The sequence below is a fragment of the Methanoculleus chikugoensis genome (assembly GCF_900095385.1).
GTDB lineage: Archaea > Halobacteriota > Methanomicrobia > Methanomicrobiales > Methanoculleaceae > Methanoculleus > Methanoculleus chikugoensis_A.
This window is the reverse complement of sequence record NZ_FMID01000038.1, coordinates 1-90,694: the sequence shown is the minus strand read 5'-3', so window position 1 is coordinate 90,694 and position 90,694 is coordinate 1. Positions and strand designations below refer to the sequence as shown.

General features: G+C 61.4%; 93 protein-coding genes and 3 tRNA genes. 46 read left to right on the top strand and 50 right to left on the bottom strand.

Going from position 1 to position 90,694, the window contains the following annotated elements:
* Positions 1 to 349 precede the first annotated feature (349 nt).
* The 3 genes from L21_RS07995 to L21_RS07985 all read left to right on the top strand — a co-directional run bounded on the left by L21_RS07995 (position 350) and on the right by L21_RS07985 (position 1,682).
* The gene (locus tag L21_RS07995) at positions 350 to 946 is read left to right on the top strand and encodes a hypothetical protein (protein ID WP_074369945.1); all 597 of its coding nucleotides are present in this window, start codon (positions 350 to 352) and stop codon (positions 944 to 946) included.
* A gap of 269 nt (positions 947 to 1,215) precedes the next feature.
* On the top strand, positions 1,216 to 1,467 hold the full coding sequence (locus L21_RS07990; protein WP_054847725.1) for a DUF7123 family protein: 252 nt from the start codon (positions 1,216 to 1,218) through the stop codon (positions 1,465 to 1,467).
* Between the two features lie 29 nt (positions 1,468 to 1,496).
* Positions 1,497 to 1,682, top strand: coding sequence for a hypothetical protein (locus L21_RS07985; RefSeq protein WP_054847726.1), 186 nt, complete (start codon positions 1,497 to 1,499; stop codon positions 1,680 to 1,682).
* Between the two features lie 42 nt (positions 1,683 to 1,724).
* Here the strand turns inward: L21_RS07985 and L21_RS07980 are convergent, their stop codons facing one another.
* Positions 1,725 to 2,324: a hypothetical protein gene (locus L21_RS07980; protein ID WP_074369944.1), complete on the bottom strand. Its 600-nt coding sequence runs from the start codon at positions 2,322 to 2,324 to the stop codon at positions 1,725 to 1,727.
* A gap of 174 nt (positions 2,325 to 2,498) precedes the next feature.
* On the opposite strand from L21_RS07980, the gene L21_RS07975 reads away from it, so the two are divergent.
* A complete protein-coding gene (locus tag L21_RS07975; RefSeq protein WP_054847729.1) occupies positions 2,499 to 2,756 on the top strand; it encodes a hypothetical protein in 258 nt (85 codons plus the stop codon).
* 3 nt (positions 2,757 to 2,759) lie between these two features.
* Here L21_RS07975 and L21_RS07970 read toward each other — a convergent pair whose 3' ends face one another.
* From L21_RS07970 to L21_RS07950, 5 genes are all read right to left on the bottom strand, one after another.
* Positions 2,760 to 3,554, bottom strand: coding sequence for a CheR family methyltransferase (locus L21_RS07970; protein WP_074369943.1), 795 nt, complete (start codon positions 3,552 to 3,554; stop codon positions 2,760 to 2,762).
* A gap of 42 nt (positions 3,555 to 3,596) precedes the next feature.
* A complete protein-coding gene (locus L21_RS07965; protein WP_074369955.1) occupies positions 3,597 to 4,076 on the bottom strand; it encodes a chemotaxis protein CheW in 480 nt (159 codons plus the stop codon).
* Positions 4,077 to 4,086: 10 nt separating this feature from the next.
* Positions 4,087 to 6,936, bottom strand: a complete 2,850-nt coding sequence (locus L21_RS07960; RefSeq protein ID WP_074369942.1) for a methyl-accepting chemotaxis protein — start codon at positions 6,934 to 6,936, stop codon at positions 4,087 to 4,089.
* A gap of 3 nt (positions 6,937 to 6,939) precedes the next feature.
* Complete coding sequence (locus L21_RS07955; RefSeq protein WP_083608880.1) at positions 6,940 to 7,821, bottom strand: ParA family protein; 882 nt, start codon at positions 7,819 to 7,821, stop codon at positions 6,940 to 6,942.
* Positions 7,822 to 8,035: 214 nt separating this feature from the next.
* Entirely contained in the window at positions 8,036 to 8,716 is a 681-nt protein-coding gene (locus tag L21_RS07950) for a M48 family metalloprotease (RefSeq protein WP_256712739.1), read from the bottom strand.
* A 400-nt stretch (positions 8,717 to 9,116) separates the two neighbouring features.
* Between L21_RS07950 and L21_RS07945 the strand changes: the two genes are divergently transcribed.
* Together L21_RS07945 and ade are read left to right on the top strand one after the other, a co-directional pair.
* Positions 9,117 to 9,476 carry a hypothetical protein gene (locus tag L21_RS07945; RefSeq protein ID WP_074369941.1) on the top strand — a complete coding sequence of 120 codons (360 nt, stop codon included), beginning with the start codon at positions 9,117 to 9,119 and terminating at the stop codon, positions 9,474 to 9,476.
* The gene (gene ade / locus L21_RS07940) at positions 9,476 to 11,131 is read left to right on the top strand and encodes an adenine deaminase (RefSeq protein ID WP_143727241.1); all 1,656 of its coding nucleotides are present in this window, start codon (positions 9,476 to 9,478) and stop codon (positions 11,129 to 11,131) included. Before L21_RS07945 ends, ade begins: the two co-directional genes overlap by 1 nt.
* A 406-nt stretch (positions 11,132 to 11,537) precedes the next feature.
* On the opposite strand, the gene L21_RS07935 is transcribed toward ade, so the two are convergent.
* Positions 11,538 to 12,287 carry a heparan-alpha-glucosaminide N-acetyltransferase gene (locus tag L21_RS07935; protein ID WP_074369952.1) on the bottom strand — a complete coding sequence of 250 codons (750 nt, stop codon included), beginning with the start codon at positions 12,285 to 12,287 and terminating at the stop codon, positions 11,538 to 11,540.
* A gap of 11 nt (positions 12,288 to 12,298) precedes the next feature.
* On the bottom strand, positions 12,299 to 12,457 hold the full coding sequence (locus L21_RS14110; protein ID WP_178377700.1) for a hypothetical protein: 159 nt from the start codon (positions 12,455 to 12,457) through the stop codon (positions 12,299 to 12,301).
* 133 nt (positions 12,458 to 12,590) lie between these two features.
* Between L21_RS14110 and L21_RS07930 the strand changes: the two genes are divergently transcribed.
* The gene (locus tag L21_RS07930; protein ID WP_074369939.1) at positions 12,591 to 13,448 is read left to right on the top strand and encodes a methanogenesis marker 8 protein; all 858 of its coding nucleotides are present in this window, start codon (positions 12,591 to 12,593) and stop codon (positions 13,446 to 13,448) included.
* A 299-nt stretch (positions 13,449 to 13,747) separates the two neighbouring features.
* On the opposite strand, the gene L21_RS07925 is transcribed toward L21_RS07930, so the two are convergent.
* The 3 genes from L21_RS07925 to L21_RS07915 are packed head-to-tail and all read right to left on the bottom strand — an operon-like array spanning position 13,748 to position 15,923.
* Positions 13,748 to 14,443, bottom strand: a complete 696-nt coding sequence (locus L21_RS07925; protein ID WP_074369938.1) for an HAD family hydrolase — start codon at positions 14,441 to 14,443, stop codon at positions 13,748 to 13,750.
* A complete protein-coding gene (locus tag L21_RS07920; RefSeq protein WP_074369937.1) occupies positions 14,407 to 15,414 on the bottom strand; it encodes a PIN domain-containing protein in 1,008 nt (335 codons plus the stop codon). The genes L21_RS07925 and L21_RS07920 overlap by 37 nt, the downstream gene beginning before the upstream one ends.
* Positions 15,411 to 15,923 carry a hypothetical protein gene (locus tag L21_RS07915; RefSeq protein ID WP_083608876.1) on the bottom strand — a complete coding sequence of 171 codons (513 nt, stop codon included), beginning with the start codon at positions 15,921 to 15,923 and terminating at the stop codon, positions 15,411 to 15,413. The genes L21_RS07920 and L21_RS07915 overlap by 4 nt, the downstream gene beginning before the upstream one ends.
* A 308-nt stretch (positions 15,924 to 16,231) precedes the next feature.
* Here L21_RS07915 and L21_RS07910 point away from each other — a divergent pair, with 308 nt between their 5' ends.
* Positions 16,232 to 16,837, top strand: a complete 606-nt coding sequence (locus tag L21_RS07910; protein ID WP_074369936.1) for a helix-turn-helix domain-containing protein — start codon at positions 16,232 to 16,234, stop codon at positions 16,835 to 16,837.
* Positions 16,838 to 17,350: 513 nt separating this feature from the next.
* Positions 17,351 to 21,409 (top strand): HEAT repeat domain-containing protein, encoded by a 4,059-nt coding sequence (locus tag L21_RS07905; RefSeq protein WP_256712733.1) that lies wholly within the window; start codon positions 17,351 to 17,353, stop codon positions 21,407 to 21,409.
* A 168-nt stretch (positions 21,410 to 21,577) separates the two neighbouring features.
* On the opposite strand, the gene L21_RS07900 is transcribed toward L21_RS07905, so the two are convergent.
* From L21_RS07900 to L21_RS07890, 3 genes are all read right to left on the bottom strand, one after another.
* Positions 21,578 to 22,375 (bottom strand): hypothetical protein, encoded by a 798-nt coding sequence (locus tag L21_RS07900; RefSeq protein WP_143727240.1) that lies wholly within the window; start codon positions 22,373 to 22,375, stop codon positions 21,578 to 21,580.
* Between the two features lie 140 nt (positions 22,376 to 22,515).
* On the bottom strand, positions 22,516 to 23,046 hold the full coding sequence (locus tag L21_RS07895) for a hypothetical protein (protein ID WP_074369933.1): 531 nt from the start codon (positions 23,044 to 23,046) through the stop codon (positions 22,516 to 22,518).
* A gap of 508 nt (positions 23,047 to 23,554) precedes the next feature.
* Positions 23,555 to 23,639, bottom strand: a tRNA-Leu gene (locus L21_RS07890).
* A 180-nt stretch (positions 23,640 to 23,819) separates the two neighbouring features.
* On the opposite strand from L21_RS07890, the gene L21_RS07885 reads away from it, so the two are divergent.
* Positions 23,820 to 24,323 (top strand): TrpY family transcription regulator, encoded by a 504-nt coding sequence (locus L21_RS07885; protein WP_074369932.1) that lies wholly within the window; start codon positions 23,820 to 23,822, stop codon positions 24,321 to 24,323.
* Here L21_RS07885 and L21_RS07880 read toward each other — a convergent pair.
* The 5 genes from L21_RS07880 to L21_RS07860 form a co-directional block, all read right to left on the bottom strand.
* Entirely contained in the window at positions 24,316 to 24,801 is a 486-nt protein-coding gene (locus L21_RS07880) for an HDIG domain-containing metalloprotein (RefSeq protein ID WP_074369931.1), read from the bottom strand. The two genes, L21_RS07885 and L21_RS07880, sit on opposite strands and share 8 nt — an antisense overlap.
* Positions 24,794 to 25,315, bottom strand: a complete 522-nt coding sequence (locus L21_RS07875) for a transcription factor (RefSeq protein ID WP_074369930.1) — start codon at positions 25,313 to 25,315, stop codon at positions 24,794 to 24,796. The genes L21_RS07880 and L21_RS07875 overlap by 8 nt, the downstream gene beginning before the upstream one ends.
* Positions 25,316 to 25,429: 114 nt before the next feature.
* Positions 25,430 to 26,506, bottom strand: coding sequence for an ATP-grasp domain-containing protein (locus L21_RS07870; protein ID WP_074369929.1), 1,077 nt, complete (start codon positions 26,504 to 26,506; stop codon positions 25,430 to 25,432).
* Positions 26,503 to 27,027 (bottom strand): tRNA (cytidine(56)-2'-O)-methyltransferase, encoded by a 525-nt coding sequence (locus L21_RS07865; RefSeq protein WP_074369950.1) that lies wholly within the window; start codon positions 27,025 to 27,027, stop codon positions 26,503 to 26,505. The genes L21_RS07870 and L21_RS07865 overlap by 4 nt, the downstream gene beginning before the upstream one ends.
* 5 nt (positions 27,028 to 27,032) lie before the next feature.
* A complete protein-coding gene (locus L21_RS07860; protein WP_074369928.1) occupies positions 27,033 to 27,314 on the bottom strand; it encodes a hypothetical protein in 282 nt (93 codons plus the stop codon).
* A gap of 118 nt (positions 27,315 to 27,432) precedes the next feature.
* Here L21_RS07860 and L21_RS07855 point away from each other — a divergent pair, with 118 nt between their 5' ends.
* Positions 27,433 to 27,825, top strand: a complete 393-nt coding sequence (locus L21_RS07855; RefSeq protein ID WP_074369927.1) for a hypothetical protein — start codon at positions 27,433 to 27,435, stop codon at positions 27,823 to 27,825.
* Between the two features lie 246 nt (positions 27,826 to 28,071).
* Here the strand turns inward: L21_RS07855 and L21_RS07850 are convergent, their stop codons facing one another.
* From L21_RS07850 to L21_RS07830, 5 genes are all read right to left on the bottom strand, one after another.
* Positions 28,072 to 28,788 carry a UPF0280 family protein gene (locus L21_RS07850; protein ID WP_074369926.1) on the bottom strand — a complete coding sequence of 239 codons (717 nt, stop codon included), beginning with the start codon at positions 28,786 to 28,788 and terminating at the stop codon, positions 28,072 to 28,074.
* Positions 28,785 to 29,183, bottom strand: coding sequence for a 4Fe-4S binding protein (locus L21_RS07845; protein WP_074369925.1), 399 nt, complete (start codon positions 29,181 to 29,183; stop codon positions 28,785 to 28,787). The genes L21_RS07850 and L21_RS07845 overlap by 4 nt, the downstream gene beginning before the upstream one ends.
* A complete protein-coding gene (locus L21_RS07840; RefSeq protein ID WP_074369924.1) occupies positions 29,180 to 30,688 on the bottom strand; it encodes a homocysteine biosynthesis protein in 1,509 nt (502 codons plus the stop codon). The genes L21_RS07845 and L21_RS07840 overlap by 4 nt, the downstream gene beginning before the upstream one ends.
* 146 nt (positions 30,689 to 30,834) lie before the next feature.
* Positions 30,835 to 32,130: a PEGA domain-containing protein gene (locus L21_RS07835; RefSeq protein ID WP_074369923.1), complete on the bottom strand. Its 1,296-nt coding sequence runs from the start codon at positions 32,128 to 32,130 to the stop codon at positions 30,835 to 30,837.
* A gap of 64 nt (positions 32,131 to 32,194) precedes the next feature.
* Positions 32,195 to 32,377 (bottom strand): hypothetical protein, encoded by a 183-nt coding sequence (locus tag L21_RS07830; RefSeq protein ID WP_074369922.1) that lies wholly within the window; start codon positions 32,375 to 32,377, stop codon positions 32,195 to 32,197.
* A gap of 262 nt (positions 32,378 to 32,639) precedes the next feature.
* On the opposite strand from L21_RS07830, the gene L21_RS07825 reads away from it, so the two are divergent.
* The 5 genes from L21_RS07825 to L21_RS07805 all read left to right on the top strand — a co-directional run bounded on the left by L21_RS07825 (position 32,640) and on the right by L21_RS07805 (position 38,262).
* Positions 32,640 to 33,350 carry a Nif3-like dinuclear metal center hexameric protein gene (locus L21_RS07825; RefSeq protein WP_074369921.1) on the top strand — a complete coding sequence of 237 codons (711 nt, stop codon included), beginning with the start codon at positions 32,640 to 32,642 and terminating at the stop codon, positions 33,348 to 33,350.
* On the top strand, positions 33,347 to 33,664 hold the full coding sequence (locus L21_RS07820) for an SWIM zinc finger family protein (RefSeq protein ID WP_054847254.1): 318 nt from the start codon (positions 33,347 to 33,349) through the stop codon (positions 33,662 to 33,664). The genes L21_RS07825 and L21_RS07820 overlap by 4 nt, the downstream gene beginning before the upstream one ends.
* A gap of 61 nt (positions 33,665 to 33,725) precedes the next feature.
* Positions 33,726 to 36,473 (top strand): alanine--tRNA ligase, encoded by a 2,748-nt coding sequence (gene alaS, locus L21_RS07815; RefSeq protein WP_074369920.1) that lies wholly within the window; start codon positions 33,726 to 33,728, stop codon positions 36,471 to 36,473.
* Positions 36,463 to 37,113 carry an ArsR/SmtB family transcription factor gene (locus L21_RS07810; protein WP_074369919.1) on the top strand — a complete coding sequence of 217 codons (651 nt, stop codon included), beginning with the start codon at positions 36,463 to 36,465 and terminating at the stop codon, positions 37,111 to 37,113. Before alaS ends, L21_RS07810 begins: the two co-directional genes overlap by 11 nt.
* Before the next feature lie 549 nt (positions 37,114 to 37,662).
* Positions 37,663 to 38,262 carry a DUF2179 domain-containing protein gene (locus L21_RS07805; protein ID WP_074369918.1) on the top strand — a complete coding sequence of 200 codons (600 nt, stop codon included), beginning with the start codon at positions 37,663 to 37,665 and terminating at the stop codon, positions 38,260 to 38,262.
* Positions 38,263 to 38,561: 299 nt separating this feature from the next.
* On the opposite strand, the gene L21_RS07800 is transcribed toward L21_RS07805, so the two are convergent.
* Together L21_RS07800 and L21_RS07795 are read right to left on the bottom strand one after the other, a co-directional pair.
* Positions 38,562 to 39,278, bottom strand: coding sequence for a metallophosphoesterase (locus L21_RS07800; RefSeq protein ID WP_074369917.1), 717 nt, complete (start codon positions 39,276 to 39,278; stop codon positions 38,562 to 38,564).
* Entirely contained in the window at positions 39,275 to 41,893 is a 2,619-nt protein-coding gene (locus L21_RS07795) for an ATP-dependent helicase (RefSeq protein ID WP_074369916.1), read from the bottom strand. The genes L21_RS07800 and L21_RS07795 overlap by 4 nt, the downstream gene beginning before the upstream one ends.
* A 540-nt stretch (positions 41,894 to 42,433) precedes the next feature.
* Between L21_RS07795 and hxlB the strand changes: the two genes are divergently transcribed.
* From hxlB to L21_RS07775, 4 genes are all read left to right on the top strand, one after another.
* Entirely contained in the window at positions 42,434 to 43,033 is a 600-nt protein-coding gene (hxlB, locus tag L21_RS07790; RefSeq protein ID WP_074369915.1) for a 6-phospho-3-hexuloisomerase, read from the top strand.
* 7 nt (positions 43,034 to 43,040) lie between these two features.
* Positions 43,041 to 44,147 carry a pyridoxal phosphate-dependent aminotransferase gene (locus tag L21_RS07785; protein ID WP_074369914.1) on the top strand — a complete coding sequence of 369 codons (1,107 nt, stop codon included), beginning with the start codon at positions 43,041 to 43,043 and terminating at the stop codon, positions 44,145 to 44,147.
* A 7-nt stretch (positions 44,148 to 44,154) separates the two neighbouring features.
* Entirely contained in the window at positions 44,155 to 45,192 is a 1,038-nt protein-coding gene (locus tag L21_RS07780) for a M42 family metallopeptidase (RefSeq protein WP_074369913.1), read from the top strand.
* Between the two features lie 276 nt (positions 45,193 to 45,468).
* Positions 45,469 to 46,002: a DUF421 domain-containing protein gene (locus tag L21_RS07775; RefSeq protein WP_083608867.1), complete on the top strand. Its 534-nt coding sequence runs from the start codon at positions 45,469 to 45,471 to the stop codon at positions 46,000 to 46,002.
* 269 nt (positions 46,003 to 46,271) lie between these two features.
* Here the strand turns inward: L21_RS07775 and L21_RS07770 are convergent, their stop codons facing one another.
* Positions 46,272 to 46,499: a ferredoxin gene (locus L21_RS07770; protein WP_074369912.1), complete on the bottom strand. Its 228-nt coding sequence runs from the start codon at positions 46,497 to 46,499 to the stop codon at positions 46,272 to 46,274.
* Between the two features lie 127 nt (positions 46,500 to 46,626).
* Here L21_RS07770 and L21_RS07765 point away from each other — a divergent pair, with 127 nt between their 5' ends.
* Complete coding sequence (locus L21_RS07765; RefSeq protein ID WP_083608865.1) at positions 46,627 to 46,956, top strand: DMT family transporter; 330 nt, start codon at positions 46,627 to 46,629, stop codon at positions 46,954 to 46,956.
* Positions 46,957 to 46,986: 30 nt separating this feature from the next.
* Here the strand turns inward: L21_RS07765 and L21_RS07760 are convergent, their stop codons facing one another.
* The 3 genes from L21_RS07760 to L21_RS07755 form a co-directional block, all read right to left on the bottom strand.
* Positions 46,987 to 47,583, bottom strand: a complete 597-nt coding sequence (locus tag L21_RS07760; protein WP_074369911.1) for an HD domain-containing protein — start codon at positions 47,581 to 47,583, stop codon at positions 46,987 to 46,989.
* Positions 47,584 to 47,856: 273 nt separating this feature from the next.
* Positions 47,857 to 48,000, bottom strand: coding sequence for a hypothetical protein (locus L21_RS14105; protein ID WP_178377699.1), 144 nt, complete (start codon positions 47,998 to 48,000; stop codon positions 47,857 to 47,859).
* Positions 48,001 to 48,860: 860 nt separating this feature from the next.
* Positions 48,861 to 49,550 (bottom strand): class I SAM-dependent methyltransferase, encoded by a 690-nt coding sequence (locus tag L21_RS07755; protein ID WP_074369910.1) that lies wholly within the window; start codon positions 49,548 to 49,550, stop codon positions 48,861 to 48,863.
* A 139-nt stretch (positions 49,551 to 49,689) separates the two neighbouring features.
* On the opposite strand from L21_RS07755, the gene L21_RS07750 reads away from it, so the two are divergent.
* From L21_RS07750 to tsaA, 5 genes are all read left to right on the top strand, one after another.
* Complete coding sequence (locus L21_RS07750) at positions 49,690 to 50,133, top strand: formylmethanofuran dehydrogenase subunit E family protein (RefSeq protein WP_074369909.1); 444 nt, start codon at positions 49,690 to 49,692, stop codon at positions 50,131 to 50,133.
* 6 nt (positions 50,134 to 50,139) lie between these two features.
* Positions 50,140 to 50,889 carry a metal ABC transporter ATP-binding protein gene (locus tag L21_RS07745; RefSeq protein ID WP_074369908.1) on the top strand — a complete coding sequence of 250 codons (750 nt, stop codon included), beginning with the start codon at positions 50,140 to 50,142 and terminating at the stop codon, positions 50,887 to 50,889.
* Positions 50,882 to 51,712 (top strand): metal ABC transporter permease, encoded by an 831-nt coding sequence (locus tag L21_RS07740; protein ID WP_074369907.1) that lies wholly within the window; start codon positions 50,882 to 50,884, stop codon positions 51,710 to 51,712. The genes L21_RS07745 and L21_RS07740 overlap by 8 nt, the downstream gene beginning before the upstream one ends.
* A gap of 97 nt (positions 51,713 to 51,809) precedes the next feature.
* A complete protein-coding gene (locus L21_RS07735; RefSeq protein ID WP_256712718.1) occupies positions 51,810 to 52,715 on the top strand; it encodes a metal ABC transporter substrate-binding protein in 906 nt (301 codons plus the stop codon).
* 96 nt (positions 52,716 to 52,811) lie between these two features.
* Positions 52,812 to 53,252 (top strand): tRNA (N6-threonylcarbamoyladenosine(37)-N6)-methyltransferase TrmO, encoded by a 441-nt coding sequence (gene tsaA / locus L21_RS07730; RefSeq protein ID WP_241481309.1) that lies wholly within the window; start codon positions 52,812 to 52,814, stop codon positions 53,250 to 53,252.
* 98 nt (positions 53,253 to 53,350) lie between these two features.
* Here tsaA and L21_RS07725 read toward each other — a convergent pair whose 3' ends face one another.
* From L21_RS07725 to L21_RS07715, 4 genes are all read right to left on the bottom strand, one after another.
* Positions 53,351 to 55,111, bottom strand: a complete 1,761-nt coding sequence (locus tag L21_RS07725; RefSeq protein ID WP_256712715.1) for a heavy metal translocating P-type ATPase — start codon at positions 55,109 to 55,111, stop codon at positions 53,351 to 53,353.
* 451 nt (positions 55,112 to 55,562) lie between these two features.
* Positions 55,563 to 55,697, bottom strand: coding sequence for a hypothetical protein (locus L21_RS14425; RefSeq protein ID WP_256712713.1), 135 nt, complete (start codon positions 55,695 to 55,697; stop codon positions 55,563 to 55,565).
* 55 nt (positions 55,698 to 55,752) lie between these two features.
* Positions 55,753 to 56,334: a flavin reductase family protein gene (locus L21_RS07720; RefSeq protein ID WP_074369904.1), complete on the bottom strand. Its 582-nt coding sequence runs from the start codon at positions 56,332 to 56,334 to the stop codon at positions 55,753 to 55,755.
* 42 nt (positions 56,335 to 56,376) lie between these two features.
* Positions 56,377 to 57,135 (bottom strand): ATP-binding protein, encoded by a 759-nt coding sequence (locus tag L21_RS07715; RefSeq protein WP_074369903.1) that lies wholly within the window; start codon positions 57,133 to 57,135, stop codon positions 56,377 to 56,379.
* A gap of 336 nt (positions 57,136 to 57,471) precedes the next feature.
* On the opposite strand from L21_RS07715, the gene L21_RS07710 reads away from it, so the two are divergent.
* Both L21_RS07710 and L21_RS07700 read left to right on the top strand, forming a co-directional pair.
* Positions 57,472 to 58,428 carry a nucleoside recognition protein gene (locus tag L21_RS07710; protein ID WP_074369902.1) on the top strand — a complete coding sequence of 319 codons (957 nt, stop codon included), beginning with the start codon at positions 57,472 to 57,474 and terminating at the stop codon, positions 58,426 to 58,428.
* 564 nt (positions 58,429 to 58,992) lie between these two features.
* Entirely contained in the window at positions 58,993 to 61,707 is a 2,715-nt protein-coding gene (locus L21_RS07700; RefSeq protein WP_074369901.1) for a PD-(D/E)XK nuclease family protein, read from the top strand.
* An 88-nt stretch (positions 61,708 to 61,795) separates the two neighbouring features.
* Here the strand turns inward: L21_RS07700 and L21_RS07695 are convergent, their stop codons facing one another.
* The 4 genes from L21_RS07695 to L21_RS07680 form a co-directional block, all read right to left on the bottom strand.
* On the bottom strand, positions 61,796 to 61,984 hold the full coding sequence (locus tag L21_RS07695) for a hypothetical protein (RefSeq protein ID WP_074369900.1): 189 nt from the start codon (positions 61,982 to 61,984) through the stop codon (positions 61,796 to 61,798).
* A gap of 52 nt (positions 61,985 to 62,036) precedes the next feature.
* The gene (locus L21_RS07690; protein ID WP_074369899.1) at positions 62,037 to 62,702 is read right to left on the bottom strand and encodes an NADH-quinone oxidoreductase subunit I; all 666 of its coding nucleotides are present in this window, start codon (positions 62,700 to 62,702) and stop codon (positions 62,037 to 62,039) included.
* Between the two features lie 603 nt (positions 62,703 to 63,305).
* Positions 63,306 to 63,377: transfer RNA gene (locus tag L21_RS07685), tRNA-Arg, on the bottom strand.
* A gap of 141 nt (positions 63,378 to 63,518) precedes the next feature.
* Entirely contained in the window at positions 63,519 to 64,151 is a 633-nt protein-coding gene (locus L21_RS07680) for a hypothetical protein (RefSeq protein WP_074369898.1), read from the bottom strand.
* A 365-nt stretch (positions 64,152 to 64,516) separates the two neighbouring features.
* Here L21_RS07680 and L21_RS07675 point away from each other — a divergent pair, with 365 nt between their 5' ends.
* Positions 64,517 to 66,040, top strand: a complete 1,524-nt coding sequence (locus L21_RS07675; RefSeq protein ID WP_074369947.1) for a glycosyltransferase family 39 protein — start codon at positions 64,517 to 64,519, stop codon at positions 66,038 to 66,040.
* 73 nt (positions 66,041 to 66,113) lie between these two features.
* Here the strand turns inward: L21_RS07675 and wecB are convergent, their stop codons facing one another.
* Together wecB and L21_RS07665 are read right to left on the bottom strand one after the other, a co-directional pair.
* Positions 66,114 to 67,193, bottom strand: coding sequence for a non-hydrolyzing UDP-N-acetylglucosamine 2-epimerase (gene wecB, locus L21_RS07670; RefSeq protein ID WP_074369897.1), 1,080 nt, complete (start codon positions 67,191 to 67,193; stop codon positions 66,114 to 66,116).
* Positions 67,194 to 67,259: 66 nt separating this feature from the next.
* Entirely contained in the window at positions 67,260 to 67,991 is a 732-nt protein-coding gene (locus L21_RS07665; RefSeq protein ID WP_074369896.1) for a glycosyltransferase, read from the bottom strand.
* Positions 67,992 to 68,270: 279 nt separating this feature from the next.
* Between L21_RS07665 and L21_RS07660 the strand changes: the two genes are divergently transcribed.
* Positions 68,271 to 69,254, top strand: coding sequence for a lysylphosphatidylglycerol synthase transmembrane domain-containing protein (locus L21_RS07660; RefSeq protein ID WP_178377698.1), 984 nt, complete (start codon positions 68,271 to 68,273; stop codon positions 69,252 to 69,254).
* A gap of 173 nt (positions 69,255 to 69,427) precedes the next feature.
* On the opposite strand, the gene L21_RS07655 is transcribed toward L21_RS07660, so the two are convergent.
* The 4 genes from L21_RS07655 to L21_RS07640 form a co-directional block, all read right to left on the bottom strand.
* A complete protein-coding gene (locus L21_RS07655) occupies positions 69,428 to 70,594 on the bottom strand; it encodes a M20 family metallopeptidase (protein WP_074369894.1) in 1,167 nt (388 codons plus the stop codon).
* Between the two features lie 12 nt (positions 70,595 to 70,606).
* Complete coding sequence (locus L21_RS07650) at positions 70,607 to 71,116, bottom strand: hypothetical protein (protein ID WP_074369893.1); 510 nt, start codon at positions 71,114 to 71,116, stop codon at positions 70,607 to 70,609.
* Positions 71,117 to 71,392: 276 nt separating this feature from the next.
* Positions 71,393 to 72,271: a GTP 3',8-cyclase MoaA gene (moaA, locus tag L21_RS07645; protein ID WP_074369892.1), complete on the bottom strand. Its 879-nt coding sequence runs from the start codon at positions 72,269 to 72,271 to the stop codon at positions 71,393 to 71,395.
* On the bottom strand, positions 72,249 to 72,860 hold the full coding sequence (locus L21_RS07640; protein ID WP_074369891.1) for an RlmE family RNA methyltransferase: 612 nt from the start codon (positions 72,858 to 72,860) through the stop codon (positions 72,249 to 72,251). Before L21_RS07640 ends, moaA begins: the two co-directional genes overlap by 23 nt.
* A gap of 245 nt (positions 72,861 to 73,105) precedes the next feature.
* Here L21_RS07640 and L21_RS07635 point away from each other — a divergent pair, with 245 nt between their 5' ends.
* Both L21_RS07635 and priL read left to right on the top strand, forming a co-directional pair.
* Positions 73,106 to 73,849 carry a DNA polymerase sliding clamp gene (locus L21_RS07635; protein ID WP_074369890.1) on the top strand — a complete coding sequence of 248 codons (744 nt, stop codon included), beginning with the start codon at positions 73,106 to 73,108 and terminating at the stop codon, positions 73,847 to 73,849.
* Positions 73,849 to 74,853, top strand: coding sequence for a DNA primase regulatory subunit PriL (priL, locus tag L21_RS07630; protein ID WP_074369889.1), 1,005 nt, complete (start codon positions 73,849 to 73,851; stop codon positions 74,851 to 74,853). The genes L21_RS07635 and priL overlap by 1 nt, the downstream gene beginning before the upstream one ends.
* Here priL and L21_RS07625 read toward each other — a convergent pair.
* Positions 74,850 to 75,032, bottom strand: coding sequence for a hypothetical protein (locus L21_RS07625; RefSeq protein ID WP_256712703.1), 183 nt, complete (start codon positions 75,030 to 75,032; stop codon positions 74,850 to 74,852). The two genes, priL and L21_RS07625, sit on opposite strands and share 4 nt — an antisense overlap.
* A 91-nt stretch (positions 75,033 to 75,123) precedes the next feature.
* On the opposite strand from L21_RS07625, the gene L21_RS07620 reads away from it, so the two are divergent.
* The 9 genes from L21_RS07620 (at position 75,124) to L21_RS07580 (ending at position 80,367) form a co-directional block, all read left to right on the top strand.
* Positions 75,124 to 75,672, top strand: coding sequence for an HD domain-containing protein (locus tag L21_RS07620; RefSeq protein ID WP_074369887.1), 549 nt, complete (start codon positions 75,124 to 75,126; stop codon positions 75,670 to 75,672).
* A 40-nt stretch (positions 75,673 to 75,712) separates the two neighbouring features.
* Positions 75,713 to 76,264 carry a thiamine-phosphate synthase family protein gene (locus L21_RS07615; RefSeq protein WP_256712700.1) on the top strand — a complete coding sequence of 184 codons (552 nt, stop codon included), beginning with the start codon at positions 75,713 to 75,715 and terminating at the stop codon, positions 76,262 to 76,264.
* Positions 76,265 to 76,276: 12 nt separating this feature from the next.
* A complete protein-coding gene (locus L21_RS07610; protein WP_074369886.1) occupies positions 76,277 to 76,465 on the top strand; it encodes a 30S ribosomal protein S17e in 189 nt (62 codons plus the stop codon).
* A 10-nt stretch (positions 76,466 to 76,475) separates the two neighbouring features.
* Positions 76,476 to 77,351 (top strand): 4-hydroxy-tetrahydrodipicolinate synthase, encoded by an 876-nt coding sequence (dapA, locus tag L21_RS07605; RefSeq protein ID WP_074369885.1) that lies wholly within the window; start codon positions 76,476 to 76,478, stop codon positions 77,349 to 77,351.
* Positions 77,344 to 78,102: a 4-hydroxy-tetrahydrodipicolinate reductase gene (dapB, locus tag L21_RS07600; protein ID WP_074369884.1), complete on the top strand. Its 759-nt coding sequence runs from the start codon at positions 77,344 to 77,346 to the stop codon at positions 78,100 to 78,102. Before dapA ends, dapB begins: the two co-directional genes overlap by 8 nt.
* Positions 78,103 to 78,163: 61 nt before the next feature.
* On the top strand, positions 78,164 to 78,337 hold the full coding sequence (locus L21_RS07595; RefSeq protein ID WP_054847238.1) for a 4Fe-4S binding protein: 174 nt from the start codon (positions 78,164 to 78,166) through the stop codon (positions 78,335 to 78,337).
* Between the two features lie 47 nt (positions 78,338 to 78,384).
* Positions 78,385 to 79,401 (top strand): aspartate-semialdehyde dehydrogenase, encoded by a 1,017-nt coding sequence (gene asd / locus L21_RS07590; protein ID WP_074369883.1) that lies wholly within the window; start codon positions 78,385 to 78,387, stop codon positions 79,399 to 79,401.
* 13 nt (positions 79,402 to 79,414) lie between these two features.
* The gene (gene albA, locus L21_RS07585; RefSeq protein ID WP_074369882.1) at positions 79,415 to 79,690 is read left to right on the top strand and encodes a DNA-binding protein Alba; all 276 of its coding nucleotides are present in this window, start codon (positions 79,415 to 79,417) and stop codon (positions 79,688 to 79,690) included.
* 233 nt (positions 79,691 to 79,923) lie between these two features.
* On the top strand, positions 79,924 to 80,367 hold the full coding sequence (locus L21_RS07580) for a hypothetical protein (RefSeq protein WP_074369881.1): 444 nt from the start codon (positions 79,924 to 79,926) through the stop codon (positions 80,365 to 80,367).
* Between the two features lie 347 nt (positions 80,368 to 80,714).
* Here L21_RS07580 and L21_RS07575 read toward each other — a convergent pair whose 3' ends face one another.
* The 4 genes from L21_RS07575 to L21_RS07560 all read right to left on the bottom strand — a co-directional run bounded on the left by L21_RS07575 (position 80,715) and on the right by L21_RS07560 (position 84,434).
* Entirely contained in the window at positions 80,715 to 81,839 is a 1,125-nt protein-coding gene (locus L21_RS07575; protein ID WP_074369880.1) for a DUF373 family protein, read from the bottom strand.
* Between the two features lie 55 nt (positions 81,840 to 81,894).
* Positions 81,895 to 82,755 (bottom strand): coiled-coil protein, encoded by an 861-nt coding sequence (locus L21_RS07570; RefSeq protein WP_074369879.1) that lies wholly within the window; start codon positions 82,753 to 82,755, stop codon positions 81,895 to 81,897.
* A 360-nt stretch (positions 82,756 to 83,115) separates the two neighbouring features.
* Entirely contained in the window at positions 83,116 to 84,243 is a 1,128-nt protein-coding gene (ftsZ, locus tag L21_RS07565) for a cell division protein FtsZ (protein ID WP_074369878.1), read from the bottom strand.
* Positions 84,244 to 84,254: 11 nt separating this feature from the next.
* Entirely contained in the window at positions 84,255 to 84,434 is a 180-nt protein-coding gene (locus L21_RS07560; RefSeq protein ID WP_067073974.1) for a ribbon-helix-helix domain-containing protein, read from the bottom strand.
* 197 nt (positions 84,435 to 84,631) lie between these two features.
* Between L21_RS07560 and L21_RS07555 the strand changes: the two genes are divergently transcribed.
* The 3 genes from L21_RS07555 (at position 84,632) to L21_RS07545 (ending at position 88,168) form a co-directional block, all read left to right on the top strand.
* Entirely contained in the window at positions 84,632 to 85,630 is a 999-nt protein-coding gene (locus L21_RS07555; RefSeq protein WP_074369877.1) for a pyridoxal phosphate-dependent aminotransferase, read from the top strand.
* Entirely contained in the window at positions 85,618 to 86,223 is a 606-nt protein-coding gene (locus L21_RS07550) for an NTP transferase domain-containing protein (RefSeq protein ID WP_074369876.1), read from the top strand. The genes L21_RS07555 and L21_RS07550 overlap by 13 nt, the downstream gene beginning before the upstream one ends.
* Positions 86,224 to 86,938: 715 nt before the next feature.
* Positions 86,939 to 88,168: an ornithine cyclodeaminase, nickel-pincer nucleotide-dependent gene (locus L21_RS07545; RefSeq protein WP_074369875.1), complete on the top strand. Its 1,230-nt coding sequence runs from the start codon at positions 86,939 to 86,941 to the stop codon at positions 88,166 to 88,168.
* On the opposite strand, the gene L21_RS07540 is transcribed toward L21_RS07545, so the two are convergent.
* A complete protein-coding gene (locus tag L21_RS07540; protein ID WP_074369874.1) occupies positions 88,165 to 89,151 on the bottom strand; it encodes an archaeosine biosynthesis radical SAM protein RaSEA in 987 nt (328 codons plus the stop codon). The genes L21_RS07545 and L21_RS07540 overlap by 4 nt on opposite strands.
* 28 nt (positions 89,152 to 89,179) lie before the next feature.
* On the opposite strand from L21_RS07540, the gene L21_RS07535 reads away from it, so the two are divergent.
* Positions 89,180 to 90,265 (top strand): hypothetical protein, encoded by a 1,086-nt coding sequence (locus L21_RS07535; protein WP_074369873.1) that lies wholly within the window; start codon positions 89,180 to 89,182, stop codon positions 90,263 to 90,265.
* 39 nt (positions 90,266 to 90,304) lie between these two features.
* A tRNA-Ser gene (locus L21_RS07530) sits at positions 90,305 to 90,389 on the top strand.
* Positions 90,390 to 90,694 lie beyond the last annotated feature (305 nt).

Sequence of the window (90,694 nt, the reverse complement as noted above, 5' to 3'; positions counted from 1 at the left end):
GGGGTCACCTTGTCGTCGGGAGCATCAAGTTCGTGGAAGGGATGCGTGACGTGGTGATTGACAGCCTGATCAAGAAGATTGGTGAATCGCCAATCTGATCGCTACCACTTTTTCGTGAGGTTGCGGCCGGGCTGTCTGATCTCTTCTGGAGCCCCGTCCGCGATTGGCTGCATTCAGGGCCTTCGGGCGCCGGTGCACCACTGCCGCTATATATTCTTCCCGGATCGTCGCCGCTATGGGGCGATGCATGCTGTCGCTATGTTGTGGGACGCACCGGGTAGTTACCCGTCGATGCAATTTTGATGATGACCGAAATATAAAAATAGACTTATTCCCTACGTGGGTTCTCATGACCGGAAACTTACGGGCGTGGAGAGCACTCCTGGTCGTGCTGCTTCTGGCGGCAGCGGCTGTTGTGCTCCCCGCAGCGGCCCAGAGCACGGCAGCCACGGAACCCCTGACCTGGACACTCAGTCCGACACCCGGTGAGACCCCCGAAGAGACCCTGACGGAGGAAACCCCGGAAGAGACCGCCGATGATGAGGCTTCCGACGTTACGCCGGACGAGACGGAGAACGAGACTCCTGAGGAGACTCTGTCCGGGGCAATCGAGGATGAGACTCCAGAAGAAACCTTAGTTGGGGCGATGGAGAACGCGACTCCGGAAGAAACCCCGGTCGGGCCGGTGGAGAACGAGACACCTGAGGAGACTCCGGCCGGGACAGGTAACAACACGACCAACGAGACCGGTCCTCTCGTCGTAGTCGGGACGGACGAGGCGACGCCGGTAGATACCGCCACGGCCGAGCTGCCGACGTTCACGCCGATCCAGGCGGCACAGGTCAACGGGAGTGCGACACAGGCCGCCCCCCTCTCGATAGCCGGCGTCATCCTGGCCGCTCTCGTCGCCGCGCTCGTCGTCGTGTTCGGGCGGAACCGGAAGTGACGGCGGCATGCCGGGCGGTCGTCGCCCGGTGCCGTTTGGGACGCGGGGGGGCTATCGAAAGCGCCCCTCCCCCCTCCGGTTCCCGCGCTCGCGATGACCGTGCTACGCTCTCGGGGCTGCAGATGGTACTCCCTGCCCCCCGGATCGGCACGACGATGCTCAATAATATGCAACGATTAGTATATCTCTCGTGTTATTTTTCGGACACAAATGGGTAGATATAAATATTGATCTGGACAAAAAACACTTGCTCACGAGGGAATCAGTCGATGTCGACAAAAGACCGTATTAAAGAGAAATATAGCGACACCCAGCGAAAGATCCTGTATCACCTCAAGGCAGGGCTGCGAGCCGGCAAATCCTACTTTAAATCCAAGTATATCGCAACCGATCTTGGCCTTTCCGCAAAAGAGGTCGGTATCAACCTTGCTATCCTCTCTGAGATCTGCGACGAGCTGGATATCCGGCGCTGGAGTTATTCGAACAGTACGACGTGGCGCGTCACCTCCCGTGCATCATAATTTTATCCTGGTACGCTCTATTCTACGGCATGAAGATCATTGAGTTCGAAGCACCCGTCGAATTTGTGGCCAACATCAACGATCAGAAAGACTGCCTCATGTCCCAGGACAAGAACCACGAAAACCCGGAGGTGCTCTGGTTCAACATCGACGTTCCCAAGGGACACGGCGTGCGGGCCGGCGACCGCGTCAGGGTGACCGTCGAAAAGATCTAAAGTCCCCGCAACTACAACCGCATCGCCGGGATGCCCCCGATCTCATCCGAGAGGGGCAGAGAAATATTCGGGGAGCGTCTCCAGGGTGATGCGGTACGAATCCACTTCATCCACACTGACGATGAGGTAAAAGTCTTTCCCTCCTCTCTCGACGTTTTTGACGATATTGCCGGGGTAATGCAGGTCGGCTCCCTCTATGACGGTCCCGCTCTCGAACTCCACGAGTGCCATCCTGAAATGCGCCGCCTGGGGCCGTATCGTTGAGGAGACACTGCAGTTAAGCCTCCATACCGCGTACGGCACGTGAAACACCTCGGTGATGCCGCCTCGCCCCTCCTCGATGTAGGCGAACGGGATGATCTCCCGAGCTCCCTGCCATGGCGGGTCGGAACCACCGTAGAGCATGAGGTTGTCAGGGAGACGGCAGCAGGGGTAGTCCCAGACCCCGGTCGCGTAGGAGAGCCTGGTGGGTTCGAGCGGCGCGGCAGGCGTCGGGGCGGGGGTGACGGTGACGGGAGGCGCCGGGGCGGGGATCTCGGGGATCTCCGGCCCGGCCTCCGCTACGGGCGGCCGAAAGAGCAGTGCCAGCACGGAGACGATGATCAGGGCGGCAAGAATGCTGAAGACGTCGCCTTTATCCACAGATTTAAAAGGATGTACGGGGTAAAAAGTCCTTCGGGTTTGCCCTCGCCCGGAGATCGACGGGGAAGATCGTTTATGGGCCGGGTTGACCCGGTTTTTCAGACCCCTCCTTCATGATAGAATCCCTAAAACGGAATCGTTAATATGAAGCCACGACCACAATCCTGTGAGAGCATGGATATCACTGAGGTGCGCACGTGGGTGATATTTTACCTGATCTCCTTCGTGGTGCTCCTTGCGGCGACCTTCATCACAACCCAGAGCGGTAGCCAGCTCTGGATCAGCCTGATGCTCATCATCATCGTCGTCGGCGTAAACTTTTACCTGCTCTTCTCCGAGTTGAAGCGTTACCAGGCCAGGAAGGCCTTCATGCACCGGATGTCGCAGTTCGAGGAGACCGAGACGGACGTGGAATCCGGCTACCTCTGGTGACGCTCAGGCGGCCCTGCGCAGTATCTTCTGCATGGTGTTGTACGGCACAAAAAGGTGCTCCACCTCTCTTGCCAGGTACTCGGTCTTCCCTATGACGTAGTACCCGTCGGTGGCAAGCGCTGAATAGAAAAGATGCGTAAGGTCGTTCTTCTGCTTCTCGGTGAAGTAGATGGTGACGTTGCGGCAGGTGATGGCGTCGAGGTACCGGGCAATGGGAACGCCCGACATCAGGTCGTGCTCCCGGAATTTAACCAGGCTTTTGATATGGGAACAGACCTCGAACGTGCCGTCTTCGTGGCTGATGAAATGCTTGCGGAGCCTTTTGTCGTCGACGTTCTCGAGCGCCTTCCTGTCGTAGACCCCGGCCATGGCCTTCTGCAGCACCACGGTATCGATATCGGTCGCGTATATCGTTATTCTGACGTTTTTATGAAGGGCCATCAGTTCGTGGGCGAGGATGGCGATCGAATAGGGTTCTTCACCCGTGGAGCAGCCGGCGCACCAGATCCGGATAGAGTCTTTGCGGCGGGCGAGATCCGGCAGCATCTCCCGGCGTATCACTTCGAAGACCTCCGGGTCGCGGAAAAATTTGGTGACGTTGATGGTGAGTGCGTTCCTGAGTAGGTCGAGTTCCTGCGGGTTCGCGAGGAGGTACTTGTGATACGCCTCGAAATCCGTGGTGTTCGTCAGGCGCATCCGGGAGAGGATGCGCCGTTTGATATAATCTTCCTTGTAGTTCGAGCACTTGATCCGTATCAGTCTCTCGATGCTTCTCTGGAGTGATGCGAATTCATCCATGGGGTAACCTGCTTATGCCGGGTGTTGAATTACGGAGACGATCTAGCGATTTGCTTGATCGCCGCCGAGATCGCCGATTACTTTCTGGACATCGAGCCATATGATGAGGGTCTTGGCCTTCTCGTCCTCTTCGTCCCCTATCTTGATGATTGCTTTGACGTAACTGCTGATAGACGACGTAATGCCGTCGCTGATACGTTCGATCTGTTCGTTCCTGACCGATACGACGCTGTGCACGTCGTCGACGATGATCCCCACGTTCGATCCGTTCGTCACGTCCGGCATCAGCACGACGATCTTTCGGTTCTCGGTCTCCTCCGATCCAGGGAGACCGAGAAGGTCGCGGAGATCGATGATGTTCGTGATCTCGCCCCGCAGGTTAATGATGCCCGCGAGGTAGTCGGGAGCACGGGGAAGGGGAGTGATCGGCATCATCTCCACGATCTCTCGTGCAATCTGGATATCCAGTGCGTAGTGCTCCTCCCCGAGCTGGAACTCCACTACGTCTACGGATGCTGCCATCATCTCCTCCCTAGTTCAGCTTGAACTGCTTCATTATCTTCTCGAGTTGTCCGGCCATGCCTGCCAGTTCGTGGGAAGCGCTTCCGACTTCCTCGGTCGATGCGCTGACCTCTTCGGCGAGTGCCGCCATGTCCTCGGTGCGGTTCAGGCTCTCCTTGGTCATGTGGGTGGACTCGTCCATCTTCTGCATGACGTTGTTGGTGGAGTTCGCCTGGTCCTCGGTAGCCTTGGTGATCTCGGAGATGCCGGTGGTGACCACCGCCACGCTGTCGACGATCCGGTTCAGGCTCACGATGACCTTATTGACGCTCTCGATGCCTGCCTGGATCTCCTGGTGAGACGCCTGCATTGAGTCGGTGGTCTTCTCGGTACTTGCCTGGATTGTCCGGATCAGATCCTCGATGTCCTGGCTTGCACGCTTGGACTCTCCGGCGAGGTTCCTGATCTCGCCGGCGACCACAGCGAATCCGCGGCCGTGCTCCCCGGCACGGGCAGCCTCGATCGCGGCGTTCAGCGCGAGAAGGTTGGTCTGATTTGCGATGTCGGCGATCAACTTGACGATGTTGTTGATCTCCCGCATCTGGGTGTTGAGGGTGCTGATCTCCCCCACGGTCTGCGTGGAGATCTCCTCGACGAGCTGCATCTTCTTCGTCGCGACTTCACCAAGTGTTGCCGCGTCGTTTCCTTCCTTCGATGCCTTCGATGCCTGCTCCATGACCGACTGCGTCGTGCTTGCAATCTCCTCGATGGATGCCGAGAGATCGTTGATATCCATCCCGATCTCCTCGATCTTCTCAAGCTGGCGGCGTGCGTCTTCCGACGACTGCTGCGTCGAGACAGCGACCTGCTCTGTCGCCCGGATGATCTCATCGGTGCTCTTGCTGACCTCCCTCGTCGTCATGTCAACCTGGTGAGCGGCTTTCGCCACGTCGGCGAGGAGCGCCCGGATAGCGGTCAGGGAGGCGTTGTAGTCGCTCTTGACTGCGTGGAGAGGATCGTCGTTCTCTGCTTCCACGAACGCCGTCAGGTCGCCCTTTGCCATGGCGGCGAGTGCGTCCCCGAGTTCCCTGGCGCTCGCTCCAAGCCTCTCGCTCTCCTTCTTTGCGGTCTCCATCAGGTCGCGGATCTGGTCTTCTCTCTCCCGCTGCTCGGTCCAGTCGTTCCAGACGTAGAAGGCCATCTCGATCGCGCCGCTCTTATCGAGGATGGGGATGGCGTTCAGGGTGAGGTATTTCCTGGCGCCGTCGGGCCACTTGACCATGACGTCCGTCCGGGCGAGTTTCTTCGTCTCGTAGCAGGCGTAGAAGTCTTCACCGTTGAGGATGGTGATGTCGTAGTCGTAGAGTTTCTTTGCAAGCGTCTCTTCGCGGGTGCCGCGCCACATCCGGGCGTACTCGTCGTTGATGTCGATCCGGCTCTTGTCGGGACGAAGGGTCGCGATAGCGAGCGGGTTCTGCTTGATCATCGCATCCACCCGGTGCTCGGTATCCTTGACCTCCTCTTCCTTCTTCTTCAGGTCGGTCCAGTCGTTCCAGACGTAGAAGGCCATCTCGATCTCGCCTTTCTGATCGAGGATGGGGATGGCGTTTAAGGTGAGGTACTTCCTGACGCCGTCGGGCCATTTGACCATGACGTCCGTTCGCGCGGGTTTCTTCGTCTCGTAGCAGGCGTAGAAGTGGTCACCGCCGACGACGGTGATGTCATAGTCGTAGAGTTTCTTTGCGAGGGTCTCTTCCCGGGTCCCCCGCCACATCCGGGCGTACTCGTCGTTGATGTCGATCCGGCTCTTGTCCGCGCGGAGCGTCGCGATCGCAAGCGGGTTTAACTTGATCATCGTGTCGACGCTATGTTTGATCTTCTCGACCTCCTCCTTCTGCTCCTGCAGGTCGGTCCAGTCGTTCCAGACGTAGAAGGCCATCTCGATCTCGCCTTTCTGATCGAGGATGGGGATGGCGTTCAGGGTGAGGTATTTCCTGGCGCCGTCGGGCCACTTGACCATGACGTCCGTCCGGGCGAGTTTCTTCGTCTCGTAGCAGGCGTAGAAGTGGTCGCCGCTGAGAATGGTGATGTCGTAGTCGTAGAGTTTCTTTGCAAGCGTCTCTTCGCGGGTCCCCCGCCACATCCGGGCGTACTCGTCGTTGATGTCGATCCGGCTCTTGTCGGGGCGGAGGAGCGCGATCGCAAGCGGGTTTAACTTGATCATCGTGTCGATGCGATGCTGCATCCTCTGGATCTCCTCCTCCTCCTGCCGTTTTTCGGTGAGGTCGTTGTAGACGATGAGGATGCTCTCGACCGCATTCTCGTTGTCGAGCAGCGGGATAGCGTACTGCTCGAGCGTGCGGGTGCCCGAGGGCAGTTCGACGACGATCTCCCCATACACGCGCTTCTTCTCCTGGATTGCCTGCCGGAGGCCGGAACCCTTCTGCGACGTTATCTTGAAGTCCCTCAGGCTCCTGCCGAGCACCTGATCCATCGGGATCCCGCTCATCTCGGCGTAGGCCGCGTTTGCCATGGTCACCTTGAAGTCCTGATTGACGACCAGAATGGGCATCGGATTCTGCTGGATGATCGTATCAGATCCCTTCAGGAGCATCCTGGCCTCGTCCAGCCGGCGTTTGAAGCGCTGCTTCTCCTCCTGCTTCTTCTCGAGCAGCGCGTTGATCGAGGTGGCCAGCGGCCGGTAATTCTCCGGAACGCCTGCAAGGTCGATCTGAACGGAGTCGTCGCCTTCAAGCGCCGCATGGAGTGCGGCCTCGATCGCCTCGGGGAGCACCACCGCCCCCTGTTCCTGCGCCTGTCCTGTCATACCCGGCACAACCGGCCCGGTGAATAGTGCTTTCCTTCCAGGTTTATCGATCATGGTTTACACAACCTCCTCGTGATTTTTGTCCCGCTCCGCGAGCGCAGTTGCTATTGCCCGGTACTCCCTGCCGGCATCGCTCTCGGGTGCGTAATGGGATATGGGAAGCCCCTTTTGCTGTGTCTCGTAGATTGCAGGCGAGTATGGGACTGCAAAGACCTGCTTGAACGATTTTTTTACCTCGGACTCGAACGCCTTCAGCCGCTCCCTCTCCCGCTCCTCTTCTGCGGCGGAAGCGGGCGAGAAGATCCGCTTCAGGAAGAGCGCAAGCCCGCCTGTTCCGGCAGCCGGATCGCCCGATCCTTTCCAGCGGGTCAGAATGGCGAAATCCGCGGCGACGTCTTCCCCGAGCATCTGCTTGATGTCGCCAAAGATCGTGGACAGGGCCTCCATGCCTTTCAGAGCGAACGTGCCGGAATCGAGGGTGACGATGGTGTGGTCCGCGGCGACGAGGCCGTTGATGACGAACTGGCCCATGCTCGGGGGCGTGTCGATCAGTATGAAGTCGTAGGCGTCCCTTACCTGCGCGAGTGCTTCCCTGAGTATCCCCGTCCGGTCCTCGATACCGTAGAGGTAGGGCTCGACCCCCACAAGATCGAGGGTTGACGGAGCGAGATCGATCCCCGACGTCGTAGGGACGATCACGTCGGCGATAGCGACGTCGGGAAAGCCCTCAAAGATGCTCATGAAGACGTCATACATGCTCAGTTCGAGGGTTTCGGGGTTGATTCCGAGACCCGTGGTGGCATTGGCCTGTGGGTCGCAGTCTACAACCAGAACGCTCTTTCCATCTTTCTGGAGGTATCCTGCAACGTTGAGGCATGATGTCGTCTTTCCTGTGCCGCCTTTATGGTGGGCGAACGCTATAATCGTAATGTCCAGCACCCCTCAGTATCCTTATTTGAAATAGGTGTTATTAAACTTACTTTTCTGAAGCGATATATTCTGAGCGTCTTAAATTTTTTGAAATATTTTTTCGCGCGAAAGGGTGGATCGAAGGTATCTTCACCACTGTATATCGAGGGCTCCGGGGGTGCCGAAGAGAGCGGCGTATGTGCTGGTCGCTCCCGGGAAGTTCGGCGCGTACCGGCAGCAGATTTCACTGGGGAAATTCGCTGTCGGTAGAGCGTATACCGGGTCTTCTATCGCCGGGATCGTTTGCAGCCCGGAGCCTCTGTACGCGCTCGGAGATCGATGGTCGATAATCGGTCCCGGAACGAAGAACTCCGGATATCGTGCCTTTACGATTGACAGATGACTCTCTCGCCAGCAGACCAAAGAGAAGGTTCTGGAGGAGAGTTCCGGGATCCCTCGTCCGGTAGCAGCGCCTCATCGCATCGGCGGCGTAGCGGTCGGCGGTAAACTCCTCATCGTCCATGCCGCGGTAATAGGTCCGGTAGGCGAAGAAGACGGTCAGGAGGAGGAGGACGACGAAGACCGGTTTTGCAAGCGGGAGGCCTCCGGCCAGCAGCGACGGGTGCCCGAGGAAGGCGAGGCAGAGGAGAACCGGGAGGCCAGGGAGGGCAGAGAGGAGAGAGGAGCCTTTTCTTACGTGCCCCTCTTCGTGGAGCAGCACGAAGCGGAGCGCATCGTCGCTTGCCCCTGAGAGGTTTCTTTCGAAGAATGAATGACGGTAGCGGATGCAGTTGAGTGCCGGAGATCCCCGTATAGAGACGGTGAGAGGGCATCTCACCAGTCTCGTCCTGCGGTTTATCAATCCCTTCTCCTGAAGTTCCCGGAATATCCGGTACAAGCGGGGATCGCGATCGGCTCTATTCATTGACAATTGATTATATTAATTATCATATATTAGATATTGCTCCCGGTCAGATCGCTCCTTCTCCGTTAATTTCCTGATTTTACCATCAGTAATTCTACGATGCAGGTTTTCCCCGGCGAAGCAGCGTCCGGTCTGGTGCAGTCTCTCTCCCGGGCAACCTCAGAAGAGAAGGGGGATGCACCCTCACGGTCTCCATGAATCCGGGCGGATCTCGTACCGTGTCGTGTGGTTTCGGGCTCCTGGTTTGAAACCTCTACAATCTCCGTTTTTTTCACAATATTTTAATAATAGCAACCAAAATTCTGAATGAGTAGAGTGGAGGTGAATCTGGAGGGCTGGAGGGGGCCATACGGCCGTGCTTGCGCCGGCACGGTGTGCGGATCCCCGGTCCTCCGAGCAGATGTCCAGAAAATATACGATCTTGCTGATACTGGCCCTTGCCGCCCTCACCGGGGCTGCCGGATGCCTCTCCACGTCGTTTGGTGAGGTGACCTACAGCGGCGGTGCTCTGCAGGTCCAGGTAGAGAACGCCGGCGAGCCCGTCGAGAACGCTGTGCTCCAGATCATGATCATGGAGGTGAGCGCGCTCGAACAGCACGAGGCTTTCTCCGAAGCGCGGTATATCGACCTTGAACGGGGAGAGAACGAGTACACGATCCGGGCCGACCTGCAGCCCGGCTCATACAAGGTCTTTCTGACTGTATTCGTCGGCAACGAACGGAGAGCATCCGTCATCCGCGACATGGAGGTAACAGCCTGATCGCGGCGGGACTCGCGGCGGCGCGGGGGCTCGAACCCGCGGATGCCGTCTTCTCTGGAGCGGAGGTATTCAACCCGTTCGCGTGCTCCTGGGAGCGCACGGACTTCGCGGTGAAGGGCGGCCGCGTCGTCGGCTTCGGTGATTACCGGGGGACACGGGAGTATGACCTCTCCGGCACATACGTGGTGCCCGGGCTGATCGACGCTCACGTCCACATCGAGAGTTCGCTCCTCGCGCCGGCGGAGTATGCCCGGCTCGTCCTCGCGCACGGCACGACGACGGTGATCGCCGACCCCCACGAGATAGCAAACGTCTGCGGGGCGCCGGGGATCGACTACATGCTTGCCGAAGGTGCGCGAACGCCGCTCGATATCCTGGTCATGCTCCCCTCCTGTGTCCCGGCAACGCCGTTTGACGCGGGCGGCGCCGTGCTTACGGCCGCGGACCTCGCCCGGTTCCGGGGACGGGAGGGAGTCGTCGGGCTCGCCGAGGTGATGAACGTCCCCGGCGTCCTCTTCGGCGACGAGGATCTCCGGGCGAAGGTGGACCTCTTCGAGGTCATCGACGGCCACGCACCGTTCCTCTCGGGTAAAGACCTGAATGCCTACATCTATGCCGGTGTCCAGAGCGACCACGAGTGCACGACGCTTCCCGAAGCTCGGGAGAAACTCCTCCGGGGGATGTACGTCATGATCCGGGAGGGCTCGACGGAGCGAAATCTCCGCGACCTCCTCCCGCTCGTCGACGCCTGCACGGCGCCGCGGTGCTGCTTTGCCACCGACGACCGGCACGCCGACATGCTTGCCGGGGAGGGGCATATCGACGACTGCGTGAGGAAAGCGGTCGCAGGCGGCCTCGAAGTCGAGCAGGCGCTCCGTATGGCCACGCTCTCCGCCGCCGGAAGGTTCGGGCTCCACGACCGTGGCGCTCTTGCACCGGGAAGGCTTGCCGACTTCTGCGTCGTCGACGACCCCGATCGCTTCCGCGTCCTCAAAACGTTCAAGCGCGGCGCCGAGGTCATCGACGCCGGCTACCGGCGGCCTGCCTGCCCGGCGGCCCCCATGCACGCCCGCGTGCCGGAGCCCGGCGATATCCGGATAACCGGGCGGGGGGAGGCGCGGGTGATCGGGATCGTGCCCGGCCAGATCACGACCCGGGATATGCGCTGTTCGGTCGACGCCGCCGGGATCCCGGATCTCGGCCGCGACATCCTCAAAGCGGTGGTCACCGACCGCTACCGGGCGTCGGGCTCCGGCGTCGGGCTTGTGCACGGCTTTCACCTGCAGGAAGGGGCGATCGCCGGTTCGGTCTCCCACGACTCCCACAACATCGTCGCGGTCGGTGCCGGCGACGCCGATATCGTCCGCGCCGTCGCCGAGGTGGTCCGGCTCGGCGGGGGCCTTGCGGTGGTCTCGAACGGGGACGTAACCGCGCTTCCCCTCGAGTGCGCCGGGCTGATGTCGGCCCTTCCCTACGGCGAGGTCGTGCAGCGGCTTGCGGCTCTCGAGGAGCATGCCCGGCGGCTCGGCGCGATCGAAAATCCCTTTATGTACCTCTCGTTCCTCGCGCTGACGGTCATCCCTGAAGTCCGGGTCACGGAGCGCGGTGTCTTCGACGTCGGGGCGTTTACGGACGTTCCGCTGTTTGAGGAGTGATGGGGCGTGCAGGGGTAATCTCCCCTGAAGATACTCTCAACCCTTTTTGATCGTGATCCGAAATTTGAAATCTTCTCGAACGCCGTTCCTACGGTGCTTGGACTCAGTTTCTGTAAAGTGTTTTCCCTTCTGAATATTGTACAATCCCGTACACGGTTTTCCAGTGGATATCGCCACTGGGGAGGGGCTGACGGGGAGGGGGGCGCGCCCCCTCCCCTGTCCCCACCCCTCAAACGCGATGTCCCCACGGTCCAGTGTACCGGGCTTTTTCCTCGTCTTCAAGGTTAACACTTGCAACCGAAGCCCCTACTCATCTGAGTGCCGTTTCTCGTATCTTGGAGTATCTTGAGCACCCCTATCGATGTCCACGTAATAATAAAGTCTCGTCTGTTCCCCGGGTCTTTTCTCACCAAAACCCCGTCACCGCCCCCGGCGCCAGCACCGCGATCACGAAGAGGATGACCGGCTGATGCAGAAAGTAAATGAAGAGCGAGTGCCGGCCCAGGAACTCGAGCGGCCGGGCAAACGCCGGCTCCGTAACCGGGAGCGGAAAACCCCGTTTCCCGTCGGGGTAGAAGAGATGCCCGACTGCCATCCCGACCAGGACGAGGGCGAACCAGGGGAGGAGCGGGACGTAATCGAGGCTCGTGAAGGATTCCGGCCGGATGCCGAGCCAGAGGAGCGGCCACGGGCCGGAGACGAGGCTTGCCGCATAGCCCGCGATGAGGAAGGCGATACTCGTGATGATGAGTCTCTCTGAATCGAACCGGACGAAGAACGGCGCGAGGAGGATCGCGATCCCGATGAAGTGCAGGATGCCGAAGACGATGTAGACGTCAGGGAGAAATAGCCGGGTGACGACGGTGATGACGAGGCCGTAGCCGAAGATGGTGAGGCCGCGCCGGACGTACTTGAGCGTGAGGCCGCGCTTATCAAGCCTTCGTGCTGCCCGGGCGTAACTGATGGTGAAGGAGACCCCGACGAGGAAGATGAACGTCGATGCGGTCAGGTAGGCGAGCATCCGGAGAAACCCGCCGGAGACGTTGAGCGGCAGGACGCCGAAGAAGTTGAGGTCGAAGGCCGAGTGGAAGACGATCATCGTCACGACGGCGACGCCCCGGGCGAGGTCGATCTCCCAGTAACGCTCTCCCGGCATGCTCCGCACCGTTAAAAGAGCCTTCGCCGGACGGGAGCGCCGCAGGCAGGACAGGTCTTCGTATCGGATATCTCCCGGCTCTGCTCCTCGGTGGGCTCGTTGTAGAGCCGGGAGAAGCCGCACTGCCGGCTGCACTCGATCACGACGAACGGACTACAGATCCTGCCCATCTCCCCTCACCCCGCCTTGCTGCCGTAAGCGTATCATGGCTTGCCTACAATTTCATGGGATGGTTATCTGATAAGGGTTTACCCGTGGGCTGGGGGGAGGCACCATTATTCCCATGCCTGCCCTACTTTCTTCATGAGCGATCAGGATGAGCATATCGTAGAAGCCGCCGGCAGATGCCGGGTCGTGATCCGGGACGGCCGGGTGGTCGAGGTCGGGACGCCGCAGATAGAGGACTGCCCGCTTGCGCGGCGGTTTGCCTGCCCTGTTCCGGAGATGACGCCGGAGGCGATACGCGCGAACATCGAAGGGCGTATCAGGTCGTTCGGGATGTGCACGCCAAAGCGCGAGATTCTTGCCGGGCCGGACTTCGTCATCTTCGGGGCATCGGAACTCCTGAGCAGCGCCGTCCGCCGGGGAGACCTCGACGCCGCGGTGATCGCCTCCGACGGGGCGGGGACGCTCGTTGCGACGAACCCCGCTCTCATCCAGGGGATCGGCGGCCGGATGTCGGGGCTCGTGAAGACAAGCCCCATCCCGGAGGTGGTCGCGCGGATCGAAGAGAACGGGGGCGTCGTCCTCGATCCGGCAACCGCCGTGATCGACCAGGCCGCCGGCGTCGCCCTGGCGGCAGAACTCGGCCATCGCCGGATAGCCGTGACCACCGCCGTTGCCGCCGAGGCGGCGGCTATCCGGGAGCGGTTCCCCGGTGCCGTGATCGTCGCCGTTCACACGACCGGGATCTCGCGGGAGGACGCCGCCCTGATGGCCCGCTCGGCCGATCTCCTCACCGCCTGCGCCTCACGGCACGTCCGGGAAGAAGCGGCGAAGACCGCGCTCCTCCAGGCGGGGACGTCGATTCCGGTCTTTGCGATGACGGCCGCGGGGAAAGCAATCATCCTCGGGAAGGTCGCGGAGACCGACCAGCAGATCATCGTCCACGGAGCGCGCCTCCCGGTGCCGGGGTCGCAGTCGCCCTCCCCGCTCCGCTGATCCCAAATGATCTCTGTATCATTAACTCACGCGAAGGCACCCAAAGGTCTCCATCCAGACTTCGCGACCTTCGCGGCTCGCACCTACGGTGCTCAAGCTCGCTGCGCTCGCACTTCGCGTGAGTGGATTGTGGAGATAACGATACGGTCTCACGCGAAGCCGCGAAGGTCGCGAAGGGGAGTTGTATTGTTAGCAGCCCTCTTCACAAACTCGAAGGACCTTGATTTTTTATTTCGGACCTGCACCACGGACTATCCGGGATTGAACGAAGCACTTTGCGAGAGCCCAATAGTAATGGACTATCGGCCCGTAATGCCCACGTGGCCCGCGAGTTCGGCGAACTCGGTTAGAACGATATCGGCCTTTATCTCCGCCACGTTGCCGTCGCGCCAGTCGCCGTAGGCGGCGAACGCGGTCGTCATCCCGAGGTGCCTCCCGGGAGCGATGTCGCGGACCAGGCTGTCGCCCACCATCATCGCCCGCGCCGGAGCCGCATCGAGTCGCCGGAGAGCGTAGAGGAGGGAGTCGGGCTCCGGTTTCCGCCGGCCCGAGACCTCCGGGGTCACCACGGTCTCGAAGTAATCGATGAGCCCGGTCTTTGTGAGCCGCCGGTGTGCCTGGGACGACTCCGCGTCGGTCACGACCGCGAGAGCGATCCCGGCGTCCCGGAGGTACCGCAGCGTCTCCTCGACGCCCGGGTATGCCTCGACCAGGCTGAGTTTCACGTCTTCGTAGGTGCGGCAGCAGACCTCGAACGCCCGCTCCTCGTACACCCCGAGACTTTCGAGATAATCGCGTATGTTCTCGTGGCCCTCGAACCCGTGAATCCCCCGGAGAAACTGCCTGAAGAGCGATTCGGGGTCGCCGGTTCCGAGGTAGTCGACCACGCACCGGCACGCCTCCCGCTTCGCTCCGACGAAGTCGAAGAGGGTGTTGTCCATGTCGCAGAGGACCGCCTCTACCGCGGTATGCCGAGTGCTGTAAGGTGTCTGCATATCTTGAGTTCCCTCATGAATGCACGGTACGCCTCGTCGTCCCGGAACCGGACTTTGAGTTCGTCGAGATCGTTGCCCTTCCCGCCGTACTCGCCGAAGATCGTGGTGCCGTTGCAGTTCACGAACCCGAAGACTGCGGCGAGATTGAAGAGCAGCCGCCGGAACGCCGGTGCCGTGCAGGCTGTTGCCTCCAACCTATATGGGCGGTCGAAGTAGAAGTACTCGAGCCCCTCGGCCATGCAGAGGTCGGCCATGTAGATGTCGGCGGTCAGAAGAACCGGGAGGGCGTACCGCTCATCCTCGAACTTCCGGAGCGCCCGGACGATGTTATAGTCGTTCTCTTCGGAGAGGTGTGTGTGCTGGCCCGGCGCCGCAATCTCCGTTGCCCGGTCACGGATGGTGCGGTACTCCTTCAGCGCGAGATACGCCGCTTTGCGTGACCGCTTCATCCGTTTGTTCTCGAGTTGTGTGATATATTCCCGGCAGTCGGGCGCCAGTGCCGTCATCTCCCCGATCGTCTTTGCCGGGTACTTGCGGTTGATGGCATACGCGATCTCGTCCCGGACGGTATCGACGATCAGGTATGAGGCGTGCTCGATCCGGGGATTGTTCGATGCAAACCCGTGGTAGAAGAGGTTCGTATCCAGGCCGAAGAAGACGGCCTTCTTGAGCTGCCCATACGATGCGAGCATCGATTCAAAAGCGGCCTGGTTCACGTAGCGGGCGACCCCGCTTGCAAACATGCACTCCTGGAGATCGGCGTAGGAAGGAAGTTCCGCGGAGACAGGCTCGTATTCGGCGACCCATTCCTGGAAGGTCTCGCGTGACGCGGGCAGTTCGAGCGCAAACCCGGCTCCTTCTGGACGTGCGACCAGGATATCGCCCTCGTAGAGCGGGTACCTGACGCGGATCTCGTCGAGGCTGTTGATGAGAACCTGCAGTTCGTCTTCCCTGATGACCGCATCGTTCATCCTCTCGCCCCCGCGTCTTCCATGATATCCCGGATCTGCTGGATCTGGTGCGGGATCATCATGTAGGGCTTTGCAACATCGTCGGTGTTCTTCATGGCGAGATAATAGATGTGCCGGATATCCAGTCCCGCGACCGAGACTGCAATGAGCGCCCCGGCGACCGTGACCTTCCTGCCGGAGGTGATGTCGATCGCCACGTGGAGTCCCTGACGGATGAGATCGCCGGCAAGCGACCTGATCGTCTGTCCGGTCCTCACGAAGTCCGCTTCAGGCAGGATCTCCGTTTCGATAGCGGGGGAGAACCCGTATCCCTCCGAGACGACTCCGATTGCTTCGACCGCGACCGATGCTTCCTGCGCGTAGGGTTCTTCGGTGACGATAATGACCCGTTCGGGGCGCAGTCCCTTCTCACGCAGGACTGCGTGATAAGCGTTGACGAGCGCCCATGTTGAGCGGCCGAGAAGTGCTATGTAGGCGTCGCCGGAGGCGGGTGTCACGTGGGCAATCACTGCTTCAAGACTCACCCTGATGCTATATAGGCTTTGTCGGAGCAGCCCTCCCTGAATTGGGATTCATGGGAGTCATTCTGAACCTTTTGCTTCGTTATTTTTGCATTATTGGCTCTGTATCTGCGTTTCCTGGAGTTGGATGGCAGTTCTTGCCGGTTCATGGCGGCATTTCACTTGCGGCCCTTTCTAAATAAGCCTTTAACGCGGAATAAATCGGAAAATACCGCAAAATATTTGGTAAATATTTTATGATCGATGTCCCTATAGTGGTATAGTAGAGCGCGAAATTACCCCGGAGAGATAGACCCATGGAGATAAGAAGAGTACGATTGCGGACACCGGAAGACACCTGGGGGTTGGCCGACCCGGAACAGCAGAGGAAGACACGTCAGGACGCCATCGACGACGGCGATCTGATCGAGATCACCCGGATGGGAAGGGATCTGGGCATCACCTATCCGCTTGCCGTCTCGGCACGGGCCGCACAGAGTATGGTTCCGTTCCCGAACATCCCGCAGGAGACCGTTACGGAGAACCTCTGGGACACCCTTCACGCGTTCCGGGCCAAAGCCCACACGACGACCGAGGAGGAGTTCGAGTTTCGGGTCAGCCTCTACCAGAACGGCCTTGTTCCCACCCTGACCTTCAAGGCCGCGGTCTCCCCCGGGGATGACGGCGAACCGGTCATCACCATCATGCTGCCGGACGAGAACTGGGAGACGATCGGATGCGGCCACCACCATAACGCGGGCGACGCAATGCTCACCGTCGATGACGTTGCTTCGACCCTGAACTTCACCCCCGGCCGGATCCGGGAGTTCATCCGGGAGGAGCGGATTCCGGCGGTCAAGTGCGGGGGATCCTGGCGGATCAAACGCTCGGAACTCAACCGGATCATGAACGAAGGGTTCTGATCGGCCGTTGGTGGATGCCGTCGATGGGGTTAATTCAGCAGCAGGGCCGTAGTTCTCCGGGTGTGCCTGCCCATGCCGCAGATAGCGGTTGATCGGTCACGTCGCTGCAACGCTCCATGCGGCACCGTACCTGTGACCGCCACCTGGTACGCCTCATCAGTCCGATGCGGGCGCTGCCCGGTGACCTCGGAGCCCAGGGAGCTAATATTCTTTCCTGACACAGGTGATATATAAAACTTTTTTTTATTTCCGCGGCAAGAGAAACAAACATATTTAATTTTTAGACGTAGAGTTTTCATTATGTGCATCGAGGGGCGACGAGCATTCCCGGACAGCCAATCCGCCGATCCGGTAGCCGGTATCCGCGATGTAGTGATGGTGTTGCCGGTATCCGCGGACGAGTGCGTGTCCGATGACGGTCGTGCACCTTTTCCGGCGCTCCGTGCCCTGATCTGCGCGATCTTCGGGATCGTATCTCTTCTCCTTCTTTTGCCCGGTGCGGGAGTGCCGAGTATGCCGGCGATTGAATCCGTATTTCCCATCGTTTGCCTGCCCGGGCTCTTCGGGCCGAACGGCTCTTCGCTTATCAGGCACTGGATAAAGAAGGATACCGAAAAGAGCGATAATAAGGACGCCCCCAAACCCCCGGTTGCCGACGTCTCCATCGAGGCACCCCCGCGCAGGCATGCCCCGGCCGACGGTAGGACGAGCGTCCTCGAGAGGCTTGAGAACGTCCCCGATGCTCTTCGGCGGTTCGACGAACTCGTCTCGCCGGGCGAAACGGTTACCGTTTCTTCCCCGGAGGAGCCTCCTGCAGACGGCCCCGGGGGTCTTGCCTCCCCGGACGAAGTCGATGCTCTCTTCCCCACGGAGGATCCTGCGGCAGAAGACTTCCCGGACTTTTCTCTCCTGGATGACGGCATGCCCGGCGTTCCGGACGATCAGCCTGCGCCGCATCCCGACTCCCTCAGCGACGATGAACTCATGCAGATGCTGGGGTTCGAGGACGGAGATGTCGATCCCTCTCCCGGGCTTGCCGAACTCGATCTCTCAGAGGAAGGGCCGGCGACCGTGACCGCCCCTCTCCCTCCCATCTGTGAGGCTGCGGGGGGAGACGATGAGCGCCCGATAGAGTCGCTCATCGATGACCTCGGGAGTGACGATGCCGGGGTTCGCGGGCGTGCCGTCAGTGCCATCGCAGAGCGTGGAGCCGACGCCGTGGAACCACTGGTTCGGGCCCTTGCCCTTGCGGACGACGGGCGTCGGTGGTGCGTCGCCGAGGCCCTCGCTCTGATCGGGGAGGATTCAATCCCTGCGTTGATTGCTGCGCTCGGGGACGTTACTGCGCAGATCGGGGCGGCAGCCACGCTCGTGCGCATCGGGTCTCCCGCTGTGCCGCCGCTCATCGCAGCGCTTGCCAGCGATGACGGCGAGGTGCAGTTCGGTGCCCGCTACGCGCTCCGGGAGATCGGCGACGAAGCAATTCCCTTCCTCATCGAGGCCATCGGTGCGCCTGAGCGGAGCATCCGAAGGTCGGCGGCCTCCGTCCTCCGGGAACTCGGGTGGAAAGCCCCCGACGACGCCGGTGCGATACGCTACCTCGTCGCCGACGAAGCGTGGCTCGACGTTGCGGATTACGGTGAAACCGCGGTCGATCCCCTCATCCGCATCCTGAAGTCCCCCGACAGGGGGGTGTGGTGGAACGCCGCCCGGACTCTCGGGGAGATCGGCGCGGCCGCGGTCGATCCTCTGGTCGAACTTCTGCACGAAGCGAGCGACGAGATCCGGCCGCTGGCGGCCATGGCGCTCACGGAGATCGGTTCTCCTGCGGTCGAGCCGCTCATCGAGTTGCTCTCCGTCCCCTCCCTCCGCAGAACGGCGGCGGCGGCTCTGGCGAAGATCGGTGAACCGGCAGCGGAGGCGTGCATCCGCGCCCTGGACTCCACGGACGGGAAGGCGCAGGAGACGCTTCAGGAGGTTCTCGGTGCGCTCGGCGAGCCGGCGGTACCGGCCCTGATCCAGTCGTTGACGTCCGGGAAGTCCCGTATCCGGTCGCGTGTCGCCGAGATTCTCGGCAGGATGAACTGGGAGCCCTGGAGCGACTCTGAACGGGCCTGGTACCTGGTTGCCCGGGAGGAGTGGATGGAACTCGCCCTGATGGGCTCGCCGGCCGTTGAGCCGCTGATCCGGATGCTCAGCGGCGATGACGCCCGCATACGGTGCGAGGCTGCAGCGACGCTCGGCGAGATCGGCGATCCGGCGGCGGTAGGGGCGCTCGTGGATGCCCTCGCCGACGAGGCCGTCGCCCCGGTGGCGGCGGATGCGCTCGTTGCCATCGGGGAACCGGTCGTGGCGCCCGTCCTCGAACTGCTTGAAGGTGGGGCCGGGGGCGCCCGGGAGAGCGCCGTCGAGGTTCTGGGCCGACTCGGGACGCCGGAGGCGGTTCCGGCCATCGTCGAACTCGTCAGGACCGGCGAGGACCGCCTTCACCGGAAGGCCGTCGACGCCCTGATCGGGATCGGTGCGCCTGCGGTAGACGCCCTCATCCCTCTCCTCGGCGAGGAGGGCGACGGTCAGGCAGGAGCGGCGGCGGTGCTCACCGGAATCGGCGTTCCGGCGCTCGAACCGCTTGCCGGGGCACTCGGCGATGAGAACTCGTCGATCCGCATGGGAGCCGCAAGAGTCCTCGAAAAACTCGGGTGGGTCCCCGAAGCGGGGACGGCGGAGGAGACCGTCCACCTGATCGCGCTGCAGCGATGGCCGGAGATCGTGGATATCGGTGCTCCCGCCGTCGATCTCCTGATGCCGCGGCTCGGCGACCTTGATCCGGCAGTGCAGGCCGGAGCAATGGAGGCGCTGGTCGGCCTCGGGGCCCCTGCGGTCCCCTCCCTGATCCTCCTGCTCGGCAGGAAGGCGCTCCGCGATCCGGCGATAGAGACGCTTGTTGGGATCGGCGAACCCGCGGTGGAACCGCTGATCCAGGCCCTGGAGAAGACCCGGCTCCGCAAGACGGCCGCCGGAGTGCTTGTCCGGATCGGGAGACCCGCGGCCGGCGCGCTCGTCCCGGTTCTCGGGCACCCTGAGATCGGGCAGACCGCCGCCGGGATCCTCGAGGCGATGGGGGAGGAGGCCTTCGATCTCCTGGTCGAGGCGCTCGGGAACGACGACGCCCTGATCCGGCAGCGGGCGGGAGATCTGCTCGCGGGTCTCGGGGAAGCGGTTGCGGCCCCGCTTGTCGGGGCGCTGGGGCACCCCGACGATGCCGTCAGGCTCGGGGCAATCGACGTTCTCACCCGCCTCGGGAGCCCGGTCGTCGATCTGCTTATGCAGGCGCTCAACGATGAACGCTACCTGGTGCGGCTGGGCGCGGCGGAGGTTCTCGGCAGGGCCGGGTGGGAACCGCGGACGGAGAGCGAGACCGTCAGCTACCTGATCGCGAAGGAACAGTGGGCTTCCGTCGCCGGGATCGGGCCCGGTGCGGTCGGACCGCTGATCCGGACGCTCAACGACCCGGACAGCGCAATCCAGATGGGTGCGGCACGTGCGCTCGGGCTGATCGGAGCTCCCGCGGTGGTGAGGCTGATCTACGAACTCCGTATCGAACAGGACGGCACGCAGAGAAAGGCGGTCGAGGCCCTCAAGATGATCGGCGAACCAGCGGTCATTCCGCTCATCGAGGCTCTCCAGGATCGCGACTGGCAGATCCGCCTGGGTGCGGCTCGGGCGCTCGTCGGCATCGGAGATCCGGCCGTCGAACCGCTGGTCCGGGCTCTCCGCGCCGCCCCCCCGACAATCCGGATGGGAGCGGCCGCGACGCTCGGCAAGATCGGGAACCCGGCGGCCATCGAGCCACTGATCGACGCGCTCCTGCACGACGACCGCCGCCTGGGGCGCGTCGTGGTGCGTGCGCTCGGGATGATGGGCGAGCCGGCGGTCAGGCCGCTCCTGCGGGTTCTCAGGGACGGGAACGAGGCGGCCCGGAAGGGTGCGGTGGCGGCGCTTGTGCTGATCGGCGAGCCCGCGGCACGCCTGCTCCCCGGTGCGCTCACCGACGAGCATTTCCGTGTCCGTGCCGGGGTCGCGGACGCCCTCGACCACCTGGGCTGGTCGCCTGCGACGGGGGAGGAGACGGTCGTCTACCTGATCGCGAAGGAGCGATGGGGCGATCTCGCCCGGGTGGGAGCGGCCGCGGTCGAACCGCTGGTGCGTGTGCTCGGCGACCGCGACGACAGTATCCGGCGGCGGGCGGCGATGATTCTCGGCGAGATCGGCGACCCGCGCGCGATTCCGGGGCTCATGAACCTCCTCCACGACGACTACTACAGCGTCCGGCGAGAGGTTGCGGCGGCGCTCGTCGCCATTGGATCCCCGGCGGTGGATCCGGTCGTCTCCGCACTCTGCGACCCGGACGGCGATGTCCGGAAACGGGCGGCGGACGTGCTCGCCGAGATCGGGGATGCACGGGCGATTGCGCCCCTCGAGCGCACCTTTGACGACGAGGACTGGTACGCCCGGAAAGCCGCCGAGAATGCGGTGGAGCGGATCCGGGCTCGGGAGGAGCAGCGAGAGTAATTTCCGGGGGCTGCTTGCCGTACGACCCGACCATAGAGCATAAGTCTCTCTCGGGGCCGCGCTCGATTACCATCTTCTACCGGAAGCCTTTCCTCCTCTCGCAGGGGTTCCGGGAACGGGAGATCCCGCTCTTCGATTGTCGCCTCGACAAGATCCTGAAATTCCCCCTCAGTTGCCGTCACCTCCGGGATTGTGGGGATGTTCAGCGCCATCATGAGAGGCATGGTGATGGGGTGGAGTTTCCTCCCCCAAATGCCTCATTGCCCACCCGGAGTTCCCGACCATTTCACCGATAGGCCGGGTAACGTTCTCCGGCATACCGCGTTCCGGGTGCGTGGAGTTCCAGATGATGGGGAAGGTGACGTTCTCCGGCATACCGCTTCCGGGGTACCCGGTCTCAAGCGACTGCAGGATGTAGATCTCCCTCTGCATCTGGTTGTTTGCGCCCGTCAGCCCCGCGTTCTTGATCAGCACGAGGCCGCTCTCCTTATCGACGACGTAGCGTATGTCAAAACTCGTCCCGAGGTTTGCATAGTAATACACCTGCGCATTCCATTCCGTACCGGCGAGTTCCAGCGGCCCCTCAAGAACCATGAACTCGGGGCTGAAGGCAGAACTGTCGAGGTCGACCCAGAACGGTACGAGCCCCATCCCCGGGTCCCCCGGCAGATATGACCACGAACCCGTGTACAGGGTGCCCCCGTCGATGCCGCTCACCACGACCGAGTCGCCGGAATAGCCCCCCGCGGCGTCCCCGGCGGTGATCGTGTCGGTCAGATACCCGAATACCCCGGTCCCCTCGTGATGCACCCACCGGTCCATCGGGTCGTCGGGATCGATGGCGTAGTACGGGGTCAGCGCGGCCTGATACGTCACCTTCGTTCCGGGCTCTGCCCAGGTGGGCGGGGCCATGGCGGAGACCTGGCACACCATCAGCAACAGGCAACAGCCCGCCAGCAGTCTCATCGATGCTCTCATATGCTCGACCTCGGCCGGAATTGTTGTTATCCCGGTATATCAGGGTTGTGCAGATCCCCGGCAGGCGAAGGGAAGAGTTCCTATCTCCTTTCACCCGCAGGCGGCGGAAGCGCCCGTAATCCCGGCAGTCACCGGCGGACACGGTATCCGGCCGCCGTGAGAGTATCGATGACGGCATCGTCCCATTCGGTGCCGGAGAGCCCGTTCAGCGTCGGCTGCACCCGTTCCCAGAGCCGGCGGAGTTCGTCGGTGTCCGGGAGAAACGTTGTTTGGTACATCACGCGCCCGGCCCTTTTGCCCTCAGAATCGAGGATGAGGAGACGCCAGCAGCAGTAATCGCGGCAGATCTCGGGGCGCGTCAGGTGGACGGTGCACCATGCCTTTCCCTTCTTTCCGTCGAATGCGACGTTCCCATGGAACGGAGCAGGAGAATCCCGGGGGGTCTCGAACCTCAGAAAGGGGCATGCGTCCGGCAGTTCCGCGATGCTGCTCTCATCCTCGAAGAGCGCGATCTTGTCCGGGTCGACCCGCACCTCCTTCACGTCCCCGCTGTAGGCGTTGCGCACGACGAAGGTGTGGTTGCCGCGCTCTTCGATGATCGTGTGGACGTTTCTCATGCTGCTGCAGCAGCTGCCGCACTGGCAGCACCTACACGCCATGGCGGCCGTCTCCCCGGATGCCGGGCAGTTGATGTGCGAACATGCTCGTTATCCAATCGTAATCATCGCAGAGATAAAATACCCGCGGGAGGGTCGCCCGGATCAGATCAGCGTCATACACGGCCGGCCCGGGGTAAATAGGCTCCTGATTTACCGATGTCGTAGCCCTGCCCTCTCTTGCCGGGATTAGTCGCTCTTCTGTTCCTCAGGGCTGCGGAGTAATGGCAGAGTCCCGGGATAAATTACTGGGTCGTGCCACTTTAATTTGGAGATTCCGGTGCGTGAAATGCAACGCCCCTTCGCGGCTTCGCGCTCTTCGCGTGAGGAGTAATAGAGAGCATCAACGCCTCACGCAAAAGGGGCGAAGGATGTGAAAGGTGGCAGTGCGAGATTTATAGATTTAAGCGGCAACAAGCACTACCGACAGAATCGGAGGGATTCGGTGAAGACTGATTACTGACTGATCGGTGCCGGATCTGCCCGGGAAACATCTAAAACAAGAACCGAATGCGAGGGGTGAGATTCGAACTCACGAACTCCTACGAGACCAGGCCCTCAACCTGGCGCCTTTGACCTGGCTTGGCAACCCTCGCCCTGTGCTTCTCTATACAATGCGCTGCAACCAGAAATATCTTGCTCTGCCGGAACCCGGGCTCCCGCGGGCGCGGGGCAGGGAGCCGTTTCCCGGGCGGATCCCTCCTGCGACACCTGTACCCCAGCGCCCCGGAACCGCCTTCGATGTGTATTTATGCGCCCGGATCCAACGATCCCGCATGTGGGCTGACATCTCACGGGAGTTCGCCGATTCGCCGTCCCAGGGCAGGGTAGTCCGTTTTCTGCTGGAGAACGGGTTCGGCATCAACGAAGAGGGGCGCATCGTCTGCAACGGCATCGAGATCCCCGCGACGCACATCGGCAGGGCGATCGAGACCGACCGGAGAGTCGTCGACGCCACCGCCCGGCGCATCCTCGATAATCCCGAACTGCGCGAGATCTTCATCCGGATGCGCGCTGCGCCCGACCTCACCCGGGTCGCCGAGGCCCTCGGCCTCTCGGTCATCACCCTCTACCCGAAGGACGCGCAGCAGAAAGGGATCGTCGGCGCGGCGGTCGAAGTCCTCGTCGAGCACAACCTCTCCATCCGCCAGATCTTCGTCACCGACCCCTACCTTGCGGAGGAGCCCAGACTCGTGATGATCGTCGACGAACCGCGGATCCCGGCTTCGGTCTACGAAGAGATGCGGGCCCTTCCGCAGGTAAACCGGCTGGTTATCTGAAAAGTTCCATCTCCTGCGCGAGCCTGAAGATCCGCTTCCTCTGCCTTCGCGGGAGGGCGACTATATGCTGCAGCCGCTCTTCGAGTGTGATGGCGCGGGTTCCCTTCACCAGGTTATCCGCGTGGGCGACGATCTTCTCTTCGAGCGTGCGGGGCATGCAGTCGCGCGGGACGAGACCCAGCAGCGAAGACTCGTCGGCCGTCAGCCCGGCCCCGATGTGCCGCTCGACGATGGCGGCGACCGCCTCGTCGAGACCGAGCGACCGGCATATCTCGCCGCCCACCTCGGCGTGGCAGAGGTCGTGCGTCACTCCCCGGCCGATATCGTGGAGGAGGGCGCCGGTCTCGACCAGGTCGCGGTCGACCAGTGGGTCGGACGCGTAGGCGAGCGCAAGGTCGCGCACCGCCCGGCAGTGTGCGATGACCCCGTCGGAACAGCCCGCCCGCCTGAGGAGATCGATGCAGTCTTCTTCACGCACTCCCGAGGCTCTCCTTGATCCTGTCGATTCTCTTCCTGAGAGCGACGGCGATGAGTTCGTTGTCGAAGTGTTCGAGCATCTCCTCGCAGTTCGGACACTCGAAGTTCCAGTTCGCCGCGTCCGTGAAGGTGTAGATGACGCCGCAGTTCTTGCACATGTAAAAATCGTTCTTCTCCTCGTAGGCGAGCCGGGCGTCGAGATGTTCGAGCACGTCCCGGACCTGCTCCTCGAGCACATCGTGGAGACGGTCGAGGCGGAGGTGCCAGAGGTAGGTGAGCCAGCCGGTCTCGGAGTTCTTCAGCCGCCGGTATTCGGCGAGGCGCTGCTCGTAGAGCGTGTAAAGGGTATGGCGAACGGTGTTGAGGTTGACACCGGTCATTTCGGCAAGTTCCTCGTCACTGTGCTCTCCTTCTTCAGGGAACCGCCTGAGAAGTTCGATTCCCTCTTCCCCGATCATGCGCAGAATATAGGTGTTGATTGCCGGATCGTCCAACAGTTCAGTGACGGATACCATACTCAAATCTCTCCCGTAGTTGAATTATCATATAAGAGTTTATATGCCGCATCGATGCCTACCATACTCTGCTCTTAACCTTTAATTCACTTTTCCCGTCCTGAGGCGGCGGGCTCACCACCCGATCCGCTTCCGGACGGCCGCGGTGTTCCTCTCGAGGTCGGCATACGCCTCCTCTTCCGTCTTGCCGCAGCCGTAGACGCTCACGACGGCGTGCCCCTCCTCGAACTCGGTTCCGGGCCAGGGGATATCGGCGATGCGGGGCGCAAGGTCCGAGAGGTCGGCGTCAAGCCGCATATCCCGCTTGGCAAAGAGGATCCGCCGGACCGCGACCTGCCGCGGGGCGGGCACCGTCGCCGGGATCACCCCGCGGCAGGCGTTCATGTGCATGGCAAAGACACTCTTCTGGATCGCCATCTCGACGGTGTCCAGAGTGGCCTGGAACCGGGGATTGATCTCGATCGCCCAGGTTTTCTCACCCGCGACGAAATCGATCCCGATCGAGCCCACGCACCCACTTGCGGCAGAGATCCGCTCCGCCGCCGCGATCATCTCCCCGCCAAGGGGATGGGAGAACGGGGTGACCGACCCGGCAAACCCGTGCGCGCTCTCCCCCTCGCCCCGGAGGATCTGCCGGTTGACCGCGATTGCCCGCGCACGCCGGCCGTCCGTGACGCAGGAGACGCTCGACGGAATCCCGTCGACGAGGGCCTGCGCGACGTAGGGGACGTCCGGCCAGGCCTCCTCCCACCGCCGGAGTTCCTCCTCCGCTCTCACGACAGCGTTCCTCCATCCCCCCGCTCCCCGGCGCGGCTTGATCATCGCCGGGTAGCGGTCGTCCCCGGCGAGCGGCGGAACCGGAACGTCCAGTTCCTCGAAGAACCGCTGGATCTCCAGTTTGTCGAGGAACCGCTCCACCTTCGCGGGCGGCGTGCCGCAGAGCGGGATCGTCGTCCCGATGGCCTCGGCGCCCGAAGCGACGACCAGCGCGTCGACCGGATGACGGATGGCGAGTTCGGCGATCTTTCCCGGGAGTTCGTCGAGTTCGTCGAACGAGAGGCAGTCTTCCGTGTACCAGCGGAGATCCTGGTCGCAGAAGTGGTCGACGGCGTAGACCGCATAACCTGCCCGGCGGGCCGACTGCGCCACATGCCGCGTGGCGAACCCCGCAACCAGAACCCGCCCCTTCACCGCTCCACCGTCTTCTTGCCTGCTTTTGCCGGCTCGATCCGGATCCTCGCGTCCGGGTACTCCCGGTTGAGTTCCTTCCCCTCGAAGAGGTGGTCGAGGAAGAGGGCGAGGCTCGATATCTCGGAGTGAGGCTGGGTCGTCACCGAGACGTTGTAATCGGCGAGCCCGTAGATGTCGCCCGGCACCTTCTCCGCCCCCACCACGACGAGCACCCGCTCCTCTCCGCGGATCTCGTCGATGACGTCGGTCATCCGGAGCCCGTACATCGTGAGGTGGGCGACCTTGCCGCCGGCGGCCTTCCAGTCCTGGATACACCGTCGCCACTTCACGTCGTTCTCGATGAAGAAGTCTCCTCCCCACCGGTCTGCCACGTCCGTTATGCTCAAAGCGACACCGGGATCGTCTGCGGCGAGGTACATCCCCCGGGCACCGAGCGCCCGCGCCGCGAGCCCGACGTGGGTCGTCACCCGCTGGTCGCGTTCGGGCCGGTGGCCTATCCGGAGCACGGCTACTTCGGGCATCCCGCTCATTCCTCGCTCCTTTTTGCCCGGATAACCCCGTTCTCGATGACGAACGGCAGGTCTTCTCTGGTATGGCGGCACTGGCACTCTATCAGCGATTCCTGGATGGAGAGAAGGCGCACCATCTTCCCCGTCTTTCTGATAAGAAGGTAATGTTCAAGACGCTCGAGCGATGCCGTCACCGCACCGGGCTCAAATCCGGTGTCTGCTACCAGGTCTTCGACCGTAATGTCGCCGGTTTCGGGAATCCGGTGATATACGGCCCAGTCCAGATCTTCCTCACGCACACCTATTCTTTTTTCCGGGGAGACCGATATAGTTATTCATGCACCGTTCCGGCTCTGTCGGCCGCTATCGGCGCAGTTTGCCGGTGCGGGAGATTGGATGTGCAGGTGGGAACCGGGTATGACCGACTATATGGAACTGGCGGAACTTGCCGACAGCCTCTTTGAGGCGAGCGATGACGACGACGAGCTTCTCGCGAAGATGCTGGATACGCTTGACGAAGAGACCCGCGGAGCGCTGCTCTCCTCCGACCTCCTCAACGCGTACCAGGTCTTTTACTACTACTTCCGGGAGACGCCGGACGAACTGACGATGGAGCGGCTGCAGCTCCACGCCGCATCGGACCTCGCACGGGGGCTCGTCATCGACGAGGTCGACCTCTACGAGGTGATCTTTTTGATGGAAGACGGGGAGCCGGTCGTCCTCCTCACCGACGGGGAGAACACGCTCGCACGGTTCAGCGGCACGGAGGCATACGCAGAAATTGCCCGCTACATGGAGGAGTGCCTCTGATACGTCGGGCCGCCTTCGTTTGAGGGCATAGTCTTTTGCGAGGTTTGAAGGTCGTCAATAGACCACATACTTCGCGTCTTCGCGTGAATTGACGGCATAGGGATGATGATGCGGTCTCACGCGAAGGCGCGAAGCCGCGAAGCCGCGAAGATTGTTGATTGTACCCTACCTTCCCTTCGCGTTCTTTGCGTGAGCTGACGGTACATAAAGGTGGGTGCGGCCTCACGCAAATTGAAGCCAGTAGCACTAGACCGGCGATCTCCCGGCTGTGATCAGCCGCTCGTCCACCCTTGCCCGCATGACCGGCGGGAGATCCCCCCATCGGATCACCGCATCGCCGATGACGGCAAGCACGCCCGAGATCTTTGTCCCCGGAAGGTCGTCGAGGACGGAGGTGTCGTCAACCGTGATCCGGTTGCAGATCGCCGTCGCCCATGCGTCCGCGGCGGCGACGTCGGGGGAGATGACCGTCACGGCGTCGGCAATGCCGAAACTGATCGACGGCCCCACCGTCGCCGAAGAGGTGCAGATGCCGAGGATCTCCTCGCTCGGAGGGATCAGGAACGCAAAACGCCCGCTCAACGGTGATGCCCCCGCGTAGATGCCGATCGTCACCTCGCGGTCGCTTACGAGAGCGATGTCGCCCCCGTTGTCGACGAGGCCGAAGGCTGCGCCGGCCTCGACCATCGCCTCCACCCCGGCCCGGGCTATGGCGCCCGCCACCGCCGCCATCGGCCCGACCCCGGCCTCCGCGGCTGCCCGGGCCATGCTCGCCGGTATCTCTGCAGGGTTCTTCGGAGTATACGGTTCGAGTGTGGCCGAAAAATACGGGTCGCCGGCAATCTGCCGCTCGACCTCCTGCCGGGCGGCCAGTATGCCGGATTTCGCCGCCTCGATCTGCCGCGGTTCGTCGGCGAGGATCGTCACGATCGTCTGGCGGAACTCGAAGTGCTCCCGGATCATCCCTGTTGCGAGAGGGCGCCGTGCGGGCACGCCCGGATGCACTTGCCGCAGAGGACGCAGCGTTCGGCGCGCACGGAAAGACCCCACTCCGCATCGAACGAGAAGACCTCCTGGGGACAGATGCTGATGCACGCCCCGCAGTCGACGCACTCCTCCTCGTCGCGGGCAATAGCGTTCTCCATCACACGAACCGAGACTCCGAGATCCTCAAGGCGCCGCCGGATCTGGTCTGCGCTGCTGTCCGGGACGTCGATCAACACCTCGCCGGCCATCGAGTCGATGTTGGCCTTCTCGACGTTGATGAGAACGCCGGTCTCCTTCACCACCCGGGCGATAACCGGTTCTCTTCCCGGGTCGGCTCTTCCTTTCCGGGAGAACGTCAGCAGGAGTTTCATCGCCGCCGCCTCCCGCCGAAGAGTTTCCCGAGATCGATCGCCGATAGGATGCCGACCACCCGGTTCGTCGCGTCCACCACGGGAAGAGCGCTGATGTTGTTCTGCTCAAGTTTCTGGGCGGCGACGTCCACCGGCTCGTCGGGTGTCGTCTTGATCACGTTCCGGGTCATGATGTCCTTCACCTGACGGAGCCTCCCGTCCGTCACCACCGCCTTCGAGACGTCGTAGGTGGTGATGATCCCGACCAGCGTGCCGTTCCCGTCGAGAACCGGGAGATGGTTCGTCTCGTCTTTGAGGAGCCGCTTCGCCGCCACCCGGATCTCCTCGTCCTCCGTGATGCTGATCACCTGCCTGTTCATGATGTCGCGGACGCGGGGGGTGACGGCTGTCTCCCGCATGGGTTTTGCGCGTTTTGCCGGGTCGATCCGGCGGGTGGGAAGCGCAAGTTCCATCTTCCCCCGCTCGATCCAGTCTTTGAGTTCCGTCGCAACCGCCCGTGCCCGCCGGTAACTGGAGAGCGACGACGTCCGGACGGTCTCACCGCCGATCTCGACCGAGCCGCTCTTGAGGTCGGCGTAACTGACCCTCGCAAGCGACGGGCGGTCACGCCGGGGCGTGCCGTAATCGATGATCTCGGTCAGGATATCCTCGTCACGCACCGCGGTGCTCCGGACGATCCCGGTATCGAGCACCGGTATCGGGACGCCGACGCCGACGTACATCGTCACCCCGTAACCGTTCATCACCGCCGCCCGCAGGAACTCCTGGCGCATCTGCTTCATGTCCCCGGTCACCATCAGGGTTCCAAACCCGCCGCCCGCCGAGTGCTGCGTCCCCTCGCCGACGATAATCCCCTCTGCACCCGCAAGGAAGATCGGGACGCCGCTCCCGATGACCCGGAAACCGGGGTCGTTTACGAGCGGGGAGAGAGTCCCTGCCCCGGAGTAGGAGACGTTGCCGCACTGCGGGAGAAGGGTGCCCATGTAGGTGTTGAGTGTCCGGTCGGTGGCGTTCGAGGCTGCGTTGTAACACTGGTAGGAGTTCCTCGGATTGACCATGATCGCCTGGTTCATATCCTCGAGCAGCAGCTCCGTCGTGATGCTCCGGCGCGGGTAGCAGTCGGTCCCGTGGGAGGTTGCCCGCAGTTCGACGGTGCCTCCTGCGACGAGTTCTTCGAGGACGTGGGCGCCGCCGTAGACCTGGTCCCTGGACACGGCCTCCTGGGTTGCGCCCAGGTAGGCGTCGACCGCTGCAATTCCCGCGTAGGCCTCAACGTCGTTGAGCCAGACGCGCTCCATCCGGATGGGGGGGTCGGCGTGCCCGAAGTTGAAGAAGGCACCGGTAGAGCACATTGCCCCGAACGTCCCGGTCGTGACGACGTCGACCTCCGCCAGTGCCCCTTCCTCTCCCAGTTCGTCGACGATGGCCGGCATCTCGTCGGCGGTAACCACTCGTGCACTACCGTCGCGTATCCGGGCATTGATGAGGTCGAGGGACTTTGCCATGAACGTATATTCATTTTGGAATATTTATAGGTGTTGATTATTACTTTAGGTAATATCAGGTCCGGGTATGGACCTTACCGGCAACGGTCAATCGATAACATCCGGGAGATTTACGCTTCTCAAAAAAGAGTGGGGTTCTTTGTGTTTCAGTCCCGCCTGCGCAGCGCGACGAGGAGCCCGAGGACGCCGAGCGCGCCTATCGCGGCGAAGGGCGCCACGCCCGCGTGGGGGGGCTGGGTCGGCACAGGCGAGAGCGAAGCCGAGGCCGAGGCGGTGCTTCCGGCGCCGACCTGAACGGTGGTCGACCAGTCGCCGTAGCCGCCGAGCGCCACCCTGACCGCGTGGGTTCCGGTGGCAATCCCGTCGAGGTTCAGCGGGGTGATACCCTTATAGACGTTGTCGACGTAGACCTCGGCTCCCGAAGGAGAGGAGGTGACCGAGATCGAGCCCGTCGAGGTCGACTGGCCGGGCTGGAGCGTCGCGGTGACGTGGCTCGTGGTCGCCCCGCTGACGATGACCGACGTCGTGTAGTCCTGGTAGCCGGAGAGAGCCACTCTCACCGTGTGGGAGCCGACCGCGACGTTCGAGATCGCGTATACTCCGGCCGAGGGGGTCTTGCCCTGGTACCTGTCGTCGAGGAAGACATCCGCGCCTGCCGGGTAGGAGACCACGTCGATGGCGCCGGTGGTCTCGGAGGGGACGGTCGTCAGGTAGGCGTTGACGTAACTGGTCACGCCGGGGCTCACGGTCACGGTCGACCTCCAGTCGTAGTAGCCGCTATGATCAAGTTCGATATTGTGTTTCTTTGCCGAGACGCTCGTGAGCGTCAGGGGCGTCCGGCCCTTGTAGACGCCGTCCATGTAGACGTACGCACCCGATGGGCTGGAGGTGACCTTGATCGACCCGTACTGCTCGATCGGCGTCAGGGTGAACTGGATGTTCGACTGCTGCCCTGACCTGACCGTGACGGTGGCGTGGTCGGAGTTGTAGCCGGATCGCTCGGCGTCAAGGGAGTAGGTTCCGGGGGAGAGGCTCTGAATCGTGAGCGGCGCTGTGCCCCGGTAGTTTCCGTTCAGGTAGATCGCCGCACCCGAGGGGCTTGACGTGACGTGGATCGAGCCGGTAGTCTCGACCGGCTGCAGTGTCGCGTAGACGTCCACGGTCTGGCCTGCCGCGGGGCCCGAGGGCAGGCTGCCGGAATACGAGTTGTACCCGCTCTTCTCGACACGGTAGGAACTGTAGGGCGCCCCGGTGGTGTAGACCGGGACGTCGAGCGACCCACCGTAGGTGGTACCCTGGTACTGTCCGTCGAAGTAGACGTTGGCACCGTCGACGTTGCAGTGGACGCGGTACCATCCTTCATCTCCTCCCAGTGCGGACACGGCGGGGATGCCGGCGCAGAGAACGAGGAGTATTGCTCCGATAATAAGTGGTCTCAACATGTTCTGTCTCCGAAAGACGATGATCGAATCTCGGTTCTTTTAGAGATAATTATTTCTATTTGATCTATTCCATACCTGCTGCCTTTATCTGATAATGGTCCATTTTCTCTCGAATTATGCTCAAAACTTCCTGGGAAAGAAATTTTATCTCGCGGGGGTGAAGGGGGCGGAGCGGGAAGACCCCGCCCTTCAGGGTGGGGATGAAAGCAGAGCCGCCCTTCCCGTAATACGTTTCGAGACAATACATTTTTCTATCCGCCCATCCAAAAATGCCTTGTCTGCGTTGCGAGAACCAAGCAACCGGAATATACAATCTGCTGTAGGGCCGGGACGGCCCGAACAGGGTAATCAACGCCTGTGGAGATCATGTAAGGCCCTCCGGGGCGGGTTCGATGAAGCAGGAAGCCGCGCCCTTCAGGGCGGGGTAGTTCACTCGATGGGATTTTTCTGGGTGCAGGGTGGCGTCCTCGTTCACCCTTTTATTTTGTGAGTGCCATATGAGGTACCGTATGGATATCGAGAGGTTCATCGCCGCACTGGAGCAGGTTGCTCCGCCCGAACTGGCCGAGGAGTACGATGCCGGGAGGATCGGCCTCGTCGTCGAGGGAAGAGAAGAGATCGGAACCGTCTGTTGTGCGCTCGATGCCACACAGATGGTGGTGGATGCCGCCGCCGGTGCCGGCGCGGATATGCTGGTCGTCCACCATACGCCCCTCTGGAGTCCGGTCACGGCAGTCCGGGGGGCGACGTTGCGCCTGCTCCGGACGCTCCTTGCCGCCGATATGAATCTCTACGTCATGCACACGAACTTCGATCGTGCCGAGGGCGGCGTCAACGACGTCCTCGCGGCCAGGCTCGGTTTCACCGGAGTAGAGCGGATGACCGTCGGGCTCGTCGGCGACTGCTCCCTTGATGCCCGGGAGATCGCCCGCCGCCTCCCGGGCGGCGGGATCCGGGTCTACGGCGAGGTGGGAACGATCCGGCGCCTCGCCGTCGTGGGGGGGAGCGGGTTTGACCCCGGCCTGATCCGGGAGGCCGCCGGTCTCGGGGCGGAAGCATTCCTCTCGGCGGAACTCAAGCACAGCGTAGCCCGTGCTTCGCCCATCCCCTGCCTCGAATCCACTCACTATGCGCTTGAGGCCCCGGCCATGGAGGCTCTCGCATCACGCATGGGGTGGCATTATATCCCTGATCCGCCACACGTAGTGGTAGTTCCATGAGGGGTCTCTGGCAGAAGATGGAGCAGGACCGGGCGCTGACGCCGGAGTTCCGCGCTTGCATCGAGCGCGTCTACGGCGAGCGAGGGAGAAAGGCGCTCGAGGCCGTCGATGCAGGGCAGGTGAAGCGTTACCTCGACTTCTTCGTCGTGGTGGGCCGGAGCAGCGAGTACATCGTCGAGGGGGACTTCTGCACCTGCAGCGACTTCCTCTTCCGGGGGCGCGAATGCTGGCACATCCTTGCGGTGCGTATCGCCGAGAGGACGGGATTATATGAATCCTACGACCTCTGGTATCAGGATACATGGAAAGTATGAATAGGCTGCACAAACAACTATATCGCGCACAATCCAACAGATTTATGCTGCGTGATTTTCAATGCTCGAGGAAGAATATACGCTCGATTATTTCAAGTCAGAGGGGTTTGAGCGGAAGGTCTGCAAGAGTTGCGGGTCGGCCTTCTGGACCCGGGACCCCGAACAGGAGTTCTGCGGCGACGCCCCGTGCGTGACGTATAACTTCATCGGCAATCCGGTCTTCAAACCTCATAACGTCAGCGAGATGCGGGAGGCGTTCCTCTCGTTCTTCGAGCGGCACGGCCATACACGCCTCGAACGATATCCCGTAGCCGCCCGATGGAGAGACGACATCTACCTCACCATCGCATCCATCGCCGATTTTCAGCCGTTCGTCACGAGCGGGGTCGTTCCCCCGCCGGCGAACCCGCTGACCATCTCCCAGCCCTGCATCCGCTTAAACGACCTCGACTCGGTCGGCCGGTCGGGGCGCCACCTGACGCTTTTTGAGATGATGGCGCACCACGCCTTCAACACCCCGGAGGAGCGGATCTACTGGAAGGATGAGACGGTCGCCCTCTGCGACGAGTTCATCAAGTCCATCGGCGGCGATCCCACCCGGGTCAGCTACAAGGAGCACCCCTGGTACGGCGGCGGAAACGCCGGAGCATCAGTCGAGGTGCTCATCGGCGGCCTTGAGGTCGCGACGCTGGTCTTCATGAACCTCGGGCGGCAGAAGACCGACCAGCCGCCCGTCGACGTGAATGGGGTGCCGTACTACCCGATGCGGCTGAACATCGTGGACACTGGTTACGGCCTTGAACGGTTCGTCTGGGCTTCGAAGGGTTCGCCGACGATCTACGACGCGGTCTTCCCGGAGATGGTGAGCCGCCTGATGCGGTCGGCTCATCTCGAGGATCTCCTCGACAACCCGGAGTTCACGAAGATCATGGGGCTCAGCGCCCGGTTCGCCGGGGTGATGGACATCTCCGGGACGAACCTCTACAACCTCCGGAGGAAGGTCGCCGATGCAATCAGCGTGCCGGTCGATCGGCTCGAGCGGATCGTCGTCCCGATCGAGAAGATCTACTCGATCGCCGACCACACCCGTTGCCTCGCCTACATGCTCGGCGACTGCATCGTCCCCTCGAACGTCCGCGAGGGCTACCTCGCACGGCTCGTGCTTCGACGGACGCTCCGGATGATGAACGACCTCTCGATGGACGAGGATCTCGCCGACCTGATCGAAGCACAGATGCAGGTCGTGGGGGCCGAGAACTTCGAGCAGGACGTGGACGCGGTACGGGAGATCGTGGAGAGCGAGGAGGCGAGGTACGCAAGCACGCTCGAGCGCGGGGCCCGGATCGTCCAGAAGATCGCCCGGAACTACAAGGCAAAGAGTTCCCGGGTGCCCCTCGAAGAGGTCATCACCCTCTACGACTCGCACGGCATCCCGCCCGAGATGGTGAAGGAGGTCGCCGCCGCCGAGGGCGCCGTCGTGGAGATCCCCGACAACTTCTACTCGCTGATCGCCGAGACGCACTCGGAGGCGCAGAAGGAGGCGAAGGGAGAAGACCCGCTCGAAGTCTACCGCGAGCGTGCAGCCTCCCTCCCCCCGACGAAGAAACTCTACTACGAGCTGCCGAACGAGATCGAGTTCGAGGCGATGGTGCTGGACTACTTCGACGGGATAGTGGTGCTCGACCAGACGCTCTTCTACCCGGAGGGCGGCGGTCAACCGTCCGATACCGGAACCCTGGTGACATCCGAGAGCATGGTGCGGGTGGAGGAGGTCGTGAAACTCGGCGAGGTGATCCTTCACCGGGTCACGGGCGGCCCCCTGAAGCGCGGCGACCGGGTGAAGGGCATGGTGGACGAGGAACGCCGGTGGTCGCTGATGCGCCATCACTCGGCGACCCACGTCCTCCTCCACGCCGCAAAGGAGGTGCTCGGCGTCCACGTTCATCAGGCGGGCGCCCAGAAGGGAAGCGAGGCGTCCCGCCTGGACATCCGGCACTACAAGCACATCACGCCCGATGAACTCAAGAGGATCGAGATTGAGGCGAACCGGCTGGTCATGGCCGATACGCCGGTCTATGTCCACGTCGAGGAGCGGACGAAGGCCGAGCAGAAGTACGGGTTCGGTCTCTACCAGGGCGGCGTCCCGCCGGGCCGGGAGATCAGGACGGTGCAGGTCGGTGTCGACGTGCAGGCATGTGCGGGAACGCACGTCCGAGCAACCGGTGAGATCGGGCCGATCCGGATCATCGCCGTCGAGCATATCCAGGACGGCGTCGAGCGGCTGGTCTTTGCGGCCGGTATCGCCGCCGTGCATGTCGTGCAGCACCAGGCCGACCTCCTCCAGGAGTCCGCCGACGTGGTGAGCGTCCAGCCCGAGAACCTGCCGCCGACGGTAGCGCGCTTCTTCTCGGAATGGAAGGAACAGAAGAAGGAGATCGAACGTCTCCGCAAGAAAGTGGTGGACCTCGAGATGCAGAATCTCGACGGCGAAGTGGTGGACGGGGTCCGGGTCGTTGTCAGAACGCTCGACGCGACCCATAAAGAACTCGTCGCACTCGCCACGACCGTCGCCGCCGAGGGCGGCGTGGCGCTCTTTGCGTCGGCGGACGGAACCGTGAAGGTGGTGGCGACGTCGGGCGTCCCGGCGGTGAACGCCGTCGAGATCGTGCGGGAGGTCTGCGGCATCCTCGGCGGGAAGGGGGGCGGCAAGCCGAACCTTGCCCAGGGCGCGGGCACGGACGCCTCCCGGCTTGAGGAGGCGCTCGAGTACGGGCGCAACAGAATTATTGAAGCACTCCATGGCGAATGATGTTGTAGTTGTCCAGCCGGGCGATGAACGGGCACAGAAGATCGCCCGGGCGATGGCGAGCCAGACGGCAAACGCGATTATCCAGGCCTTCGGCGGCGGGCCGCTGACGTCGTCGGAGGTCGCCCGGCGGATGAAGATCCCTATAACCACCGCTTCTTACCATATTGAGAACCTTCTCGACGCCGGGCTCCTCGAGGTCATGGAGACCCGCTGGAGCGAGAAGGGACGCGAAGTGAAGGTCTACGGGCTCGCGAACCAGGTTCTCATCATCGCGTCCCCGGCAAGCGATCTCCGGTCGGTGCTGCAGAAGTACGCAACGCTCTTTGGAGTCGTCGTCCTCGCGAGCATCGGGCTCTGGTCACTCCTCCCGGCGGTGCTGCCGCTCGGCGGTTCTACGCCCGTTTCACGGGTGATGTCCGAGAACGGGGATAAATACCCCGGCGGCACCGGAGAGGATGTCTCGACGCTCCAGTCTCCCGTCCCGGCTCTGGACGGCGCCGGGGCGTTGCCGGTCCACGATATCGTAATGGGCTTCTTCTTCGGCGCCTGCGCGGTGCTGCTCGCGTTGCTGGCCTATGAGGTCTACTACTGGTGGCGCACATCCCCGCGCTACCGGGTGGAAGAAGAGCAGGAAGAATAAAAAAAGATCCGGTGAGAGGGTTCTTAAGGGGTCTTTACCGTCGCCCCCTTGCAACTCCTGCTTGTGGTTGTTCTCCGGTCCCTGCTTCTACTTTCGCCCCGCACCTGGGACATCGCGTCTTCTTCGGGTTGATCTCCGCTCCGCAACTGTAGCATTTCGGCATGGCATATCACCACACTGTGCCTGATTGGACCCTGATGCCATAAGGCTATCTCTTGATTATTCCGGCACTAACCCCGGCTGCAGGGAGAAATCGGCCGGAAACGTGGTTGAAATGCGGTTTACGGCGATCTCACGGTGCTCATGCGCTCGCGCGTACGGCGGGCGGATCCCCGGCCGCTTCCGGCACCGGCGGAAAGAGGTACCCCGTTCGCGAAGCGGGCGACGATCCGGGTACCGCGCTCTTCCGTACGATCTGCGTTCCGGACTCTCCTGTTCTCCTGTTATTTTCGACTAATATCTTCAAATATTGAATTTATGGGATTTTTTGTGTCCGACATATATTTGAATATGGATAATAATATATCACCTGCTCGTCAACCATGATCCATGCTCGGTGCCGTCCCAGGTATCGACCCGGAGTTCTTCTCCCTGGTCGTCGTCCCGGTCTTCATCTTTCTCGCACGCATCTGCGACGTCACCATCGGGACGATGCGGATCATCTTCGTCTCCCGCGGGATGAAGGTGGTCGCCCCTATCCTCGGGTTCGTCGAGGTCTTCATCTGGATCATTGCCGTCGGCCAGATCTTTCAGAACCTCACGAACCCCCTCAACTACTTCGCCTACGCGGCCGGGTTCGCCACCGGGAACTACGTCGGGATGCTTGTCGAGGAGCGGCTGGCGATGGGGCTCGCGCTCATCCGGATCATCACCCAGCGCGACGCGACGAACCTTATCGACTACCTCCGCGCCGCAGGCTACGGGGTGACCGTCCTCGACGCCCACGGGAAGCAGGGGCCGGGCAAGGTGATCTTCTCGGTGGTCAAGCGCAAAAACATGCGCGACGTGGAGGACGCCATCCATGAGTTCAACCCCAGGGCGTTCTACTCGATCGAGGACGTCCGGCGGGCGGCGGAGGGGACGTTTCCGGCAACCGTGCCGGGCCCCACACCGTTCTCCTTCGGAAGAGTCATCCGGAGGGGGAAGTAAGCCTTTCGTAGGTTATCGCGGTGCTACAGGACTGTTTCACACCCCCGTTTTCCCATTTTCCCTGAGGGGGCGCTGATCTCTCGCGCGAAGCCGTCAAATCTGGAGATGCCGGCTGTCTCCGTCGCACCCTGCGGGGAAGTCGCCCTTCGCGGCCTCGCGTAAGATAACCGGGATGGGTAACAATACGGCCTCACGCGAAAGACGCGAAGCCGCGAAGGGCGACAGGCCGAAGGGCCGTCGTCCTTCGCATGAAAACTCGATAAGTTTTGAATGAGTGTCCTGGTCCCGGCGGCGTAATCTTATGCAAACCGCCGGATGCCCGCGAGCGGCGGGAGGACAACCGTCTCGCCGTCGACCTCCACCACCGGTTGCAGGGCGCCTGCATCCACGCGGCGGAGGACGGGCGAGAGGAAGTCGCGGCTCTTTGCGTAGTTGATCGTGACGCCCGGAGAGAGCGGGTTATAGGCCGGCAATACGATGAGGTCGTTCCCGCGCACCACGCCCTCGCCGTAGAGGAAGCAGGGGAACCGGGCGAGATCGATCTCGATCGCCGGGTGGTCGTGGCCGATGATGAGCGTCCCGTGGTCGTCGACCGCCTGATCGCCGTGAACCACCGTGTAGCCGCCGCGGTCGTAGCGCTCGACCGTCCCTCCCCGGATCGTCGGCAGCATGACGTCGTGCGATCCCCGGACGAGGACGACCTCGCACTCCGCCCGGAGCGTCGCGAGGATCGTCTCAAATGTCTCCTTCACATCCCGGCTCACCCGATCGAAGGCGTGGAAGATGTCTCCGCCGAGTACGAAGACCCCCGGCTTGAACCGGCCGAGGATCGCCTCGAACCGCTCGAGCAGCGTCTCCTCCTCGTGGAGCGGGAAGTGGAGCCCCTGCCGGTAGAGCGCCTCTGCAAGCCCGATATGGACGTCGGAGACGACGCAGAGGGACTCCTCCCTGACGTAGAGCGCGCCCTTATAAAAACCGAACCGGGATAGGAGTTCGGTCTCCGTGACCGCGTTCATGCCGCCGCCTCGCCGCTGATGCTGCTCATCACCCGGCGCTGGAACTCGCGGAGCATCGAGAGTTTGTCCTGCGCGTAGACCGCGTCGGAGACGCCGAGCGTCGCGATCCCGAACGCGAGCGGGCTCGGGGACGCGGCGCGGGTCAGGACAACCTCGATCTCACCGGCACCGATCCCGTCGACGATCCGCCGGATGTTCTCCGCCTCGAACCTATCCTCGATCACCTCCCGGTAGGTCTCCCGCATCACGGCGAAGCCCGGGAGGCGTTTGGCAAACGAGATCAGCATGTCCGCGCTCACCTGCTGGCGCCGGGCGCTCCTTCGCTTCCCCATGTAGTTACGGAGGATCATGAACGACCGGGCGGCGTTGATCCGGAAGACTCGCTTTAAGAGCTGGGTATCCCCGACGGCCTCTTTGAGGATCTCGTTGCACTCGTCGGCCCGGATGCCCCGGAGGATGCGTGCGGGATCGACCTGCTTCTCGAGCGGGATCGAAACCAGAAACCCGGTGTCGCTGATCCCGACCGAGACGTTCGTCGTCACGTCGCGGGCGATCGTGAAGGCGACGATCCGGGAGAACCCGTCGTTGAACCGCAGCCCGTAGTTGGTCATGAAGTAGTAGAGCCGGCGATGATTCTCTTGATCGACCTGCTCCTCGACGACGATCCGGTTCAACGTCGGGACGGCTTCGTCGCCCATATAAAGCACCTGCTGCTCGAAGATCGCGCAGATGCTCCGGGCGCTGTTCTCGTCGATCGGGTAGTCGGCGAGGAGGTCCTCGACGATCTCATCTGTCCCGGCCGTCTCCATCGCGCGAAGCATCATCTCCTTGAACCGGAGGACGTGCAGGCCGAGATCGAACGAGAGGGGGAGTTTCTCCGAGAACCAGCTCGGGATCGTCGGCCGGTCGGTCGTCGGGTCGACGTAGAGTTTCCCGCCCCGGCGGTAGGCGAACCGGTAGCGCCGCCCGCCGAGGACGAAGACGTCGCCTTTGTTCATCCGTTCCAGGTACTTCTCGTCCAGGTTGCCGGCAAAGACTCCGTCACGGGTGAGGACGTCGCAGGAGAACTCGTCCGGGATCGTCCCGGAGTTGAGGAAGTATATCATCCGAGCGTTCCTCCCCCGCTTTCGCACCGTCCCGGTCTCCTCGTCGTGCCAGATCTTCGCATAGATCCGCCGCTCCTCGAGCCCCGCGTACTCCCCGGCGAGGTAGCGGACGACGCTCATCAGGTCCTCCTCATCGAGATCCCGGTAGCAGTACGACCGGCGGATCACCTCGAGCATCCCATCGATCCGCGCCTCCCCTTCGAGCGCCATCCCGAAGACGTGCTGCGCGAGAACGTCGAGGCAGTTCTCCGGGATGTGGATCCGGTCCACAAACCCGTTCTGCCCCTCCCGGAGCATCACCGCGCACTCGACGAGTTCGTCCCGGTCGAGGACGACGATCCGCCCCTTCACCACCTCGCCGAGGCGGTGGCCGGCCCGCCCGACCCGCTGGAGGAGCGCCGCGACGGACTTCGGGGAGCCCACCTGGAGGACGAGGTCGACGTGCGGCATGTCGACCCCGAGTTCGAGCGACGTCGAGGTCGTCACCACCTTCACCCTCCCGGACTTGAGCCGCTCCTCGACGGAGAGCCTCCCTTCCGTTCCCATCGAGCCGTGGTGGCATCCCGTGTTCTCCGCCGTGTACCATTCGGGGTAACGGACGCGGAGGTTGTAGAGGATCCGTTCGGCGCCGTTCCGGGTGTTCGTGAAGACGAGCGTATTGCTGTGCTCCTGGACGAGACGGTGGATCGTCGAATAGAGGTGCCGCGAGAAGTCTTCGGGAGTGGTGTCGATGAGATCGGGGACCGGACAGAGGAGTTTGAGGTCGAACTCCCGCGCGAACCGGGTGTCGACGACCTCCACCTCGCGCCCGGCGCCGACCAGGAACCGGCCGACTTCCTCAAGGGGCTCGATCGTCGCCGAGCACCCGATCCGGGTAAAACCGCCGCCGGTCTCTTTCACCAGTTCCTCGAGCCGCTCAAGGCTCACCGAGAGGTGCACGCCGCGTTTCGAGCCCGCGAGGGAGTGGATCTCGTCGACGACAACCCACCGGACCGTCCGGAGATTCTCGCGGAACTTCGGGGAGTTCAAGAGGATCCCGAGGGTCTCGGGGGTGATGTTGAGGATGTGCGGGGGTTTTCGCGCCATCTTTGCCTTATCCGCCCGCGAGACGTCCCCGTGCCGGATGGCGTGGCGGAGCGGGGTGTGGTCGATCCCGCGCTCGCGGGCAACCTCGGCGATCCCGTCGAGCGGCTGGCTGAGGTTTTTATGGATGTCGTTTGCAAGCGACTTGAGCGGCGAGACATAAAGGCAGTAGACGCTGTCTTCGAGCGCCCCCGCCCGTGCCCGGACGAAGAGGTCGTCGATGATTGCAAGAAACGCCGAGAGGGTCTTTCCCGACCCGGTCGGCGAACAGATGAGGACGTCCTTCCTCTCGTGGATGAGCGGGACCGCCATCCGCTGCGGCGGGGTGAACCGCCCGTCCAGTCTTCGTATGCACCATTCCCGTACGTTCTCGTCGAGGAGATCGAGGATCTTCTCGTTCGAATGCCTTTCCAGCCGCTTCTCCATCCTGTTACCTCTTGTCGTCCCTTGAGCCCCGCCGTGCGCCCTCCCGCATATGGTTGCGGGGAACGGCAGGCCCGCGTAATCCCTGATCCGCTCCTTATCCGGGAGAATTTACCCGCATCGGCGCAATGGGGCGTCGAAATTGGGGTGTGGTGCTGCAAAAATGAGTTCTGACAGCTGTAATTCTCCTGTTGCGGCCGGAGCGTCGTGCCGAATTTTGTATGTATTTTGCAATCATCCACAATAGCCTTTTGCATCTCCAGAAGCGATCTGCCGTGGTGGATGGATGATATATTGCGGGTTTGTTGCGCCCATATTTGATTTATTGCCCTATTTCGCCGATATCTAATCCGCCGGGCGGCCGGGTGAAAACCGCGATCCCCTCTCTGCGGGATAATGGTTGTTGTCCGAATTTTCGGTAATCATCGTCCCCTCCTGTGCCGGGTCCCGGCAAACCCGGGGGGAAGAGGGCGCCCGCCCCTGTCACGGGGCGTCTGGGATATTCTAATGTATGATCTGGTGAAACCTAATAACGGAATTACGATGACAAATCACCCGGTTAAGAACATGATGCGGTTGATGGCGACCAAGATCAGGACGATTGCGGATGTGATGTCCGACGACGAGATCGATACGCTTCTCACCGAGATCCTGAACGCAAACCGCATCTACACCATGGGCGCCGGGCGCTCCGGGCTTGTAGCGAAATCGTTTGCCATGCGCCTGATGCACCTCGGGCTCTCCGCATTCGTCGTCGGGGAGACCGTGACCCCGGCCATGAAGCCGGGAGACGTCATTATCGTCTTCTCCGGGTCCGGCGCGACCAAGACGGTTGCGGATATCTCGGAGACCGCAAAGGAGATCGGTGGGAGGATCTGCCTCATCACGTCAAAGAAAGACTCGCGGATCGGGCGCATCGCCGACTGCATCGTCATCATCGAGAGTCAGCGGGATAAGGTGGCCGACGAGTCTGCGGAGTTTGAGATCCGGCAGATGATGGGCGAGCACAAGTCGTTCGCGCCGCTCGGCACCATCTTCGAGACGACCGCCATGGTCTTTGCGGACGCGATCATATCGCGGCTGATGGAGATCACCCAGTGCCGGCCCGAAGACCTCCAGTGCCGCCACGCGAACATCGAGTGAGGCAATCATGAACGAACACAGGTATGCCGACCGGGTCAAAAGCGTGGAGATGTCGGGGATCCGCAAGCTCTTCGAAGTCGGAGGCCCGGACGCGATCAACCTCGGCATCGGACAGCCGGACTTCGATACGCCCGATCACATCAAGATGGCCGCGATCGACGCCATCAGGGAGGGGAGAACCGGCTACACCCCGAATGCCGGGATCATTGAACTCCGGGAGGCTATCTGCGAGAAACTCGCGCGCGAGAACAGCCTCGCCTGCCGGCCGGAGCAGATCCTGGTCACGGCGGGCGGAAGCGAGGCGCTCCACCTCGTGATGGAGGCGCTCGTCGACCCGGGCGACCGCGTCCTCTTCACCGACCCGGGTTTCGTCTCCTATGCCGCCCTTGCGACCATTGCCGGCGGAAAGCCCGAGGGCGTCGGGCTCGACGCGACCCTGCACATCGACGTTGAACGGGCGAAGGAGCAGATGGACGGTGCACGGATCTTCGTCCTGAACTCTCCCGCAAACCCGACGGGCGCGGTCGAGAGCGAGGAGTCGATCCGCGCCCTCGTGGAGTATGCAAACGATCGTAAGGTCACCGTCGTCTCCGACGAGGTCTACGAGCACTTCGTCTACGAGAAAGAACACTTCAGCGCAGCCCGGTTCGGCGACGACGTCATCACCGTCAACGCCGCGAGCAAGACCTACGCCATGACCGGGTGGCGGGTCGGCTACCTTGCAGCACCCGAGGACTACATCCCGGAGTTCCTCAAGGTGCACCAGTACGCCCAGGCGTGCGCGACCTCGATCTCGCAGTATGCCGCGCTCGCCGCATACACCGGCGACCAGGAGCCGGTCATGCGGATGCGGAGTGAATACCGCGCCCGACGCGACCTCCTCTACGACGGGCTGACCGGTCTCGGGTTCGATTTCCCCCGGCCGGAAGGTGCGTTCTACATGTTCGTCCCGATGGGGCGAAACCTTATCGAGAAGGCCATCGATGCGGGCGTCATCATTGTGCCGGGCGGGGCATTCGGTTCGAGGGCACCCGAGTACGCGCGCTTCAGCTACGCGACCTCCCGGGAGAACCTCTCCCGCGCGGTCGGGCGTCTCGGGGAACTGATGGGGTGAGAGAAGAATGGTGAAAGAGTTACTCAGGAAGTTATCCGACGCCCACGGCGTCAGCAGCAGTGAAGGAAACATCAGGGATATCGTCAGGGCGGAACTTGCAGGTGTCGTCGACGAGCTCCGCGAGGACACGATGGGGAACCTGATTGCCGTGAAGCGCGGCGACGACTTCTCCGTCATGCTCGCCGCCCACATGGACGAGATCGGCCTGATGGTGCAGTACATCGATGAGAAAGGGTTCATCCGGGTCGTCCCCATCGGGGGATGGTTCGGGCCGGTGCTCTACTGCCAGCGGGTGATCCTGCACGGGAAGAAAGGATCGGTCCCGGGCGTCCTCGGCGCAAAACCCCCGCACGTCATGAAAGAGGAGGAGCGCAAGAAGGAGATCAAGATCGAGAATATGTTCGTCGACGTGGGCGCAACGAGCGAGGAGGAGGTGAAGGGTCTCGGGATCGAGATCGGCACCCCGATCACCATCGACCGCGAGTACACCGAACTTGCCGGCACCCGCGTCACGGGTAAAGCGCTCGATAACCGGGTCGGCGTCGCGATGCTCATCCGGGCGCTGCAGCAGGCGAAGTCGCCCCACACGATCTACGCTGTCTTTACCGTCCAGGAGGAGCTGGGGCTGAAAGGCGCGAAAGTGAGCGCCTACTCGTTAAACCCCGACTGCGCGATCGCGACCGACGTCACCATCCCCGGCGACCACCCCGGGATCGAGAAGAAGGACGCGAGCGTCGAGATGGGCAAAGGGCCGGTTCTTGTCCTCGTCAGCGCGAGCGGCCGCGGGCTCATGGCCGATCCGAGGATGACCGCGTGGCTCCGCGAGACCGCGGAGAAGAACGACATCCCCTGCCAGCTCGAGGTCGGCACCGGCGGCAACACCGACGCGACGATCATCCACCTGGAGCGGGGCGGTATCCCGAGCATTCCGTTCTCGATCCCGGCCCGCTACATCCACTCCCCGGTCGAGGTAGTCGATACCGCCGACATCGAGGCGGGGGTCCGGCTCCTCGTCGAGGCGCTGAAGAGCAGGCCGGCGCTCTGAATAACCCTCTTTTTGGCTCTGCTGAAATGCTTTCCCCAACCTCCGGATAATTCCCGGTTACCATAGGGATCGGTAGTGTGGTCTCACGTGAAGCCGCGAAGTCGCGAAGTCTGGATGGATATTGACAGTTTCCTTCGCGTTCTTCGCGACTTCGCGTGAGTCGAGGGCGTATGGATAATTTGAAGGTTATTCATCCTCTGGGGGAGGATTTCAACAAAGCCTCTTTGAGGACCCGCCTGCAGAAAGTGCTATGCCGTCCCTCGTGCAGTGCGGGGTATGAGCGGCGGATTCCTGCAGGAGATCTTCTTCGGCGACCCTGCCTTTCTGGTGCGGGTTCTGATCGTCGGGGTATGTGCGTATGTGGCCCTTGTGATCATCGTCCGCCTCTCGGGGAAGCGGACGCTCTCGGCGATGAACGCCTTCGACTTCATCGTGAACGTGGCCGTCGGCTCGATCCTTGCCTCGACGATCGTCTCAAGGGACGTCTCGCTTGCAGAGGGGGTGCTCGCCCTCGGCATCCTGGTCGTGCTGCAGTACGCCGTCTCCTGGTCGTCCGTCCGGTCGAAGAGGGTGCAGAAGGCGGTGAAGTCGGAACCCCGCCTCCTCTTCCACGCGGGAGCGTTCCTGCACGACGCGATGCGGCGGGAGCGGATCGCCGAAGGCGAGATCCGGCAGGCGTTGCGGTCGGAAGGGATCGCCTCCCCCGTGAGCGTGCGCTCGATCGTCCTCGAGACGAACGGAAACCTCTCGGTGCTTACGGAGAGCGACGGCATGGGGGTGCTGGTCGATGTGGCAGGGGTCCGGCGGTGACGGATCGGTGAAAACAGGGTGCCCGAGAGATAAGGCCTTACGCCCGGGCACATTTCGGTTCATGGTGCAGTGTTTTTTTTGTGTTCGCAGGCCGTTACCGTCCTGGCCTGTGAACCCGCTGCATCATGTGATGATGTGCCTTCTGGTTGACCCCACTCTCAGGCAAGATCCCCCATAGCGCTGGAAGTATATAATTTTATCTCGGAGCGCGAATACTAGTTGTCCTGTGCCCTATCGTCCAGGCCGGCTTTATCCTCCCTTTAACGATCTCAGTCTTCCACAACGATGACCGCGACCGGGCACGCGTCGGCAGCCTCCAGGGCGCAGTCGGCGAGGTCGTCGGGCACCTCCCCCTCCGCGGGGTTGCCGTCGACCCGGTACTGTTCCGTGACCGAACTCAGGTCGTCGTTCGGATCCTGTTCGAAGACGTCCGGACAGAGCGTCCAGCACGACTCGCAGCTGATGCATCCCGGCCTGTCGATGGTTATTTTCACCACACTCCATACCTCCTCTGGATCTCCGGGAGGGCACTCTTCCCTGTTAAACGTGACGGAAGCGGATGAACCGCATGATCTTCAGGTCGGAGAAAGTATATCATTTTTCGGACCAAATGAAAAAGGAATCATGCAGAATACCGCCTGGATCACTCTGTTCTTTGCCGGGCTCCTGGAGACCGGCTGGGCGCTCGGCCTCAAGTATACCGAAGGGTTCACAAAGGTCTGGCCGTCGGTGGCGACCCTCGCCGTCATGGCCGGGAGCATCTACCTCCTCTCGCGATCGCTCTCGACCCTCCCGCTCGGGACGGCGTATGCCGTCTGGACGGGTATCGGGGCTATCGGGACGGTCATCGCCGGGATCGTGCTCTTCGGCGAGTCAAGGAGCGTCCTCCGCCTCCTCTGTATTCTCCTGATCGTATCGGGGATCGTGGGGCTACGGTTCTGTTCGGATGCGTGAAGGAGGCCCGTGCCGGAGGTGTCCCCTCTATTACACATCCTGGGGTATTCGGGCGCCCATCTCGTCATCCAGTGCATCGAGAAACGCGACGAGGAACGCGTGCCTCTCTTCGGCGATCTTCCGGGCGGTCTCTGTGTACATGCGATCTCTGAGATTGAGCAGTTTGTCGTGAAAGTGACCGGTTGCGTCTGCAATGTCCCGTCCCTGCTCCCCGGATTGCATGAACGTCCTCGCGATCCCGACCGCGCCCATCGCGTCGAGGTTGTCCGCATCCGAGAGCACCCGGGCCTCGAGCGTCCCCGGGGCGATGCCTGAACTGTAGCGGTGCGCACGGATGGCATGGACGATGCCCGGGATGCACTCCTCGGGGTAGCGGACGGAGCGGAGGTAGGACTCCGCCATCCGCGCTCCTTCCTCCTCGTGAGGAACGCCTTTCTCCTCCTCAAGGGGCCGGGCGATATCATGGAAGAGGGCGGCCGGAATGAGGATCGCCATATCCGCTCCCTCCCGGGCACCGATCCGCTCGCAGAGGCGCACGACCCGGAGGGTGTGGTCGAACCCGTGCGCCCCTGACTCCGGGAGCGCTGTCCTGACGTGGTCGAGCATCGCGGCCGTCTCTTCATGCATGGTAGATCTCTATCTTCCGGGATCGAAAAGATTCGCTTTCGGCCGTCCTGTTCCCACCTTCATGCCGCCACCGCCGCAGGTCACGGCCCCGGTGGCCGACCGTTGTCCGTCACCGGTGTCCCACAACACTAATTATGGGTCATATTTTGCGTTTCATGACTCACAAACCATGTTGTGGATCGTAGATGACCCACAAACGTTCCCGGAACTATGGCTTGCGTATATCTGATCGGGTTTTCATATACGCAACCGGGTTTGCAGGTATCAGAATACTTACAGCCGGTCTCCCTCGGTGACGGCGATCAGGCGCGAAAAAACGTAGGTCGTGGCACGCCGTCCCCCGCCCTCGGCGATGACGGTGATGATCTCCTGTTCCCGGAGTTGCTGGAGGAGTCGGTTTGCCGTCTTCTTCGGCATCCCTGTCTGCTCGTAAAACTCGGATGGGATGAAGATCGGCGTTGCGAAGAGCGCGTCTCGCGGGTTCGCTTCGAGTACCGGGCGAGAGCGCGGTTCGCCGACGCTATCCGGGGGATGTGGGTCTCCCAGTCGATGCCGGCCGGGGGCAGCGGCTCCGGGACATAGGTGCAGCCGTCATGCCGCTTCCTCCTCCTCATGGACAGCCTTGAACTCCTTGAGAACAGGGAAACCGGCGATGTGCCGGGGATCCTTCATATAACTATCCGATGGTGCGGAGGAGTATTAACGTTGATTGTTTTCGACTGCGGCGGCTGCTCCGGCGGCCGGCCCGCACGAGGGGGTGCAGAGAGCCCGATGCGACCGCGCTCCCCGGGCGTTGTCAGGGGAAGTGCAGCCATTCCTGCACGATTATTACTATTTCACAACTGATACACAATTAGTAATATTTTTATTTATTAAAGTAATACTTATTTCAGAGGGTCGATGCACCCTCTGAATATTTCGTACAGCATGTATCTATCGCCTCAACCCATGTCCGTCCCGGCGTTCCACTGCACGTCCAATCCAAATCTCCTTTTTCTTTCCCGGAGGCAGTCACGGGACGGCACCCTATTGTCTGGGGTCCAGTGCACGACTGCTTCCGGTTGCACGGCCGGAAAAGATGGGAGTCGTATCCGGGCAGACGGTTGAATGATTGGACAGCGGTGCTTTCCCGCTTTCTTGTATCACGGACAAATCCGGGGCCACGGCAGGAGGCATGCACCTGTCAGGCCCGGGATTGTACGGCGGCCTCTGCCTGTGGCATGCAAGTGTCCGCGGGCACGGGCGGGAAATGCAGAAGGATGGGAGGTTATCTCCCATCAAACCCCCTCAGGTTCTCCTGCAAACCCCACCCCCAGGCCTACGAAGCCTGAGGTGAACGGCACAATCGCATTGCCGAACCCCGACTCCACCAGCATCTCCCGGAACTCTGATACCGTGGTGAACGTAGACATGTGCTTCTCCCGCTGTGCCACCATTCCCCGGATGACGTCGCCGGGAACTCCCTGCCGTTCCATGCCCCGGCACCAGATCTCCCTCTGCATCTGCTCCTCCCGGTCGTCTCCGGCCCGGAAGATGTCCCCGCAGATGAACCGGCCTCCCGGCGAAAGCGCCTGCAAGGCCCGGCGGGCGACCATAACCCGGTCCTCCTTTGAGACGTGGTGGAGGCAGAGGGAGGTGACGATCGCATCGTAGCGATCGGTCGGCCACGCATCCCGCAGATCCTGTGCAAGAAACTCGACCCCGGCAAGATCGGGTTTTGCCGCTGCCGTCTTCAGCATCTCCGGGGAGAGGTCGATCCCGGTTATCTCCGCGTCGGGATACTCCTCCCGAACCATCGCGGTGAGGATCCCGGTCCCGCAGCCAAGTTCAAGAATCCGCCGTGGGTGGGGAGGCAGGTAATCGATGATGGTGGCAAGGAGGAGAGGCTGGCCGGGAACAATGGCCCTGACGAGATGGTCGTAATCCTCTGCATCCATGGCTCCGTGGACCTGGTGCGTTTCGGTCATGCTTCATCAGCCGTCCTGTATGTTTGTTCCAGGTTATCCATAGGTAAAACCTCCTGAATGTGGTGGGAAATAATTGTGTTTCTTTCATACGTAATCAGAATGAACAATTATTAAATATTATCTCTACAGACGATACTCCATGGATGCAGAGACCCACCGCCACTGCAAATACTATAATATCAAAAATGACTTCTCCGTAGCCGACCTTGCCGCGTTCCACGGTCACCTGGGGCCTTATATCGTCCTTGGGTACCGAATCGGAAAGTATGTACGGGGTACCTTCTGCGACGACCCGTTCCGGATGAAGGCCGAGATCCGCTGTGCCGGGGTGCCCCCGCAGTCCTGCCTGGCAGACGGGGTCCAGCTCGGGAGCGGGTGTACGCTTGGAAAGCGAAACATCGAGATCATCCCCTCGGAGACCGTCAGTTGCACCTTTGAAGCCGACGGGAGACGGATCACCGTCACTCCGCACCCGTTCCCCCTCCCCGGGCGGGATATGGACTACGAGGCCGCGATCGAAGCCGTGGCCGAGGAGATGTACTACAGGCGCGACGATGAACTCTTCGACCTCTCCTCGTCCTGAAGGGCCATGACTCCGTCGGACCCTGTCATCAGGCTTGAAAACGTGTACACCGCCTACGAGGGTGCAGACCGCCCCACCCTGACGGACATCTCCCTCTCGATAGGGAAGGGCGAGTTCGTGGTGATAGGTGGTCCGAACGGGGCCGGGAAGACCACGCTGCTCGAGACCATCAACGGGATGCTCGCCATCACCCACGGAAAGGCTATCGTATGCGGGCAAGACGTGCGGGGAGACGGGGTGCAGGTACGGTGCCGGGTCGGCTACCTCCTCCAGAACTTTGCCTTTGATCCGCTCACGCCGTTCACGGTCGAGGAGGTCGTCTTGATGGGATGCTACGGCACGATCGGTCTCTTCCGGAAGCCCCGGACGGAGGATTACGTGGAGGTGAAAAAAGCCCTGCATCTGCTCGGCATCGAGGATCTCGCCACCCGCCCCATCGGGCAGCTCTCCGGCGGGCAGCAGCAGAAGGTGCTCATGGCCCAGAACCTGGCCCGCAATCCAGAGGTCCTCCTTCTGGACGAGCCTTTCTCCAACCTGGATATGTTTGCCCGGGAGGAGATCAACCGCCTTCTCGCCCGTCTGGTCGGGAGCGGGATAACGGTGCTGATCGTATCGCATGCCTTTGACGACCTGCCTGACAGGCCGGTGCGGGTCGTGGTGATGCAGGAGGGGAAGATCGTGGTCAGCCGGGAGTGCCCCCCAAAAGAGGTGGAGCAGGTCGTCCGGAGTGCCGGAAAAGGGGCTTTACATGCTTGAGTTCATCATCCAGAACAACATCGTCTGCCATGCCGTGGAGGCCATGCTCTTCGCCTCCGTCGCCTGCGCCGTCCTCAGCGTGATCATCACCCAGGTGCAGATCTCCTCCATCGGGTTCACCATGGCCCATGCCGCCTTTGCCGGTGCGGCGGTGGGAATGTTCCTCTCCCTCAATCCAACCGTCTGCTCCATCGTGGCCGGCGTCGCCGTCGCCTTCCTCATCGGCCCTCTCTCGGATAAGGCCCGGCTCTCTCCCGATACGTCGCTCGGGCTGCTGTTCGGGATCTGCATGGCCGTGGCCATCTTCTTCATCGCCTACATGCAGACCCTTGGGCAGGGGTTCTCCGCCATGGGTCTCCTCTTCGGGGACGTCATCTCCCTCTACCGCGAAGAGATATACGTCCTCGCGGTCATCTGCGTCGTTGCGATCGCCTTTATCGTTGTCCTCTACAAGGAGATCACCGCGATAATCTTCGACAAGAGGATCGCGGAATCGGTCGGGATTCGGGTGAAACCGGTTTACTACGCGATGCTCTTCGTCATTGCGCTCACCGTCGCCCTCTGCCTCCCCATCATCGGGGGCCTCCTGCTCTACGTCTGGCTGGTCACCCCGGCGGCAATCGCACTCCAGTTTTGTAACCGATTGGCCGCGATGTTTGTGGTCGCCCCGACTGTAGCCGCCGTGATCAGTATATCCGGCGCCCTTGTCGGCCTGGAATATTCCCTCCCCGTCGCTCCCCTGACCGCCGTTCTCTTCTCCGTCGTCTTCATCGCCGCGGTGCTCCTCTCACCCAGGCGACGGGTTACCTTTCGCAAGATTTAATATGTCAATCACAACTATTCTCAATATGAATAGAATTCGTATCCTATCTTTCCTACTTGCCTTACTTTTCGTAGCACCCGGGGTAAACGCCATAACGGTGGTCTCCACGACCACCGTTCTCTGGGATCCCATCCAATACATCGGCGGGGAGAAGGTCGAGGCCGTCTACATCGCCGATCCGACCATCTGCCCCCACATGCAGGCGGACATCATCCCGAACCGCATCCAGTTGCAGAAGGAGTTCATTCGCGATGCCGACCTCTTCGTTGCCCACAACGGATCGGTCGATCAGTCCTACGTGATGCCGTATGTCGCCGATTTTATGACTGCCAACGACTACGGCACGGTGGAGTGGGTGACCCTGGAGAACCCCTCCATGATCTGGAACACCCCGTCGGGGGCGAGAAACCTCTCCCACGAGGTGGCGGGATGGCTGATTGCTGCGGATCCGGCAAACCGGACGTACTATGAAGCGCGGCTGGATGATTACCTTGCGGAGATCGATGCTGCGGATCTCTCCTCTGAGGAGCAGGAGACGATTCCCGGTCAGGATGCCGTGGTGATGGTCTGGCAGGAGGACGCAGCGGTCGGCTGGCTCGGGCTGAACCTGGTGTCCATCTATGCGCCGGAGTTCTATCAGGGTGGAAAATTCACCCCGCGGGTTGTCGTTGACGATATCCGCAATCATCCCGAAAAGTATCGGAACGTGAAGTACGTCATCGAGAACATGCAGTCGGGGGAGTTGGCAAAGGGCCTCGAGGAGGCGCTTCACGACAACGGGGTGCCTGCAGAGCGGATCATCTTCACCAACTTCCCCAAGTCGCTCCCGGGCGTCGACTCGCTCCCCGACGTCATCCGCTACAACAAGGGTCTGGTCACACCGGTGCAGGCTGCGTCGGGAGAAGCGGCTGCACCGGCCGCGACTGCTGCTCCGCTGCCCGGAATCCTGGCCGTTGCGGCAATCCTTGGAGGCAGCTCCCTGCTGCTCACCCGCAGGCGGTAGGAGATCCTCTTACCGCTACCTTTTGATTACGGAGAAAACCATGGAACTACAGATTGGGATCACGAAAATCGGTGTATCGCCGTTCTGTGAAGAGAGTTGCAGTGCCGTCGCCATTACCGGGAGGGGAGCATCACGAACGTCGACTTGAACCCTATCGGGTACGTTTCTTCGCCGTATAAGAAGAAAGAGGATGCTCCACGGCAGGGCAGGCTGACCGACACCGAAGCGGAGATTGTCATCGACGAGCGATACCTCCCCGGCCTTTTCAGGGTTGAGGAGAAGAAACACCTCTTCGTGCTCTGCTGGTTTGACCGGTCCGACCGGACGGTGCTCCGTGTGACACCCCCGCACAAACCGGTGGAGCATGGTGTGTTTGCAACCCGTTCCCCCAACCGGCCGAATCCGATCAGCCTGTCGCTCGTCGATGTCATCAACATAACGGGCGGGACGATCCGGGTCAGGGGGCTGGAAGCTCTCGACGGGACACCGGTTCTCGACATCAAACCCTACTCGGAAGAGATCGACTGTCCGAAGTGATCGGATAGGGCTGCTTCCAGCACTTTTGCCGGGGGAGTCCCCCGACTTTTGTTGACCCCTCCCGTTCCCGGGGAGCGGTCTAAAAAATGAACCGGTTTTCACTTCAGCCCGATCAGCCGTGCCGAGTTGGCAATCACCGGAATTGAGGAGAGTTCGTGCAGGAGCGCCCCGGTCACCGGCGTGAGGATGTTGAAGACGGTAAGGCACACGGCAAGGAGAAGAACTCCCACAGCAAAGATGAGGTTCTGCCGGATGGTCCGGAGAGTTTTTTGCGAGGTGCCGATGAGATGCGGGAGTTTGAGGAGCTCGTCCGATAACAGCACCACATCTGCAGTCTCGATGGCGACGTCCGTGCCGGCATTCCCCATCGCCACACCCACGTCGGCGGTCGCGAGTGCCGGGCCGTCGTTCACCCCGTCGCCAACGAATGCCACCCGGTGCCCTGCTTCCTGAAACCGCTTCACGACTCCGACCTTCTCCTCCGGCATCATCTCGGCATGGGTCTCAGATATCCCGGTTTTTTCTGCGATCCTGGCGGCTGCCCCCCGGTTGTCTCCCGTTACGATGACCGTCCTGATGCCTGCCGTGTTGAGGGCGGCAACGGTCTCCTGTGCATGCTCCCGGAGCGTGTCCTCAAAGATCAGGAGACCGCTGACCATATCGTCGATCATCACGACGATGACACTCTTTCCCTCGTGGGTTCTGGCATCGATCTCCCGGAGAACGGTCTCGGAAAGGGTGATTCCCATCCCGGCGAAGAGCTTCGGGCGTCCGAGCAGGACCATCCGCCCCCCTATTTCGGCCTTCACGCCGAGCCCGGTCAATAACTCGCAGGAGTCGGGGTCCGGGACTGTGATCTCACGCTCTATGGCAGCCTGCACGATCGCCCTACCTACAGGGTGTTCGCTGAACTTCTCGGCGGATGCGGCGTACCCTATCAGGCTGGTTTCGAGGACGTCATCGAAAGGAACCGCGGCGGCGAGCCGCAGCTCCCCGAGCGTGAGCGTCCCGGTCTTGTCGAAGATCACGGTATCAACATGGGCCAGCGTCTCCACAGCCGCTCCCTTCTTCACGAGGCTGCCCCTGAGCGCGGCATTCCCTATTGAGGCGACGAGTGCCGTCGGTGTCGCGAGGACGATCACGCACGGGCAGAAGACGATGAGCATGGTGATCGCCTGCAGGACGTTCCCGGTCCACCACCAGAGGAGCAGCCCCAGGATGATGGCGGCCGGCGTATACAACTTTGCGTAGCGGTCGAGCACCCGCTCGACAGGCGCTTTCTCTTCCTGGGCGTCCGCAACAAGCCTGCGGATCTGGCCGAGCGTGGTCTCGGTCCCGACCCGGGTTGCACGGACCTCGATCGCCCCGATCTCGTTGAGGGTGCCGGCGAAGACGGTGTCCCCTTTCTGCTTCTCCACCGGCACGCTTTCTCCGGTGATCGCCGACTGGTTGACGGAAGCCGTCCCGAACTGGATCTCCCCGTCGACGGCGATCCGCTCCCCGGAATGCACGATGAGAAGATCACCGACGACCAGTTCTTCGAGAGGAAGGGAAAGGTCTCTGCCGTTGCGCCGAACGGTCACCCGGTCAGGTAGCAACCGGGCAAGCGCGTCAAGCGCCCGGTCGGCGCGGGCGGCGACGAGCTCTTCGAGCATCCCGCCGAAGAGGAGGAGCACGGCGACAACGGCAGCAGCGGAATATTCCCCGATCGCGATGGCTGCGGCCGTAGCAAGGGAAACGGGGATATCTGCGGTGAAATCGCGTTCGCGGATCCCCTGGGCGGCGCTGTACCAGATGAACGAAGATCCCACCAGAGCGGCTGCAAGGTAGATCCAATCCGCATAGATTTCCAGGGCCATACCGGGAAAGAGGCCGGAAAACTGGCACAGAATAGCAATCAACAGGAGGGTGCCGCTGACAAGCGTGAAGATTGTGCCCGGAGCGAGCAGGAATTCTCTATAGTCTCGGAGAAGGGACCAGGGGGCGGCAGTCAATGGTCCGGAAGAATCATGAGTCACATCCATTCTCGAATCACCGTACATACGATACTGGAAAGAAGCGGGCGGAAAGGACAGAAGCGCCCGCCTGTGACACTTCTTTCAAGTGTTAAAATTGTTAATGGATCTCATACTTAATCTTATTTATTTATCCTGGAATTCATATCGCAGGGTTCGGATCATTCTATCTCCCCCTGGAACTGCATCGGCAGAGTTCCGGCTCTCTGATGCATAGCAATCGTTTCTCAAGCGTAGTGTGACGCAGGGCATCCGCTCCCGACGAATATGGTCATGCCCCTCAAACGTCACGACGTCATCCGCGTGGCCGAAACGTCCGGGACGGGCACCGCCCGGCGTCCCGGTCAGCGGGAACGGGGCCGTTGATGCTGCACTCCCCCTCGGTCCCGGTCTTCTTCGTATAGAGGGCGCAGTCACTGCAGGCCGGCATAAAGGCCTCTTTTTCCGCCCCAGGGATATAAGTTTTGCCGGCCGGTGGGGGACGATCAGGATCTCCGGACGAACATCTCAGAGTAGGGCGCAAACCGTCCTGCATCGACGGGGTAAGCGAACCGGATCCCGTCGTTGCTGCAGACCATGCAGAGGGGCCGGGCGGCATCGATGTCCAGGTTGCCCTGGGCGGTGACATACCGGTCGTTCACCTCAAGACGGACGACGTTGCCGATGACGAGCGCAAACTTCTCCCTCGTGATCTCCTCGACGAGCCGGCACTCCATCCACGCGACCGACCCCTCGATGCCGGGCGGCGCGACGACGGCTGAAGGCCGGGAGGTAAGCCCTGCCTCTTCGAACTCGTCGACCTCGGGCGGGAAGTTCCGGGAGCAGATCATCACTTCCTCGACCATCGTGGCCGGCGGCACGTTGACGACGAACTCGCCGGTCTCCCTGATGTTGTCGAGGGTGTCGCGCCGCAGCCAGGAGGCAAGGACGATCTCGTCGAGGGGCCGGAGGATCGGGGTGATGTTCCCCCAGGGTGCGGCATTCCGGATCCCGGCCTTCGAGATCGTCGAGATGAGCACCACGGGGAGCGGCAGGACGTTTTCACGGCTGTGCGGTGGTAGGTGCATGGTTTTTACGTCCTTTACGTCGGCATTATTCTCTACGGGCGGCTACCGCCCTTCCAGCACCTCGACCAGTAAGCCGATGGCCGGGCGCCCGTCCGTCAAGGCCTGTCCGCCGAGACCCGCTTCAAGGATGCCTGGCTCCTGCGGGATTTCGCAAATGATCCGGGACGGATCCGCAATCCCCTCGCGCATCCGGGCAGCCATGGCCGGATCCGTTTTATTCAGCACATAGTAGAGCGGAATGCCGATCCCCCCCGCCATTCCCGTAATCTTCTCTGCGAGCCGCAGCGACTCGAATGAGGGGTCGAGCACCATGAGGATCACGTCGGCCTCCTGATCGATTCCGCGGCCGAAGTGCTCGATCCCCGCCTCGGTGTCTGCGATAACAACATCGTTGTCACCGAGGCGAAGACCGCCGAGAAACTGTTTGGCAAGCATTCCCATCGGGCATGCACATCCCTCTCCCGCATCGTGGATCTTGCCGATGGCGACGAGCCGAACGCCGTGGTCTTCGGCGACATAGTCCTTTGGAAGGTCGTCGAGCGTCCAGGCATCCTCGATCAGGTGGACAGATGTCAGGTCGGGCATCGCCGCCATAATCTTCGCTCCTACGGTCATCTTGCCCCCGAAGTAGTTCATCAGGTCGGGCGGTGCGTCCGTCCCGAGTAGACGGTGCAGCCCGAGGTTCGACTCGTCGGTATCGATGACCAGCACGGGGCGGTTCCGCCGTGCGTACTCACGTGCGAGCAGGGCAGCGAGCGTGCTCTTCCCGCTGCCTCCTTTTCCACAAATAGCGATCTTCATTTCGTTTTTACTTCCTTCGTTTGCCTGTTTCAGTGTACCTGCGTGGACACCGTCATTTTAGTAACACGATTATTTATATTGGTATCATTTGATATAGAAAAATATATTTTTAATATTCTTTAGTAAAAATAATTAATATGTACATGATACTCATCCGACTTACAATTATGAACGCAGTCGCTGTGCTGGAGGGGCAAATGACGTATCGGGTTCTGAGTGCTATTAATATTGTCCTAAATCATATTTGGTGGAATTTAATCGTGTAAATACGATTATTTATTAGAGTCTAAACCCAGGTTTTTCATATCGCAGGGACGCGGCGGTCCCCGGGGAACCATGTACGACGGCATCATTCAGACAGCGACGCTCGCTGCCGGCCTGCTCGGCGAGATGGTCCCGATGATGATTGCCGGGGTCTTCCTCGCCGAGGTGCTCGTCGCCCTGAATGTCGCCGGGCGGATTGCTGCCCTCTCCCGTCCGCTCACCTCGTTCGCCTGCCTGCGGGAGGAGTGCGGCACCAGTTTCCTCATGGCCTTCGTCTCTCCCCCTGCCGCGAACGCCATGCTGATGGACTACCACGCAAAGGAGATCATCAGCCGTAAGGAGCTCGTCATCGCTGCCGTCATGAACTCGTTTCCGACGGTCGTCATGCACTGGCGTTACCTCCTCCCGGTCTACATCCCTCTTCTCGGCATCCCCGGCCTCATCTACTTCGGCCTGTTGATGCTCGTCGGCCTTGCAAAGACCGCGTTCGTCATGGTCCTCGGCCGGGTCATCCTCACCCCCACCTCGTGCACGCAGGTCATTCCGGCGGAGGGACCGGCCGTCACGCTCCAGGAGGCGCTACGGACGGCATGTACGTCCTCAAAAAAGATCCTTGTGCGCCTGCTCTCGATCACCGTCCCCACCATCGTCATCGTCGCGTTCCTCATCAACGCGGGTGTCTTCGACCGGCTCGCCGGGATGATGCAGGGCGCTGGAGCGATATTCCCCGTGCCGCCGGAGGGGTTTGCCATCATCGCCGCCCAGTTCGGCAGTTTCGTCGCGGGCGCGAGCGTCGCCTCCGCCCTGCTCGCCGCGGGGGATATGACCTGGCAACAGATCGTCCTCACCCTCCTCGTCGGGAACGTCCTCACCAGCGTGACACGGAGCATCCGCTGGCTCGGCTCTTCTTACGTCGCGATCTTCGGCATGCGGACGGGAACGGAGATCATGCTCGTCTCGACGGTGCTCCGTAACGGCATCATGGCCTGTTTGGTCGCCGTGCTGGCGTACGGACTTGAGTGGGGTTGAGGGCGCGGCACTATGGGCCGGCTCAGCCCCCTTCTGCGCCTCCCGCACCGCCCGTATCTCCGGTATACCCATCCCGCCGAGCAGTTCGACGATCGCCTGCACATAGGGCTCCTGCCGGGTGCAGCTCGGGGATGCACGGGGCTCGCTCCGCTGCCCTTGCCGACCCATCTTCGCGTGGCCGGTGGCGATGTAGTGCAGGAAGTCCTCCTTCGGGAGACCCCAGCGGCAGTTGACCTGCAGCCGGACGAAATCAGGGTTCTTCGGATTCGGGAAGAGGACTGCTCGCGTCCCTGGGAGCGGGATTGGGTTCCCACCGTTCGATACGGCAAGACTGAGGACCCGGCGCCACAGCCGGCCGCAGGCGATCTCCGGGCAGATCCGGCAGTAGCGGTTCGACGGCGGGGTGCCGTCGCCGGTATAGTGGCGGCAGAAGTTCAGATCCATAAGCATTCATTACTCTTCTGCACCCGCACTTAAACCGGATGATCCCGGTCGCCTCCCCGACCCAAATAACAACACTCATCCCTCTTCCACTCCCAACCTCTCTTCAGGAGAGAAGATCGGATGTCCCCCGCCGTCCTGTACCGCCAGTTGCCCGGAGAGGGTCTCGACGCGTTCATCGCAGAGTTCCGGAAAGCCGCCGCCCGCGATCCGTTCGGCACCGTCTTCATCGTCCCGACCTCTCATCTTGCCCGGGAGATCGTCCGCCGCCTCAGGGAAGAGGATGTCCCGGTCGTCGCCGACACGGTCACGACCCTCTCCGGGTTCGCCCGGAAGATCTTTCTCGATTATGCGACGTCGGAAACGCTGATCTCCGGGGCCGAGTCCCGGCTCATCCTCGCCCGCCTCCTCGACGCCGGCAAGTACCCGCTTCTTTCCGGCACCGGTGCGGTCGACGAACTCGCGACCCTTTTTGAGGCCATCCTCATGTGGAAGGTCGATTATCCGGCCGCTCTCGACGATCTCGCGACCGCCAGATGCGTCGAGATCGCCCGCCTCTTCGATGCCTACCGCCGGTTCCTCGACGAGCACGACCTCGTCGACGAGCGCGCGCTCTTTGCCCGTGTGGTCAGGATACTCTCCGACACAGGCTGGTTCCGGACGGTCTATATCTACGGCCTCTTCGAGCCGATGCCGCGGACAGCCGGCAGGTATTATGCCCGCCCTCCCCGGACGGTCTTCGTCTACGGTCTCTTCGAGCCGATGCCGCTCGAGCGCGACCTGCTTCTTTCCTTGCGGGAATCTGCGGAGGATTTTCATTACTCGATCCCCTACGCCAGAAATCCGGTGGTCTTTGCCGATGACGGCGAATGGCTGCTCCCGGATACGGTCATCTCCGGGGATGCCCCGGACACGCGCCGCTCACGCCTTGCCCTCCTCTTCTCCCGGGCCAAGTCCGCCGACTGCGGCGGCTGCATCCGCCTCGCAGAACGACGTGACGGGCTCGACGAAGTCCGGGCGATCGCGCAGGAGATCCGCGATCTGGTCGCCGCCGGCGTGCGGCCGGGCGAGATCGCGGTCGCGTTCCCTGACTTATCATCGGCGCTGCCTTGCGTGGAGGCGGTCTTCCCCGAATTCGGGGTTCCATACGTTGCGTCCGACGGCCGGCCGCTCTCTGCATTGCCGCTCGTCAGGGCACTGCTCGACGTCGCCGCGGTTCCTGCCCGCGGTTACCGGCGGGAGGACGTCGTCGCGCTCGCGGCCTCTCCATTCCTACCGATCACATGCGGCTGCGATCTCGATCTCCTCTCCCGGGAGGCTCGGATAACCGCCGGGGCGGCCTCCTGGGACGAGCAGTTTGCCGCGCTTCTCCGCACCGTCGAAGATGAGCGAGACCGACCGGAAACCCCGGAACCCGCGAGATCCCGGCTCGCAGCAAAGGCGGTCTCGATAGCGTCGGCACGGGACGCCGTCGGGACGCTCTTTGCCGATCTCTCGATGCTCGAAGGGACGAAGACGCTCGCCGGCCATATCGCCGTCTATCGCTCGCTCATCGAGCGGTGGCAGGCTCCGGTTATGTCAAAGATGGGCGATCCCGATCTTCTCGGGGAGTTCATCAATCTTCTCGCGTCGTTCGAACGCCTCGTCCGGTTGCTGCCGGAAGAGAAGATGTCTCTTGCGGAGTTCTCCTCCCTGCTCGCGCAACTTGCCGCCGGAACCCGGACAGCCCGTCGCCGGAACAGCGGCGGCGTCCAGGTGGTCGGCGTCCGGGAGGTTGCGCACCTCGCCGTCCCCTACCTCTTCGTCGGCAACCTCGTCGAGGGCGTGATGCCGCAGCTGACCACCCCGCCCCCGTTCACCGCCGATGCCGGGACCCGGCGCTCTGGGGCGCGGTCGAGGGAGGATATCCTCCGGGAGGAGCGGTATTACTTCACCGCCGCCTTGCTCTCCGCCCGCTCCAGGATCTACCTGAGTTACCCCGCGACCGACGGTGCGACCCCGGTGATCCGTTCCGGGTTTGTGGACGCCGTCCGTGAGGCATTCTCCCCGGGGATGTGGGGGGACGGCGATCTCCCGGACTCCGGGCTCGCGGCAATCCGGCAGGCCTGTGCCTCCATCGCGCGGGGTGAGTCCGTCACCGAGACGCTCCGCATCCCGCCTGCTCTCGATCCCGCGGCGATCCCGGCCGACGCGCGGGAGACCACCCCGCCCGGTCTCCCGCTACGGGACGATATCCCCACGGCGGTTGTCCCGCCGGGCGTTCCCCCGAACGGAGAGGGGGAGCGTGTCTACTCGGCAAGCGAGATCGAGGCGCACCTCCGCGGCCCGGCAGAGTCCCGGCTGCCGGGGTTCGCCGCCGGGGATGACGCCCTAATTCGAGGTCTCGCCGTCCACGAGGTCTTCCGCGGCCGCGATCCCGCCGCGGTGCTGCGGCGGCATGGGCTGGATCCCATCCGGGCACCGGAGTACCGGGAACTCTACTCCCGGTTCCTCGCCTCCCCCCTGATGCAGGGGATCGTCCGCGACCACCGCGAGGTGCCGTTTCTGGTGCGGGTGAACGGGATTGCGTTCAGGGGGGTCATCGACCGGCTGGTGCAGCGGCTGAACGGCGCCTGGATGCTCATCGACTACAAGACCGGGACGCCGGGGGACGCCGCGGATTATGCGATCCAGATGACGGTCTACTGCCATGCCGCCGGCCAGTTCCTCGGGAGTCCGGTCACGCCCTACCTCTACTTCGTCGATGCCGACCGCTGGGCGGAGATTGAGGTGGACGAGGAGCGGGTCTTTGCCGAGATTGGTCGAGCGGTCCGGGGGATTGAAGAGGAGAATCTTTAACGGCGGGGTTCCGGAGGAGAAACACGGGACGCGGCGCTTCCCGGCCGAAACGAGTCGCAACGGGCACTTCTGCGCCCTGCCTCACCGCTCAGTCGTAGAGGCCGATCGCCAGATAGTCGTCGTCCGAGAGTTCGTCCCAGAGTTCGAGGACGACCGAGCCGTCGTCCAGGACGTCGCCGGGGATGACCCATTCGGAGTCGACTTCCCTGACCTCTTCAGCCCCGTCAGGGGTTCTCACGAGCACCTTCATGATATCCTCTCCAGCGTCCGGCTCCACCCGGATCAGGCTCTCCTCGGTGGCTCCCGGAGTGTTTTACCCGCCGGATTATCTACCCTTTGTCTCCGGCGGGGCAGGCGAGTTCGCAGGCCCGGCAGTGGTCGATCCGTTCCCTCCCGGAGTTCCTGTCGGCATCCATCCGTGCCAGGCACCGCGTCCGGCTAAATCTCCCGGTGGAGAAGGCGTCCATCGGGCAGGCGCGGGCGCAGGAGTTCTCGCAGCCGGTGCAGGGGTCGTCTCCCTCCGGCGGTTCCACATCCGGGCTGTCCAGGTCAGCCCATACCGCCCGGAACCGAACCCGCGGCCCGTAGCCCGGGACGATGATGAGGTTGCTCCTCCCCATCCGCCCAATCCCTGCCAGAGAGGCCGCGTCTTTGAGGTAGATCCCGCCCTCCTCGATCCGGTAGGGGATAAGTCGGGCGCTGGTTCCGTACTCTTTCTGCAGCCAGCGGGCGAGTTCTTTGCCGATCTTTCCGAGTATCCGGTCGCCGGGCGTCCCCCGGCCCGGCTCCCAGAGGTCGAGTTCGGGGTGCCCGGGGTCGTGGGAGAGGCCGAGGACGATGTAGGTCCCCCGGTCTTCCTCTGATCCCGGGCGTTTTTCCGCGACCGCCGAGGGGCAGTCGATGAGCCGTGCCGCCGCCACGGCGCCTGCTACGTCCGCCCCGAGTTCACAGGCCTTTCGGATGGCCGCCCCGATGATCTCCTGGTCGTTGGGCATTGGAGGTGGTATTGGGGCGGGGGGTGAAGAAGGGAGTGGTCGTTCGGCCTGCCGAGAGAGTGCCCCGGGAACAGCTTGTATGAGGGGGAGTGTGTAGGCTGCACGACACCTGGAGGCGTTGAGAGTATGGAGGCAGAAAGGATCATCGTGCCCGTTTCAGAGGGCATTCGGCCCGGGGAAGCTGCGGATCGCCGTCCGGCGCAAACAGGAGGAAGAGTGGGAAGGCTACGCCGTCAGGGAGAGGCTTTCCGGCGAGATGACCCGAACCGTGAACCCTCCCGTAGGTGTCACGGGAGATCGGACAGCATCCGCCCTTTCCCACCGCTCATGCAGGTTCACCGTATTTCTGTCCGGCCGTGCCTCACGTTCAGCCGCAGTTCGGACGCCCGGCGGATGTTTCTGCTCCGTCGCCAACTACCTTCTGCCTGCGTCCCGTTCTGGACTGTCCCCTCCGGCCCGGGCGCGTCTCCTGGCCGGGAGATCCGGGTGCGCGGTTGGTTTCCGGACCTGCGCGCAAACGGGGCAGCGTGCGAGATCAGGACCGAAAGAGCACAGATCTGCAGGTTCTGGCTGCGATGATAAATAGAATACAAAATCAAAAAGCGCCCCGGCCGGGATTTGAACCCGGGTCAAAAGCTCCGCAGGCTTCTAGGATATCCACTACCCTACCGGGACACGAGAATAAGTGTCTTTCCCCTAATAACTAGGTTCTCCAGGTTAAAAAGGATTGCTCACCAGGCGATGAGAACGCCATGGCAATGACTGCAGATGCCGGAATTCGACGGAAAAAACCCGTTCAACGACCTGCCCCCGAGGCTACACGCCCCCGGCGCGCATCTCTACGTGCACCTTTACTTCGTTTCCGGAGAGCTCGATCAGGTAGTCCCCATACTTGCCGAGGTAGATCCGCTTATCGGTCGCCGTGCCGAAACCTTTTCCGAACCCGTCCTCGGCCACGATCTTGCCGGACTCGCGCTCCCTGACGGTCACCGTAAACCATGCATCCTCGCTCGGGTATTCCTGTTTGACGACTATGTCCTTTTTGCTGCCGTAATCGCTTGTAGTATGCTTCTCCCGTGTGACCATCTTCGGCTCCACATCGAACTCGATGATGAGCGGGGGCGCGGTCAGGTTGAAGGAGTAGGCGTCTCTCGGGTGAGCGGGACCGAACTCTGTTGTCCTGTCGTAGAGCGTCACGTAGGGGTCCGGCGTCGGTGGGACCTCCGTCGGTCTGCTGAGCGTGGGGCCGGCCATAGCGCTTGTTGCAGTCGGATACGGGGTTGCCGGGGTCAGGTATCCGGGTTCGTCATCCTCTCCGGCCGTCTCCTCCGGTGAAAGGCTTCCGGACCAGCCCGGATCGTTGCCGGTCGGCATCTCCGTGCACCCGGCGGATGCGAGAACCAGGATCATCACCGCAGCTGCAAAGAGCGACTTATATACCATGCTCATCGTAGAGGGATTATGCAGGGGGATATTTATGTTTTTACTCTTGGATATTCGGTGAAATATTTTATACGGGAGATGTGGATCTGAGTCAGGTGTTGTAGCCCGAAATCCAGCCGGATTAAGGATTATATCAACCCGGCCTCTGAAGGGCCATCTCAAAGAGGATGGTCGTGTTTTTTTCCGGGGAGATTTACCGGAAAGGATTTTTATATCCACCAAAAAATGTCTGCTGTATTTCGAATATAATGCATACACAAACGGATGTAACATGCAGTGTTCGGGGAGGAATGCTCACCAGACCTGGATCCCATTATCAAATCAATCCAGTAACGTATATCTGCACCCATGGCCAACGGTTGATGATAACGATGGGTAAAAAGCAGGAGAAACGGGCCAAACGCAAGGCAGACGTGCACGATGGCGGAAGGGATCTTGATTCAGGGATCTCCACTTCGGTACGCCCGGGTGCATCCGCCCTCGATACCGTTGTGGCATCCATAAAAACCAGCAGGTATGTCCAGGCTCTTCTTGGGTTGACACTCGCCGGTTTTCTCCTCCGGTTCTATAACCTCGCCGGCAACTCGCTCTGGCTCGACGAGGCTGCGACCCTCACATTTGCCCGGCAGTCACTCCTCGGCATATGGGGGAGCACCGCTGGCGGCGAGTTCAACCCACCGCTCTTCTACTGGCTGGAACACGGCATGCTCTTCTTCGGCGAGAGTGAGTTCGTGCTCCGGTTTCTCCCCGCACTCTTCGGCGTCCTGACGATCCCGGTTATATACTACATCGGCTCTGAGTTCCGGGACAGGAACGTCGGGCTCATCGCCGCCGCCCTCCTCACGTTCTCGCCCTTTCATATCTTCTACTCCCAGGAAGCCCGGGCATACGCCCCGATGCTCTTCTTCTTCTCCTTCGCACTACTCTTTTACGTGCGGGCAAACAGATCGAACGAGACCCGCTCCTGGGCTCTCTTCGGCTTCTTCTCCGCAATTGCCTTCTGGATGCACTTCTACGCCATCGTGCCGGTTGCTGTCCTCGTTCTCCACGCCCTGGTCACCCGCGTCGGCGAGATCCGAAAGGATGTCAGGAACGTGAGGAGCCCCATCCTCGCGCTCGCTGCCTTCATCGTTGCCACCCTTCCCCTGCTCATCGTCACGTTCAACCTCTTCATGGCGAGGACGTCATCCACCCCGACCTTCGGCATGCAGGGACTCGACGTCATCCACATGACCCTCTCGCAGATATCGGGGTTCAGCGACTTCATCATGGTTCCCTTCCTCCTCCTCTTTCTGCTCGGCGTCGCCTATACCTGGCGCGAGGACAGGAACGAAGCGCTCCTCCTCGTCTTCATGATGGTTCTCCCGCTGGTGGCGAGCCTTATCCTCTCTTCACGGATGCCGATGATCCCGCGCCACCTTATCTTCCTCCTTCCTATCTACTTCATCGGGATCGCGTCGGCGTATCCCGGACTCCATGCCCTCGTCAGGGACAGGAGAGCGGTCTATCTCGCTATCACGCTGGTGTTTCTCGTCAGCGCACCCTTCCTTGCAACCTACTACACGACACTGCAGAAGAACGACTGGCGGGGATTCTCCATGGAACTGGGCGAGATGACCGGAGAAGGGGATCTTGTCGTCATGCTGCCGTCCTACATGGCGCAACCGCTCGACTACTACTACAGCAACGCAACCGACGGAACCATCGAACTCGGGGCGACAACCGGGAAGGATCTCGAGGCGATCCGGGACTGGCATCCAGAACAGCGTGCGTTCTACATCGTGACCTGGGATATCTTTGCCGTGGACCCCACCGGGGATGCGGTGGACTGGCTTAATGAAAATGCAGAGTTCGTCAGGCAGCGTGGGGGGATCTATCTCTTTGTGTCGACCTAGAGGGGTGGTTACGATGACTGCGCCCTGCGGCTCTGCCGGTGAAAAACATAGACCGGAAAAACGGCGGACGACACTATCGGTCGCTGAGAAGCACCTCTATAATCCTTTTACCCGACTGCCCGTCACCGAAAGGATTCATCCATGTCGCCTCGGTCGACAGCGTGGTTGACACGGCCTGTAAAATCCGTTTGGGTTCAGTCCCTGCGAGGATGTTTCCCCCAGTATCAAGAGCCTCGGGCCGTTCCGTATTCTCCCGCAACGTTATGCAGGGAACATGCAATATGCATGCCTCTTCCTGGATGCCGCCGGAGTCCGTCAGGATAGCCCTTGCGGATTTTTCTAAGAGCAGAAATTCCAGATATCCCTGTGGTTCGAGTACGTATACGCCCTCCGGTACTGGCAGGCCAAACTCATTGAGGCGCTTCAATGTACGCGGATGCGCGGGGAACAGTATCGGGAGCCCGTAGATCGAATAGAGATCCTGCATTGCAACGATCAGGTTCTCCAATTTCGCACGATCGTCGACGTTCTCCTGCCTATGAGCAGTGAGTAAAAAGTATTTCCCCGGTTCCAGATCGAGATCGTGAAGAATGTGCGATCGCTGCTCTGCAATCTCGATATTCTGAAGAACCGCATCGACGACAGTGTTTCCAGTTACCCGAATTTTCTCCCCGTCGATTCCCTCCTGCAGAAGGTTGGTCCGTGCCTTCTCTGTAGGGGCAAACAGGTATCTCGATAAATGGTCTGTTAGGATGCGGTTAATCTCTTCAGGCATCGTTCTATCCCAACTCCGTAATCCGGCTTCCACATGCCCGACGTCTACGTTCAACTTCGCAGCAGATAACGCCGAACCCAGAACCGTGTTGGTGTCACCCTGTACGAGCACAACGTCGGGTCTATCGTGGATAAGGATGCGCTCCAGGCCGACCATAATCTTACCCGTCTGCTCGGCATGCGTCCCTGATCCTACATTCAGCTTATGCCCGGGTTTCGGCAGTTTGAGATCGTGAAAAAATGCTGCATCCATCTCATACGAGTAGTGCTGGCCGGTATGGATGAGAGAGTAGTCTAGGTCGAGTTCCTCGCAATACCGGATGATGGGGGACATCTTAATGATCTCGGGGCGGGTTCCAAGAACAACAGCAACGTGCATGCTATATCACCTCTGGGTGTCATGATTTTTGTTGTGCGGCGAGACCGACGCAAAATCCGATCCGCATCAGTCCCAGTTCCCTTTGAAAACTCGAATCTTGAAGATCTTGGTCAGAAGCCGCACATGGTTCCGGATCTCCTTGCTGACGTTGATCTTCGATTCGCCGTACCTGCGCGTATGGAGTACGACTGGGACTTCCACCACCGATCTGCCGCTCAGGATCAGTTTGGCCAGTATCTCGGCGTTGATCTCAAAGTTATTGCTCTGTATGCGTATCTCGTCAAGGACGTCCTTCCTGTAGAGCCGGAAGATGGGGCTTACACAGGTGATTTTCGCACCAAGCAGGATCTGGTACAGCGTGTTCACTACTTTGCTCGGCAGAAACCGGATAAAACTGACCTCCTCCATTAATCCCTGTTTGAGGTACGGAGATCCCGATACGCAATCCGGATGCGACGCCCGGTATGCGGCGATAAGGGCTTCGACATCCTCCGGACGAAAAGTGAGGTCCGAGTCCATGGTTACAACAAGATCGCCTTTACAGTACTGCAGGCCGTGCTTTATCGCCGCTCCCATACCTTTATTTGTTCCATTGGTCACCGCGATAACGTCGGATCGTTCGCGAGCGAGGCCCTGCAGCAACGGATATGTATCGTCACGACTCCCATCGTCAACCATAACATATTGGAAGGATTCCCCCGTAGCACCCGCAATACGATCGATCTTTGGAAAAAGCTCATCCCTGTACGTCAGTATGTTGTCTCTCTCGTTGTAGAGTGGAATGACTATGGAGATCATCAGATATCCTCCGTAAGCTGCATGGATTAATTATCATTGGCATCCTGACCTGATAAACCCTAGGCGATTGAATAGCTTTTACACGGAGAGGCGTTGATATGCATAAAATCCGATTCTCGGTGGATATCTTCGCTGGCTTAATGTATCAAAGAGACATACAATGTATATGACCCATGCCCGTTGAACTATCCTGTTCCCGGAGAGGGCATCCCGAAATTTCTCTGGCTGGGATATGTTCTCTGGATGTGAGGTACAGCCAGCCGGAGAGCAGGAAATTAGGTGACGACCTCCAGAGAGCCTCGGAGTCCTGAGGATGCCATGAAGTTTCACGTATCTCGCCAGGGATTCATTCAGTTACTGCTCCTCTTGATCGGTCTCGTGATCCTGGCATATTTCATCCTGCAGTCAGGCATCATCGGCAACCTCTGGATTATTACAACAATCAGCATTCCTCTGTTTACCCTGGCGTTTCTGCTCTCTATTGCAAATATAGGATCGAAAGTCTATCGCTGGAAGTACCTTAGCAGATACTATTATCAAGAGATATCATGGTACGATGCCTCCCTGGTGAGTGTATCCAGCCTGTTTTTTGCGAATATTACTCCCGGAAAGGTCGGCGACCTCTACAAAGCGTACTTCATGAACCGCAGGTACGGCGTGCAGTTTCTGGATGGGATATCCATGCTCTTTTACGAGCGTTTTTTCGAATTAACCATCCTCTTCCTGGTTGCTGCCGGCATCGTCATGATCCAGCTCAAGGCCGTGACGGTAATTGTGCTCGAGTTCACTCTGCTGGTGCTGTTCCTGTTGCTGGTTCTCTACTACAAAGCAGATTTCTTCATGGGGCTGGCGGAGAAGGTTCTGGTCAGGCTGCCTATTGAGAAGAGAGAACTGGAGCCCAACCTGCACATCCGGAAGATGCCGCTTTCCAAGATCTTGGTAGTCTTCCTGATAACGCTGCTCTCACTGGTTCTGGAGTTTGCCCGGCTCTGGTGTGTAGCACTGGCATTCGGCTTTCTCGTAAACCCGATTCAGTTATCGATCTTGATGAGCCTTGCCTTCATTATCGGGCTTGTCTCGCAGATACCTCTCGGCGTGGGGGCGATGGAGGGCTCGCTGAGCTACTTCATCACGGCCATGGGCGTTCCCTCGGTCACGGCGATCGCTATCGTCCTTGTTGATCGCATGGTCTCGATGTATTTCGCCCTAGTGCTGGGCTTCATCTTCTCGAAACTCTCTTTCGATGCTCTCAAGGGTGCATGAAGATCTGAGCGGTCAGGATCCGACTGCTTCCTCAACTGGATCGAGACGAGAAGATGGAGGATTGGGGGGCAGCAGGGTTGAGATCCGGGTGCGCCGCGTCAGTGGGAGGGGGTCACCCCGAGTACGCCCGGATAACCCATCTCCAGCAGCCGACGGTTTGCTGCAGCCGCCGGTCACCCCGAGTACTCCCGGATAACCCCCCGGTAGACATCCACCGCCTTCTCGAGCTGCTCTAACGAAACCCGCTCGTCCACCGCGTGCAGCGTCGGGATCTCCCCCGGGCCGTACTCAACGACGTCGAACCCCACGTCGCGAAGGTACTTCGCGTCGCTTGCCGCCCACTGGAGAAACGGCGTCACCGTCCCGTAGACCCGCTCCACCTCGCGGGAGACCGTCCGGACGATCCGGGCGTCCGGAGGCGTCAGGGTCGGCTCGGCCACGTCCGTCTCGCGTATCACGGCGTCCGGTGCATGTTCGGCGATGCCCTTCCGGAGTTCGTCAAGGGAGCAGCCCCACGGCACCCGGATGTCGAGTTCCATCCGACACTGCTCCGCCACGATGTTCGCCTTCTCGCCGCCTTCGATGCGGCCCGGGTTGAACATCACCCTCGTGAGGATATCGTCCCCTCCCTCGATCCCGAAGATCTCGGAGAAGACCCGTGCGGACTGGTCGATGAGCGGCCGCAGGTCTTCGCCGACGGGGAACGGACGGGCGTGAACCTCCCGCAAATACCCGATCAGGTCAAACGCCGCCATGACAGCGCTCTTCCCGACCAGGGGGTAGAGGGAACTGTGGCCCGGCCTGCCGCGGAAGGAGAGGTCGACCCGGTAGAGGCCTTTCTGGCCGACGGCCGGGCTGGTCTCCGGCGTCGGTTCGGCGATCAGGCATTCGCGGGGTTCGAGCAGGCCCTGTGCAAGCAGCGACCGGATTCCGTGCTCCCCGCCGGTCTCCTCGTCGCAGACGAAGGCGAACTGGACGTCCGGCTCCACCCCGCTCTCGATGAGGTCGCGGCAGGCGATGAGGAGGGCGGCGCATCCCCCTTTCATATCGGTGGCGCCTCTCCCCCAGACGTAACCGTCGGCAACCTCCCCGCTATGGGGGTCGTGCGTCCAGTCGTCGGGGATGGCGGGGACGACGTCGACGTGGCCGCAGAGGAGGAGCCGGGAACCGGCCCCGGTCGTGACGAGGTTCTCCCGCCCGCCGGGATGGGAGACGATGCGGTTCTTCACCCCGAGGGAGTCGAAGAACTCTCCGATGAACGCGACGACATCCGCCGTGCTCCCCGGGGGGTTCTCGCTCCTGATCCGGATGAGCGCAGAAGCGAGTCGGGCGACATCCATAGAGCGGTCACCTTATGCCGGCCTGTTCCGGATATATTCGTCGAAGAGCCGGGCAAGCGACGAGGTTTTATAGAGTTGTTTGATGAACTTCGGATCGAAGAACTCGTCGATGAACGTCGAGAGGTAATCAGCCGGAATTGCCCTCTTGTCGTCGGGGTTGAGCACGATCCGGAAACTCCGGTACTGGGCGGGGTCGTCGTTGTCGTAGACGCCGGTCCAGAGCATCGGGAGCGCCTCGTACTTCTCCGGCTGCTCCTCTTTGAGCCAGTTGACGAACCCGGGGAAGTGCACCCGGTCGCCGACCTTCTCCTCGTCCAGACGCCACCGCATGTATTCCACGCTCATGATGTTCCGGGGCGACATGTAGTTGTAGGCGAGCGTGCTGAGCGTGTAGTCGATGTGGGCGAGGGCATCGGTGAAGTAGAAGTGCAGGACCGGATGGAACTCGGCGGGGCTCTCCAGGATCAGCGATTTGCTGTACAACTTCTGCATGACGCGGACGTACTCGTTCATTTCCAGCATATTCTCTCCTATTGGGGAGAGAGGTACAAAAAGTATTCCTTCCAGGTAACAATGGCGGTGATACGGGGCGGTGGGGGCTCTGTTCTACCGAATCGGAGTGTGAGATGGCCGGTGGTCTTCGAGTAATGACGGGTCACAGGGCCGGAGTTCGAGAAGACCGAACATCGCCTTCGCACCTCCGGTGCTCACGCTCCTGCCCTCCGGCCAGTCGCGCATCGAAAATTGCTGCGCAATTTTCTCAAGCTCCGTTCGGCCGCGATCGCGGCCGAACATCGCTTACGTAAAGAACGGCTTTCGCCTGCCGACGGCTTCGCGGAAGGCATCTTCGAGTTCCTTGCCGTGCTTGCCCCGGATATCGATCAGGTTGTCGCTCCGGAGAAGGCAGGGCTTGAGTTTCCCGTCTGAGGTCACGCGCAGGCGGTTGCAGAATGCGCAGAACTCCGTGTTGTGGAGCGGGCGCACCACCTCGACCTCGGCGCCGTCGAGGCAGTACTTCTTGCGGTGGTGCATCCGGCGGGTGACGACCCGTTTCGCTCGCTCGTTCAGGTCCTGCTCGACGCCGTCCACGTCCCCGTGGAACTTGCACTCGTTGAACTCCATCAGCTCGATGACCTGGAGGATGACGTCGCGCTTGCTCCGGACGAACGCCATGAAGTCGTCCAGTTCGTCCTCGTTGATACCGTCGAGGAGCACCATGTTGAGCTTGACCGGGGTCAGCCCGACCTCGATCGCCGCGTCGATTCCCTCAAGAACGTCCGCAAGACAGTCTTTGCCCGTGATCTGCCGGTAGCGCTCGGGGCGGAGGGTGTCAAGGCTGACGTTCACCCGTGCAAGCCCGGCCTCTTTGAGATCCGCGGCCTTCGCCGCAAGCAGCGTCCCGTTCGTCGTCAGGGACGACTCCACTCCCGGCGGCACCGAGCGGATGATATCGACGAGGTCGCGGCGGAGCAACGGCTCCCCGCCGGTGAACTTGATGCTCCTGATCCCGAACTGCACGCCCACCCGCATCAGCTCGGCGATATCCTCGGCGCTCATCTGCTCCTCCGGGTTCACCTCGCCCTCGGCGTGGCAGTAGATGCACCGCAGGTTGCACCGCTGGGTGAGGCTGATCCTGAGGTTGGTTACGGTTCGGTTATAGGGGTCTTTCAGCACCATCGCAGGTTCCTTTGAAATTTTTTGCAATAATATAGGTCTCGGCACTCCCTTTCCGCGACGCCTTCGTCCTGTAGCCCCGGACGGAATAGAAATGCTTCCTCACCTCGGCAATCAGTTCGCCGAAGAGCTCGCCCTGGAACGACTTGATCACCATGTTGCCGCCGGGTTTCAAGATCGTGCAGGCAAACGCCAGTGCATCCTCGCCGAGCCCGATTGCACGGGCCTGGTCGTAGCTCTTCTGGCCGGAGAGTTTCGGCGAGGCGTCGGAGACCACGACGCTGACGACGCCGCCGGCCTCCTCGCGGATACGCTCCTGAACGAGAGGGTCGGTGAAGTCCCCGACGATGGTGGTGACGCCTTCCATGGGCGCGATGGGATTGAGATCCACGCCGATGACCTTCCCGTCGGTCAGGTCGCGAAGCACCTGCAGCCAGCTGCCCGGCGCCGCCCCGAGGTCGACGATGTTGTCGCCGGGCCTGATGATGCCGTTTCGCTGCTGGATCTCCAGCAGTTTGTAGGCGGCACGTGCCCGGTATCCCGCTTTCATCGCCTTTCGATAGACGCTGTCTTTAGTCCATTGAGAACCCATCAGGAGCTACCCTCCACCTGAGGTCGACGGATGGCTGCCCGCACCGCCGGCACAATCAAGAAGATTATGTATAGTATTCGATGCTGTTAAACATCAATGATACGGTTCCGGAGTACGGGCGATCGGTCTCTGCCGCGACCGCCTCCGCGACCGGCGTCATGAGCCTTTTGCCGATTTTGATCGTAAAGCACTATAATGAATAGGGTGATTATATACTTTCAACGAGAGTTTAATAAGGGGTCACAATGTTAAAGGCAACGATTGACGCAGAAATATTTCGGGAATCCATCGACGCGATCGCCGCACTGGTGACGGAATGCCGCCTGCACACGGCCGAGGACCAGATCCGGACACGCTCCGTCGATACCGCAAACGTGGCCATGGTCTCCCTGGAACTCCAGAGCACGGCGTTCAACTCTTTCTCGGCAACGGCCGGGGAGCTGGGTCTGGATATCGCAAAGATGAAGAACATCATCGGGATGATGGGGAAGGGCGACGCGCTGACCCTGAACCTGCTCGACGAAGAGCGGAAACTGGAACTGAGTTTCGGCGGCTACCGCTACTCCATCTCGCTCCTTGACGTTAACACCATCCGGAAAGACCCGAACCCGCCGGGAATCGACCTCCCCGGCAAGGCGGTCGTCCCGGGCGACGCGCTGAACAACGCTATCAAAGCCGCCGCCGTCATCTCCGATAAGATCGCGCTCGGGATCGATCCCGATGCCATGACCTTCTACATGGAGGCGGAGGGCGACACCGACCACATCAAACTCGCGCTCGGCGAGGACGAACTCGTCGCGTTAAACCCGGCGCGGGCCCGCTCTCTCTTCTCGATCGATTACCTGAAGGACATGGGCCGGGTCATGGCGCGCGCGGACAAGGTGGAGGTCTACCTCGGCATCGATCACCCCGTAAGGTTTGTCTTTGACATTGCGGACGGCAACGGCCGCGTCGAGTACCTCCTTGCTCCTCGGATCGAGGCCGATTGATGGATATAGTACTCGATCGCAAAGAACTCATCAAATATCCCTTTTTGAAAGAATCGCAGCAGCTAGCCCGCCGGCACGTCGAGTCGCTCGAAGAGTTTCTCGGAAGCAGCCCGGGCGCCGCGGCGCTCGAGCGGGCGAAGGAGCGGGTCGTTGCCGCGGTCACGTTCAAAAAGGAGTTTGGGGACGAAGATACCCGGAACCTCAAGCCCGAGCTTGAGATTGCGAGCTACGCGCTTGCCCGGATGCTCGTCTCCTGCGTCGGCGACCGGTCGCTCATCGACCGCCTTGCCCGCTACGAGGCCGAACGCGCATCCTTCTTCCTCGCGGCCGAAGAGCCGGAGATACGGCGGTTCGTTGCCAAGAGTGTCGGCATCGATACCCGGGCGGTTTCAATGCCGGTCACCCGGTACGTCGAACTGGTTCCGCACCTGCGCGACAAGCGCTGGCGGCTCGTCAACCGGGATGTCCGGCAGGGAGGCGTGAACCTCGAGCCGGGCGAGATCGACGAACTCATCCGGGAACGGATCCGGGCGATCATCGCCGACCAGCTGCCGCTCCGGGTTCCGGGGGGGATCTGCGAACGTCTCGCGCCGGTGACGGGCGAGATTGCCGCGCTGCAGCAGCAGCAGGCCCTCGAGCAGTTCGGCGAGGTCAGGGAGGAAGCGTTCCCGCCCTGTATCGGCGCGCTCATCCAGGCGATCACCGCGGGAACGAACCTGACGCACATGGGTCGGTTCGCCATCACGGCGTTCCTCCACACCATCGGGATGAACGTCGCGCAGATAGCGGACGTGTTCGCGCGGGCTCCGGACTTCGACCCGGACATGACGATGTACCAGGTGGAGCACATCTCCGGCCGGGGCGGCACCGAGTATACCCCGCCGTCGTGCGCCACCATGCGCACGTTCGGGCTCTGCGCCAACCGGGATAAGGACTGCGAACGGGTCAACCATCCGCTGAGTTACTACCGGCTCAAGAAAAATATAAAGAAAAAGCGGAGTTAAGCGACCTTTTTATCGATCAGGTAGCCGGCGATACTGAGCGCGGCGATGAAGGCGACCAGTGCGGCGACGTATGCAAGCCCCTCCATCTCTACCATAAGATCGGGCAGCGTCACCAGCAGCACGACAAACAGTGCAAGACACCCGAATGCGGCCAGCACCTCAAGAACCCGTAGATTCATGTAAACAGGTGGGGTACGTGCAGGTATATCTCTATCCATAGGGTGGGGGCGACCCGCACGCTTATCCGGGTCGGCCGACAATCCCACGCGTATGGAGAGGGACGAGGCACTGGCCCTGCTCCGGCGTTACGTGACGTCGCCATCCCACATTGCGCACAGCCATGCCACGGCGGCCGTCATGAGGAAGGTCGCGGAGCATCTCGGCGAGGATGCCGGGGAGTGGGAGGTCATCGGCCTTCTGCACGACATCGACTACGACATCGTCGGCGGGGATATGGAGCGGCACGGCATCGAGGGCTACCGGATTCTCATCGAGAACGGTGTCCCGGAAGAGACCGCGGATATCGTCAGGCGCCACAACGACATGCTCTTCGGGGACTACGTTCGGCCCGTCGAGGTTGCGCTCCAGGCGGCGGACAGCGCGTCAGGCTTGATCATCGCCTGCGCCCTGGTGAAAGGCGGGGCGATCGACGAGGTCACCCCCCGGACGGTGAAGAAGAAGGTTAAGGAGAAGTCGTTTGCCGCCGGCTGCGAGCGCGAGAGGATCCGGATGATCGAACCGCTCATGGACATGGAGACGTTCTACCGCCTCGCGATCGAGGGGCTCGCGGAAGTCCGCGGCGACGTAGCTCTCGGCTGAGCGCAATCCATATATGACTCCCGGGCCGAGGATAGAAGGCATGATGCAGGAAGAGCGCGAGAAGGTTGTCGATCGCCTGGAAGAGGCCGTAGGGCTCCTGGTCGAGCGGATGGACGCCCGGCTCATCGCGGAGGTCGGGATGAACATCGTCTACGCCCTGCCCGATGCGCGGAGCAAAGACGACGTGGCGGGAGTCCTCGGCCGGATCGTCAGGCTCGGCGAGGCGGTGCATCCCGTCGGGGAGATCGCGTTCGGGGCAAGCGATCATATAGCCCGGATCGTCATCACGGCCATGCGTTTCGACCCGCGCATCCGGAGCGCCGCAAATATCCGTTTCTCGGAAGCGATCCTCCCGGAGCTCGATAACCTCCTCTTCGAGGTCTGCTCGTTCGACCGGGAGAAAGAACCGGTGGGCGTGCAGACGATGGACTGGGGGGTCGCCTCCTGCTGCGGGGAGGGCGTGCCCGACGTCATCTACGACCGGGGGGCCATGGGGAAAGAGCCGATGATCCGGGTTCTCGGGGAGGATCCGGTCACGGTCGCACAAAATATTCTTAAACTGTCAAATCGCATTACCTATGCACAATTGTAAGGGTAGGTCCACATGGGAATAAAACCGTCATATATCAAGAACCTCGGCGAAGAACTGATCGTCAAGCACCGTGGCAGATTCAGTGGAGACTTTGAAGAGAATAAACACGCGGTCGCTGAAGTTGCCATGATTGATAGCAAGACCGTTCGGAACCGGGTTGCCGGGTACATCTCAAGAAAGATAAATACCAGGAAGCGTTAAACCAAACTATATGTTTGAGGGAATCCTTCCGGCAATCATTACCCCTTTTTACCGGGACTCGAGAGCGAGTCTCGATATTGAAGGATTACAGTCCAACATAGAGTCACTCCTGCAGCGCGGGGTTCACGGTATCGTGCCCTGCGGGTCGACCGGCGAGTCCGCGACGCTCACGTTCGAGGAGCACGAACTGGTGATCGGCAAGACCGTCGAGGTCGTCGACGGGCGGGTGCCGGTGCTTGCCGGGACGGGATCGAACAACACGGAGGAGGCCGTTCGCCTGACCCGGTCGGCGAAGGACGCGGGTGCGGACGGTGCGCTCGTCATCAGCCCGTACTACAACAAGCCGAACCGCTCCGGGCTCGTCAAGCACTTCACGAAGCTCGCCGACCTTGATCTCCCGATCATCCTCTACAACGTCCCTGGCCGGACGGGGCAGAACCTCCAGCCCGACCTGGTGGCCGAGCTCGCGAGGCACCCGAACATCGTCGGGATCAAGGAGGCAAGCGGCGACATCACCCAGATCTCCCGTATCATCGAGGAGACGCAGGACGAGGAGTTCGGCGTGATCTCCGGAGACGACGCAATGACCCTCCCCGTCCTCGCCTTAGGGGGTGCTGGCGTGATATCGGTGACGGCAAACGTCGACCCCGGCCGGATGGTGGGGATGTACGAGGCTTACCGGGCCGGCGACCTTGCCCGCGCGCGCGCTCTGCACTATGAACTTGCTCCGCTCATGCGGGCAATGTTCATCGACACGAACCCCATCCCCGTGAAGAAGGCGGTGGGGCTCATCGGGATGGCCGCGGGACCGGTCAGGCTGCCGCTCGACGAACTCGACGAAGCAAAGACGGAACAACTGAGAAAGGTGCTGGTAAACCATGGTTAAGGTAGTCGTATCCGGTGCTCTGGGCCGTATGGGCACCAACATCGGCCGGATCGTCGATGAAGCCCCCGACATGGAACTGGTCGGCGGCATCGATATACGGGAAGGAACGCTGTTCGGGACCGAGGTCGTCCCGGCGGCGAAGATAGATGCGTTCCTGAACGAGAAGAAGCCCGATGTCCTGATCGACTTCACCGTTGCGGCCGCTGCGGTCGAGAACATCAAAGCCGCCGCCCGAAACGACGTGGCGCTCATCGTCGGGACGACGGGATTCTCCCCCGAGCAGCGGACGACGATCGCGAGCGCCGTCGAGGGACACGTCCCTGCGGTGATATCGAGCAACTTCTCCGTCGGCGTCAACATCTTCTGGAAACTCGTGCGGGAAGCGGCACGCGAGCTCGGCGACTATGATATCGAGGTCACCGAAGCCCATCACCGCTACAAGAAGGACGCCCCGAGCGGCACGGCAAAGACCATCCTCGAGATCCTCGACCAGGAACTCGGAAGCCGCGAAAAAGTCTACGGTCGCGTCGGCGAGACCGAGCGGAAAGGGGAGATCGGCGTCCACGTTGTCCGCGGCGGCGATATCGTCGGCGATCACTCCGTCCTCTTTGCCGGGAACTTCGAGTGCATCGAGGTCTCCCACCGGGCCTACGACCGGGCGGTCTTCGCCCAGGGCGCCGTCCGGGCCGCACGCTGGGTCGTCGGCAGGGAACCGCGCATCTATAGTATGCAGGATGTCCTCGGGCTGTGATAAGGGAAGCGAAATTTATTTTTGATGCGGTTGTAAACTATGTACATTCGGAGGAACCAAATTGGCAGCAGTTGTTGATATTGAAAAGTGTACCGGTTGTGAAACCTGCGTGGACGTCTGTCCAGCTTCCGCCATCACCATGGAAGACGGGAAGGCGAAGGTCGACATCGATCTCTGCGTCGATTGCGAGACCTGCGTCGACGAGTGCCCGTCAGAAGCGATCTCCATGGAATAAAGAAACCAACTCTTTTAATACCTCCTACACTACAGATATTTTTGTCTATGATCAATGTAGGAGTGCTTGGTGCCACAGGAGCGGTAGGACAGCGCTTTGTTCAGTTGCTGGCGGATCATCCCTGGTTTCATCTCCAGACGCTGACCGCATCTGAGCGGAGTGCGGGAAAACCGTACGGCAAAGTGGTCAACTGGCGCCTCGATGCGCCGTACCCGGACAATGTCAGTGATATCGCCGTCACTCCCACAACCGTCGAGAGCCTGAAGGACTGCGATCTCGTCTTCTCGGCGCTTCCGCCTGAGGTGGCGGCGTCTCTTGAGACGGAGATCGCTGATGCAGGTATCGGCGTCTGCAGCAACGCCCGGTCGCACCGTATGGATGCGGACGTTCCGCTGGTGATCCCGGAGGTCAACCCGGATCACCTCGGTCTGATCGACGTCCAGCGGGATCGCGGGCGTGGGGGATTCATCGTGACGAACCCGAACTGTTCGACGATCGTCCTTGCGCTGGCCCTTGCACCCTTGAGATCGTTCGAGTTCCATGACGTGCGCGTGGCGACCATGCAGGCTATCTCCGGGGGCGGGTTTGCCGGCGTCTCCGCTATGGACATCTATGATAACGTCGTTCCCTACATCGGCTCCGAAGAGGAGAAGATGGAGATCGAGACGCTGAAGATCATGGGATCGTTTGACGGTTCCGAGGTGACTCCGGCTTCGTTCGGCGTGAGCGCAAGCTGCCACCGGGTTCCCGTCATCGACGGGCATACCATTGCGGTCTGGGTCGACGTGAAGGAGCCGGTTGCTGAAGTGAAAAAAGCTTACGCAAACTTTAAGTCACCCTTCAACAATCTACCCTTACAGCCGGAGAAGGCCGTTGAGTTCCTCGACCTGCCCGACCGTCCGCAGCCACGGCTCGACCGTAACCGCGGACGGGGCATGACGGTGTCGGTCGGGAGAATCCGTGAAGGATTACGGTTCGTTGCGCTCGGCCACAACACCATCCGTGGGGCCGCAGGCGCATCCGTCCTCAACGCAGAACTGATATGCTCGAGGAAGTACCTTTAGACGAGGTGGGCTAATGATAAAGGACAACACAGTATTCGTAGGAAACAAACCGGTCATGAACTACGTGCTTGCGGTAGTCACTCAGTTCAATAACGGAGCGGAGGAAGTCGCGATTAAGGCCCGGGGGAAGGCAATTTCACGTGCGGTCGATACGGCGGAGATCGCGCTCAACCGGTTCCTTGCAAACGTGGACAAGAAAGAGATCTTCACGTCGACCGAGATGATTGACACCGATACCGGCAAGACTAACGTATCAAGCATCGAGATTGTCCTCGCTCATGCGAAGTGAGATCCCGAAGCACTTTTTGATACTCGTGAGGAGAGCGTAGCGGCCGGATGTCGGTGGAATCTCTCCGCCCGGGAGTTATTCTCGCGGATGCTCCCGCACACTGCATCGGCGGCATCCGGCGCTCCGGAAAAAACCTCTCTTGCGCGCCCTATCCGTCAGACGGTCGTGTATACGGCCGATTTGGTGCGGATCGACCATAAAGGCTTTATGAGCCGCTCCATATACGCTATACCATGAAACGGTTGGCGGTCGGCATGGTGCTGCTGCTGGTGGCTGCTCTCATTGCTCCCGCGGTGGCGGCGGGCGAGGAGCGGTACAGTTACATCACCGTCAAAGACGTCACCGTCCGGCTGGAGAAGGCGGATGCCGTCGTCACCATGAACTATACGATAGACGACGGCATCGGGTTCCTCGTTCTCCTCCTTGGGAAATCCGATCTGAGGCAGAAAGCACTCGAGGTACTGAACTTCAACAACGCCAGCGTTCAGTATCTCGATCTCGAGCGTATCGAGGTGCGCGTGAAGGACGCGTCGAACGACTACGGGCAGGGGTCGTACTGGTTCCCCGCTCACCGGTTCGGTGTGGTCGTGCCCTCGCTCACCATCGTTACCTCCCAGGACGTCAAACACTACGAGAACGTCAGCGAATTTCCCGATGGATTCGGCTATTTTGCCTGACCGTCGGTAAGCCGGATTGGGATGCCGATCTTTTGACGCTACCTTCAGGTCTTTCGAGTACGGCGTTCGGCCGCGCTCACGCCTGCGACAGCAGCCCGGTCTCCGCGAGGGCGCGGTGGGTGTGACGGGCGAATTGAGAGTCTTTCGGGGCCGCTGTTACTTCGCGGCAGAGACGATCCGGGGGCGATCGCCGTCGTCGCACGGCCCGATGAGTCCTGTCTATAACTACGGCCGTCATCTGGCCGAAATGCTTCATCCGCTACGTCGTCGGGAAGTAAGGGGCGGGAATCTCCTGCAAGATAGGGAGAACCCGGGTTTGAAAGGTGTCCGGGCGTCGCTACGTCTCTTCAGTGCGACCGGTTCGCAACCGGTTCGCGTTCGTCGACCCAGCGGCCCAGGAACGACTGGAGGTATACGCCAAAGAAGGCGCAGAAGAGTCCTCCGATTATCGCGAAGAGGATATACAGCGCACCGGTCGTACTCGTTATGGGGAACCCGGAGATCTCGCTGCTGATCGAGAGGATGTAGACGCTTGCCCCGTAGGCGATGGCCCCGATCGCCAGAACGAAGAACGGCAGGGCAATCACCCGCTGGATGGCTTCGCGTTCGTTCAAGAAAATGTCGATGATCTTTCCCACCGATGCCACGAGGCCGGCGGCGGTGAACCAGGCGACGGCACCGTAGATGAACGCGAGCACCTGGATGACGATGCCGAACGGGGAGTAGTATTCGAGGAGGCTTATGAGCCCGAGGATAATCCCGACGATACCGAGGAGTATCGCAGCGATGTAGGAGACGAACGTGAACCTCCCGCCGTGGAGCGATGCCTTCAGCGAGGTGATCAGGTAACCGAAGACTTCGTCTATTCCGATGCCCTTGAAGAGCAGGTAGGTGCCGATGACGCCGACGACGACGATGGTCGCACCCTCGGGGTACCCGAGGAGGTATCCCACGGCATAGAGGAGCATCGCGAGACCGAGCGGGACGAGCACAATCTTCGAGACCTTCGGGTCGTCGAGCAGACGTCGTAAGATATAATACGTCCCCTCGAGGTTCGGCATCTGGTTGACCACGACCCTCCGCACGCTGCTGACCGGCACCCGGGACTGGATGATGGGGAGGACGTACTCGTCCTCGGCTCCGTCCGTCACGATGATGCAGGATGTAGAACCCGTTGCGGAGAGAATTGCATCGAGACTGGACGCTACCCGCCGGTCGCCCTCGAGCAGGTTCATATGGTTGCCGCAGATGACGGCGACGGCGACCTCTTCCCCTTTCCCGGCAAGTTCGTCGTGAAGTTTGATCGTCTCGAAGATTGCATTGACGTCGGAGTCCTCGGGATCGGCCAGGGCGAGCGAGGTCGCCGCATGGAGGCATGCCTCTCTGCCCACGATGGGACCATCGATCCCGGCTTTAAACCCGAGATCGTCATCGCGATCGACACAGAGGACAAGCGTCCGCTCTTTCGCCATTCAATAGAACATCGCCTCAGATCTATTAAATGATTTGCGGCGCGGTAAAAAAGTATTAGATGAGTTTTGCACGCTGAAGCAGGAGCAGATCGTCGGTGGTGATCTTCTCACCGTCACGGAACTGCTGGAAGACACGTTCCGCCTCTTTCCGGACGGCCTTCTGCTCTTTGGTGACTTTGGTCTTCCTGGTCTTCTTCCGGAGACCCGAGATAACCTTGTCGTAGTCGCGGAGCTCCTTCTGGCAGGCGATGAACTGCTTGTGCTCTTCGTCCGCAGCCTCCTGGGCCTCGACGAACTGCTGGTGGGCCTGATCGGCCTCTTCGCGGGATTTGTCGGCCTTCCTGTAAGACTCCACCATCAGGTCGTGGTGCTGCTGTGCGGCCTCGGCCTTCTCGGTGACTTCCTTGTGGATCTCGGAAGCCAGTCTGCGAAACTCGCGGGCGTCGGTAAGCTTCGTCCGCATCTCCTTGTTCTGTTCGAGCTCGGCCTCCTGGTCCTTCGCTGCCGCCTTGAGCTGCTTGATCTTCTCGATCAGCTCGCGTTCCTTATCGGTGCTGTAGACCTCAGTCTGCTGCTTGAACTCCAGGTGCTCGATCTGCTTCTGCAGTTCCTTGATGCCCCGGTTCTGGAGGTTGCCGTGCTCTCTCTTGAAGGACTCGATCTCCTCGAAGAGCGCGTTTGCCTTGTCGTTGTAATCGTTTCTCTGGTCTTTCAGCGCCTGGACTTCTTCGTTGATCTTATCCCGCTGCTCCTTGTGCTGTTGCGCCTCCTCGACGAACTCGCGGGTCTGGGCATTCAACGTGTTGCGTTCCCGGGCGTTTTTGCTGGCAAGCGCGTTCAACTCGTTGCGCCGGTCTTTGTGCTGTTCAGACTCCGCAAGGACCTTTTTTCTCTTTTCAATCAGATCGTTCAGCATTCTTTACCAATCCTCGACATTCGGTACCTGTCTCATATCCCCGCCAGCAAAAGACCGCTCCCGTGTGCTGCAGGATGCCGGAGGCTCGTGTAGCGGCCACACCACAAGAAAAGACGCTTCCCGGACTCGGTGACCGAGACCGTCGTTCATCTGTCTGCTCATGTGTTCAACCCCGGTACTTTGGCAATCGCAGATCCGGTGGATCTATGCCCTGCACAATACACCCCGTGCTGGAGGGATTATACAAGAACGTCTATAATTCAAACGTCACCTGTGCTCTTAAGTATTTCGTAGGAGCATGGGGGACGCCTCCGTGAAACGATTCCGATTTAAGAAAGGTATGATAGAGGGTAGGGGATTTCAGAGGAAGTCTATGAGGCCGCCCCCGCTCGGGGCGTCCCTGGCCATGCGCCTGTTGACAGATGCGCCGGACCGCTGGGTCGCGGGTTCGTAGGCGCGGTGGCTTCCGAGGATCTGTGCACTTTTCACGCCGGTCATGACCGCCATGACGCGAACTCTTCCTTCGTACTCGCTGTTCACCCGCGCTCCCCAGATGACGTCCGCGTGGGGGTCGAGTTCGTAGGTCAGGGAGCTTGCGATCTCCTCGGCGTCCTGGAGGGTCAGGTCGTTTCCGCCCGTGATGTGGATGAGGCTGCCCGTGGCTCCGCGGTAGTCGATGTCCAGCAGGGGGTGGTTGAGGCACTCGTGAACGACGCTCTCGGCTTTGTTCTGCTGCTTGCTCTCGCCGACGAGCATCACGGCGACGCCTCCCTTGCTCATGATGGCACGCACGTCGGCGTAGTCGATGTTGATGAGAGAAGGCTCTGTGATCGTCTCGCTGATGCCCTTGACGGTCTCCGCGATGAGCTGGTCCATGACCGAGAACGCCTGGCCGAGCGGGAGGTTCGGCACGTACTTGATGAGGCGGTTGTTGTCGAGCACGATCACCGAGTCGGCAGCGGAAGAGAGCTGTTCAAGCCCCTCTTCCGCGCGGAGAAGCCGGGCTTTCTCGACCTGGAAGGGGTAACTGACCATGCCGACGACGATGGCGCCCTGCTCCTTTGCGATCTGCGCGACGACCGGGGCGGTGCCCGTACCGGTGCCTCCGCCCATGCCTGCGGTGATGAAGACGAGGTCGGCGTCTGCGAGAAGGCCCTCCAGAGTCGGTCGGGCCATCTCGGCTGCACGCCTGCCGACGTCGGGGAAACCGCCGGCACCAAGGCCTTTGGTGAGCGACTTGCCGACAAGGACTCTCTTGTCGGCCTGGATCATGTCCAGGTGCTGCTTGTCCGTGTTGATCGCGATTGTCTCCGCACCGCTGACCTGCATGTGGTACAGCCGGTTGACGGTGTTGTTGCCCGCACCACCGCATCCTACGATGACAATACGTGGCTGGCCGATGATGTCGTCTTCGCCGTCGGCCATGTCCGTCTTCAGGTACTTCTCACGTTCTGCGTGTCTTAACGCTTCGTTGATGATCGTCTGCATCAATATACCTCCTAAACTTTGAATGAAATCTGGTCGGCCTCACGTAGAACACGGTTTCCATGCCTTTCAAGAAGCGCCCTGACCGAATACCGCACAGCCTCCGATACCGTGGGGAATTCGCCGGCTTCCACCAGCCTCTCGAGCATCTCGACCTGTTGTCGTGGCAATCTGATTGTTATCCGATCCATCATTTCAATCACTCATATCTGACATGCGGCTGCCCCTTGTCGGCCATTTGTCAGACAATCGTAACCTTTTCGTCTGACTGCATCAGATAAAGCATAATAATATCTGGATGGTATATATATCTGTCGGTATGGAATTTTGCCCGACATAACGGTTTTATGGATAGCAGCCGACAACGTATCCTCAAAGAGTTGCCACGAATATGAGAGATAATCTCCCCGAAAGGGCGGAACATGGCGGTCGGGTGCGCTGGCACCGCACCCGGGAGAGGGGCGAGCTGCTTGATTTCAGTGCTAACGTGAATCCGTATCCTCCAGATATCCCCTGGATACCGGACGTTTCGGCGCTGAAAGATTACCCCGACGACCGGTATGTGACGCTCAAAGAGGAAATAGGCAGAACATTCGGGCGCGATGCCGCAGAGGTCGCCGTCGGCAACGGTTCCGTCGAGTTGATTCGCGCGTTCTGTTCTGCCGTGCTCGGGACCGGTGATGCCGCCTATGTCGAGTCGCCGACGTTTGCCGAGTACGGGGTGTCGGTGAGGCTTGCCGGTGCCCGGTGTACGGCGGATGAGAACGGGGCTGCCGTTCGGTTCCTCTGCAACCCGAACAACCCCACCGGGAAACTTCTGACCCGGGTGGAAGTCCTCCGGTTGCTTGAGGGGGTCGCCGGCCGGGGAGCGTGCCTCTTCCTCGACGAAGCCTTCATTGAACTCTCCGACCCGGCCCAGAGCGTTGTCGACGTCTCCCACGAGAACCTCTTTCTGTTGCGTTCCCTCACGAAGAGCTTCGCCGTGCCGGGCATCCGGTTCGGCTACGCCTTCGGCGCGCCCGAGCTCATCGAGAGGGTGGAGACGGTGCGCCTTCCCTGGACGGTGAACGCGTTCGCCGAGTCGTTCGCGATCGAGGCTTTCCGGCACTACGACCTCCTTGAGGAGTCGCGGGAGCGGATTGCCCGGGAGCGTGCCTGGCTCTGCAGCCGTCTGGTCGATCTCAATCTCGGCTATGCGCCCCCCTCTGCGAACTATATCCTTCTTGAAATCCCGATGGAGGCGGAGGTGCTCGTTGGGCGGCTCCTCTCCCGCGGCCTTCTTGTCCGGGACTGCCGGTCGTTCGGGCTCCCCCGTCACATCCGCGTGGCCGTCCGGACCCACGAGGAGAACAGGCAACTCATTGAGGCGCTCGAAGCATGCTTGCCCTGATCATGGCCGGGGGGCGAGGTACCCGTCTCCGGATGGGTGAGAAACCCCTGGTCACCATCTGCGGCCGGCCGATGCTCTCTTACGTCACCGACGCCTTCACGGCCGCAGGCCACGAGGTGGTCGTGGTCGCCTCGTACCGGACGCCGTTCACCAAGAACTGGTGCCGGGCGCAGGGGGTCGGCCTGTACGAAGCGGAGGGGCTCGGCTACATCGAAGACATCAACGCCGCTGCGGCGGACCTGGAGGAAGAAGGAACGCCTTTCTTCACCTGCGTATCCGACCTCCCCTGTCTTGCGCCCGATATCGTCACCGCCGTCGAGGACGCCTGGCGCCGGGCGGGAACGCCGGCATGCTCGACGTGGGTGCCCCGCGACCTCTGCGAGGAGCACGGCTGCCGCACCAGGTACGCGGAAACGGTCGACGGCGTCCCGGCCTGCCCCGCCGGGATCAACATCCTGACGGCGGGCGGTTCCGGTGCGGCCCAGGACGAACTGCAACTTCTCCTGCACGACAGACGGCTTGCCTTCAACGTCAACACCCGTGAGGAACTGGCGCTGGTGCAGGAGTACCTCTGCCGGAAGCGGGGTGAGTAGTCTTCCGGTTGTTCTGACGGTCATGGTGCACGATTGAGGAGTTCCAACCCCGCTGACATGTATTGGCTCTGGAGGCCGTAATTGAGGGACGTGTGGCTGTCCGGCAAACACAGTGACCAAAACGGAAAAATCTCACAGTGCAGTGGACCGTGGGAGAATCCCCACTGGGGGAACGACGCTCCGTAGGAGCGGAGTTCGAGCACCGAAGGTGCGAGGTGGGGCTGACGGGGAGTGCGAGCGTAGCGAGCTTGAGAAACCCGAAGGGTTTCGAGGGGGGGAGCATCCCCCCTCCCCTGTCTCTTCACACCAGATGGCTCCCTCAAAAGCCCCCCACCACCCGCGCTTCGCGCTCCTCCCGCCCCCGGGGGGCGGGCAGTGCGTGGCGATTGCGATGGTTCGTTAGAACCGGAGCAGGAGAAGACCGAAGGTCTCGGACTTGCGATGGACGGGACGTCCGGAGCATGAGCACCGTCAAGGTGCGCAGTCCCCCCGGAATCCGTGTCCGGGTGTAATCGATGACTCTCCTGAGAGCGTTTCAATAAGGCCGAAATTTGAGCGCCAAAGGTTTTCCAGCCTCGGGACCGGTGCGCGGCGATGCACGCCCGGGGCTGCTCGCCATCCCGCTGAGCAAACGGAGGTGACGCTCTGGAGAGCGGATACCAGCAGTCGGCACACGGGGAAACTGTATTATCGGACTATCACCCATCTTTATAACATGGAATCCTGCCGGGAAATCGAGCTAGAAGGCCATATCATCGATTCGGGCGTCATGACCCTGGTGTTTGACAGGATCATGGATATGGGAGGCGAATTCGAGATCCTCACGTTCAATGTCGGGAAGCTGAAGACAGACACCAGTTACGCACGTCTGCGCGTGACGGCGCCCGACGATCACCTGCTCGACGCCATCCTCTCCGAACTGCACCGGCTCGGGGCGCGTGCCCCCGAGATCGGCGACGTCACCCTCGTACCGGCAGAGGGCGACCGGATCCTGCCGAAGGGGTTCTATTCGACCACCAATCACCCGACCTTCGTGAAATACCGGGACGAATGGCTGCCCGTCGAACGCATCGAGATGGACTGCCATATCGTGGTCGACGAGAAGGAGAGACGCGCGATATGCACCCCGATAGCGAAGATCAAGGCAGGGGATGCGGTCGTTGTCAGCGAGACCGGGGTTCGCGTGGTCTACCCCGAGCGGCCGAGGAAAGTCAGCACGTTCGAGTTCATGCACGGAACCGTCTCGTCCGAGCGGCCGAGCGAGGCGATCATCGGAAAGATCGCCCGCGAGATCCTGAAGTCGAAGAAGAAAGGCGAGAAGATCGCGCTCGTCGGCGGCCCCGCCATCGTCCATACCGGAGCGGCCGACGCCCTCGCAACGATGATCCGTGAAGGCTACATCGACGTGCTCTTCGCGGGGAACGCGCTCGCCACCCACGATATCGAGTCCAACCTCTTCGGCACGTCGCTCGGGATGAACGTCAAAACGGGCACGCTCGTCACCGGCGGGCACAAGCACCACATCCGCGCCATCAGCGAGATCATGCGGGCGGGCTCCATCAAGAACGCGGTCGACCAGGGGGTCGTCACCGGCGGGATCATGTACGAGTGCGTGAAGAAGGGCATCCCGTTCGTGCTCGCCGGCTCCATCCGGGACGACGGCCCGCTCCCCGACACGATCACGGACGTCGTCGAGGCGCAGGACACCATGCGCGGCCATATCCACGATCTCGGGATGGTGGTGATGGTGGGAACGCTTCTGCACTCGATCGCCGTCGGGAACTGCCTCCCGTCGTACGTCAAGACCGTCTGCGTCGACATCAACCCCGCATCGGTTACGAAACTAATGGACAGAGGCACGACGCAGGCGATCGGCGTCGTGAGCGATGCGGGGACGTTCCTCCCGCTGCTCTGCGAGCAGCTGGAGAAACTGGAGAAGTGCTAGCGGCTGAGCGGCATACAGAACGGCTCTTCCTGATCCAGCACGAACTCCCACTCTTCTTTGCATCCGCACTCCGTCTCCGCAAGGGCGCGCAGGAGTTCGACGTCGCCGGTTAGCGAGTAGTCGGCGATCCCCTTCACGATCGGGCGGTCGCAGCCGCCGCAGTTGTGCGGCCCTCGCATCTGTCCGCCGCCGACGGGATCGCAGAGGATATGCACCGGAGAGGCGATCAGCACGTCAAGGACGCTCCAGAGGTACGGCGGCCGGTATGCGTGCTGCTTCCAGAGGTGTTCGACCTCGGTCCTGCTCTGGACGGTGCAGAGGTTCATGGAGATGCTGTCCGCAACGGGAGCGACGTCCCTGATCGAGCGTATCATGTCGTCGCGTGCCTCGCGTTCGGTCAGGAACGGCGGTTTCATCAGCAGGTAGGCCTTCATGCCCGCACCGGCGGCGTGGGCGACCTCTGCGGCGCGGAGGAAGTCGGCGTACGAGAACCCCTTGTCGATGCTCCTCTCCCGGATGAGATCGTTCGTGGTCTCGAGGCCCACGGCGACATGGAGTGGTTTATCCCAGTCGCCGGTATCGATCCCTTCCCGGAACTCGCGGACTGCGTCGGCCTCGACGTACTCGGGCCGTGTCTCGGCAATCACGGCCTTGCCGCGGAACGTCTCCGCGACTGCGCGCCGGACGGCGGGGGGGACCTCGCCGGGGTCGAAGAAACTCCCCGACGTGAAGATCTTGAGCACCTGGTAGTCCTCGTCGCGGAAGTTCTCTTTCACCCAGCGGACCTGGCGGATCATCCGTTCGGCGATTTCGTCCTCCGGGAGGTCGGGATACCGCTCGTGCCGGTAGCCGCACATCCGGCACCGGTTCCAGGAGCACCCGCCGCTTCGAAAGATAACCGTCAGCGTATCGAGGATCCGCCCGTCAAAGCGGTCTTTCCCCCGCCAGGACGCCAGCGGCTTCTCGGTTAATTTGGATACCATTATACCTCATATTCGAGGATGTTATGATATGAAAAGGATCGCATGGCTGACGATCATCGCCGCGATGATGCTCGTCGGTACGGCATCGGCCGCATATATCTCATTCAGTGCCCCGCAGACGGTGTACATCGGCGATACACTCGACATCACCGGTACCACGATCGTGGAGGGACTTCCCAAGCCGACGGTCAATCCCGGGTTCAGCACGGAGATTATACTGTATCGTGCCCAGTACATGAAGCACGAGATTGAACGGAAGACAATCGTCGTCCAGAATGACGGGTCGTTCTCCACGACGTTCGAGACCGACGGCCTCGAACCGGGGCAGTACTCGGTCGAGATCGTCGATCCCACGCTCTCCACCTTCGGGAGCAGTTCGAAGAAACAGCAGATCGTCAATCTGGTCGACCGGTCCGGGAGTCTCAAGATCAACTCTCCGGGCAACCAGGACTTCGACGGCACGCTCGACCTCCGGGGTTCGATCGCGGATCTCAGTGACGCAGGCGTACAGGTCCGGGTCGAACGAGACGGCTTTACCGTTTACGGGCCGCAGTACGTAGCGACCGACAAGAACGGAGCGTTCTCCGTTGAGGTGCCCATCTCCGAAGGAGGCTCGTACGAGGTCACCTTCTCCGACACCAAAGGCTACATCGGCGACGCCGTATTCGTGGTGACCGGGACACCCGGTCCGAAGCCGACGGAGGCGATGATATCCGCGAGTTCCCCCGCCAGCCGGTCCGCCCCGGCCTACTTCGAGGTCGACACCAGAAGCGGTATTGTGACGATCGCAACCTCGGCCGGGATCGACTGGGTGGTCGAGTACATCGATGAGGAGAACAAGCACCACAAGGTCAACGAGAAAGGCATGCTCGAGCCTGAGACTGTGGAGGTTGCCGCACGGGGCGGCCCGGTCTACGTCAAGGTCTATCCCATGAGTTACAACGACAGCGGCACGGTGCAGGTCTCGGCCGCGAATGCCGACTCGGTCCGGGTGAGCCAGACCGCGCCCGGTCTCTTCGGGGACGCGACCCCCACCCCTGCACAGGCCGCGCCGCTCCCTGCTGCTCTCGCACTCCTCGCGCTTCTTGCCGTTGTCTTCGCGCGCAGAGGATGAACAACCTTTTTTTGTCCGGCGACCAATAGGTTTAGGCGAGCCGGGATAGTCTAGTCCGGGAAGGCGGTGGCCTTGAAAGCCACTGGTGCCTGGCACCTCGGGAGTTCAAATCTCCCTCCCGGCGTCTATTATTCACGTCCAACCGTTGAAGAAAGTTAGTTCGGCCTTGTTGAAACCCCCTGTTCGCTCCAGATGGCCGCAATCAGGGGTGCTCAGGAGCACGGCTTTCCACTGGGCTGCGCACCTAGCGGTGCTCGTGCTCCGGACGTTCCGTCCATCGCAAGTCCAAGACCTTCGATTTTCTCCAGTGATGTCCCGTAGGGGGCATCGCCTATCGCCATGACTGCCCCCGCTCCTTGGGCGGGGGAGGAGGCCGAAGGCCGGGCGGGGTGGGGTTGTAGGCTGATCCCTGTATGGTGGAGACAGGGG

What these genes read in the sequence shown, in the direction of transcription:
- L21_RS07570 (WP_074369879.1), bottom strand. Translation starts at nt 82,755, where the DNA reads ATGCTGAACGATCTGATTGAAAAGAGAAAAAAGGTCCTTGCGGAGTCT.
- L21_RS07690 (WP_074369899.1), bottom strand. Translation starts at nt 62,702, where the DNA reads ATGCCCAACGACCAGGAGATCATCGGGGCGGCCATCCGAAAGGCCTGT.
- L21_RS07575 (WP_074369880.1), bottom strand. Translation starts at nt 81,839, where the DNA reads ATGGCGAAAGAGCGGACGCTTGTCCTCTGTGTCGATCGCGATGACGAT.
- L21_RS07610 (WP_074369886.1), top strand. Translation starts at nt 76,277, where the DNA reads ATGGGAATAAAACCGTCATATATCAAGAACCTCGGCGAAGAACTGATC.
- L21_RS07975 (WP_054847729.1), top strand. Translation starts at nt 2,499, where the DNA reads ATGGATATCACTGAGGTGCGCACGTGGGTGATATTTTACCTGATCTCC.
- L21_RS07795 (WP_074369916.1), bottom strand. Translation starts at nt 41,893, where the DNA reads ATGGAGAAGCGGCTGGAAAGGCATTCGAACGAGAAGATCCTCGATCTC.
- L21_RS07665 (WP_074369896.1), bottom strand. Translation starts at nt 67,991, where the DNA reads ATGATCTCCATAGTCATTCCACTCTACAACGAGAGAGACAACATACTG.
- L21_RS07800 (WP_074369917.1), bottom strand. Translation starts at nt 39,278, where the DNA reads ATGAACGCGGTCACGGAGACCGAACTCCTATCCCGGTTCGGTTTTTAT.
- L21_RS07700 (WP_074369901.1), top strand. Translation starts at nt 58,993, where the DNA reads ATGTCCCCCGCCGTCCTGTACCGCCAGTTGCCCGGAGAGGGTCTCGAC.
- L21_RS07850 (WP_074369926.1), bottom strand. Translation starts at nt 28,788, where the DNA reads ATGATCCGGGAGCACTTCGAGTTCCGCCAGACGATCGTGACGATCCTC.
- wecB (WP_074369897.1), bottom strand. Translation starts at nt 67,193, where the DNA reads ATGCACGTTGCTGTTGTTCTTGGAACCCGCCCCGAGATCATTAAGATG.
- L21_RS07865 (WP_074369950.1), bottom strand. Translation starts at nt 27,027, where the DNA reads ATGCCCGAAGTAGCCGTGCTCCGGATAGGCCACCGGCCCGAACGCGAC.
- priL (WP_074369889.1), top strand. Translation starts at nt 73,849, where the DNA reads ATGGATATAGTACTCGATCGCAAAGAACTCATCAAATATCCCTTTTTG.
- L21_RS07840 (WP_074369924.1), bottom strand. Translation starts at nt 30,688, where the DNA reads ATGGCAAAGTCCCTCGACCTCATCAATGCCCGGATACGCGACGGTAGT.
- L21_RS07960 (WP_074369942.1), bottom strand. Translation starts at nt 6,936, where the DNA reads ATGATCGATAAACCTGGAAGGAAAGCACTATTCACCGGGCCGGTTGTG.
- L21_RS07885 (WP_074369932.1), top strand. Translation starts at nt 23,820, where the DNA reads ATGTGGGCTGACATCTCACGGGAGTTCGCCGATTCGCCGTCCCAGGGC.
- L21_RS07640 (WP_074369891.1), bottom strand. Translation starts at nt 72,860, where the DNA reads ATGGGTTCTCAATGGACTAAAGACAGCGTCTATCGAAAGGCGATGAAA.
- L21_RS07775 (WP_083608867.1), top strand. Translation starts at nt 45,469, where the DNA reads ATGAGCGGCGGATTCCTGCAGGAGATCTTCTTCGGCGACCCTGCCTTT.
- L21_RS07650 (WP_074369893.1), bottom strand. Translation starts at nt 71,116, where the DNA reads ATGCTGGAAATGAACGAGTACGTCCGCGTCATGCAGAAGTTGTACAGC.
- L21_RS07845 (WP_074369925.1), bottom strand. Translation starts at nt 29,183, where the DNA reads ATGAAACTCCTGCTGACGTTCTCCCGGAAAGGAAGAGCCGACCCGGGA.
- L21_RS07560 (WP_067073974.1), bottom strand. Translation starts at nt 84,434, where the DNA reads ATGATGGATCGGATAACAATCAGATTGCCACGACAACAGGTCGAGATG.
- L21_RS07675 (WP_074369947.1), top strand. Translation starts at nt 64,517, where the DNA reads ATGGGTAAAAAGCAGGAGAAACGGGCCAAACGCAAGGCAGACGTGCAC.
- L21_RS07990 (WP_054847725.1), top strand. Translation starts at nt 1,216, where the DNA reads ATGTCGACAAAAGACCGTATTAAAGAGAAATATAGCGACACCCAGCGA.
- L21_RS07655 (WP_074369894.1), bottom strand. Translation starts at nt 70,594, where the DNA reads ATGGATGTCGCCCGACTCGCTTCTGCGCTCATCCGGATCAGGAGCGAG.
- L21_RS07580 (WP_074369881.1), top strand. Translation starts at nt 79,924, where the DNA reads ATGAAACGGTTGGCGGTCGGCATGGTGCTGCTGCTGGTGGCTGCTCTC.
- L21_RS07680 (WP_074369898.1), bottom strand. Translation starts at nt 64,151, where the DNA reads ATGAGCATGGTATATAAGTCGCTCTTTGCAGCTGCGGTGATGATCCTG.
- L21_RS07540 (WP_074369874.1), bottom strand. Translation starts at nt 89,151, where the DNA reads ATGGTATCCAAATTAACCGAGAAGCCGCTGGCGTCCTGGCGGGGGAAA.
- moaA (WP_074369892.1), bottom strand. Translation starts at nt 72,271, where the DNA reads ATGGTGCTGAAAGACCCCTATAACCGAACCGTAACCAACCTCAGGATC.
- ftsZ (WP_074369878.1), bottom strand. Translation starts at nt 84,243, where the DNA reads ATGCAGACGATCATCAACGAAGCGTTAAGACACGCAGAACGTGAGAAG.
- L21_RS14105 (WP_178377699.1), bottom strand. Translation starts at nt 48,000, where the DNA reads ATGCCGAAGAAGACGGCAAACCGACTCCTCCAGCAACTCCGGGAACAG.
- L21_RS07945 (WP_074369941.1), top strand. Translation starts at nt 9,117, where the DNA reads ATGTCCAGAAAATATACGATCTTGCTGATACTGGCCCTTGCCGCCCTC.
- L21_RS07755 (WP_074369910.1), bottom strand. Translation starts at nt 49,550, where the DNA reads ATGACCGAAACGCACCAGGTCCACGGAGCCATGGATGCAGAGGATTAC.
- L21_RS14425 (WP_256712713.1), bottom strand. Translation starts at nt 55,697, where the DNA reads ATGCCGGCCTGCAGTGACTGCGCCCTCTATACGAAGAAGACCGGGACC.
- L21_RS07625 (WP_256712703.1), bottom strand. Translation starts at nt 75,032, where the DNA reads ATGAATCTACGGGTTCTTGAGGTGCTGGCCGCATTCGGGTGTCTTGCA.
- L21_RS07740 (WP_074369907.1), top strand. Translation starts at nt 50,882, where the DNA reads ATGCTTGAGTTCATCATCCAGAACAACATCGTCTGCCATGCCGTGGAG.
- L21_RS07805 (WP_074369918.1), top strand. Translation starts at nt 37,663, where the DNA reads ATGCTCGGTGCCGTCCCAGGTATCGACCCGGAGTTCTTCTCCCTGGTC.
- L21_RS07900 (WP_143727240.1), bottom strand. Translation starts at nt 22,375, where the DNA reads ATGAGACTGCTGGCGGGCTGTTGCCTGTTGCTGATGGTGTGCCAGGTC.
- asd (WP_074369883.1), top strand. Translation starts at nt 78,385, where the DNA reads ATGATCAATGTAGGAGTGCTTGGTGCCACAGGAGCGGTAGGACAGCGC.
- L21_RS07895 (WP_074369933.1), bottom strand. Translation starts at nt 23,046, where the DNA reads ATGGCGTGTAGGTGCTGCCAGTGCGGCAGCTGCTGCAGCAGCATGAGA.
- L21_RS07855 (WP_074369927.1), top strand. Translation starts at nt 27,433, where the DNA reads ATGACCGACTATATGGAACTGGCGGAACTTGCCGACAGCCTCTTTGAG.
- L21_RS07875 (WP_074369930.1), bottom strand. Translation starts at nt 25,315, where the DNA reads ATGGTATCCGTCACTGAACTGTTGGACGATCCGGCAATCAACACCTAT.
- L21_RS14110 (WP_178377700.1), bottom strand. Translation starts at nt 12,457, where the DNA reads ATGGGCAGGATCTGTAGTCCGTTCGTCGTGATCGAGTGCAGCCGGCAG.
- L21_RS07760 (WP_074369911.1), bottom strand. Translation starts at nt 47,583, where the DNA reads ATGCATGAAGAGACGGCCGCGATGCTCGACCACGTCAGGACAGCGCTC.
- L21_RS07535 (WP_074369873.1), top strand. Translation starts at nt 89,180, where the DNA reads ATGAAAAGGATCGCATGGCTGACGATCATCGCCGCGATGATGCTCGTC.
- L21_RS07545 (WP_074369875.1), top strand. Translation starts at nt 86,939, where the DNA reads ATGGAATCCTGCCGGGAAATCGAGCTAGAAGGCCATATCATCGATTCG.
- L21_RS07910 (WP_074369936.1), top strand. Translation starts at nt 16,232, where the DNA reads ATGGAGATAAGAAGAGTACGATTGCGGACACCGGAAGACACCTGGGGG.
- L21_RS07970 (WP_074369943.1), bottom strand. Translation starts at nt 3,554, where the DNA reads ATGGATGAATTCGCATCACTCCAGAGAAGCATCGAGAGACTGATACGG.
- L21_RS07920 (WP_074369937.1), bottom strand. Translation starts at nt 15,414, where the DNA reads ATGAACGATGCGGTCATCAGGGAAGACGAACTGCAGGTTCTCATCAAC.
- L21_RS07965 (WP_074369955.1), bottom strand. Translation starts at nt 4,076, where the DNA reads ATGGCAGCATCCGTAGACGTAGTGGAGTTCCAGCTCGGGGAGGAGCAC.
- albA (WP_074369882.1), top strand. Translation starts at nt 79,415, where the DNA reads ATGATAAAGGACAACACAGTATTCGTAGGAAACAAACCGGTCATGAAC.
- dapA (WP_074369885.1), top strand. Translation starts at nt 76,476, where the DNA reads ATGTTTGAGGGAATCCTTCCGGCAATCATTACCCCTTTTTACCGGGAC.
- L21_RS07745 (WP_074369908.1), top strand. Translation starts at nt 50,140, where the DNA reads ATGACTCCGTCGGACCCTGTCATCAGGCTTGAAAACGTGTACACCGCC.
- L21_RS07765 (WP_083608865.1), top strand. Translation starts at nt 46,627, where the DNA reads ATGCAGAATACCGCCTGGATCACTCTGTTCTTTGCCGGGCTCCTGGAG.
- L21_RS07710 (WP_074369902.1), top strand. Translation starts at nt 57,472, where the DNA reads ATGTACGACGGCATCATTCAGACAGCGACGCTCGCTGCCGGCCTGCTC.
- L21_RS07615 (WP_256712700.1), top strand. Translation starts at nt 75,713, where the DNA reads ATGATGCAGGAAGAGCGCGAGAAGGTTGTCGATCGCCTGGAAGAGGCC.
- L21_RS07995 (WP_074369945.1), top strand. Translation starts at nt 350, where the DNA reads ATGACCGGAAACTTACGGGCGTGGAGAGCACTCCTGGTCGTGCTGCTT.
- L21_RS07715 (WP_074369903.1), bottom strand. Translation starts at nt 57,135, where the DNA reads ATGAAGATCGCTATTTGTGGAAAAGGAGGCAGCGGGAAGAGCACGCTC.
- L21_RS07905 (WP_256712733.1), top strand. Translation starts at nt 17,351, where the DNA reads ATGCCGGCGATTGAATCCGTATTTCCCATCGTTTGCCTGCCCGGGCTC.
- L21_RS07925 (WP_074369938.1), bottom strand. Translation starts at nt 14,443, where the DNA reads ATGCAGACACCTTACAGCACTCGGCATACCGCGGTAGAGGCGGTCCTC.
- L21_RS07725 (WP_256712715.1), bottom strand. Translation starts at nt 55,111, where the DNA reads ATGGCCCTGGAAATCTATGCGGATTGGATCTACCTTGCAGCCGCTCTG.
- L21_RS07830 (WP_074369922.1), bottom strand. Translation starts at nt 32,377, where the DNA reads ATGTATTGTCTCGAAACGTATTACGGGAAGGGCGGCTCTGCTTTCATC.
- dapB (WP_074369884.1), top strand. Translation starts at nt 77,344, where the DNA reads ATGGTTAAGGTAGTCGTATCCGGTGCTCTGGGCCGTATGGGCACCAAC.
- L21_RS07810 (WP_074369919.1), top strand. Translation starts at nt 36,463, where the DNA reads ATGGCGAATGATGTTGTAGTTGTCCAGCCGGGCGATGAACGGGCACAG.
- L21_RS07780 (WP_074369913.1), top strand. Translation starts at nt 44,155, where the DNA reads ATGGTGAAAGAGTTACTCAGGAAGTTATCCGACGCCCACGGCGTCAGC.
- L21_RS07930 (WP_074369939.1), top strand. Translation starts at nt 12,591, where the DNA reads ATGAGCGATCAGGATGAGCATATCGTAGAAGCCGCCGGCAGATGCCGG.
- L21_RS07825 (WP_074369921.1), top strand. Translation starts at nt 32,640, where the DNA reads ATGGATATCGAGAGGTTCATCGCCGCACTGGAGCAGGTTGCTCCGCCC.
- alaS (WP_074369920.1), top strand. Translation starts at nt 33,726, where the DNA reads ATGCTCGAGGAAGAATATACGCTCGATTATTTCAAGTCAGAGGGGTTT.
- L21_RS07950 (WP_256712739.1), bottom strand. Translation starts at nt 8,716, where the DNA reads ATGAATAGAGCCGATCGCGATCCCCGCTTGTACCGGATATTCCGGGAA.
- L21_RS07935 (WP_074369952.1), bottom strand. Translation starts at nt 12,287, where the DNA reads ATGCCGGGAGAGCGTTACTGGGAGATCGACCTCGCCCGGGGCGTCGCC.
- L21_RS07550 (WP_074369876.1), top strand. Translation starts at nt 85,618, where the DNA reads ATGCTTGCCCTGATCATGGCCGGGGGGCGAGGTACCCGTCTCCGGATG.
- L21_RS07635 (WP_074369890.1), top strand. Translation starts at nt 73,106, where the DNA reads ATGTTAAAGGCAACGATTGACGCAGAAATATTTCGGGAATCCATCGAC.
- L21_RS07835 (WP_074369923.1), bottom strand. Translation starts at nt 32,130, where the DNA reads ATGTTGAGACCACTTATTATCGGAGCAATACTCCTCGTTCTCTGCGCC.
- L21_RS07555 (WP_074369877.1), top strand. Translation starts at nt 84,632, where the DNA reads ATGAGAGATAATCTCCCCGAAAGGGCGGAACATGGCGGTCGGGTGCGC.
- L21_RS07750 (WP_074369909.1), top strand. Translation starts at nt 49,690, where the DNA reads ATGGATGCAGAGACCCACCGCCACTGCAAATACTATAATATCAAAAAT.
- L21_RS07985 (WP_054847726.1), top strand. Translation starts at nt 1,497, where the DNA reads ATGAAGATCATTGAGTTCGAAGCACCCGTCGAATTTGTGGCCAACATC.
- L21_RS07820 (WP_054847254.1), top strand. Translation starts at nt 33,347, where the DNA reads ATGAGGGGTCTCTGGCAGAAGATGGAGCAGGACCGGGCGCTGACGCCG.
- L21_RS07785 (WP_074369914.1), top strand. Translation starts at nt 43,041, where the DNA reads ATGAACGAACACAGGTATGCCGACCGGGTCAAAAGCGTGGAGATGTCG.
- hxlB (WP_074369915.1), top strand. Translation starts at nt 42,434, where the DNA reads ATGACAAATCACCCGGTTAAGAACATGATGCGGTTGATGGCGACCAAG.
- L21_RS07620 (WP_074369887.1), top strand. Translation starts at nt 75,124, where the DNA reads ATGGAGAGGGACGAGGCACTGGCCCTGCTCCGGCGTTACGTGACGTCG.
- L21_RS07720 (WP_074369904.1), bottom strand. Translation starts at nt 56,334, where the DNA reads ATGCACCTACCACCGCACAGCCGTGAAAACGTCCTGCCGCTCCCCGTG.